The sequence below is a fragment of the Paenibacillus sp. LBL genome, assembly GCF_029893715.1.
Lineage (GTDB): Bacteria > Bacillota > Bacilli > Paenibacillales > Paenibacillaceae > Paenibacillus_AQ > Paenibacillus_AQ glucanolyticus.
This window is the reverse complement of record NZ_JARXYU010000008.1, coordinates 1-115,343: the sequence shown is the minus strand read 5'-3', so window position 1 is coordinate 115,343 and position 115,343 is coordinate 1. Positions and strand designations below refer to the sequence as shown.

The 115,343-nt window shown below is 51.9% G+C and carries 98 protein-coding genes and 1 riboswitch; of the genes, 32 read left to right on the top strand and 66 right to left on the bottom strand.

Annotation, left to right across the window (positions count from 1 at the left end):
* Positions 1-1,108: 1,108 nt before the first annotated feature.
* The 4 genes from M2277_RS18315 to M2277_RS18300 form a co-directional block, all read right to left on the bottom strand.
* Positions 1,109-2,356, bottom strand: a complete 1,248-nt coding sequence (locus M2277_RS18315; protein WP_280755309.1) for an MFS transporter — start codon at positions 2,354-2,356, stop codon at positions 1,109-1,111.
* A 113-nt stretch (positions 2,357-2,469) separates the two neighbouring features.
* Positions 2,470-3,063 (bottom strand): TetR/AcrR family transcriptional regulator, encoded by a 594-nt coding sequence (locus M2277_RS18310; RefSeq protein ID WP_280755308.1) that lies wholly within the window; start codon positions 3,061-3,063, stop codon positions 2,470-2,472.
* Positions 3,064-3,311: 248 nt separating this feature from the next.
* A complete protein-coding gene (locus M2277_RS18305) occupies positions 3,312-3,908 on the bottom strand; it encodes a DUF4352 domain-containing protein (protein WP_280755307.1) in 597 nt (198 codons plus the stop codon).
* 208 nt (positions 3,909-4,116) lie between these two features.
* Positions 4,117-5,478 (bottom strand): FAD-dependent oxidoreductase, encoded by a 1,362-nt coding sequence (locus M2277_RS18300; RefSeq protein WP_280755306.1) that lies wholly within the window; start codon positions 5,476-5,478, stop codon positions 4,117-4,119.
* Positions 5,479-5,937: 459 nt separating this feature from the next.
* On the opposite strand from M2277_RS18300, the gene M2277_RS18295 reads away from it, so the two are divergent.
* Entirely contained in the window at positions 5,938-6,573 is a 636-nt protein-coding gene (locus M2277_RS18295) for an SDR family oxidoreductase (protein WP_036640059.1), read from the top strand.
* A 96-nt stretch (positions 6,574-6,669) separates the two neighbouring features.
* On the opposite strand, the gene M2277_RS18290 is transcribed toward M2277_RS18295, so the two are convergent.
* Positions 6,670-7,149 (bottom strand): glutathione peroxidase, encoded by a 480-nt coding sequence (locus tag M2277_RS18290; protein ID WP_006206993.1) that lies wholly within the window; start codon positions 7,147-7,149, stop codon positions 6,670-6,672.
* Between the two features lie 331 nt (positions 7,150-7,480).
* Here M2277_RS18290 and M2277_RS18285 point away from each other — a divergent pair, with 331 nt between their 5' ends.
* Positions 7,481-8,017, top strand: a complete 537-nt coding sequence (locus tag M2277_RS18285; RefSeq protein WP_006206994.1) for a hypothetical protein — start codon at positions 7,481-7,483, stop codon at positions 8,015-8,017.
* Positions 8,018-8,047: 30 nt separating this feature from the next.
* Here M2277_RS18285 and M2277_RS18280 read toward each other — a convergent pair whose 3' ends face one another.
* The 3 genes from M2277_RS18280 to M2277_RS18270 form a co-directional block, all read right to left on the bottom strand.
* Positions 8,048-9,298 (bottom strand): hypothetical protein, encoded by a 1,251-nt coding sequence (locus M2277_RS18280; protein WP_280755305.1) that lies wholly within the window; start codon positions 9,296-9,298, stop codon positions 8,048-8,050.
* 173 nt (positions 9,299-9,471) lie between these two features.
* Positions 9,472-9,822, bottom strand: a complete 351-nt coding sequence (locus M2277_RS18275) for a DUF3243 domain-containing protein (RefSeq protein ID WP_006206996.1) — start codon at positions 9,820-9,822, stop codon at positions 9,472-9,474.
* A gap of 94 nt (positions 9,823-9,916) precedes the next feature.
* On the bottom strand, positions 9,917-11,470 hold the full coding sequence (locus tag M2277_RS18270; protein WP_280755304.1) for a DEAD/DEAH box helicase: 1,554 nt from the start codon (positions 11,468-11,470) through the stop codon (positions 9,917-9,919).
* A 204-nt stretch (positions 11,471-11,674) separates the two neighbouring features.
* On the opposite strand from M2277_RS18270, the gene M2277_RS18265 reads away from it, so the two are divergent.
* Entirely contained in the window at positions 11,675-12,244 is a 570-nt protein-coding gene (locus M2277_RS18265; RefSeq protein WP_280755303.1) for a hypothetical protein, read from the top strand.
* 1 nt (position 12,245) lies between these two features.
* On the opposite strand, the gene M2277_RS18260 is transcribed toward M2277_RS18265, so the two are convergent.
* From M2277_RS18260 to M2277_RS18210, 11 genes are all read right to left on the bottom strand, one after another.
* Positions 12,246-13,916: an ABC1 kinase family protein gene (locus M2277_RS18260; RefSeq protein WP_006206999.1), complete on the bottom strand. Its 1,671-nt coding sequence runs from the start codon at positions 13,914-13,916 to the stop codon at positions 12,246-12,248.
* Entirely contained in the window at positions 13,917-14,234 is a 318-nt protein-coding gene (locus M2277_RS18255; RefSeq protein ID WP_006207000.1) for a phasin family protein, read from the bottom strand.
* A gap of 260 nt (positions 14,235-14,494) precedes the next feature.
* The gene (locus M2277_RS18250; RefSeq protein WP_148248638.1) at positions 14,495-15,118 is read right to left on the bottom strand and encodes a PepSY domain-containing protein; all 624 of its coding nucleotides are present in this window, start codon (positions 15,116-15,118) and stop codon (positions 14,495-14,497) included.
* Between the two features lie 119 nt (positions 15,119-15,237).
* A complete protein-coding gene (locus M2277_RS18245; protein ID WP_280755302.1) occupies positions 15,238-15,870 on the bottom strand; it encodes a PepSY domain-containing protein in 633 nt (210 codons plus the stop codon).
* 82 nt (positions 15,871-15,952) lie between these two features.
* Positions 15,953-17,305: a sensor histidine kinase gene (locus tag M2277_RS18240; RefSeq protein WP_063478039.1), complete on the bottom strand. Its 1,353-nt coding sequence runs from the start codon at positions 17,303-17,305 to the stop codon at positions 15,953-15,955.
* Positions 17,302-18,000, bottom strand: a complete 699-nt coding sequence (locus M2277_RS18235) for a response regulator transcription factor (protein WP_063478040.1) — start codon at positions 17,998-18,000, stop codon at positions 17,302-17,304. The genes M2277_RS18240 and M2277_RS18235 overlap by 4 nt, the downstream gene beginning before the upstream one ends.
* A gap of 35 nt (positions 18,001-18,035) precedes the next feature.
* On the bottom strand, positions 18,036-18,674 hold the full coding sequence (locus M2277_RS18230) for a ThuA domain-containing protein (protein ID WP_006207003.1): 639 nt from the start codon (positions 18,672-18,674) through the stop codon (positions 18,036-18,038).
* Between the two features lie 107 nt (positions 18,675-18,781).
* Positions 18,782-19,597, bottom strand: coding sequence for a uroporphyrinogen-III synthase (locus M2277_RS18225; protein WP_076150737.1), 816 nt, complete (start codon positions 19,595-19,597; stop codon positions 18,782-18,784).
* Positions 19,598-19,984: 387 nt separating this feature from the next.
* A complete protein-coding gene (locus M2277_RS18220) occupies positions 19,985-21,445 on the bottom strand; it encodes a catalase (RefSeq protein WP_006207005.1) in 1,461 nt (486 codons plus the stop codon).
* Between the two features lie 176 nt (positions 21,446-21,621).
* The gene (locus M2277_RS18215; RefSeq protein WP_006207006.1) at positions 21,622-22,440 is read right to left on the bottom strand and encodes a winged helix-turn-helix domain-containing protein; all 819 of its coding nucleotides are present in this window, start codon (positions 22,438-22,440) and stop codon (positions 21,622-21,624) included.
* Complete coding sequence (locus tag M2277_RS18210) at positions 22,416-22,811, bottom strand: Fur family transcriptional regulator (protein WP_036640081.1); 396 nt, start codon at positions 22,809-22,811, stop codon at positions 22,416-22,418. The genes M2277_RS18215 and M2277_RS18210 overlap by 25 nt, the downstream gene beginning before the upstream one ends.
* A 349-nt stretch (positions 22,812-23,160) precedes the next feature.
* On the opposite strand from M2277_RS18210, the gene M2277_RS18205 reads away from it, so the two are divergent.
* The 4 genes from M2277_RS18205 (at position 23,161) to M2277_RS18190 (ending at position 27,162) form a co-directional block, all read left to right on the top strand.
* Positions 23,161-24,021: a D-alanyl-D-alanine carboxypeptidase family protein gene (locus M2277_RS18205; protein WP_280755301.1), complete on the top strand. Its 861-nt coding sequence runs from the start codon at positions 23,161-23,163 to the stop codon at positions 24,019-24,021.
* Positions 24,022-24,149: 128 nt separating this feature from the next.
* A complete protein-coding gene (locus tag M2277_RS18200; RefSeq protein ID WP_006207010.1) occupies positions 24,150-24,845 on the top strand; it encodes a response regulator transcription factor in 696 nt (231 codons plus the stop codon).
* Complete coding sequence (locus M2277_RS18195; RefSeq protein ID WP_280755300.1) at positions 24,838-25,941, top strand: sensor histidine kinase; 1,104 nt, start codon at positions 24,838-24,840, stop codon at positions 25,939-25,941. Before M2277_RS18200 ends, M2277_RS18195 begins: the two co-directional genes overlap by 8 nt.
* A gap of 108 nt (positions 25,942-26,049) precedes the next feature.
* Positions 26,050-27,162 (top strand): GGDEF domain-containing protein, encoded by a 1,113-nt coding sequence (locus tag M2277_RS18190; protein WP_006207012.1) that lies wholly within the window; start codon positions 26,050-26,052, stop codon positions 27,160-27,162.
* On the opposite strand, the gene M2277_RS18185 is transcribed toward M2277_RS18190, so the two are convergent.
* The 4 genes from M2277_RS18185 to M2277_RS18170 form a co-directional block, all read right to left on the bottom strand.
* Entirely contained in the window at positions 27,159-28,109 is a 951-nt protein-coding gene (locus M2277_RS18185) for an aldo/keto reductase family protein (RefSeq protein ID WP_006207013.1), read from the bottom strand. The two genes, M2277_RS18190 and M2277_RS18185, sit on opposite strands and share 4 nt — an antisense overlap.
* 79 nt (positions 28,110-28,188) lie before the next feature.
* Positions 28,189-29,304, bottom strand: coding sequence for a Ger(x)C family spore germination protein (locus tag M2277_RS18180; protein ID WP_063478048.1), 1,116 nt, complete (start codon positions 29,302-29,304; stop codon positions 28,189-28,191).
* Positions 29,301-30,416, bottom strand: a complete 1,116-nt coding sequence (locus M2277_RS18175; protein ID WP_280755299.1) for a GerAB/ArcD/ProY family transporter — start codon at positions 30,414-30,416, stop codon at positions 29,301-29,303. The genes M2277_RS18180 and M2277_RS18175 overlap by 4 nt, the downstream gene beginning before the upstream one ends.
* Positions 30,409-31,779, bottom strand: a complete 1,371-nt coding sequence (locus tag M2277_RS18170; RefSeq protein ID WP_280755298.1) for a spore germination protein — start codon at positions 31,777-31,779, stop codon at positions 30,409-30,411. The genes M2277_RS18175 and M2277_RS18170 overlap by 8 nt, the downstream gene beginning before the upstream one ends.
* A 235-nt stretch (positions 31,780-32,014) precedes the next feature.
* Here M2277_RS18170 and M2277_RS18165 point away from each other — a divergent pair, with 235 nt between their 5' ends.
* Both M2277_RS18165 and M2277_RS18160 read left to right on the top strand, forming a co-directional pair.
* The gene (locus M2277_RS18165) at positions 32,015-33,568 is read left to right on the top strand and encodes an FAD-dependent oxidoreductase (RefSeq protein ID WP_280755297.1); all 1,554 of its coding nucleotides are present in this window, start codon (positions 32,015-32,017) and stop codon (positions 33,566-33,568) included.
* 183 nt (positions 33,569-33,751) lie between these two features.
* A complete protein-coding gene (locus tag M2277_RS18160) occupies positions 33,752-33,940 on the top strand; it encodes a hypothetical protein (RefSeq protein ID WP_280755296.1) in 189 nt (62 codons plus the stop codon).
* Positions 33,941-34,030: 90 nt separating this feature from the next.
* Here M2277_RS18160 and M2277_RS18155 read toward each other — a convergent pair whose 3' ends face one another.
* From M2277_RS18155 to cidR, 11 genes are all read right to left on the bottom strand, one after another.
* Positions 34,031-34,483: a hypothetical protein gene (locus M2277_RS18155; protein WP_006207019.1), complete on the bottom strand. Its 453-nt coding sequence runs from the start codon at positions 34,481-34,483 to the stop codon at positions 34,031-34,033.
* An 83-nt stretch (positions 34,484-34,566) separates the two neighbouring features.
* Positions 34,567-35,460: a diacylglycerol/lipid kinase family protein gene (locus M2277_RS18150; protein WP_173937129.1), complete on the bottom strand. Its 894-nt coding sequence runs from the start codon at positions 35,458-35,460 to the stop codon at positions 34,567-34,569.
* A 208-nt stretch (positions 35,461-35,668) separates the two neighbouring features.
* On the bottom strand, positions 35,669-37,543 hold the full coding sequence (locus M2277_RS18145) for an ABC transporter ATP-binding protein (protein ID WP_006207021.1): 1,875 nt from the start codon (positions 37,541-37,543) through the stop codon (positions 35,669-35,671).
* Complete coding sequence (locus M2277_RS18140; RefSeq protein WP_063478051.1) at positions 37,540-39,267, bottom strand: ABC transporter ATP-binding protein; 1,728 nt, start codon at positions 39,265-39,267, stop codon at positions 37,540-37,542. Before M2277_RS18140 ends, M2277_RS18145 begins: the two co-directional genes overlap by 4 nt.
* An 11-nt stretch (positions 39,268-39,278) precedes the next feature.
* Positions 39,279-39,839 carry a MarR family winged helix-turn-helix transcriptional regulator gene (locus M2277_RS18135; protein ID WP_063478052.1) on the bottom strand — a complete coding sequence of 187 codons (561 nt, stop codon included), beginning with the start codon at positions 39,837-39,839 and terminating at the stop codon, positions 39,279-39,281.
* Between the two features lie 148 nt (positions 39,840-39,987).
* Positions 39,988-41,103, bottom strand: coding sequence for a ribosome small subunit-dependent GTPase A (gene rsgA / locus M2277_RS18130; protein ID WP_280755295.1), 1,116 nt, complete (start codon positions 41,101-41,103; stop codon positions 39,988-39,990).
* A gap of 395 nt (positions 41,104-41,498) precedes the next feature.
* Positions 41,499-43,787, bottom strand: a complete 2,289-nt coding sequence (locus tag M2277_RS18125) for an ATP-dependent DNA helicase (RefSeq protein ID WP_280755294.1) — start codon at positions 43,785-43,787, stop codon at positions 41,499-41,501.
* 149 nt (positions 43,788-43,936) lie between these two features.
* Positions 43,937-44,731 carry a delta-lactam-biosynthetic de-N-acetylase gene (gene pdaA, locus M2277_RS18120; RefSeq protein WP_006207026.1) on the bottom strand — a complete coding sequence of 265 codons (795 nt, stop codon included), beginning with the start codon at positions 44,729-44,731 and terminating at the stop codon, positions 43,937-43,939.
* A 142-nt stretch (positions 44,732-44,873) separates the two neighbouring features.
* A complete protein-coding gene (locus M2277_RS18115) occupies positions 44,874-45,917 on the bottom strand; it encodes an oxidoreductase (protein ID WP_063478054.1) in 1,044 nt (347 codons plus the stop codon).
* A 189-nt stretch (positions 45,918-46,106) separates the two neighbouring features.
* The gene (locus tag M2277_RS18110) at positions 46,107-47,729 is read right to left on the bottom strand and encodes a catalase (RefSeq protein ID WP_280755293.1); all 1,623 of its coding nucleotides are present in this window, start codon (positions 47,727-47,729) and stop codon (positions 46,107-46,109) included.
* 106 nt (positions 47,730-47,835) lie between these two features.
* Positions 47,836-48,726, bottom strand: coding sequence for a cidABC operon transcriptional activator CidR (gene cidR / locus M2277_RS18105; RefSeq protein WP_280755292.1), 891 nt, complete (start codon positions 48,724-48,726; stop codon positions 47,836-47,838).
* A 126-nt stretch (positions 48,727-48,852) separates the two neighbouring features.
* Here cidR and M2277_RS18100 point away from each other — a divergent pair, with 126 nt between their 5' ends.
* From M2277_RS18100 to M2277_RS18075, 6 genes are all read left to right on the top strand, one after another.
* Complete coding sequence (locus tag M2277_RS18100) at positions 48,853-49,224, top strand: CidA/LrgA family protein (RefSeq protein ID WP_006207031.1); 372 nt, start codon at positions 48,853-48,855, stop codon at positions 49,222-49,224.
* Entirely contained in the window at positions 49,221-49,910 is a 690-nt protein-coding gene (locus M2277_RS18095) for a CidB/LrgB family autolysis modulator (RefSeq protein WP_006207032.1), read from the top strand. The genes M2277_RS18100 and M2277_RS18095 overlap by 4 nt, the downstream gene beginning before the upstream one ends.
* A 269-nt stretch (positions 49,911-50,179) precedes the next feature.
* The gene (locus tag M2277_RS18090) at positions 50,180-52,039 is read left to right on the top strand and encodes an LTA synthase family protein (RefSeq protein WP_006207033.1); all 1,860 of its coding nucleotides are present in this window, start codon (positions 50,180-50,182) and stop codon (positions 52,037-52,039) included.
* Positions 52,040-52,440: 401 nt separating this feature from the next.
* On the top strand, positions 52,441-52,773 hold the full coding sequence (locus M2277_RS18085; RefSeq protein WP_006207035.1) for a hypothetical protein: 333 nt from the start codon (positions 52,441-52,443) through the stop codon (positions 52,771-52,773).
* Between the two features lie 57 nt (positions 52,774-52,830).
* Complete coding sequence (locus M2277_RS18080) at positions 52,831-54,183, top strand: hemolysin family protein (protein WP_040680020.1); 1,353 nt, start codon at positions 52,831-52,833, stop codon at positions 54,181-54,183.
* A gap of 153 nt (positions 54,184-54,336) precedes the next feature.
* Positions 54,337-55,926 (top strand): hypothetical protein, encoded by a 1,590-nt coding sequence (locus M2277_RS18075; RefSeq protein WP_006207037.1) that lies wholly within the window; start codon positions 54,337-54,339, stop codon positions 55,924-55,926.
* Between the two features lie 103 nt (positions 55,927-56,029).
* On the opposite strand, the gene M2277_RS18070 is transcribed toward M2277_RS18075, so the two are convergent.
* Positions 56,030-57,952, bottom strand: coding sequence for an amidase family protein (locus M2277_RS18070; protein WP_280755291.1), 1,923 nt, complete (start codon positions 57,950-57,952; stop codon positions 56,030-56,032).
* Between the two features lie 522 nt (positions 57,953-58,474).
* Here M2277_RS18070 and M2277_RS18065 point away from each other — a divergent pair.
* Positions 58,475-59,029, top strand: a complete 555-nt coding sequence (locus M2277_RS18065; RefSeq protein ID WP_231887956.1) for a hypothetical protein — start codon at positions 58,475-58,477, stop codon at positions 59,027-59,029.
* A 101-nt stretch (positions 59,030-59,130) separates the two neighbouring features.
* Here M2277_RS18065 and M2277_RS18060 read toward each other — a convergent pair whose 3' ends face one another.
* From M2277_RS18060 to M2277_RS18005, 12 genes are all read right to left on the bottom strand, one after another.
* Positions 59,131-60,168, bottom strand: coding sequence for a hypothetical protein (locus tag M2277_RS18060; protein ID WP_063479715.1), 1,038 nt, complete (start codon positions 60,166-60,168; stop codon positions 59,131-59,133).
* Between the two features lie 155 nt (positions 60,169-60,323).
* On the bottom strand, positions 60,324-61,712 hold the full coding sequence (fumC, locus tag M2277_RS18055; RefSeq protein WP_006207041.1) for a class II fumarate hydratase: 1,389 nt from the start codon (positions 61,710-61,712) through the stop codon (positions 60,324-60,326).
* 300 nt (positions 61,713-62,012) lie between these two features.
* Positions 62,013-63,041 carry a DUF2332 domain-containing protein gene (locus M2277_RS18050; RefSeq protein ID WP_280755290.1) on the bottom strand — a complete coding sequence of 343 codons (1,029 nt, stop codon included), beginning with the start codon at positions 63,039-63,041 and terminating at the stop codon, positions 62,013-62,015.
* A 168-nt stretch (positions 63,042-63,209) separates the two neighbouring features.
* Positions 63,210-65,006 carry a thiol reductant ABC exporter subunit CydC gene (gene cydC, locus M2277_RS18045; RefSeq protein ID WP_280755289.1) on the bottom strand — a complete coding sequence of 599 codons (1,797 nt, stop codon included), beginning with the start codon at positions 65,004-65,006 and terminating at the stop codon, positions 63,210-63,212.
* Entirely contained in the window at positions 65,003-66,778 is a 1,776-nt protein-coding gene (gene cydD / locus M2277_RS18040; protein ID WP_280755288.1) for a thiol reductant ABC exporter subunit CydD, read from the bottom strand. The genes cydC and cydD overlap by 4 nt, the downstream gene beginning before the upstream one ends.
* A complete protein-coding gene (gene cydB / locus M2277_RS18035; RefSeq protein WP_006207045.1) occupies positions 66,778-67,794 on the bottom strand; it encodes a cytochrome d ubiquinol oxidase subunit II in 1,017 nt (338 codons plus the stop codon). Before cydB ends, cydD begins: the two co-directional genes overlap by 1 nt.
* Positions 67,781-69,184 carry a cytochrome ubiquinol oxidase subunit I gene (locus tag M2277_RS18030; protein WP_006207046.1) on the bottom strand — a complete coding sequence of 468 codons (1,404 nt, stop codon included), beginning with the start codon at positions 69,182-69,184 and terminating at the stop codon, positions 67,781-67,783. The genes cydB and M2277_RS18030 overlap by 14 nt, the downstream gene beginning before the upstream one ends.
* 288 nt (positions 69,185-69,472) lie before the next feature.
* A complete protein-coding gene (ade, locus tag M2277_RS18025) occupies positions 69,473-71,275 on the bottom strand; it encodes an adenine deaminase (RefSeq protein ID WP_280755287.1) in 1,803 nt (600 codons plus the stop codon).
* Between the two features lie 378 nt (positions 71,276-71,653).
* Positions 71,654-71,755: riboswitch (purine riboswitch) on the bottom strand.
* A 105-nt stretch (positions 71,756-71,860) separates the two neighbouring features.
* A complete protein-coding gene (locus M2277_RS18020; protein WP_148248625.1) occupies positions 71,861-72,439 on the bottom strand; it encodes an NAD(P)H-dependent oxidoreductase in 579 nt (192 codons plus the stop codon).
* Between the two features lie 58 nt (positions 72,440-72,497).
* Positions 72,498-73,088, bottom strand: coding sequence for a TetR/AcrR family transcriptional regulator (locus M2277_RS18015; RefSeq protein ID WP_152827023.1), 591 nt, complete (start codon positions 73,086-73,088; stop codon positions 72,498-72,500).
* Between the two features lie 63 nt (positions 73,089-73,151).
* Positions 73,152-74,927 (bottom strand): sensor histidine kinase, encoded by a 1,776-nt coding sequence (locus M2277_RS18010; RefSeq protein WP_280755286.1) that lies wholly within the window; start codon positions 74,925-74,927, stop codon positions 73,152-73,154.
* Positions 74,924-75,640: a response regulator transcription factor gene (locus M2277_RS18005; protein ID WP_063478071.1), complete on the bottom strand. Its 717-nt coding sequence runs from the start codon at positions 75,638-75,640 to the stop codon at positions 74,924-74,926. Before M2277_RS18005 ends, M2277_RS18010 begins: the two co-directional genes overlap by 4 nt.
* Before the next feature lie 141 nt (positions 75,641-75,781).
* Between M2277_RS18005 and M2277_RS18000 the strand changes: the two genes are divergently transcribed.
* Both M2277_RS18000 and M2277_RS17995 read left to right on the top strand, forming a co-directional pair.
* Complete coding sequence (locus M2277_RS18000; protein ID WP_280755285.1) at positions 75,782-77,011, top strand: DUF418 domain-containing protein; 1,230 nt, start codon at positions 75,782-75,784, stop codon at positions 77,009-77,011.
* A 152-nt stretch (positions 77,012-77,163) separates the two neighbouring features.
* Positions 77,164-77,469: an antibiotic biosynthesis monooxygenase gene (locus tag M2277_RS17995; RefSeq protein ID WP_280755284.1), complete on the top strand. Its 306-nt coding sequence runs from the start codon at positions 77,164-77,166 to the stop codon at positions 77,467-77,469.
* A 159-nt stretch (positions 77,470-77,628) separates the two neighbouring features.
* Here M2277_RS17995 and M2277_RS17990 read toward each other — a convergent pair whose 3' ends face one another.
* Positions 77,629-78,141 (bottom strand): hypothetical protein, encoded by a 513-nt coding sequence (locus M2277_RS17990; RefSeq protein ID WP_036640151.1) that lies wholly within the window; start codon positions 78,139-78,141, stop codon positions 77,629-77,631.
* A 138-nt stretch (positions 78,142-78,279) separates the two neighbouring features.
* On the opposite strand from M2277_RS17990, the gene M2277_RS17985 reads away from it, so the two are divergent.
* Positions 78,280-78,411: a DUF4023 domain-containing protein gene (locus M2277_RS17985; RefSeq protein WP_006207054.1), complete on the top strand. Its 132-nt coding sequence runs from the start codon at positions 78,280-78,282 to the stop codon at positions 78,409-78,411.
* An 89-nt stretch (positions 78,412-78,500) separates the two neighbouring features.
* Here the strand turns inward: M2277_RS17985 and M2277_RS17980 are convergent, their stop codons facing one another.
* The 5 genes from M2277_RS17980 to M2277_RS17960 all read right to left on the bottom strand — a co-directional run bounded on the left by M2277_RS17980 (position 78,501) and on the right by M2277_RS17960 (position 81,948).
* Entirely contained in the window at positions 78,501-78,842 is a 342-nt protein-coding gene (locus M2277_RS17980) for a DUF1801 domain-containing protein (protein ID WP_006207055.1), read from the bottom strand.
* Between the two features lie 66 nt (positions 78,843-78,908).
* Positions 78,909-79,307: a VOC family protein gene (locus tag M2277_RS17975; RefSeq protein WP_006207056.1), complete on the bottom strand. Its 399-nt coding sequence runs from the start codon at positions 79,305-79,307 to the stop codon at positions 78,909-78,911.
* A 121-nt stretch (positions 79,308-79,428) separates the two neighbouring features.
* Positions 79,429-80,691, bottom strand: coding sequence for an RNA polymerase sigma factor (locus M2277_RS17970; protein WP_006207057.1), 1,263 nt, complete (start codon positions 80,689-80,691; stop codon positions 79,429-79,431).
* Positions 80,691-81,122 (bottom strand): YciI family protein, encoded by a 432-nt coding sequence (locus M2277_RS17965; RefSeq protein WP_006207058.1) that lies wholly within the window; start codon positions 81,120-81,122, stop codon positions 80,691-80,693. The genes M2277_RS17970 and M2277_RS17965 overlap by 1 nt, the downstream gene beginning before the upstream one ends.
* A 268-nt stretch (positions 81,123-81,390) precedes the next feature.
* Positions 81,391-81,948, bottom strand: coding sequence for a CGNR zinc finger domain-containing protein (locus M2277_RS17960; RefSeq protein ID WP_006207059.1), 558 nt, complete (start codon positions 81,946-81,948; stop codon positions 81,391-81,393).
* Between the two features lie 189 nt (positions 81,949-82,137).
* Here M2277_RS17960 and M2277_RS17955 point away from each other — a divergent pair, with 189 nt between their 5' ends.
* Both M2277_RS17955 and M2277_RS17950 read left to right on the top strand, forming a co-directional pair.
* Positions 82,138-83,286 carry an epoxide hydrolase family protein gene (locus M2277_RS17955; protein WP_006207060.1) on the top strand — a complete coding sequence of 383 codons (1,149 nt, stop codon included), beginning with the start codon at positions 82,138-82,140 and terminating at the stop codon, positions 83,284-83,286.
* Between the two features lie 102 nt (positions 83,287-83,388).
* Entirely contained in the window at positions 83,389-83,964 is a 576-nt protein-coding gene (locus tag M2277_RS17950) for an AAA family ATPase (protein ID WP_063479716.1), read from the top strand.
* A gap of 683 nt (positions 83,965-84,647) precedes the next feature.
* Here M2277_RS17950 and cysK read toward each other — a convergent pair.
* Entirely contained in the window at positions 84,648-85,562 is a 915-nt protein-coding gene (gene cysK, locus M2277_RS17945; protein ID WP_280755283.1) for a cysteine synthase A, read from the bottom strand.
* 396 nt (positions 85,563-85,958) lie between these two features.
* Between cysK and M2277_RS17940 the strand changes: the two genes are divergently transcribed.
* The 7 genes from M2277_RS17940 (at position 85,959) to M2277_RS17910 (ending at position 94,803) form a co-directional block, all read left to right on the top strand.
* Positions 85,959-86,810 carry a lipoate--protein ligase family protein gene (locus M2277_RS17940; RefSeq protein WP_280755282.1) on the top strand — a complete coding sequence of 284 codons (852 nt, stop codon included), beginning with the start codon at positions 85,959-85,961 and terminating at the stop codon, positions 86,808-86,810.
* A gap of 353 nt (positions 86,811-87,163) precedes the next feature.
* Complete coding sequence (locus M2277_RS17935) at positions 87,164-87,466, top strand: HNH endonuclease (protein ID WP_081742768.1); 303 nt, start codon at positions 87,164-87,166, stop codon at positions 87,464-87,466.
* 156 nt (positions 87,467-87,622) lie between these two features.
* Positions 87,623-89,251, top strand: a complete 1,629-nt coding sequence (locus M2277_RS17930; RefSeq protein ID WP_006207065.1) for a PhoX family protein — start codon at positions 87,623-87,625, stop codon at positions 89,249-89,251.
* Between the two features lie 25 nt (positions 89,252-89,276).
* Complete coding sequence (locus M2277_RS17925; RefSeq protein ID WP_006207066.1) at positions 89,277-89,498, top strand: twin-arginine translocase TatA/TatE family subunit; 222 nt, start codon at positions 89,277-89,279, stop codon at positions 89,496-89,498.
* On the top strand, positions 89,455-90,228 hold the full coding sequence (gene tatC / locus M2277_RS17920; protein ID WP_082834270.1) for a twin-arginine translocase subunit TatC: 774 nt from the start codon (positions 89,455-89,457) through the stop codon (positions 90,226-90,228). The genes M2277_RS17925 and tatC overlap by 44 nt, the downstream gene beginning before the upstream one ends.
* Before the next feature lie 371 nt (positions 90,229-90,599).
* Positions 90,600-92,177 (top strand): amidase, encoded by a 1,578-nt coding sequence (locus M2277_RS17915; protein WP_280755281.1) that lies wholly within the window; start codon positions 90,600-90,602, stop codon positions 92,175-92,177.
* A gap of 325 nt (positions 92,178-92,502) precedes the next feature.
* Positions 92,503-94,803, top strand: coding sequence for a helix-turn-helix domain-containing protein (locus M2277_RS17910; RefSeq protein WP_280755280.1), 2,301 nt, complete (start codon positions 92,503-92,505; stop codon positions 94,801-94,803).
* A 238-nt stretch (positions 94,804-95,041) separates the two neighbouring features.
* On the opposite strand, the gene M2277_RS17905 is transcribed toward M2277_RS17910, so the two are convergent.
* The 8 genes from M2277_RS17905 to M2277_RS17870 form a co-directional block, all read right to left on the bottom strand.
* Positions 95,042-96,088, bottom strand: a complete 1,047-nt coding sequence (locus tag M2277_RS17905; RefSeq protein WP_280755279.1) for a glycoside hydrolase family 18 protein — start codon at positions 96,086-96,088, stop codon at positions 95,042-95,044.
* Between the two features lie 5 nt (positions 96,089-96,093).
* Positions 96,094-98,727: a transglutaminase domain-containing protein gene (locus M2277_RS17900; protein ID WP_280755278.1), complete on the bottom strand. Its 2,634-nt coding sequence runs from the start codon at positions 98,725-98,727 to the stop codon at positions 96,094-96,096.
* Between the two features lie 7 nt (positions 98,728-98,734).
* On the bottom strand, positions 98,735-99,757 hold the full coding sequence (locus M2277_RS17895; RefSeq protein ID WP_280755277.1) for a sugar-binding protein: 1,023 nt from the start codon (positions 99,755-99,757) through the stop codon (positions 98,735-98,737).
* Positions 99,758-99,821: 64 nt separating this feature from the next.
* A complete protein-coding gene (locus M2277_RS17890; protein WP_280755276.1) occupies positions 99,822-101,108 on the bottom strand; it encodes an alpha-L-fucosidase in 1,287 nt (428 codons plus the stop codon).
* Between the two features lie 64 nt (positions 101,109-101,172).
* Positions 101,173-102,561: an alpha-L-fucosidase gene (locus tag M2277_RS17885; protein ID WP_280755275.1), complete on the bottom strand. Its 1,389-nt coding sequence runs from the start codon at positions 102,559-102,561 to the stop codon at positions 101,173-101,175.
* A gap of 131 nt (positions 102,562-102,692) precedes the next feature.
* Positions 102,693-104,300 carry an extracellular solute-binding protein gene (locus M2277_RS17880; protein WP_006207074.1) on the bottom strand — a complete coding sequence of 536 codons (1,608 nt, stop codon included), beginning with the start codon at positions 104,298-104,300 and terminating at the stop codon, positions 102,693-102,695.
* Between the two features lie 40 nt (positions 104,301-104,340).
* Positions 104,341-105,249, bottom strand: a complete 909-nt coding sequence (locus M2277_RS17875; RefSeq protein ID WP_006207075.1) for a carbohydrate ABC transporter permease — start codon at positions 105,247-105,249, stop codon at positions 104,341-104,343.
* Positions 105,250-105,265: 16 nt separating this feature from the next.
* Positions 105,266-106,237 carry an ABC transporter permease gene (locus tag M2277_RS17870; RefSeq protein WP_006207076.1) on the bottom strand — a complete coding sequence of 324 codons (972 nt, stop codon included), beginning with the start codon at positions 106,235-106,237 and terminating at the stop codon, positions 105,266-105,268.
* A 431-nt stretch (positions 106,238-106,668) separates the two neighbouring features.
* Here M2277_RS17870 and M2277_RS17865 point away from each other — a divergent pair, with 431 nt between their 5' ends.
* Entirely contained in the window at positions 106,669-107,706 is a 1,038-nt protein-coding gene (locus M2277_RS17865; RefSeq protein ID WP_006207078.1) for a glycoside hydrolase family 18 protein, read from the top strand.
* 467 nt (positions 107,707-108,173) lie between these two features.
* Here the strand turns inward: M2277_RS17865 and M2277_RS17860 are convergent, their stop codons facing one another.
* Together M2277_RS17860 and M2277_RS17855 are read right to left on the bottom strand one after the other, a co-directional pair.
* Complete coding sequence (locus tag M2277_RS17860; protein WP_036640179.1) at positions 108,174-108,392, bottom strand: DUF378 domain-containing protein; 219 nt, start codon at positions 108,390-108,392, stop codon at positions 108,174-108,176.
* Between the two features lie 165 nt (positions 108,393-108,557).
* Positions 108,558-109,454 (bottom strand): LysR family transcriptional regulator, encoded by an 897-nt coding sequence (locus M2277_RS17855; RefSeq protein WP_063478082.1) that lies wholly within the window; start codon positions 109,452-109,454, stop codon positions 108,558-108,560.
* 159 nt (positions 109,455-109,613) lie between these two features.
* On the opposite strand from M2277_RS17855, the gene M2277_RS17850 reads away from it, so the two are divergent.
* Together M2277_RS17850 and M2277_RS17845 are read left to right on the top strand one after the other, a co-directional pair.
* A complete protein-coding gene (locus M2277_RS17850; RefSeq protein ID WP_152827061.1) occupies positions 109,614-110,657 on the top strand; it encodes a YeiH family protein in 1,044 nt (347 codons plus the stop codon).
* Positions 110,658-111,022: 365 nt separating this feature from the next.
* Positions 111,023-112,492, top strand: coding sequence for an alpha-amylase (locus tag M2277_RS17845; RefSeq protein WP_152827063.1), 1,470 nt, complete (start codon positions 111,023-111,025; stop codon positions 112,490-112,492).
* A gap of 132 nt (positions 112,493-112,624) precedes the next feature.
* Here M2277_RS17845 and M2277_RS17840 read toward each other — a convergent pair whose 3' ends face one another.
* Positions 112,625-113,524 (bottom strand): ABC transporter permease subunit, encoded by a 900-nt coding sequence (locus tag M2277_RS17840; protein ID WP_006207081.1) that lies wholly within the window; start codon positions 113,522-113,524, stop codon positions 112,625-112,627.
* Positions 113,525-113,542: 18 nt separating this feature from the next.
* Entirely contained in the window at positions 113,543-114,451 is a 909-nt protein-coding gene (locus tag M2277_RS17835; RefSeq protein WP_280755274.1) for an ABC transporter permease subunit, read from the bottom strand.
* 272 nt (positions 114,452-114,723) lie between these two features.
* On the opposite strand from M2277_RS17835, the gene M2277_RS17830 reads away from it, so the two are divergent.
* On the top strand, positions 114,724-115,203 hold the full coding sequence (locus M2277_RS17830) for a glutathione peroxidase (protein ID WP_280755273.1): 480 nt from the start codon (positions 114,724-114,726) through the stop codon (positions 115,201-115,203).
* Positions 115,204-115,343 lie beyond the last annotated feature (140 nt).

Sequence of the window (115,343 nt, the reverse complement as noted above, 5' to 3'; positions counted from 1 at the left end):
GGCCTCATAGCGACGCTGGTGTCCGTTACGTTTACTATATAAGCTAATTAGCGCAAATAACGCTTCTGGAGTCCGTTAGAGATGGAGCTGGTGTCCCGAGAGCGTGCCGTATATGTTAAATCAACCTAGCTTCCAGAAAGTGCATCCTAATGTCCGATTGAGCTCACGTCCAGAAGTACACCTACACCAACCCCAATGGACTGGTCTAACGGACTCGAGAAACGCTATTGGGCGGAAAAATTAGCTTTTTGAATTCTAACGGACCTGAGAGGCGTTATTTAGCCCATTTGATGGGGATCGGCCTTCTATCAAGCTGCATAACGCCGCTGGTGTCCGTTACGTTCACTATAGAAGCCAATTAGCACAAATAGCGCTCCTGATGTCCGTTAGAGATGGAGCTGGTGTACATGAGAGTGTAGCGAAATGTTAAATCAACCTAGCTTCCAGAAAGTGTAACCCAATGTTAGATTGAGCTCACATTCAGGAGTACACCAGCCCAGTGGACTGGTCTAACGGACTGGAGAGACGCTATTGGGCGGAAAAATTAGCTTTTTGAATTCTAACGGACCTGAGAGTCGTTATTAAGTCAATTTGATGGGAAATGTCCTTTTATCTGGCCTCATAGCGACGCTGGTGTCCGTTACGTTTACAATAGAAGCCAATTAGCACAAATAACGCTTCTGGAGTCCATTAGAGATGGAGCTGGTGTGCATGAGAGAGTGCCGGAATGTTAAATCAAGCTAATTTGCACAAATAACGCTTCTGATGTCCGTTAGGTGGATCTGGTGTTCATGAGACCATGCCGTAATGTTAGATCAAGCTAATTAGTGCAAATAGCGCTCCTGAGGTCCGTTAGAGATGGAGCTGGTATGCATGAGAGTGTGCCGAAATGTTAAATAAAGCAGAAATCCAGAAAGTATAGTTAGCGCAAATAACGCTTCTGAGGTCCGTTAGAGATGGAGGAATGTGCACCCCCATGTCAGATTGAGCCAACATTCAGTCCGCTTATCGTGCGCTGTACCTAACTTGCAGTTTCTGTACAGAATCAGAGTAATCAGCAGCTCTTCATCCATTCTGCGACTTAGGCCAGCGACTCTCCTCCCAGAGGTTACACCTTGACCGTGGCGTTTACACTTACAGGCGCTTCCGCCTCCTGGACAGGTTCCTTGGAAATCGGAAGCTTCATGCTGATGAAGGACGACAATAGGAAGAGGGCTCCCGCCGTGAAATACACCACAACAATCGAGGTTGCCGACATATACCATCCCGTAAACCCGGAGCCGATCAGCATCATGCCGGTAAAGACCGGCATCATCACGCCACCCAGCCGACCGATGAATTTCTCATCCACCTGCTGCATCATTACCGCCATTAATACGGTTTGAGCCATCGCCATCAGCACCCCGGTCAAAAATCGCATCGTGCCGGTCAGCATCGGCCACTGGGACAGCACCTCTACAAAGGTTGAGAGTCCCAGAAACGAAAGCCCTGCAAACAGCAAGTAGGTGCCTTTTACCTTACCTGCAATAACAGCGGCGATCAGTCCGCCAATCAGCATGCCCAGACCTTCCAGAGCCGTAAACCACTGGACGCTGGACATATCCAGCTGGAGCCGCTCCGTTATGACAAAGATATCCAAAGGCTGTACGAGTCCGCTGCCAAGCGCCAATACCATGTAGACCACGAGCAGCACTTTCAGCAATCGACTGGAAGCGATGTAAGAAAATCCGGCCTTCATATCCTTCAGTAAAGAACGGGCAGATTCTGTGGTATCCGGTGCGTGATCTACACTCGAAGGGAGGAAGGTTAATACGATCGCTGAAGCAGCGAACAGAACCAGCAGGCTTATTAATGAAGCTAGAAGGCCAAAAGTTTGATAAATCGTCGTTCCAACCATGGGACCCAAAATAATAAACAGCGACATCAACGTCTGGGATAAAGCTGTAGCCGCTGGCACGTGTTCATCCGGCAGGCACCGCTTGATGATCTTCATCGACGAAGGCTGCGAAAATTGCGACACAACCGCTGATACCAGCGTAACGGCAAACACCGCCTGCCAGTATCCCGCTAATACCACGAACAGAATAAGCAGGATAGATAAGAAGCTTAACACGTCGCCCCATATCATCGTCCGCTTCGGCCGCCAACGGTCTGCCAGCACGCCACCGATCATGGAGATGACAAAAATCGGTACGTACTCAATGACCGTAAGCAGCGATACGGCGACCGGGTCATGGTTGCTCTTTTCCATAATGAAGAACAACAGCGCCATGTTGCGGATCCAGATCCCTATATTTTGCATAAAATCAGAGACCATAAGCAGTACAAACGCACGGTTTCCAAACAATTGCCTCATGTTTCCATCCCCCCCTAATATAAAACCGACTGTTCGGTTTAAGTATAATTACAGAAACGCCTTTTGTCCGTTCCAAGAACGATAACACGCTTCTGATTATTTTTTGATGTAAACTACGGCCTTCCATTCGTTAACACACCTTTTAAAAAGTACGTAACGCCCTTGCGGTATAAAATCCTTGATTTCTCCTGGGATCGTTCATAGTAAGAAATCGACAACCCATCCAGCAGCGCTCCAAAAATAATAGAGATCTCATCGATATCCCCTTCCGATATCCGTCCCTCGCGCGCACCCTCCAGCATAATCTCTCGGTACAGCGTACGCGGACCCTGCAAAATAGCAAGCATCTCGGCCACAATCGTCTTATTCTCCGGCTGATTGATATAGAACTCCTCCGCAATCTTGGTCAGCGGATTCTGAAAATCATCAACCATATGATCGGCTATTCCATACAGCTTCTCTTCGAAATTGGTGTAATGGGCTATTTTATCGTTCCAGCCTTCCATCCATTCCTGATTCTGCTTTGCCAGCAGCTTGACAAACAAATCTTCCTTACTTTCGAAGTGATAATAAATACTGCCCTTGCTGGCACCTGTATATTTGACCAGTTCATCCATCGATGTAGCCGCATACCCGCGCTGAATGAACAGCTCTTTCGCTTTATCCAGAATCAAATCCCGCTTTCGCTGCGCTTTTTCTGAAGACATAGATGTAAGCACTCCTTGTCTGGAATAACGATCTTAGCCGCAAAGCCAAGACCTTTCCCTTAATAAAAATGAAAGTCAAGGTTCATGGAATCCATCCCCTCACAAGAAACCGACTATGCGGTTTACTCATAATCATACTGAAAACATCTCCCCGTGTAAAGTCAGCAACAGATGCACAGAAAAAAAAGGGTTCTGCCCTGCCCAGCAAAATCCCTTCCATCTCACAATCAATTCTAATGAAGCTTCCATTATTCCACTGTCCAAATAGCCCTTCCTTCTTTCATCGGATCGCCGTAACTTAGCTGCAGCCCCTGAACACCCTGCTTCACTTCGTACGGAATTTCACCTTTTAATTCTCCGCCTGGTGCAACCGTACCATCCAGCATCTTCACATCATCCGTAATAGGGACCGTGTAGTTTAGATCACTCGAATCCGTCAAGGAAAAAGACAGCGCTGATGATATGACAAGCGGCTCCTGTCCATTGTTCTTCACAGTAAGCTCGACAACCTTAAACGTATGGCCAGCCTGAGGCTTTAAGTATTCATCGCCTTCCGAATCGCGTACGCTGTTCAGCGTAATGACCGCGCCGTGATAATCCACCGTGTCGCCCACAGCCGCAGGCTCGCCAATCGGTTTCACATCTGTATTTGCAGTTGATTCCTTATCCTCTTGGATCGGTTCTGTAGACGATTCTTCTGCAGACGGATCCTTCTCATCCGCCCCCTCGTTACCCACAACGGCCGGTGGAGTCTCTGCCGGGGAATCGGCCTGATCATTGGAACAAGCAGCTGTCAGCAGCATGGAAAACAACACAGCCGCGACCATCATAACTTTTTTATTCATTCCATTATCCTACCTCTCTGAAAGACTATATCTAAATGTGCGGACCATTTCCATTTCGCCTTAAAAACCCTGAATCCTTCATAAAAACATAAATCGATCGATTCCCTTTTATGGAAGACGGAAGCGTTTCAGAAGAAGTTTTGCTTGCGCGATTATTCTTAAACAAGAAAAAGACCCCCGAATCAGGGGGTCTTCCAACGTTGTCTCATTAAGAATGTATCGGAGCTTTCGTCTCGATCTCAGGCAATGCCTGCAAGCCAGCCGTGTTCAGGAAGTTCCACGGCTTGTTGTAATGCGGCTGGAAGAAAAAGTCGATGAATGCCAGCTCGTCGATAGTCATGCGATTCTGTATGCATACCGACAGCGTGTTGATGGACTGTGTCATATCCACTCTGGAAATGATCTGCGCACCCAACATCCGGCGGCTATCCTGTTCATATACCACCTTCAGCGTGACCGGTTCGAAGGTTGGCATAAACTCCGGACGGTAGTGATCCGTTATGGATACTGTCTCCACTTTAAGATCTTCGTCTTTGGCAGATCCTTCGGTTAAGCCTGTCGATGCAATGTTGTGCTCGTATATTTTCAATCCCGAGGTCCCCTGGGTGCCCATATAAGGCGTTGTCGGCTGCACGAGGTTGCGGGCAACAAGCGTACCCATCCGTACTGCATTGGTGGCCAGAGGAATATACATCATTTTCCCCGTCGGATTGTAGAGGACCGAGCAGCAGTCGCCCGCCGCATACACATCCCGCTTGCTGGTCTGCATATATTGATCCACAACGATGGCGCCATTTTTCAACATATCCACTTGCCCCTTCAACAGCTCCGTGTTCGGGCGGAAGCCGATACAGAGGATAACCAGGTCCGTGTCGATCTCACCCTTGTCGGTGATGACCTTGTTCACGTTGCCATCCTCCCCCTGAAAAGAGGTTACCGTCTGACCCATCGCCATCTCGATCCCTTTTTCCCGGAAGGATTCTTCCACCTTGCCGCTAAATTCAGGGTCGAGATATTTGTTCAGAATGCGGTCGGCGCTGTCGATGAGGGTGACCTGCTTGCCGTTCTGCTGGAAAGCCTCTACAAGCTCCACGCCGATGTAACCTGCGCCAACCACCGTAATGCGCTTCGCACCTTGTGCCTTTTCGATGATGGTGTTGGAATGGTTATAGTTTTTGCAGAGCAGAATATTATTCAGATCAATGCCCTCAAGCTTAGGCACAATAGGCCACGATCCAGTTGTTACGATCAGCTTATCAAACGTATCTTCAAAGGTTTCCGATGTAACCAGATTACGAACTTTCAAAATTTTGCGATCTGTATCCACCGAAATAATCTCATGTTTCATCTTGGTCTCAACACCCAGCTCGTCGAGCTTCTGAGGTGAAGAGTAGAACAATCCGTCAGGATCTTTTACAACGCCCCCGACATAAAGCGCGATGCCGCACGACAGGAAAGAGATATTATCATTGCGTTCATAAACGGTAATCTGTGCATCGGGGTAAAGATTGGCGGTATTTACAATGGCGGACGTTCCTGCATGGGTACAACCGATAACGGCAACTTTCATGGTTTTTTCCTCCTCCAAATTTGAAGCTTTATATTTGTTTAAGATGAGCTGTTTTGACTGGATTCATGCTTGGTAACCCTTGATGAACTTAAATGCAGCGACTGGAAATATTATTGTGAATATTTTCACTTTATAGTCTCATTATAATGTGATTTATTTCACATATCAATAGGCAATCTCGAATTTCACACATTGTTCATAAATTCACATGGTGTGAGTGATGAAAAATATGGACTGATGCGATGACAATTGCCGATGAGATTGACAACGTGAGCATCGTATAAATGGACCTTAAAAACCTCAGCATACCGGCTTCAAATCAGGGCAAGCTAACAGATGTCGTTCCGATAAGTGAGATTAGAAGCATGAGGCCTCAAACAGGTTTTCTTATTAATAACAGAATATGCCCTTTTTGAAACAACCGACAGCGGGTAATGAGTGTGCAGGAGGTGTTTGGAGATGACTACCGTATTTGTTGCTGGAGCCGGTGGAACAACCGGAAGGCTGATTGCGAAGCTCCTTGTACAGAAAGGATATCAAGTGCGCGGTCTCATTCCGGATGAGGATCATAAGCGAAATATGGAGCAGGAAGGTGCAGAAGGAATTGTCGGCGATTTGGCTCAGACTTATTCAGGGGGCCTGAAGGACGTCGATGCCGTTATTTGTGCAGTGGGGGCCGGGGTCACCGAGGATCCGCAGGAGACCGATCAAATCGGCACCGTCCGGCTGATCGAGCAGTGCGTGCTTGAAGGGATTCCACGCTTTATTATGATCAGCTGTATGGAGACCAAGAATCCGGGGAACCTGCCTGAGCTGAAACCATATCTGCTCGCTAAGCATAAGGCAGAAGTCATTCTTGCCGAGAGTACGCTAACTCACACCATCATTCGGGCAGGAGAATTAACGAATCATGAGCCTGCCGGAACAGTTGAAGCGGATTCCAATCTCCCGAAGGCCGGGCCCGTATCCCGTCATGATGTTGCGCATGCCGCGGTGTTATGTCTTTCACTGCCGGAGACGGAGAATACCACGTTTGATCTGATTCAAGGCCAGCGTCATATAGAGGATGCCCTGAAGGAGTTAGCCTCAAGTTAATATATTCGTTCCAAAAGAAAAAACAGGACTGTTCTCCTGCGGACAAATACGCCCTGTTAGGAAACAGCCCTGTTATATTAGCGATATATTCTGCCTTTAACCCAGCAGTGATTCGATAGCACTCTTCATCGATTCAGGTGTGTCGCGCGGTTCGAACCGCTGAACAACGTTACCCTCACGATCCACCAGGAACTTCGTAAAATTCCAGGCGATCTCCCCGCCTTCATTCGGTCCTGGCTGCTCCGATTTCAAATATTGAAACAACGGATGCGCCCCTTCCCCGTTCACATCAATCTTCTCGAAAACCGGAAATTTCACACCATAGTTTATTTGACAGAACGATGCTGCCTCTTCACTTGTCCCCGGCTCCTGTCCGCCAAACTGATTGCACGGGAAGCCAAGAACCTGCAGCCCTTGCTGGCCGTACTGGTCATACAGCTGCTGAAGCTCGCCATATTGTGGCGTAAGACCACATTGACTTGCCGTATTCGCTATAATCAGAACCTTGCCTGAATACTGATCGAGTGAAACTTCCTGGCCTGATGGGTTTGTTGCTTGATATTCATAAACTGACATCTTTGGATCTCCTCCCCGGCTTTGTTTTGAATGGACATTAGACTCCTGCCGTGACGCTGAAGCCTTGTGGTCTCCCTCCATCATACCGAATAAATGCCGTCAAACCAAATCCCGGTTCTGATATGGCCATAAAGAGCATAAAGTGTATCCTTTTGTATCGAATTGAATGGTACTATGAACTGCAGCCTACATTGCATGCTTTGCCATAATGAACGGACATATACTTGATGACAAACAAGCATGTTTAGACAGCAGGCCAGCAGGGTAATGACCCGAGAGGGTTGGATCTTATGTATCCATCATATACTCATACATAAGCGAGGCAAGAGCAATGAAATTATACCCCGAAATGTTTTTATCTCCATGGCATCTCATCGTCCTACTCATGGTCCTGATTGCATTTATCGGACTGATCATGGGCGGATATGACAAGAAGACGGTGCTGCGAAGCACAGGGCTCTCAGCGCTCATCTTCTACTTTATGCTGACGATCCCGATCGGCCTGATCACCCAGGAATCCCTGTACAAGGAAGAAACGATGATACAAAGCCTGGATCAGCGTTATGAGGACAAACAAGCAAACGGTCAGCTTCATGGGACTCAGGATTACGTCATCGCTTATGTCGGTGCATATAAGAATGAGGATGACGCCGATATCGTGGTCTATGCAGGCAACTATCATGCGACTCAAACATTCAGTGGTCATATCCGGGTTTACCTCTACGACAGCGAGGATGAAGAGGTATTTATCAAGACCTACGAAGGCGTGACACTGGAACCGGGTGAGAAGAAAAAGCTGGATTCCACGTTCACCAGCCACCCCATGGCAACGTATCGATTCCATTATGAAGCGCAGCCCGAGGTATGAGGGCTGCGTTCTTCGTTTATATTATCAAGCTCAAGTTGACAGATGATTTTCTGGCCTGACACCTGCATCATTCGTTTGGGACACAGGCTGGCAGGGCTCTGGGATGGGCGGGAGGTTCTTGATGTCACGGCCTTTGCGCATATGCCTTATACCCAAATAGATAAGAGTAACCACCGGCAGAGACAGCATGGTCATGGCAAGCAGCATGCTCGACATCTGGTAAGAAGGGTCGGTTTCAACTTCGGAGAAGTCCAAAAAAACAAACGTAATGAACGTGACCCCCGGGAAGATGAGAATCTGCAGCCAGCGCATCCATTTCACCAGAACAAAAAACAGAATGGAGAAAAGTCCAAGAAGAAGAATCGGGTACAGCATTTGTTCCGGATCCACGGTACCTTGCTCTGCCGCACGGGTCAACCAGAATGCGATGCCGAACTGAACAGGGAATACCAGCCAGGCAAGCAGCCCCGTTCCGCGAAACGCCGATCTCCGCTTTTGAAGCGCCTCTTCGTATTGGTACAGCTTCATCTCGTATTCCAGCTGATTCAGTTCTTCTTCCGTCAGTTCCCGCTCCTCATCGCTCTCCTGCAAGAGACGGTCCAGATAAGGCCGATATTGCCGCTCTATATTGCCATCGAATGCGGTCTGTTCCAAATCCTCGTCTTCGCGAAGCACATCGGCAACCGATTCATCTGCCAGATCCTGAACGATGATCGAGGTCAGATATATCGGAAGGTCCCGCCGACCTATGACCTCCAGCCAGCGGTTGGCATCCATCGGATCGGTAAAAGGAATGGCCACCGTCCGGTCCCCCTGCTCTCCTGTACCCACGAGATACAGGACTGGCATCAGTTCTGCCATAGGCAGTGTTTCGCTCATTTTGCTCTTCTTATAGGCATAACTAAATGAAAAAATATACCTTCCATAGTATATTTCCTTCACATCGCCGAGCCATAGGCTCCCCTTGAATGAATCTTTTGACTCTGGGTCCCACCTCTCGTACTCCACATGATCCTCATATAACAAGTACTCATCCAGATGTGTGTTGTTCCAGACATGTCCCTTCAAGCTTCTAAACAGCTTAGCTCCCATAAAGATGCCTGCAGGTATGGCAGCTAGACTTATCCAGGACCAAACATGGTTCCAGAGGTACAGCAGAATCAAGGGTCCCATCGTTAGCACCAAGCTAAGGAGCAGCCCCAGCACGTGCATTTCGAAGGTAATCACCCAATAAAAGGGCTGCATTTGGGGTTTTCTCTGCTCATGAATCACCAGAGACATTCAGGTAACTCCCTCCTTATATTCTATTGTTGTTATCGGAGAAAACAATATGTAACGAAAATGAAACAAGGCCCTGCCTCCCATAAATTATGTTTATGGTTTCATGCCGTTGTTCCGAACCAAAAAACCTCCCCCGACAGCGGCCGGGGAAGGTTTTCGTTTCATTCTTCGCCTTACTGAGCCGTACGGTTCTGAGCCAGTTTAACAAGCAGATGAGCCAGCTGATGCTGCTCCGCTTGTGTACCAACCTTCCATAATTCCTGAAGAAGCTTCTCCTCGGAATTACGGGGCTCCTCATTTGCCGCCAGGTAACCTGCTACCTTCTCTGCGGCCTGAGCGAGCTGCTCTTCATTCAAACCGATGCTCTCAGCAAGCTGAATTCGCTTGTTCAAATAGGATTGGAAGGCATCAAAGTCAGCCAGAATCCGCTCCTTATCCCCATCGTCAATTCGGTCCAGCGCATGGTCAACCTTACTCACATCCAGTTCACCATTCTTATTCACAACATGATTATGTTCAGACATGATAACGCCTCCTTGTCTTCGACTAGGTAACGCTCTGTACTTAACCGTGCTCATCCGAATTGAAACAGGTTTCTCCTAAAAATTCCCTCAGTACTTAACGCCCGCCGCGCCGTCCGCCGCCTTGGCCTCTTGCACCGCGGCCTTCGGAATTACGAGTACCGCCTTGACCACCGCGACTGTTCTGACTCCCCCGGCTTTCGGTCCTGGATTGCCCGCGTCCGCTGCTGCTGCCGCGCACTCCGGCCTGTGACGGCCCACGGCCTTCGCCTGCGCGACCCTCGCGGCTGCTGACCCGGCCAGTTCCACGCTCATCCCGGCGTGACGACTCGCCTCTTCCCCGGCTCTGCTCGCCGCGCGCGCTTCCAGAATGGTTACCCCGGCTCCGTCCGGAGCCCGTCCCACGATCCGCACGGCCTCTGCCTTGTCCACGTTCATTATCGGATTCGAGTGAGGAGACACTTCTTGCGTTTCTCGGTCTGCCTGCATCCCTGCCTGAATCGCCAGTGCTTTCCCGAAGGCTGCCAGCACCAGAGTCATAACGCACACGCTTTAAACGCAGGGAAATTCCTTCTTCAATTCGCTGCAGGTCATTAAGGTCCTTGCCAGCCGCGAAGGTGATCGCCATTCCGTTACCCCCGGCCCGTCCGGTCCGTCCGATGCGATGGATGTAACTCTCGACATCATGAGGCATGTCGTAGTTAAATACATGCGTAACGCCTTCCACGTCAAGCCCCCTGGCAGCAACGTCCGTTGCCACCAGCAGCTGCAGCTTGGCATCCCGGAATCGCTTCATCACCGCTTCCCGCTTCGCCTGGGACAGGTCCCCGTGCAGCTCGTCCGACTGGTAGCCATGGGCCAGCAGCGCATCATTCAAGATACTCGCTCTGCGCTTCGTCCGGCAGAAGATAATCGCCAGGAACGGGTTATACTGCTCAATCATCGTACGCAAGGCATCCTGCTTCGAGCGGTCCGTACACTCGACCACTACCTGCTGAATCTGCTCCAGCGGAATCGGGGAGGCTCCTTTAATGACTATATCAACCGGTTGATTCATATAGTTTCCAGCCAGCTGCTTCACCCCGGCAGGCATCGTGGCAGAGAAGAGCATCGTCTGACGCCGATATGGAAGTGCGTGAATCAGCGCCTCCACATCATCCAGGAAGCCCATATGCAGCATCTGATCGGCTTCATCCAGCACCAGCTGTTTGACACCGCCCAGCTCCAGCGTGCCGCGGCGTAAATGATCCAGCAGACGTCCCGGTGTGCCAATGATCAGGTGGCGCCCGCCCTCAAGCTTGCGCAGCTGCTTCTCCACGTCCTGCCCGCCATATACCGCCAGAATCTTAATGCCATCCGGCTCTCCGGCTGTGAGCTTCTTGGCTTCTTCCGTAATTTGCAATGCCAGCTCTCGCGTTGGCGCAATAATGAGCGCCTGCGGATACGCCCGCTTGGGATCGATCTGCTGCAGAATCGGCAGCATGAAAGCCAGCGTCTTCCCGGTGCCGGTGCGTGCCCGGGCGATAACATCTTTTCCATCGATCAGCAGCGGGATGCTCTCTTGTTGCACCGGAGTCGGCACCGTAATTCCCTGCTCCTTCAGTTTCCTTACTCTTTGTTCGTCAATACCCAGTTGTTGAAAGTTCGGCAAACGTTCCACCTCATTTAATTTTTTAGCATCTGTTGCGTTTATCTTCTATACTGGTTTGGCTGGATATCACGCATAACCTGCATTAGTCCCAACAAAATGTCCTTCGGAATCGTTCTAGTTGTAAAGAAACTGACAAACGTCCCTGACTTTGGTAATGTCAACATATAGATATCCAGTTTACACTAAGCGAGGAGGTGCTCCGAAATGAACAACGTACAGCTCATCCTGACAGCACTCATCTTGCTGATCCTGTTCGGCCTTATCAATCTGATGATCAATTACATATCGCGGCGTGACGGGGAGCCCCATGTTCCCTTCCGTAAGAAGCTGTGGCTTATCCCGCTGTTGTCAGCCTTCATTATTATACCGCTTGAGCTCTTCGCTATGTTATATGCGGGATGGTTCCCATTGCCCGACCCAGCGGGATCCGGCGACACCCTTGCCTTCGACAGCAATGGCGTATTGCTGGGCTTCTCGCTCATCGTTCTGATCGGATTCCTGATCTTCGAGAGCCTTATTCACCCATTGGTCATCGCCTTGCTGCGGCTGCTCCTTCGCAAGGACGCCTCCATCTATATCAAGCAAGCCGTTACGATTGCATTCGATACGGTTCTGCTATACATCGTGTCCCTGCTGATACCGGCCATTCCGATCGGAGGCTGGCTGCAATCGCTGTTCATTGCGCTGTTCTTCCACCTGATTGAGTGGATCCTGATCGGGGTCCAAACCTGGGTGCAGCAGCGCAAGCGAGCCAGAGCCGAATCTGCCGGCTAGGCTAGAACCTGCCGGATTTGAATATCGCATACAGCAGCCATGCGACCATGAGCAGGGCTACAATGAATCCGACTTCGATTACCGGGAAGCTCCACAGCATCATCGGCTCCCGGCTGAGTGACGAACCGATAATCAAGCCAACCATAATAATGCTGAAAGCGAGAAGTACAATGCTGAAAGACAGCCGGTTACTGATCTGATCCAGCTTGCGCATCAGCGCTTGCAGCTCCGGAACGCTGATCTCCACCCGCAGCTTCCCTTTGCTGATCAGAGCCGACAGCTGTCTGGCCTGTCCAGGCAGATCAAGCAAACTCTCCGCAAGACCCGCTACCCCATCCAGCACCTTCCTGCCGATTCGGCGGGTATTATACCGCTTCTTCAATAGCTTTCGTCCAAAAGGCTCCGCCATATCGATAATGCTGAGATTCGGATCCAGCATCTCGATGACCCCTTCAAGCGTCAGCAATGATTTGCCCAGCAGTGTCAGATCCGGAGGCAGCATAATCTGATGGCGCTGAGCTACGGCAAACAAATCCGTCAGCGCCTTGCCGATACGCACTTGGGAGAATGGAACATCATAATATTCTCCCCGCAGCCGGTCCATATCGGACCGCAGGGAGTCCATATCACAATCCTCCGGGATCAAACCCATTCTGGAAATTGCCCGGATCATCCCTTCCGAGTTCCGCCGCATCAGCGCAATAATGAGTCCGGACAGATGATCCCTCATACTCTCACTGAGCTGTCCGACCAGCCCGAAATCCAGAAAAACCAGCTTCCCGTCCTCTCGGACGAGCAGATTCCCGGGATGAGGGTCCGCATGAAAGAACCCTTCAAGAAAAATCTGCTGCAGCATGCCGTCTATCAGATGCTCCGCGATAGCCTTCAGATCATGTCCCTTGGCTACAATCTCCTGCCGCCGGCTTAACGTAAGACCCTCCGCATACTCCATCATCAGCACCTTCGATGACGTGTACTCCCAATAAATCCGCGGAATGCGGATAAATTCATGCTCCGTCATCTGCGATGCAACCTTCTCTGCATTTCGGGCCTCATGGCTGTAATCCAGCTCTGCCATCATGGCTCTGGCAAATTCGTCAACAATCCGGTCCACCCGGTACAGCTTGACCCATTCCCAGTGACGCTCGGCAATCGAGATTAAATCCCGTAATATCTCCAAGTCACGGCCGATCATTCGGGCTACGCCCGGCCGCTGAACTTTGATCGCTACCCATTCTCCAGACTTCAGCCTCCCGGCATGAACCTGCCCAATCGAGGCAGCAGCCAGCGGCTTCTCTTCAAACTCACTCAATACGTCGTCAATCGGCATTCCCCATTCTTGCTCAATCAGCTCCCGCGCGCTGGCAGAAGAAAAAGGAGGAACCCGCTCCTGCAGCTTGACCAATTCCTGGATAATATGGTCTGGCAGCAGGTCGGATCTTGTACTCGCCAGTTGGCCAAGCTTCACAAATGCCGGCCCAAGATCCTCAAGCACCCGCCGGATGCGTTCCCCTAAGGTGATGGTCTCCGGCTGCTCCCTGGAACTCCAGCGGACCGGCAGCGACAGGACATGAAACAGTCCCATCTCCTCCACCATATAGCCAAAGCCATGACGCATGAGCGCCATGGCGATTTCCCGGTAACGTCCGGCATGTCGGATTCGGACCGCCATCTATTCCTGCTGCGATCCTTCCAGTTCTACGACCTTCTTCTCCAGAGCGGCAATGCGCTGTTCCAGGCTGGCGACATCACTCTCTTTAGGTACGTCCAGCTCGGACAATACACGCTGCACCTGTTCATAAATATACGTCTTGATCTGCGACTGCTCTTCTTCGCCGCGTTCCACGAGACGGTTCACAAGTGCCTTGGACTCCGCAGGAGCAAGCTCCCCGCGTTTAACCAAATCATCCACGACTTTCTCTACTTTTTCCTTGCTGACTACGGTAAGGCCCAATCCTAACGAGATTGCTTTTTTAAAAAGATCACTCAAGGTATATCCCTCCCGGTCGTTGTCTGGTTCCATTATAACCTGTAATGCTGGCAAAAACATCTATCCTTGGACTTGCCTTCATAAGTATAGAGAAGCTTCCTTATCAATTTCCCCTGATTTCACTCTAAATATGAGGGCATCTTGGTTTCAGATGAACAGAACGACCATTCAGGTGCCATCATGAAAAAAGCGAACAGGCGGGGGAAACCATACCCCCGCCTGTTCGTTTATGCATCTATTCCGTGAGGATGAAAAACGGCTTAGTCGTCATCACGATCGTTATCGTTATCGTCACGATCATCATCATGATCCCGGTCATGGTGGTCGTCATGCTTCTCATTCTCTGCCTTGATCACTTTGCCGCTGACGGCATGAACTTCTACCTCAGACGACCCTTTGGCTGTCTTGACTTCAACGTCATACACCCATTTTCCATCATCTTGGTCCAAATCCACTTCCACAGCAGTCCCGCCCTTAACATGTTGGACTGCAATAGCAGAAGCCTTGCCGGCACCAATCAGATTGGCGGGAATGTTGTCGCGGTCATTATCATCATCGTCCTGGTCTACCCGAACACCGAGGGATTTGCCTGTGTAGGCATCAATCCATACATCCACATCCCGGTTTTTCTGCTGGATCTCCACATCATAGACCAGCTTGCCTTTTTTGCGATCGATATCAATGCTCTCCACTTTACCGCTGGCAGCGGCCAGTGCCAACTGCTCTGCCTTCTCCATACCGATCAGCTGCTGCTTCGCTGCCGCCTGGGTTTTCGCTGCCGGGGCCTTTTCTGATCCTGCCGCCTGCACAGCGTTATAACCGTATACTCCACTTGCCGCGATTGCCACGGACAGCGCACCTGCCCACAATGTTCCTTTTTTCATATCTTACGCCTCCTCTATACTCTCTTGGTTATCTCTACAAACCTAATATAAACGTTCAAAATGAGAGCACTCCGAGAGAAAGATTAGAAAACGATGATAAAATGTGAAATACCCTCTCATTATTCATCGTCATCATCGTCGTCCCATGTAATCGTCATAATTTCGCCTGTAATCGCATGGACTTGAATGGTTGCTTCCCGTCCATCTTCCCGCTCAATCTCCACCAGATAGTAACGGCTGCTCTTGCTCTCGCGATACTCCACGTCTTCAACCGTTCCCGCTACCTTCCCTAAGGAGAGTTTGGTCGCCTGTTCTTTGGTAATCATCGTTTTAGGCGGCTCGGGGTTGTTGATCCCTGTACCGTTTCCGCTTTCGCCGTCTGTTGTTCCCTCCCCACCGTTCTCTCCCGGCTTGGGGGGGTTATCCTGATCCGGTGGCTGCACGGGTTCAACCGGCTCCGGCTTCACTTCCGCTTGGTTCAGTGGTTTGATGGACACGATGTCCCCGTTACGAGCATCCACTGTCAGCTCGTACTTTCCGGTATCCGATTGAAGCTCCATCCGGTACACCTCACCTTCCAGGGATGCTTTTATAATTTCACCGCCCTGGTATTGCTCCAATACCCCACGAACGGCTTCAGCCTGTGACATGGCCTCCGTCGAACGGCTGAACGGACTCCAGACCGCATTCACAATGATCATAACAGCCACCACGAGAACGACACCCAGCAGCAAACTGACTTTTTTACGCATATAATCACCTCGGACACATTCGTCTTTTCCGTCAGTATAGCGCAGTTTGGTTAGAATTCGATGAGAAAAGGGTGCTTTTCTTCTATTGGGAGGCCCTCATGCGAATCGTGGCTGTTGTGCCCACGCCAGGCAGGCTGTCCAGCTCCACAACGGCAGAGATGGCTGCTGCGATATCCTTCGCTAGGGACAAGCCGAGCCCCGCCCCTCCGCCGCGGCGGCCGCGGGCCTCGTCCACCCGGTAGAAGCGGTCAAACACATGCTCCAGCTCGTCTTTGGTTATTCCGATTCCGCGGTCGATAACCCGGATATAGGCTTCGGATGATTGGTTCCCAATCTCGATGATCATATGCTCGTCACTATATTTACGCGCATTATCCAGCAGAATGAATAGGAGCTGCTTCAGCCTGCGGCTGTCTGTCCAGCCGAGAACCTCACCATCGGCTTTAATCTCCACCGTGCGATTGTAGGCATCGCGAAAAGCACGCGCCGAGGACTCCGACAATGCAACAAGATCCACCTGCTCCATCTCGACTTGCCACTGCTCCTGATTGCGGGCAAGCAGCAGCAGCTGCTCCGTCATTTCCTTCATTCGAATGGCCTCAGAGTGAATCGCTTCGACCGACTCCATGAACAATTCGGGCCGATCCATTCCACGACGCTTCAACAAGCTTGCGTAACTCTCAATAATGGTCAGAGGTGTCTTCAGCTCATGGGAAGCGTTGGATACAAATTGCTCCTGCTTGGCGTGATTGCTCTCCAGCAGCGTAATCATGTCGTTAAACGCAGCGCCCATCTCAACCAGCTCGTCCTTCGATTTCTCCTTCAGCTCGATTCGCCGGAAGCGGCCGCTTTGACGAATATCCTTCATCGTATGGATCAAGCCGGTGATCGGCTGCATGATCAATCTCCCCAGCACCCGCGTAGAAACCACGATCGGGACAAGCCCTATGGCGGTTACAGCCACCAGTACGATTCGGAGTGCCTGCAGCGTCTCCATCGTTGCGGCCAAGCTGCGGGAAATTTGGATGTTGTAAACAGCCCCGTCACTCCAAATCACCGGCATGGAAACCATCACGTAACGCATGCCTTCATACGAAATCTGCTTTACCTGCTTATTGGTGTTATACGGCAGCTTGAGCCCTTCCATCTCCTCGCCGGAGGAGGTCACAAACGGAGATTTGACCTTGCTGTCCGCCGGGACGAATTGAATCTTCCCGTCAGCTGGTACATAGCTTCGCAGCAAATCACCGACGGGAATGGCAGCGGCTGAATGTGCCATGCCCCGGGCTATGCTGGACGCCTCAACCTCCGCCTGTTTCAGCTGGCTGTCCAGCGACATTTTGCTGAACACATAATAGATGCATAAATTCATGACAATCAGGATGACAGCCATCAGCACCGACGAATAGAGGTGGATTTTGCTGCTCAGCTTCATGGGGTATCTTTCAGCACATAGCCGACACCGCGAACGGTGTGAATCAGCTCCGGCTTGCCGTCCTGATCGATTTTTTTGCGGACATAGCGTATGTATACATCAACGACGTTGGTATCGCCGTAGTAATCATATCCCCATACGGCGGCAAGAATCTGCTCGCGATTCAGCACCTGCCGTTTGTTCTTCAGCAAGTATACGAGCAGGTCGAATTCGCGCGGCGTCAGATCCATTCTTCGTTCATCGCGAATGACTTCACGCGTGCCTTCATTCAATTTCAGGTCCGCAGCCGTAAGCCACTCCCCGTCTGACTGCTCTGCCGAATGCTGGGCCCCCTGAAGCCGCAATGCCGCACGAATCCGCGCCAGCAGCTCTTCGATCTGAAACGGCTTCGTAATATAATCGTTGGCTCCAAGATCAAGCCCTGACACTTTATCCTCAACAGAGCTCTTGGCAGTCAGCAGCAGCACGGCCGTGTACGTATCATGCGCACGAATCCGGCGAAGCAGCTCGATCCCGCTCATCCCCGGCAGCATGACGTCCAGCAATATCAAATCCACGTCCTGACTGCGGTAAGCCTCCAGCGCATCCAGTCCGTTATCCGCCTTGGTCACTTGATAACCTTCACTCTCCAGCTCGATTTCAAGCAAGCGGGATATTTTCACTTCATCCTCTACAATTAAAATCTTCCCGCTCACGCGCGTCCCTCCCACCGATATCCTCACGAAATCATTTAACCTGGAACACGTGCAGCCCACTTCGCTGCCTGCGTGATCATGAGCCGCAGCTGTGGCTGGAGAAAGGACGGCTCATGGTGACCCGGCATCAGGAATACCACGCGTCCGATGCCATACGTATGACACCAGGCAGCAGGCCACTGCTTCCCTTCGAATTCATAATGCAGCAGCACCGTTTTCTCGGTGAAGGGATCAAATATGAAGCGGTAAGGCTCCTCATCCAGCACAAAAGGCTCCATGCCTTCCGTAATATCGTGTTCGGTCTCCCCGGGGACAAAATACAGCTTCTCCATTGGCGGGTGTCCGTCAAACCGGGCGCCGATCAGCTGGGCCAGCTCATACCGGTTAGCCAGCGTCACCCCGTTATGAATGACAAGCAATCCACCGCCTCCGCTTACATAGGACAGCAAGCCGGCGGTCTGCCGGGGGGAGACGCGCTCGTCCCACAAATCGCTGTAGGCGATGCATAACTCATAAGGGTACAGATTGCTCTCATGAAGCATTTTATGATTTTCCGTGCACTGCACGGTGAACATATCATTCAGCAGATGCGTCATTTGTTTATCGATGCCTTGCAGCGGATGAAACTTCGGGTGGGTATAGCTGCCGAGCAGCAATGCTTTTTTCTTATCCATTGGTCATCCTCCTTTTACTACTCCATATTTCACATGATCCTCCGAAAACATGCATCAGAAGCCGGAATGGAAGCTAATCTTGCCAGCTCCCATTCTATATCATGACATTATTCTTGATTTTGAGCAAAGTAGCGGCCAAGCGTCACCATCATGCTGCCCATCCGCTCCTCCTCCGGAACCACCATGCGTTCAATGCCTTCCTCACGCAGCCCCTGGGCTGTAACCTTCCCTACAGCCGCTGCCAGGACAGGTCCGCGGAATGCCTCCAGCACCGCCTCCAGCTTGCCATGGGCACGGGCATAATCAGCTAAAAAACGAAACTGGGGTGCACTGGTAAAAGCAACGGCATGGACCTTGCCACCGATGATTTCATCGACAAGCTGCGAAATGTCTTCCTCAAGCGGTGGAATATGCTGATACGGCAGAATCTGCTCAACCGCCGCGCCGCGGCCTTCGAGCCACTCCACCAGCTTGGGCGCCGACTCGCCATGAAGCTGCAGAATGACACGCTTGCCTGTGAAATCATGCGGCTCGAGTGACCGGATGAGACCGGCCGTACTGCCGTCATCATCTCTGACAACGGGCGCGAGACCGCGTTTTTTCAGCGCATTTGCGGTTTTGTACCCTCTTGCCGCAATGAAGGTGTGCTGCATCGTTTCATTCAATGTATCCATAAGGCCCATCTGTTCTGCCATATCATAAATGGCCTCCAGGCCGATTCCTGTCGTAAAGATCGCCCACGGCGCAGGCGCCTTGAGCCAAGCCTCGATAGAGCTGCGCAGCACTTCATCATCCAAAAACACAGTTCCCTGCGCCGGACGAAGCAGTGCGGTTCCTCCCATCTTCTCCACCAGCTTGGCCATGTCTGCCGCTTTACGCGGGCCGGCCAAGGCTACGATCCGATCCTTCATATGCTGTGCCATCTTATATGCCTCGCTCTCTTAAATTCTTGCCTGTGCATCCGTTAATTTAGTACAGCTTATAGTATCTAGTATTGACTCCAGTATAAAGGCCCTGACCCTATAGATAAAGCCACTTTGGTCTTATTCTTCCAAATCTCCCTTTACTAAACCTGCGACCATAACGAAAGGAACCCAAGACCCATGTCATAGAATGCAGCCGGTGTATGAAGCCGGCCATCATCCTGTACGTGTTCATTCAGAACGTAAATTGGAATGGATTCAAATAGAGGGGTACCCATTGTAACACGGGTACCCCTCTTGGCTGGTGATCTCGGATCACCGTTTATATAAAGGCCTCCACCCTGCACAGCGGGAACAAGATGGAGGCTCCTATCGGTTGTTCTTGCCTTACTTCTGCTGACTGCCCGGGATAAATCCGCTCAGGTCCACGCCGAGTCCTGCCGCGAGTTTCGCGCCATATTCGGCGTCTGCACGGTAGAAGTTGCATACGGCTCGCAGCTGGATATCGGATTTGACCTGGCTCAGGTCGTCAATCAGATTGCGAAGTAAATGGTCCTTCTGCTGCTGCGTAAACGAACGGTACAATTCACCGGCTTGCGTGAAATCATCCGTTTTCTCGATGCGCTGACGAACAACGCTCCCCGTCAATGGAGCTTCGCTCTCGCGGACCGACGGGTCTTCCACAGGACCCGTTGTATAACTGTTCGGCTCATAATTGACCGGTGACGGATCCTGCTTCACGTTCATGAAGCCGTCGCGCTGATGATTACGCACAGGTGCGTACGGGCAGTTGATCGGAAGCTGCAAATAATTCGGTCCCAGTCGATGACGCTGCGTATCCGGGTAAGAGAACAAGCGGCCTTGCAGCAATTTATCCTCGGATGGCTCAATACCCGGCACCAAAGCGCTTGGAGAGAAAGCGGCCTGCTCTACCTCGGCAAAGTAGTTCTGCGGGTTGCGGTTTAGTGTCATCGTACCTACGGTGATGAATGGGAAGCGATCCTCCGGCCAGGTCTTGGTAGGATCCAGCGCATCAAAGGACAAATCGTCCATCTCATCGGGGGACATCAGCTGCACCTGCAGGCGCCACTTCGGAAAATCACCATTTTCGATATGTTCGCGCAGATCACGGGTGGCATGATTGAAGTCCTTGCCCTGCACCTCACCCGCTTGATCCACATCCAGCGTTCTTACCCCTTGCACGGATTCCCACTTATATTTGATGTACGTTACTTTGCCTTCACCATTGACCCACTTGAAGGAATGCACACCAAAGCCGTCAAGCTCGCGATAATTTGCCGGTGTACCATGATCCGAGAACAGCCAAGTCATCATATGCGTGGATTCCGGTGACAGCGTCATGAAATCCCAGTAGCGGCCGGCCTCTTGAATATTGCTCTCGGGCGAAGGTTTCAGGGAATGCACCATATCCGGGAATTTAATGGCGTCCCGGATAAAGAAGACCGGGAGGTGATTGCCCACAATGTCGTAGTTTCCTTCTTCCGTGTAGAACTTCACGGCAAAACCGCGTGGATCACGAGCGGTCTCCGGTGATCCTGTTCCATGGATAACCGTTGAGAAACGCACAAGGACAGGTGTTTCCTGACCAATTTCCTGCAGGAATGCAGCTCTGGTATAAGCCTTCATATCATTCTCGACCACAAACACGCCGTGCGCCCCTGCACCGCGAGCGTGAACGACACGCTCCGGAATCCGTTCACGGTCGAAATGGGCGATTTTTTCGATCAGATGATAATCCTCAAGCAGCGTCGGTCCGCGGCGGCCAGCCGTTTTCGAATTTTGGTTATCTCCTACAGGAGCCCCTTGGTTGGTTGTTAATCTGTCCATGTATGAACCTCCATCATCTCTATAATTGATTTTAGACTGAATCTAAATTTATGAGATGATTGTATCATCGGAGAATCCAGCAGATCATGATTGTCGCATGAGTGTTATATGATCCTTATATGAAGTTCAGATGAACGCTGGAAAAGACCGTGAAGGCACGCAAAAAAAAGAGGGGATTAATCCGCCAGGCGGTATCCCACTCCTCTAACTGTTGCAATATAGCGCGGGGCTCCCGCATTGTCGCTCAGCTTTTTACGCAAGCTTTTGATATGGACATCCACCACATTGCTGCCGCCCATAAAGTCCGTATCCCAAATCTTGCACATCAGATCCTCACGCGTGCAGACGGCCCCTTCGCTGTCCAGCATCAGCATCAGCAAATGATACTCTGTCTTGGTCAAGTGAATGGGGGTGCTTCCGCGGTGAATGGTCATTTTATCCCGATCAATCGATAAGTCCTTGTACACCAAACCGCGTACAGCTTCCTCTTCTCCAGGCAAACCCGCAGCGGGTGAGAACAATCGAATCGTCCGCTGTACCTGATACATCATCGTATCCTTGGAGCGGGCAGGCCATACCATAAGCTCTTCATCGAGCAGGCTTGAGCCTGCATTGCTCATCAGCTCCTCGCCCACGAGGTACAGAATCGGAATGGAGGATCGTTCGGGAAGCAGAAGCTCCTTCTCCTTGTTGAATGCCGCCATATTCCGGCAGCCCGTCATATCGGCAATGATCAGTCCTGTATTCAGAGCCGATTGCAGGCGCGGTTCCCATTTTCGGAACATCATCACCTCAAAGCAGTTGTCCGTCAGCGTAATGAACATTTCATGAACCCGCCCTGGAGAACGGCTCAATAACGCGGCCCGCAGCGTTGTAGGACAAGCATCGCCAATCGCCATAGCGGCCGTCGGACGAACAAACAGATTGCCGGATTTCCATTCCGGAAACGGATAGACCGTTCCCGGCTCCATCATTTCTTCCGTTTGATTTGGCATTCTGGACACACCCCCCCGAATACGACGTGAGCATGATGGATCACATAGCTGGTTTCGCCAGCCACGGTAGCCGCCCAATCCTCCGGCACCTCCGTCATGACTTCGTCGACTTTTCCGCATACTTCACAAATAATGTGCTGGTGTTCGTCTGTACGGGCATCGTATCGGCTTGCGCTCTCCCCAAGCTTCAACTCTCGGATCAGCTGTTTATCCGTCAGATAACGCAGGGAATTATAAACGGTCCCGTATGCAAGATTATATCCTTTCTCCACCAGTCGGTTCATGATATCCGCAGCTGTCGGATGATCATGCGATTCCCGAAGGACATCGTATACTGCTTGGCGTTGTGTCGTCAGATTTAAAGATCTCAAGGTATTCACCCTTTTAATTTATTTTTAGATCAAGTATAAATCTTATTCATCTCAAGGTCAATATCCGCCGCTGAAAATGCCGCTGGTAATCTTTAAGATTTCTTTAGATTCCGTTAAAAATTCCTTTAGCTTGTATGGATAGACTAGAAACATAGATGTTAATGCAAATAACAGCCAGTTAAAGGAGTCGATATACAGCCATGGAATCCGTTGCCAAGCATCCCTATAAACCTTCATCCACATCCGAACCACCCCGGCAGGAAACAAACAGACGGCAGAGCAACCGGGCAAAACGCCGCAATGGACGCGCCCGTCTCGCCTGCTGCTTCTGTTGTTTGTCGTTATTCTTATGGCGGTGTACATAACAAGGGTAATTATTCCCCCTTCCATTAAAGCCAGCTCAGCCATCCTGATTCATGCCGAGACGGGCCGGGTGCTCTATGCCCAGCATGCCGATCTTCCACTTCCCCCTGCAAGCATGTCCAAAATGATGACCGAGCTGCTGGTGCTTGATGCTGTCCGTTCCGGACAGCATGCTTGGGACGAGGAGGTATCCATCAGTCGTTACGCTGCAGGAGTGCCGGGTTCGGGTATTGGCATGGTCGAAGGGGAGTCTTACACCCTGACACAATTGTTCCAGGCGCTCATTATTCATTCAGCCAATGATGCCGCGGTGGCCATTGCCGAACATCTAAAAGGGTCGGAGACACAGTTTGTGAAGGAAATGAATGCCCGGGCGAAGGAAATCGGTCTTTCCGACCGTACCGTATTTGCCAATGCTTCGGGGCTGCCTGCTGCCGATCTGGCTTCGTTTGCGGAAGCGGCCACCGAAGGAGAGACCATCATGACCGCCAGAGACTCGGCCATGCTGGCCCGCTGGATCATGAATAAACACCCTGATCTGCTTGAAGTCACCAGCCAACGGGATTTTCCGCTGCCGCAGAAGGACCTTACCCTGCATACCACCAATCTTATGCTGCCAGGCGAAGCGCACGGCTATGTGGGCAATGACGGCTTCAAGACCGGTTATACGAGCTCAGCCGGCTATTGTTTTACCGGTACCGCAGCGCGGGGAGGGAATCGGTTGATCTCTGTCGTGATGGGAACCGAGAGCACGGATCAGCGGTTCACGGAAACCCGGAAGCTGATGAATTACGGCTTCGAGCGTCAAGGCATGTTTTCGAATCTCCTATCCCTCCTTTTTAATTAAATGGCCCTTGACTCATATCCAACCTAAAGACGCATCGGAGTGAAATCTAAGCTGTGCGGGCTTATTTTAGGGTACACTGTTTATTAGGAAAGTTTAGACTTTAATGGGTGATTTAATGGAGGATACCGATGAGAAGTGTATTGATTGTAGACGATGATAAAGAAATATCCGGGCTGATCTCCATCTATCTGGAGAATGAAGGATACCGCGTTATTCAGGCCCATGACGGGGAAGAAGCGCTGCTGGCCATGGCAACGAACGAAGGCACGGTGGACCTCGTCATCCTGGATGTCATGATGCCCAGGCTGAACGGAATCGACACCTGCCGCAGGATTCGGGAAACCTCGTCCATCCCTATCCTGATGCTGAGCGCCAAGAGCGAGGATATGGATAAGATCCTGGGGCTGATGACGGGCGCCGATGACTATATGATTAAACCCTTCAATCCGCTGGAACTGACCACACGTGTCAAAACACTGCTGCGGCGTTCCACGCAGTACAATACCGAGCTTCAGCAGGGACACACCGACCGCATCCAGATTGACGGACTCGATATCAACCGGACCACACATGAAGTCACCGCCAATGGCAGATCGGTTTCCCTGACGGCAAGGGAATTTGAGATCCTGTACTTGCTGGCCCGTCAACCAGGAAGAATCTTCAGCGCCGAGGATATATTTCAGCAGGTCTGGAAGGAGAAATACTACGTATCCAACAACACGGTCATGGTTCACATCAGCAACCTGCGGGACAAGCTTGAGAAGGAGCTCGGTTACAAGCTGATCCAAACCGTATGGGGCGTCGGGTACAAAATCCATGCGTAAGCTGCAGTGGAAAATCATCATGCTGTTCTTGGTCAGCGGAGGCCTCACCCTGATCATGTTGTTTATCGCTCAGCAGATCATACGATTGATCGGGCGGGATTATTGGCGGGAACCAATGGTAGCCGCTCTCTTTAGTGTGGATCGTCTCCTGGAGAATTTCTTCGGGTTTCCGATTGTTGCAACGATGGTTGGCATTGTACTGTTTATCTGCATTGTACTGCTCCTTAGTCAAGGGACCATTCGTCAAATTAACCAGCTAATGGAGGGAATGAAACGGTTGGCAAAGGGAGAACTGGACCAGGAAATTCTCATCAGATCGAATGACGAGCTGGGCCAAATGGCCAAGCAAATCAATCAAATGGCCAAGCAGCTCAAACTATCACTGGCAGAAGAACGCATGGCGGTACAGTCCAAGAACGAGCTCATCAGCAACGTCTCCCATGATCTGCGCACCCCGCTCACTTCCATCATCGGGTACTTGCGACTGGTGAAAGAGGATCGTTACAAGGATGAAGTCGAACTCCGTTATTACACCGATATCGCCTACGATAAATCGCTGCGTCTGGGCGGTCTCGTCAGCGATTTGTTTGAATACACCCGCATGGGCTATTCTCCGATCAATCGGGTCGATATTAATTTGGTGGAGCTGCTCGGGCAATTGGCCGTGGATTTTTCATTAACGGGACAGCATGAGAAGGTGCAGGTGGTATTCACGCCCGCTACGGAGAAAATCATGATCTCCTCGGACGGGGATAAACTGATGCGTACCTTCGAGAACCTGCTGTCCAATGCAGTGCGGCATGGGCGGGATGCCGGAAGGGTGGATTTGAAAGTATCCCGGGAACCGAAGGTTGCTATCGTGCAGGTGATCAATTATGGCCCTCCGATCCCTCAGCATGCCATCCCCCACCTGTTCGAGCGATTCTACCGGGCCGACGAATCGCGCACGGATCAAACCGGCGGCTCAGGACTGGGTTTAGCCATCGTGAAAACCATCGTCGACGCCCATCACGGCACGATTCAGGTAACCAGCAGCACGGAACTTACAATGTTCGAAGTCCGACTGCCGCTACAGGCTCCTGAAATTAACAAATAAAACAATTAATATTCGACATACAATTCCATTTTCCGATAAAATAGGGATGAATGTCCTCATCGCCTTGCACTGCTGGTGCAAGCACGTGAAAGGAATGAATCCCTTCTCATGACTAATATCCTGTTCACCAACTTTTGTATATTCGTAACCTTTTTATATTTATCCGGACTGCTGTCCAAAAAATATGTGGCCGGCGTTGTGACTCCCTCCACTACCGTGAAGATCAATGCCGGATTGCTCTTTGGCATCTACGGGATCATTCTGATGTACTATTCTTTTCCGATTGATCCCAGGTTTTTTGCCGATTTGCGGCATTTGGCTATCGTGGTGATTGCCAGCTACTTGGGCTGGCTTCCGTCGTTGATAGCAGGCGTTCTGATTGCACTCGGACGGATGATCCTGTTCGGCATGTCCGCTTCCTCTGCCATTGCGGGTGCCGGCATGCTGCTGATCGGCATGATCTGCGGAACCCTGTCTCGCACGCGTTGGGACCGGTTGACCAAAATGATGATCATGAGTGTATCCAGCATGCTGGTGCTCCTGTTTATTATGTGGATGAATATTCAGAACCACCAAAAAGTGTTTGCCGTCTTTACGCAGCATCTGATTATATCGGTGCTTGCCACCGTTGTCATCTACATGCTGACCGAGTATATCCATACCTCCAATAAATTGTTTCTGCAAATGAAAAAAAACGCGGAGACCGATCATCTGACCAGCCTGCACAATTTGCGCCAGTTTGAGCAGCTGTTGTCCGAGCGCTTTCTCGAAGCCCAGCATTTCAGCGAACGGCTGGGCGTTCTGGTCGTGGACATCGACCATTTCAAAAAAATAAACGACACCTACGGCCACGCGGCCGGAGATGTCGTTTTGCAGCAGCTCAGCAAAGTGCTGAGGGAGCATTCCCGTTCTTTTGACGAAGTGTCCCGCAACGGCGGGGAAGAATTCTCGGTGCTCGTTCCGGAAGCAACCATCGACGAAACGGCTGCGATTGCCGAACGGATCCGGGCCGCAGTAGAACGCCATGTATTCGTCCTTGAAGACGGGACCAGGCTGCGGATCACCGTGTCGATCGGAGCCGCCGTTCATCCGGATACGGTCCGGTCGAAGGATGCCAAGGAGCTGCTCCAGCAAGCGGACCATGAGCTTTACCGCGCCAAGAACAGCGGGCGCAACCGCGTATGCTCCGCCGTAGAAATCAATGACCTGGTCCTCTCTTAGCCTTGATCCGCCTTCAATACCTCTTCGATGACAGACAGCGTATCCGGCGACAGCTTGATGCCGGAAGCCTTCACGTTCTCTTCGACCTGCTCCGGGCGGCTTGCGCCGACAAGCGCACTGGATACGTTGTCCTGACGCAAAATCCAGGCCAGGGCCAATTGGCCGACGGTGATGCCCAGCTCGTCAGCTATGCGCCCGAGCGCCTGCACCTTCTGGAGGCGGTCTTCACTCATTTTGATTCGATCCGCTCCGATCTTGGATGCACGGCTGTTATCCGGCACTTCTTCCCTCGAGGCATACTTGCCCGTCAACAGTCCCTGCGCAAGGGGAGAATAGACCACCTGGCCAATCCCTTTCTTCTCGCCAAGCGGAATGACCTCCTCCTCAATCTTACGCTCAAACATATTATACAGCGGCTGATTCACCACGATGCGGTCCAGCAGATATCGGTCCGCAACAGCCAATGCCGCCTCCATTTGGGCAGCTGTCCACATACTGACTCCTACATAGAGCACCTTGCCTTGCCGAACGAGGTCATCCAGCGCGCGCAGCGTTTCTTCAAGCGGTGTCTCTTCATGGTATCGGTGGCAATAATAAATATCGACATAATCGGTACCGAGCCGTTTCAGACTCGCATCACACTGCTCCTTAATATGTTTGCGGGAAAGCCCCTGATCATTCGGTCCGTCCCCCATCTTGCCGAATACTTTTGTTGCCAGCACATAGGATTCCCTTGGGAATGCCCTCAAGGTTTCACCTACAACAACCTCGGCTGCCCCTTGGGCATACACATTTGCCGTATCAAAAAAGTTGACGCCGAGCCCATACGCCGTCTGAATCGACTTGACTGCATTCTCCCGTTCCACATATCCTCCGTACGTCAGCCAGCTCCCGAGACTGATATCGCTGACCTTCAGCCCGCTTCCGCCCAATCTTCTAAATTCCATATGTGAAACCTCCTTATACAAGATAGATGCTTCCCCATTATTGTAACATCTTCCTGTACGATGGATAGAGTAACCCTGTCTACTGCTTATAACCGGTAGATTTGATTCTTAATTTTACGGAAACATTAAACTTGATATGAGGATAGATCGCCGCCCATTCCTCCATTTCGGTTTTATTATTCCAATGCGTACCCCCGTACCGAAGACCGAAGCCAAGTGGATCCCGGCCTGTTTTTCGGATTTTTTCCAGCACATCGGTTATCGCTTTAGAGAGCTCCTTATTGTATATCCCCTCGATTTTTTTTACTTCTTCCGGTGTCAATAGCTTGATATCCTCCTTCTCCTCCAGCGTGGCTTGAATGCGAACCCGAAAATGGATCGCTTCTTGCCCCTTCGGGCTGGTTACGATCTTATAGCTTGCCCGCGTCCTGTCCGTGTTGACCTCAATCAATTCCCCGTCAACGCGGGTGCCAAAGTTGGTGCTTAGATTCCGAAGATCGAGCAGGTTGAACAGACGGGTCTCATCCTTCGTGAGAATTACCTTAACCTTGGACTTATCCATCAGGGCAACCTTATTGATATTCAGAACATTCTTCTCGCCTACCTCAACGACAGGCATGACAGGATCCTCCCCTACCTCGGTCATTCGGCGGGCAAGATCAAAGGAATAGGTCCTCGTAATAAAAGGGGACTCCGTGCCATCCTCGCTCAGCGCCAGAAAAATAGCGTTACCGGCAATCCGTTCGGTTGGCGGCTCTGCCCTGAGCACCTCCTCCGCCGTCGGGATCGCAACCGCCGGATACATCAGAAGCTGCATGTCCCTCCGGCGGACCGTCCAGTCCTCAATTTTGCTAATATCCCGGCGGGCATAGGCTTCACCGTACATTACGCCTTTGCAATGTCCAAAATCGAGCTCTTTGTCCACTTTGGATTTGACTTGACGAATCGCCTCCGCGATGCTGTCGGATTCCTCGGTAATGAGAAGCGACTTCTCCTCGCCGGTTTTCGGGTCACCCGAAGGGATCGAAATCTTGAAGCTGAAGTTATACAGATCGGGACTTTTCTCCGACACGTCAACACCGATGGATACCACAAAGAGGCGAAGGTCGATATCCCGAAACTCACATCCCGAGAGTGTAAGTGTAAGCATCGAGCAGCACAACACCCAGACCAGCCGACGTTTCAGCATGTTCATGCCCGCTTCCTCCTCCTTCTCCTTCTCCACACGGCGTAGAATAACAGGGCAATTAACAGGAATTCTCCCGCAAACCGAACATCGAGGAAGACAATGGCCATATCATTCAAAGAGTATTGATTGATGGCCATTGAGGATGCAAGGATGATCACGCAAAAAGCAGCAAGCACCCACCATTCCACCTTCCGCTTCTTACGAATGGACTCCGGTTTATCGGACTTCAGCCGAAATCCGCCCAGAATCAATTCCTTGCCCACATGCCAGTGGACAATGGAATTGACGAGGGAAAGGCACATATAGACCACATAGAACACGTAAATCATCCGTTCAATGATGAAGTAGCGGATGCGAAGCGAGTCTACGGTGGAGAAGGCAGGATACACATGCTCCCCTGCTCCCGCTGCTCCAAGCAGTCCGATCGGCGCAAAAATGGATACCGCCAGCGTTAGAATACTTACGATGACGATGGACCAGATATGCTTTACCCTGAACTTGTGGAAGATTCGATTGAAAACCACCATATTGATATATCCGGTATAAATGTAGGTCGCGGCTGCAACCGTCCGGTAATTGGGTATGTCCCACAGATGCGTAATGATCTGCCTGACCGCATCCCAGCTGTAGTAGGGATTACTAAAAACACGCCAAGCCATGTACATAATGATCGGAACGGTCATATAAAGGATCATTTCCAGGGCATACAGGATCGACTCCGAATCCAGCCTTGCACTAAGTGCCACGACAACCAGAAACCCAATCAGCACGATAATGGGCGACACATCCGGGCTGACATACCGGTTGGTAATATCCACAAAACTGACCAGCGTAATGACGCTGGAGAAATACCACCCTAATCCGTACAGAACCAGAAGCATGCCGGATATCCATGCAGGCATCACGGAATTGAAAATTTCCGGCAGTCCTTCGCCAGGAAATTTCTGGATTAGCTTGGTGAAAGTATATAGCAGCAAGGATCCGATAGGGATCGCTATCAGAATGGATATCAAGGCACCGTCAAATCGGTCCTGAATCAGGATCCTGGGCACATAGTTAATCAGGTTGATGGTCGCATTGAGCAGGAAGAGGTAATAAAAATATTTATTTCTAACCACTCTGCTGATCCCCCTTATTGCTCCACTCCACCGCAAACATCTTCAGATAAGGCTTGCCGAACGACCGCAGGCTGGTTAAGTACATAATCGTTGCAACGACACCCAGCACAATGCCTACCAGCCCGAAAAAGGTAGCCAGGAGAATGAATATGTACTTGGTCACGCGGATGCCGGAACTCATCATGTTGATCGGAATAACAAAGTTCGTAACCGCCACTGCAGCCACCAAAATAATCATGATATTGCTGACGAGCCCCGCTTCTGTAGCCGCTGTACCCAGTATGAGTCCACCGACCACGCAGGCGGTCTGGCCTATCGCCTTCGGCAGCCGGACACTTGCCTCCGTCAGAAACTCCATCGCCAGAAGCATAAAGATTACTTCGAAGAAGGAGGGATACGGGACGGTGGCCCGGCTGCCCGCAATGAGCAGTGTAATCTGCATTTTGAGTATTTCGGGATTGTAGGAGGTAAAAGCCACATACAGGCTCGGCATGAGGACCGTCACAAACAATGCGATGTACCGGATTCCCTTGAGGAACCATCCGATAGGGGGCAGCTGGATTTTGTCATCCATGGCTGTAAAGAAATCGTTGAAGATCGCCGGAAGCAGAATTGCGTACCCCGTCGAGTCAACAAGGACGGCTACTTTTCCCTGGGAAATATTCATGACCGTCCGGTCCGGCCGCTCGGTCAACATTAACGTTGGGAACAGTCTTAGCTGAGGGTGCATCGTATGCCGCTCAATCTCGGATGCAGACTGGACAATATCCGATTTGAGTTCAGAAAGACGCTTCCTTAATTCCTCCAAAACCGACTCATCGGCTTTGGTCACATCATAGAGGATGATAATCCGGGTCTGGGATATTTTCCCTACCGTCATAAACTCCGATTTCAGATTGGCCGTTTGGTAACGATGGCGTATTAAATTCAAATTCACTTCAATATTCTCGGTAAAGGAGTCATCCGGGCCTTGAATGACATTCTCCGTGCTGGCAGGCTGAATATCGCCTGCATTGATCAACACGGCATCAAACAGGAGCACCCGATCCTGAATGAACACCACGACGCAGCCCCGAAGCATATTGCGCATGAGCTCCGATTCCTCTGTTGGCTCAATCGTTGAAGGGAAGGATCGAATGAATTCTTCGTAAATCTTCAGAGAGTTCAATTCATAAAACCGGTTAATCAGGTCCTCATTCACCACAACGGGATCGCACATGCTCTTGAAATAAAGCAATAACGCGTGATCCTCCTGATTCTTAAGCTCCCGCTCCTCGATATCCCCGACCTTATGGAGCTGCTTCTGCAGCCATTGTTTAGCGTGTGAGGCATTTAGATGTGTCTTATGTGTCTCGCTGCTCATGATAATTCCCCTCGTTTTTCATAGAATTCCGATGATCATGTCGTTTCTCTAGGTTCTGCACAAATGTTCCAAATTATTACGAGTATTCAGAAATTCATGCAAATTCAGGAGAAGGGTAGATTAAGTCGCCATTCAAAGCTCGGGCTTCGTTTCTAATCATCCCTCTGTGGTAATAATGGAGACAAGGAACCTTAAGTTTGAGGATAATGCCTAAAGAAGCCGAGGAGGAATCGGAATGAACCCATCCAATCCATCATATCAAGAGCTGCCGCGATATCCGGAATCGCTGTGGAGAGCGACAACCGAGCTGCCTACTTTTCCCCGTCTGGCCGAAGATATAGAAGCAGACGTTGCCGTTGTCGGAGCCGGCATTACCGGGATTACAACCGCCTACCTGCTGGCCAAGGCCGGCAAGGATGTCGTATTGATTGAGGCTGGCCGCATACTGAACGGAGCGACGGGATACACAACAGCCAAGGTAACGGCCCAGCATGGGCTGATCTACCATGAATTGACGAGTCATTTTGGCGAGGAGAACGCCCGGCTCTATTACGAAGGAAACCGGGAAGCGATCGAATTCATACGGAATATCGTTGGCGGGGATGAAGAGAAGTTCGGGCTGAAGCTGGAGGACGCCTATATCTACGCCCAGGAGGACGACAAGTATCTCGCGAAGCTGGAGGACGAAATCAAAGCCTATGAGCAGCTCGGGATTCCGGGAGAATGGCAGGACAGTCTTCCCCTGCCCATGCCGATACGGGGAGCTATCAAGATGCCGGGGCAATACCAATTCCACCCGCTGCAGTATCTAAAGCACCTGACCGAACAGTTTCTCATGCTCGGGGGGCGGATCTATGAAAACACCACCATGGATGAAAAGGCTGAAACCGAAGGACCGATTACACTGCTGACCAAGCGGGGCGGCCACCGCATTACTTGCAACCACGCTGTTTCCGCCTCCCATTTTCCGTTCTATGACGGGAAGGGATTGTTCTTCACACGGCTGCACGTGGAACGCTCCTATGCGATTGCCGTTAAACCTGAGACGGCCTATCCAGGCGGGATGTACCTGAGTGTGGATAAGCCAAAGCGCTCCCTGCGTTCAGCTTCCTATAACGGTGAGGATCTGGTCATTGTCGGCGGGGAGAATCATCCCACGGGACGCAGCATCTGCACCCATCAGCATTATGAGAATCTGGAGCTGTTTGCCGGTAATCTGATGGGGGCTTCCGCCATTCCCTACCGCTGGTCGACGCAGGATCTGATTACACTGGACAATCTGCCATACATCGGACCAATTACTTCGAAGCATGACCGGATTTATGTTGCGACAGGCTTCCGCAAGTGGGGCATGACAACAGGAACACTGGCCGCGAATATCATCAGTGATCAAATCTTGGGAAAAACGAACCGCTATGCCGACATGTTCAACCCGTCCCGATTCAAGGCAGACCCGAGCATCAAAACATTTGTTGTGCAAAATGCGACGGTTGCCAAAGATTTTGTGGCTGGCAAAGTGGACCTGTCCCATGCCGACATTACCGAACTGAAGATAGGCGAAGGTGCCGTCGTTCGTCATAACGGCCAACGGGCAGGAGCTTACAAGGATGACCAGGGAAATCTGCATCTCGTGGACACGACCTGCACACACCTCGGCTGCGAGGTGGAATGGAACGAGGGCGAGCGCTCCTGGGATTGTCCATGTCACGGGTCCCGATTCCGTTATGATGGCAAGGTGCTGGAAGGCCCGGCCATAGAGCCATTGAAGCAGTTGGACGCTGAGGACTAAATATCATGAGGCTGTAACGCATAAAAAAACGAGGCGGAAACCAAGGGTCCCGCCTCGTTTTTTTACTCTAAATTGGTTATTCGTTTAATAGCTTGCTTCTAAACCGCCTTAATTCCCTAATCAACACCAAAATAATCCTATTTCTGGTATAATCGTAATAAATTCGTTATAGGAGGAATCGCCATGGTGCTTGACCCTGAATATTTGGATCGCATTAAAGAAGAGGTTTCCGAACGGAAAGCGAAGGAAAAATTAGGCGGCATCCAGCAGCATGGCCTGATCCGTGATTTTTTAATGACCCTCGCTGCAGCAGGCGCTTTCATTGTGGTGGCTGCCATCTTTGGTTTCATTCTGCATCACATTCGATATTAGATCACACCTGCAGTCCAATCAAAAAAGACACCCTCGCGGGTGCCTGTGGACATGTGATTGCGGAAGGCAGTGGATATGGGCTGGCCCAAGCTAAGCGATTTCCGGGGCCAGCTCGTCCCGGTAGGCCTCGAGCGACCGGTCTACGATGACACGAATGAAAGCCGGATCAATATCCTGGATCCACGGCATCGCATTATTCCAGGCATTTTCCTCGATTTGCAGCGCAATCTGCTTCTGATCCCATTCATCGATCGTTCCATCCATCCGGTCACACAGTTCCGTGAGTTTCAGGTCCATCGAATGGCCCAGCTCATGGGCAAACACCACCGCATAATAAGCATTAAACGACTCAAGTGATCCAAACAGCTGAAGACACTGCTGGCGTATGACCTCGGTATACATCGTCACACGATGTGAATGCATCACATATTTCCCGCCGATTAACCGGCCCCCTGGAAAATACGTATCCATCTCCACGGTGACACTGCTGCCCGACCGACGTAGAAGCTCTTGCGTAATTCGGTTCAGTTCGGACTTATTCAATGATGATCATGGCTCCCTTTAAAGATATAAACATCATTATAAAAGAACCATATGAAAATGCAATATCAAATATGCCTGCCGACTCACTCTCCCCCGACCAAAAACCTTAAGCCGCGGGGCCTGACAGACACGTCAGCCGGGGCCTCCATATAGACCTCACCATCCGTATCGGCCTTCATGGGCTTTGCCGTGGTCAGCTTGACCGAAGCGGCCTTCACATACTCTATGCTCTCATTGGCCGGCTTCCACTCCCCTTCGACCTTGCGGCTTAACAGTTCTTTTAACAGCGGAAGTCCGGCTTCACGGATAATCAGCACATCCAGTAAACCATCACACAGCGAATCGAGCGTAAAGGGAAGCGGACGAGTCCCGAGGTAACGGCCATTCGAAATGTAGATCATGACGGCCTCACCTTCGCTGGTATGTCCGTCATATTCCAGACTGTAAGAGAAGGGTTCAGCAGCACGTACGGTTTGCAGCATGCTGATAAAATAACTCAATTTGCCCAGTTTCCCTTTCAAATCCGGATTGATATTCTCCGACGTGTCCGTAATGAGGCCCACTCCGAAAAAATTCGTGAACACCCGGCCTTGAGCCATGCCGATATCCAATTCCCGAACATGTCCCTTCATTAATTCGTCAGCCGCGAGCGCAAGCTCCACCGGCAGATTCATGGAGCGGGCAAAATCATTGCAAGTGCCTACAGGCAAAATCCCTACGAGCGGCGGATGATCCAGCGTTGCAATGCCATTAACACACTCATGGACCGAGCCGTCCCCGCCCATAATGAGAATGAGATCGTATGTCCCGCCTTGATCCCTGCACAATGCCTCCCCCTCGCCAGGCTTAAAGGTCTGATACAACACCAGCTCCTTCACGTTCTTCGCCAATACTGGAATTACCGCCGCCAGCTGCTGCAGCGTTTCCTGCTGGCCTGCGTTCTGGTTGTACACTAGCAATGCCCGACTATACATCATTCCATGACCCCCTCATATCCGTACCGGAATGTCTTGCTTCTATTATTACCCTTTGTCGTGAACCTATTAATCAGTACAGCTTGAATAGGTCCCCGTTCACCTCCGACCCATCATGCTGCAGCTTTAAATCAGCCCTCCATGCTGGAATAAGAAGACCCCTTCTGCAATCGAAGGGGTCTTCAGGGACTTCAATTATGCCTGCATTCTGTTATCCAGCCTCATGCTGATCGCTGAACTGACTGTTGTACAGGTCCGCATAGAAGCCTTCTTGCAACAGCAGCTCCTGATGGGTTCCCTGTTCAATGATGCTGCCCTTGTTCATAACCAGAATAAGGTCCGCATCGCGAATCGTGGATAGACGATGCGCAATGACAAAGCTGGTCCGGTCCTTCATCAGCTCATTCATCGCCTTCTGAATGTACAGCTCGGTCCGGGTATCCACGCTGCTGGTCGCTTCGTCAAGAATCAGAATCGACGGATTCGCCAGAATGGCCCGCGCAATCGTGAGCAGCTGCTTCTGCCCTTGCGATATGTTGGAGGCCTCCTCGTTCAGAACGGTGTCATAGCCGTCCGGCAGCGTCCGGATGAAGTGGTCGGCATGAGCCGCTTCCGCTGCTCTGATGATCTCTTCCTCCGTGGTCCCCTCGCGGCCGTATCCGATATTTTCCCGGATCGTCCCGTTAAAGAGCCAGGTATCCTGGAGCACCATTCCGAACAGGCTGCGAAGCTCACCCCGTCGAAGGGACGTAATATCCGTTCCGTCTATCGTAATTTTGCCCTTGTTAAGCTCATAGAACCGCATCAGCAGATTAATAAGCGTGGTCTTCCCTGCACCGGTTGGACCGACAATAGCCACCGTCTGTCCGTGCTTCACATCGACGTTCATATCCTCGATCAGAAGCTGATCCGCTTTATAACCAAAACTCACATTCTGGAAGGACACATCGCCGAGCGGCTTCTTGAGGGCTGCCGGAGCCGTATGCTCAGACACTTCTTCTTCCTCGTCCAGCACTTCAAATACGCGCTCTGCCGATGCAATCGTGGATTGAATGACATTCGCGATATTGGCAAGCTGCGTGATCGGCTGTGTGAACTGGCGTGAATATTGGATGAACGCCTGGATATCCCCGATCTCGATTGCTCTGCGGGTGACCAGAACGCCACCGACAACACTCACGATCACATACCCGATATTGCCAACAAAACTCATCAGCGGCATGATCGTTCCCGAGATGAACTGGGCTTTCCATCCGGCATCATAGAGCTTGTCGTTGACTTCATCGAATTGCTCCATCGATTGTCGTTCCCGGCCAAACGCCTTCACCACTTTATGACCTGTATACATCTCTTCCACATGTCCGTTCAGTTGGCCCAGATGCTTCTGTTGTGCCACGAAATGCTTCTGAGAGCGCTTGGCAACCATGATGGTGACCACCACGCTGAGCGGCAGGGTCAATATAACCACCAGAGTCAGCAGCGGACTGATTGTAAGCATCATGATGATAACCCCGACCAGTGTTACCACAGAGGTAATCATCTGTGTAAGACTCTGCTGAAGCGTACTGCTGATATTGTCCATATCGTTCGTGACCCGGCTCAGCGTCTCCCCATGCGTACGGGCGTCAAAATATTTAAGCGGCAGGCGTCCGAGCTTGTTATAGACATCCTTGCGCAGATCGTAAACAGTCCGCTGTGCCACGCCAGCCATGACATATTGCTGGATATAAGCAAACAGCGAGCTTAACAGATACAGGCCTGCCAGCCAGAGCATGATATTCCGAATGGCATCAAAATCAATCCCGGCACCCGGTACGCCCTGCATTTTGGCCATGAATCCTTTGAACAGGATCGTGGTTGCATCACCGAGAATTTTCGGGCTCACAATGCTGAATATCGTACTCAAGATGGCTGCGGTCAAGACGATCAGCAGTTTCCCCGTATGGGGCTTAAGGTATCGTGTAAGCCGGCGCAAAGTCCCCTTGAAATCCTTGGCTTTCTCGGCTGCCATCCCGGCACCATGCGGCCCGCCGCCGAAGGGACCGCCCTGGCCCCGAGGATGTCCTCCCCGTTTCTTCTCGCTCATGCGATCTCCTCCTCTGACAGCTGTGAGGTGACAATTTCACGGTACACATCGCTTGATGCCATAAGTTCCCCATGCGTGCCCATTCCGGCAATGCGTCCCTGTTCCAGCACGATGATTCGGTCAGCGTCCATGACGGTGCTGACACGCTGGGCCACAATCAGAACCGTAGCCTCGGTCGTTTCCTCCCTCAGCGCTGCACGAAGATTCGCATCGGTCTTGAAATCCAGCGCAGAGAAACTGTCATCGAACACGTAGATTTCAGGTCTCCGGACCAGCGCCCTGGCAATGGAGAGCCGCTGCTTCTGGCCTCCGGATACATTGCTGCCGCCTTGGGAAATCTCGGCATCATAACCGCCTTCCATTGAAGAGATGAAATCAGCCGCCTGGGCAACTTTCGCGGCATGCTGAATCTCCTCGTCCGTTGCGTCTTCCTTGCCGTAGCGGATATTCTCTGCAATCGTACCGGTGAACAGCAGCGCCTTCTGCGGCACAAATCCGATCCGGTTCCGCAGATCCTCCTGCATCAAGTCCCGAATATCCGTCCCGTTAACGAGAATCCGCCCGGAGGTCACATCATAGAAACGCGGAATCAAGCTGATCAGCGTTGATTTGCCTGAACCTGTTCCTCCAATAATCGCGGTAATCTCACCCGGGCCTGCCTGGAAGGAGATATCGGATATGGCCGGCTCCTCTGCGCCCGGATAATAGAAGGTGACGTCCTGAAATTCAATGGAACCCGTCTGAATGCCGGTATTCCGCGGCTGCTTCGGATCGTGGATCTCCGGTATCATGTTCAATACCTCATTGATCCGGACTGCCGATGCCTGCGCGCGCGGAATCATGACAAACATGACGGACAGCATGATCAGTGAGAACATGATCATCATCGCGTATTGGAGGAAGGCCATGAGGTCACCGACCTTCATGTGGCCGGTATCGATTCGCAGCCCCCCGAACCAAACAATCGCCAGCGTGGCGAAGTTCATGACAAGCATCATGACGGGCATCATGGCACCCATGATTTTGTTAACCTTGATCGAGGTGGCTGTCAGATCCTCATTGGCATCATTAAACCGGACCGTCTCATGGTCCATGCGGTTAAACGAACGGATGACCCGCATTCCGGTCAGATTCTCACGCAGCACGCGGCTGAGTGTATCAATCTTGATCTGTATGGCCTTGAAGAGCGGAATCCCTTTTTTGGCAATGATGAAAATAGCCAACGCGAGAATCGGCAGGACGATCAGAAGCACCGTTGTCAGTCCCGGATCTCTCGATACCGCCATCACGATGCCCCCGATACACATCATCGGCGCGATGGCCATCATGCGAAGAATCATGATCGTGACCTGCTGCACCTGTGTGATATCGTTGGTGGTACGGGTTATCAGGGAAGCTGTTCCGATCTTGTCAAATTCCTGCAGCGTAAAATTCTCGACATGGGAGAATACGCGCCCACGCAGAATCCGGCCAAAACCTGTTGCCGATTTGGATGCCAAATAACTTGCCGCAATGGAGCAGACCATGCCGCCTGCTGTAACCAGGAGCATAAAACCTCCCACACTCCAAATGTAAGGAACGTCCCCCTTCACGATGCCGATATCCACAATGTCAGCCATCAAGGTCGGCAAGTAAAGATCAGACAGACATTGGAAAAATGTGAACAGCAGAACAAAAATGACCGCTGTCCGGTATGGTTTCATGTATTGAAAGAGCTTTAACAAATCCCCCACCCCTACTCGTTGTCTGATGTTGTTTCATTCGAATTGCGCTTATGTTCTTGGAATTGGTAAATCTTCGTCAGCAGCTCCGTCAGCTTGACGCTGTCCTCTTCACCAAGAAAATCAACCAGCTCGTTAAAGTTGTTTTTGACTTTCAGGTAGGTTTGCTGGACAATACGGTTCCCTGCCTCCGTAAGCTGTACGCGAACCGCACGTCGGTCCTGTGCATCCATCACTCGCTCCACCAAGCCTTTACTCTCCAAGCCGTTGATAAATTGCGTGATCGTTGGTGACGTAACGTTCATCATGCTGCTGATCTCCGACACCTTCATACCGGGTCCGTCAGGCTCGATATGATGTCTGAGCCCCATTAGAACTCGAATTTCACCAGGGGTATAGCCGGAAATCATGTGCTGATCCCACTCCTGCTTATGAAACATACGGATGCTGTACAGGAGCCTGCTGGCTACGCTGTCTTCCCGCACGCCCCCCTTCATGCACCTTTCTTCTCGTGACTGTCTTTCCTCGTCAACGGTATCTCCATTATGTGAATCTGGTTGTTTATCCTGTGTCATTGGCCACCTCTTCTCTACAGCACTAAAGCTTGAATTGACATGGTACAGACCATTTCTCCTTAAATAGATAGTTTGCCAATCTATTTGGTTACCTAACTATATACCTGGAGAAGACCGAAGTCAAATCGACTTCGGTCTTCCCGTAACACTATAATTCCTCGTCGTATAGAAGCTGCTGATAAGCCCCTTGGTGCACTCTGCCGCTCTTGCGTAACGACTTGCCAGAGCTCTTGTTCTGCCGCCGGGTGCTTGCCTTTTCTTTACGGGCGATATGAGCGAGCTCGCGCTCTGTTTTCTTGTAATTCGCATAACGCTTTGCATCCAGCGTCCCGTCCTGCAATGCTTCCCGGACCGCGCAGCCTGCTTCGGTCTCATGTCGGCAATCATGGAATCGACACTGCTGCGAGAGCGTGGAGATGTCCGCAAAGGCAGTCTCAAACCCCTCCTCTGAATCCCACAGCTGCAGCTCCCTCATGCCCGGGGTATCCACCATGATAGCACCTCCCGGCAGCACGAACAGCTCCCGGTGTGTCGTGGTATGGCGTCCCCTTGCATCCTCTTCCCGAATCCCTTGAACACGCTGCATCTCCTGACCGGACAGCCAGTTCAATAACGTGGATTTGCCCGCCCCGGAAGTGCCCGTTATTGCCACTGTCTTCCCTTGCACCAAGTAATCTTGAAGCTGCTCCTTCCCTTGGTCCTTTAAGGAGCTCACCACAAACACCGGCACACCGAGAGCGACCTCTTCCACCAGCGAGACATATGTTTCAGGCGATTCACATAGATCCGCCTTGGTGAGCAGGATGACCGGTGCAGCTCCGCTCTCCCAGACAGCAATTAAATAGCGTTCAATTCTGCGGACATTAAAATCCTTATTCAGCGCATTAATGATAAACACGGTATCGATGTTCGCGCCGATAACCTGCTCATCCGGCACGCTGCCTGCTTCCCTGCGCGTGACAGCGGACTTGCGGGGCAGCAGCTTGTGAATGACGGCCCGCGATTCGCCCTGGAGCGGCTCGACCAGCACCCAATCGCCGACAGCCGGGAAATCGCTTTTGCTGCCCGCTTCGTATTCATACTTCCCTGTGACAACAGCCGTCTGCTCACCTTCTTGGGTTATAATGCGGTATTGCTTTGAGAACTGGGCTGTCACGCGCGCCGGCACGAGCTCTTTGTCCTGCTTCGGCATCTGCTCAGCCATCAAGCTCCAGTGTTCATTCCATCCATATGTGTGTAACGGTGTCATTTCTTGTTTAGTCAAATTCGTTATATCCCCTTATCATTATCAATTTGGTTGTTATATCAAAACACAAAAAAACCGCAGATTTGTATCTGCGGCTGATCTGAATATACACCAGAAGAAGGCATCATGTCCCTACGGTTACCCCGTGAAGACAGTACCAAACCCCGAGTATAGACACAAAAAACCCGCAGGATACCAAACACGGTCTCCTGCGGGTTCCAGGTATGGAAGTAAGGGCTCGATCTCTAGCCTCACCTCTTCGTTACCATTAGAATTTCCCGTCCAAAGAGACCAACGTCAAAGCGACCCATCCACTATGCATCATAACCATTTGACATCAGCCTCCTTCTGCTTAATTAATATATCCGTATTATAGAGTTCCAATTTCCAGGTGTCAACATCCCATGAAAAATTTAGATTCGCCTAAAATTTCTCCACTCCTCTGGCAGCAGCATCCCGTATTGGCGATTCAGAAAACGGTCATCGACAAGTGTGAGCGTACCGCTGTCTTGCTCTGATCGAATCAGGCGGCCTCCGGCCTGCAGCACTTTGTTCATCCCCGGGTACACGTAAGCGTAATCGTATCCCCTCTTGCCGGTACGGTCGAAATAATCCTTGATGATGTCATTCTCGAAAGACAACTGCGGCAATCCCACGCCGATCACTACGACACTGGAGAGCCGTTCTCCCTTCAGATCAATACCCTCCGAGAAAATGCCGCCCATTACCGCAAAGCCGATCAGCGGATCGGCTGCATCCGCCTGAAATGCATTCAGGAACGCCTCCCGCTCCCCCTCGCTCATCCCGTGTCCCTGAAGCAGCGTGCGTGCCCCGGGATTCATTCGGGCGAAGTCTTCATGAATATCCTGCATGTAGGGGTAGGACGGCAGAAAAATCAAGGTATTCACCGGCTGCTCCTGAACCAGAGCACTCAGCATCCGCACGATGGCCTCACGGCTCCGCTCCCGATCCTTGAACCGCGTCGACAATGGCAGAACTCGCACATCCAGCTGCTCGGCCGAGAATGGGGACGGAATCGAGAGGCTGTAGTCCTCTTCCTCCGCTCCTAGCATATCGCGATAATAGCCGAGCGGCATAAGGGTGGCCGAGAAAAACACGCTAGACCGATAATTCTTGGCCGCTTGCTGAAGCAAATAAGAGGGATCCAGACAAAACAGCTTGAGAAACACCTCGCTCTGACTCATCTCTGCATAGGTGACAAACCGGTCGTCATACAGCTTGGAGATACGCAGATAGCCCTGTACGGCAAAATAGCACTCCAAAAGCGCATCGGCCTCATCCCCGCTTTTGCCTGTCATCAGTTCGGCTTCCGCCTGGAGGGCAAAGTCCTCCAATAGTTCGACCATCATCTCCGGCTGCTGGGAGCCTACAATCCGCTCTTCCTCTTCACCGGCCTTGCGCAGAATCTTAAAGCGGTTATTGACCCGTTTAGCCGTATTGTACAGCGTGGGATTGCTCTCTTTATAAGCCCTCTGCAGTTCTAAGAACGCAGATTTATTCAGTTCACCCGAGAACATCCCTCTCGCGCGGTCCACCAGATTATGCGCCTCATCAACGAGCAGCACGCTGCGCTTCTTCACTTCCTCCGGCATACGCTTGAAGGATACACGCGGGTCAAACACATAGTTGTAATCACAGATGACGGCATCAGCCGCATAAGCGGCGTCCAGCGAGAACTCAAACGGACAGACCGTATGCTTGCGGGCATAATCCTCAATGACGGGCCTCGTGATCAACGTTTCATTCGAGAGCAGATCCAGTATGGCGTCATTGATCCGGTCATAGTAGCCCTCCGAGAACGCACAGCCCATCTGACTGCAGCCTTCCGCTTCGCTGAAACAGATCTTGTCCTTCGCCGTCAGCGTGACTGCGTGCATACAGAGCCCTTGACGCTCCATGCGCGCCATGGCTTCCTCTGCAGTGGTTCGGGTAATCGTTTTGGCTGTCAGGTAAAAGATCCGCGATAGCAGTCCTTCACCGATCGCTTTAACCGAAGGAAACAGCGTGGATATGGTTTTGCCTATGCCGGTCGGCGCTTTGGCGAACAATCTCCGTCCTTCACCGATGCTTTTATATACGGCACCGGCAAGCTTCCGCTGTCCCTCCCGGTAGGCAGGAAACGGGAATTTAAGCTCGCGGATGCTCCGATCTCTCCGCTCGGCATGCTCTCTTAACAGGTTCGCATAGGGAGCATATGCCCCCACGACCTCAAGCACAAAGGATTCCAGCTGAGGCAAACTCCATTCCTGCACGAACTGCTTCCGCTCTCCGCTCGGCACCTGGAAATAGGTCAATCTGACTGCCATCCTTGGCATCTCATGCAACTTCGCATACATATAGGCATACATTTTGGCTTGCGCCCAGTGAACCGGGTAGGTGTGCTCGGTAATCTCGCCCAAATCTCCGGAGGTCGACTTGATCTCATCAATCATGATCCGTTCTTCCTCCCGAATCAGGCCGTCACAGCGACCCTCCACCACAAACAGCAGATCCTCGTACGGAATCTCGACTTCAAGCTGCACTTCCTTCTGATCGTTCTCGCCATAATCGCGCTGTACTTGCTGATGCGCGCGGGTACCCTCGGTGAGGGAGGTCGCCGTGCGAAAGCCCGAGGTAATGCTGCCGCTGCGAAAGACGTATTCCACCAGCGGCCTTACGGATATTTGGATAGTATGAGGCATGATGGTCTCCTATCGTTCATGTTCTTATGAAGCGTATTATACCAAACATTCGTTCCTGAATGCGAAGCATCCGCGCAGATCGATACAGAAAAAAGCGTGCGGACGGTTATCCTCGCGGATACCATCTGCACGCTATGCGAAACGGTCACTTATGGAGCTTTTTTCTGCATCTGATCCAAACTCTTAAACTCGTAGCCCCGGTTCTTCGCTTCATCAATGATTCGCCCCAGCGCCTCTGTATTGTCCTTGGAGATCGAATGAAGCAGGATGACTGCACCCGGGTGCAGCTGTGCGGTCACCTTGTCGTAAGCATACTGTGCGCCGCGCTGTGACTTCACATCCCAGTCCATATACGCCAGCGACCAGAAGACATTGGTATATCCCAATTGTTTGCTGGTTGCAAGGGACTTCTCGTCGAATATGCCGCGCGGTGTACGCAAATACTTCATGTCCGGCTGGCCGGTTATGCTCATGACCTCCTTCTTCACCCGCTCCAGCTCCTCAGTCAGCTTCTCTGCCGAAATCGTGGTAACATCGGGGTGATTCCAGGAATGGTTGCCGATAATATGGCCTTCCGCCGTCATCCGCTTCAGCAGATCCGCCTGTGTCTTCACGTAATGTCCGGTCACGAAGAAGGTGGCGGGCACCTTCTTCTCTTTGAGCGTATCCAGGATACGGGAGGTATAACCATTCTCATAGCCGTTATCAAACGTGAGATAAAGCTCCTTCTGCTCGGCATCGCCCATGAAGATGGCATCGTATTTTTGCAGAAGCTCCTTAAAGCCTTCCTCATTGATCGAGGGCAGCTGGCCATTGACGCTTTTCTTAAATCCAAAGTGAAACGGACCGCTTCCGGCCGCCAAGACTGCTCCAGAGATGGTCAGCACTATCGCCAAACTCATCAGAAGCACAAGCGCCGACCGAAGGACTCCACGTTTCTTCATATCCGCCTCTCTCCTTCTTTGTAGTGATATGGATCAATCGCCCCTATGAAAGACGTGCCCAGGGTTGCATCACCTAATATCCCACAAATCGGAGCAAACTATGTGTAAACCAACGTTAACCTGACACAAGAGAGATCCTTTGCTACGTAATTTGGATGGTACGTCCCTCCTGATGACTTTGCAGCGCATACTCGATCATCCGGATCACGTTGCGGGCTTCCTCCGCTTGGACGGGTAAAGCCCCCCCTTTAAGAATGGCTTCAGCAAGTCCCTGGTAGAATGCCTGATAACGTCCTGGCAGCGTCTCAATCTCACCTTGGACTGCCAGCCCGCTCAGCTCGGTAGCGAGCTCTCCGTATTGATCCGGTGAGTCTTCCCCCCAGCCTGCATCCCCTGGGCGCATGCCCTGCTTCAACTGGCCTTCTTGAGGGTCCATCCCATATTTCAGGAAACTTCCCTTATCGCCATGCAGCTCGAATTTCGGGCCGGCTTGCCGTACCAGTGAGCCGGAGTGCAGAATGACGCGGAACGTTGCGTAACCCAGCACCAGATGAAAATAATCATGCGCTTTGGAACCTTTGCGCTCTATTCTTAAATCTGCCCATAACGTCTCCGGCAGACCAAACAGGAACAGCGCCTGATCAATCAGGTGCGAGCCCAGATCGTATAATATGCCTGAACCGGGAGCTGCCTGCTCTCTCCACCGCTCGGATTGCACCTCAGGACGGTAGCGGCTGAACTGTGATTGATAAATGGAAAGCTTGCCGAGCGCTCCCGTTTCCAGCAGGTTGCGGACGGTCAGAAAGTCATTGTCCCAGCGGCGGTTATGGTATACCGTAAGCAGGACGCCCTTCTGCTTGGCAAGCTCAATCAGCTCGTCCGCTTCGGCAGCGGTTACGGTGAACGGTTTCTCTACAACCACGTGCTTGCCAGCCTCAAGGGCCAATCGGGAATATTCATAATGTGTTGTATTAGGACTCGTAATGATGACAACGTCAATCTCCGAAACCGACAAGAGTTCATCCACACTGTCGACAACAGCCGTATCCGGCAAATCCTTGTGAACCTTGTCCGGATCCGATGACACAACCGTGTGTACCTTATAATCCGGCACGCTTCTCAGGATCGGTGCATGAAACACCGATCCGGACAGGCCGTATCCGATGATCCCCGCTTGTATTGCCATAACGCAAGCCTCCTCTTCCCATGGTTCTATGTTGATTCTATAAGGATCGCTGTGATTCCTTGCAACATCTTAACATCCCGCAAATATTTTACAACCGGAAAAAAGCCGCCTGCGGCTAACTTTGTTGCAGGCGGCTTCTCTATTCTCTCGTTATCAAAGTGACGCTGTGTACAAGCACAAGCGATACAATTAATAAGGATCAGCCTCATGCCCCATGCGGCTGGCATCCTCTACCGCTTGTTCACGTGAATCTCCATCCGAGCCCTTCTTCGCCTGCTCCAGGCCTTCCCTAACGCGGCGTCCGTAATCCTCATCCGCGTACGTGAAATGCTCCACCATTTTCTCTTGAATGCGAACATCGCATTGACTTAGCGCACCCACCAGATTGTTGATCAGTTCATTGCGCTCCCAGTCCTCGAATGCTCGGTACGTATCGCCTGCCTGTTTAAAGTCCAGCGTGCGGTCAAGCTTCTGGCGCACGAGATTCGCATCGTAGTGAGGCTGATGCGGCTTCGCTGTCTGCGAGGCTTCCACCAAGCCGTCCGTCATGGAAGGCTCATAATCCACATGTGGGCTCTGCCCTGGCGCCTTATCCACAAAATAAGACATTTGTCCGCCGCGCTGATTGGTCGCTACCCGCTTCTTCGGTGCGTTGATTGGCAGCTGCAGATAGTTCGTGCCTACGCGATGCCGCTGGGTATCCGAGTAAGAGAAGGTACGGCCCTGCAGCAGCTTGTCGTCCGAGAAGTCAAGTCCGTCCACAAGCACGCCGGTTCCGAAGGCCGCTTGCTCCACCTCGTTATAGTAGTTCTCCGGATTGCGGTTCAGCACCATTTTACCAACCTTTAAGAACGGGAACTGATCTTCCGGCCACAGCTTGGTCGGATCAAGCGGATCAAATTCCAGCTCCGGATGATCGTCGTCGCTCATAATCTGAACGCACAGTTCCCACTCCGGATATTCTCCGCGCTCAATCGCCTCATACAGATCCTGGGTGGCGTGGCTGTCATTCATGCCCTGAATCTTGTTTGCTTCTTCCTGCGTCAGGTTTTTGATCCCCTGCTTGAGCGGCTCCCAGTGATATTTCACCAGCACACCGACTCCATCTGCATTGACCCATTTGTATGTATTCACACCAGAGCCCTGCATTTGGCGGTAATTCGCCGGGATACCCCAAGGGGACCACAGAAACGTGATCATATGCGTCGCTTCCGGAGAACGGGATACGAAGTCGAACATGCCGACCGGCCCCGGGACGTTGGATACCGGATCAGGCTTGAACGCATGCACCATATCCGGGAATTTGAGCGGATCACGGATGAAAAATATTTTCAGGTTGTTGCCCACCAAATCCCAGTTGCCTTCCTCCGTATAGAACTTGACGGCAAATCCGCGTGGGTCACGTAACGTTTCAGGCGAGCCGGAGCCGTGGACTACGGTCGAGAACCGCACAAATACCGGAGTTCGCTTGCCTTCAACCTGAAACAGCTTCGCCCGCGTATACTTTGAGACGGGCTCATCGCCCACTTTTCCATACGTTTCAAAGTAGCCGTAGGCCCCTGCTCCCCTGGCATGCACAACGCGTTCCGGAATGCGTTCCCGGTCAAAATGCGTAATCTTCTCGAGAAAATGATAATTCTCCAGTGTCATCGGTCCCCGGTTTCCAACCGTTCTCACATTCTGATTGTCTGATATCGGATGCCCCTGACGATTAGTCAGTGTATCCTCCCGCTCCGTCTCACCCCGGTTTTGTGCAAAACCTGTGCGCTCCTGGTTAATCCCATTATTCCCCTCATATTCTTGGCCACTCACGAATGTCATTCCTCCTTGGATAGATAGCTTGTAATTGGTTCTCTTACTATGGATATTATGTCCAAGGAGTGAAAATGTATGAAATGCAGCTCAATTCAAAACAAACTTATCCCCGTTCTCCCAGCAGCCCGCGTGTAAAGCTGATCCATTCCCTGACAGCAAAGGACAGATACCGGTCCTTCCTCCAGATCATGCCGAGCTGCCAAGGAATCACCGGATTATCCAGCGGCAGAATTGTAACGCGTGAGGAATCGATTTCTTTGCAGATCGTTTCCGGCAGCAGGGCTATCCCCAGATTCGCAGCCACCATGCCGCTGATGAGGTCCCACTGCGAGCTTTCGTAGACCACTCTAGGCTCGAAGCCTGCGCTTATGCATTCCCGGATGATCCGGTCATGGAGCGTGAAATCCTCGCGGAACAACACAAACGCTTCCTCCGCAAGCTCATTCAGGTTCACATGATCTCTGCCTGCAAGCCGATGGGACGGATGTACAAGCAGATTCAACTTCTCTTTCACAAAGGAATAATAGTGAAACACGTCTTCGTTAACCGGCAGCACGGCAACCCCGATGTCCGTCTGGCCGCTCTCCACATCGGCCTCCACCTTCTTGGCGCCATCCTCAATAAGCTTAATGGTAATATTTGGGTATTCCTGGTGGAACTGCCCGATCACCTCTGGAAAAAAGCTTGAGCCCACCATAGGCGGAAGACCGATTCGGAGATGTCCGCGCTTCAGGTTCATCAGATCCTCCAGCTCGGCGGATACGCGCTGGAAGGAATCCACCATCTGCTGTGCCTGCTGGTACATGATATGGCCCGCATCCGTCAGCTCGATTCGCTTGCCCTGCCGGTAGAACAAGGTGACGCCCCATTCATCCTCCATGTTGCGAATGGTCTTGCTGATTGTCGGCTGCGTAATATAAAGCTTCTCCGCCGCCTTGGTGAAGCTCTGATTCCTGGCGACCTCAAGAAAATACTCCAGATGCCGTATGTCCATCCGATCCACCCTCCTGATTCTTCTATGTATAGATAAATGGAATAGCTATCATTCGATATATGCATTTTACCTATGAAAATTATCGTTGTAAAATTTCATTAATACTGAAAACATAGGAGGCCGGTCATGATCAACATATTGAAAGGAACTCTGCAAGTGGCCGGTTTCATGCTTCTTTCCATGGGAATGGATAAACTGGCCGAATGGCTGCATCTGGGGATACCCGGAAGCATACTCGGCATTGCCGTGGTGTTTATTCTGCTCGAAACCAAGATCCTGCGTCTGGAGTGGATTGAGCTTGGCGCTAATTGGCTGCTCGCCGAATTGCTGCTGTTCTTTATCCCTGCTGCAGTCGGTATCATGAAATATTTCCCGATGCTGGAAGCCGAAGGGCTCCAGATTCTAGTTGTTGTTCTGTTCAGCACCGTTATCGTGATGGTGAGTTCGGGGCTGACAGCCGGCTTCATCTCCACTCGAAAGGAGCGGAGAACGCCATGAACATCCTGCTGTCTGCATTCGTTGGACTGCTGTTAACGATCGGTATCTATGCGGGCGCCAAAAGGCTGTACCGCCGCTTTCCCAAGGTCTATTTGTCTCCGCTCCTGATTACTCCGGTGCTCCTTGTTGTGATATTGACACAAACGGGCGTATCCTATGAAACATACAATGAAGGTGCGCAGTGGATAAGCAAGCTGCTGGGACCGGCAACGATCGCCTTTGCCGTTCCGCTGTACAAGAACTTTCAAACCCTGAAGAAGCATGCTGCCGAGATTATGCTCAGCGTGCTGACCGGGTCGGTGCTGGCGATGGTATCCTCTGCGTTTCTTGCAAAATGGATGCACCTGAACAGCTCTCTGGCCACCAGCCTTGTGCCGCGCTCCATTACAACGCCCATTGCCATGAACGTATCTGAGGTCATCGGGGGGGTGCCCAACATGACCGCTGTCTTTGTCATCATGACCGGCATTCTGGGCTCCATGATCGGACCGGCCGTCATGCGAATTTTCCGGATTCGGGGCGATATCGCAAGAGGCGTTCTGTTCGGGACCAGCGCCCACGGAACCGGCACATCCAAAGCATTCGAATTCAGCTCCCTCTCCGGCACAATCTCCAGCATTTCGATGATTGTTGCTGCCCTCTTCACCCTCGGGACCGCACCACTAATCATGGCATTTCTGCACTAATATTGGCATGACTCTGACTAAACCGGCGATGACCGGTTTTTTCGTTGTCTTTTTTGTGTTGTTATGCGCATTTCCGGAACTTACTTTAACTCTTTGACAACCTCCGCGGAAGAGGTCATAATAAGTTCTGTTCATAAGTTTTGTTAAATTAATGTCATGTCTAATGTAAACGAACCGTAAGAATAACGTCTGTCGATGGTAAAAAAACGAATAGCCGCTGAAAGCTCCTGAACCTAATATTGGGCGGCATTGAAAGGAAGGCGATACAGGTGCTCTCCACCTCGCGGTTTCGGTTAACGATGACGAAGCCTTTTATATTTTTCTCTGTCATTATGCTGCTCAAAAGCTACTTAGCCTGGATGGTCATTTTTGATGATGTGATGCCTTGGAAACCACTCATTACAGAAATTCCTTTTATCTGGCTTGTGTTCAGCTTGATTGAATGGTTTGCCTCCAAGCGGAAACTTGCTGCCTATATGAGCGTTAACCTGCTGCTGACCGCCATATTCTTTGCAGCTATTATGTATTATAAATACTACGGCGTTATCGTGACGTATCACGCGCTGGAGCAAGTCAACCAGGTAACCGCAGTCAGCAACAGCGTGTTCTCCTTAATGGACCCCTATTATTTGCTGATTTTTACGGATATCATTGTCATGTTCGTACTGCTGTGGCGCAGTGACCGCGTGAAGAAGTGGAAGATTCGGCATGCCAAAAAAGAGAAGCGCAAATTCGTTCCCATCGTGTTTGTGTTCTCCCTGATGCTGTGCCTGTTCCAGATTATGCCTAACCGCGCAAGCATGAACGAAATCGTAAAGGCGCAGGAGATGGGAATTCTCAATTACGAAGCCTACACGATTTTCCAACAGGAAAACACCGAGCTTGCAGATGCCAAGACCATCACGCAGGATAAAATCAATGAACTGAAGGGACTTGGAGCATCGGATCAGGAAGCACTGCTCTCCGGTGTAGCCCAGGGCAAGAACCTGATCATCATCCAGATGGAATCTTACCAGCAGTTCTTGATGAATCTGAAGATTGACGGCAAGGAAATTACGCCCCACATGAACAAGCTGGCTCGTGAAAGCTTGTACTTCCCGAACTTCTTCCAGAATGTCGGGCAGGGTAATACCTCCGATGCCGAGTTTGTTGTAAATACCTCCTTCTACATCCCGCCGCGGGGGGCGGCAACGCAGCATTATGCGGACAGGGTCCTCCCTAGCTTGCCGAAATTGCTGCAAGCGGAAGGCTACGATACGGCCACCTTCCATACCAATGTGGTGGAGTTCTGGAACCGCGGAGAGCTGTATAAAGCGCTCGGTTTTAACCGTTATTATGATAAAGCCTTTTTCGGTGAGGATGATAAGCTGTTCTTCGGCGCCTCGGATGATGCCCTGTATTCCAAGACAGCCGCCGAGCTGAAAAAGATGCACGATACAGGAAAGCCGTTTTATGCTCAGGTCATATCGATGTCTGCACATCATCCTTATACCATTCCTGAAGAGAAGTACCGGATGACGCTCCCAGAGCGGTATGATGGTACGTTTGTCGGCGATTATATCCGCTCCCAGAACTATGCAGATGACGCGCTCGGCAAATTCATTGAGCAGTTGAAGAAGGACGGGATATGGGATAACAGCATGGTTGTTGTCTATGGAGATCACCTTGGACTGCCGATCTACTCACTGGATAACAAAGATAAAGAGCTGATGCGCGAAATTTATGGCCGGGACTATAATTCAGGCGATATGATCAACATTCCGCTCATAATCCATGGCGAAGGCCTTCAACCGGAAGTGAAAGAGCAAGTCGGCGGGCAGATCGACCTCTTGCCAACGGTTTCTAACCTGCTCGGCGTATCGTTGGACCAACAGCTTCATTTTGGTCAGGATTTGCTGAACAACACCGATAACAACTTGCTGCCGGAACGGTATTACCTTCCTTCCGGGACGTTTATCAACAATACCACCCTGTACATCCCGGGAATCGGCTTTGAGGATGGAACCAAGCACCCGCTGCCGAGCTCAGATGAGAAGTCGACGCAGGCTTCCCAGGAGGAGTTCGAACGGGCGCTGCAGCTACTCCACCTGTCCGACAGCTATGTCAGACAGCTGCCACTCCATAAATAATTCGTTTCATGACAGGACAACTCTCCAGGTTCGTAGAGAGTTGTCCTTTTTTTCATAGACAGCTCACCTGCAATCCTTGTTCCCTATGGGGTTACACAACGGAAAGCAACTGGCATTTGACATAGTGGCTTACTTTTTCTTATGATTAATAAGAAAAACTCTATCGACTTACTTTCAGTAGACAGACCGCGTTTAGAGGAATTTTTTCTTGCGATCATCGATTTGTTCAGCTTCGCTGAAAACTATAAATTTTATAATCTTAACAATATACCTTGTTTTGAAAACCGCATTCGTGGTGAAATTACGTACAACAACTCAAATTACGCATTCATAGGATGACATTTTAGCCATATATTTTTTTAGAGCAACTCGATTACGAATTGTAGGAGTGACGATCCGACTTGGACCCCATACGAAGGATAATCAGAATTATATGTTCAACACTTGGCCTTCTGCTGATCGCTTCCGTTACGCCCGTTCCTCTAGTGGACATAACCGATTCCGCTGCGGCTACGCACGGAATGGAAGCTTCCGAAGGCAATCTGCCTGAGTCGACGCCGGTCCCCAAAACGCCGGAGCCTGTTCGGTTGAAGCTGGAAGATAAGCGCCATGTGTCTCTGCTTTCCTTGAATAACGTTACATGCTGTACTGAAACCGATATGTTTCTGATCCTCAAGCACATGCTGCTGGAACCTTTGAAATTCAGGTCGAATTATGTTGACAGCCATGCATAGTAAACCATGGTTATTTAAAAACTAATTCAGATCAGATAAAAAAAGGATGTGTTTTGTTTGGATGACAGTATAGGCATAAATTTATTTTTAGTCGCTGTACTTATTGCAGCTACCGCTTTTTTCGTTATGACGGAATTTGCTATCATAAGACTTCGTCCCAGTCGAGTAGACCAATTGGTTATGGAAGGGCGTAAAGGCGCTCTTGCCGTTAAAAAGGTAACTTCGAATCTGGATGGGTACCTGTCTGCGTGTCAGCTTGGGATTACCATCACGGCACTCGGTCTCGGCTGGCTCGGGGAACCGACCATCGAGAAGATTCTTCATCCGGTGTTTGATAACTTTTCCATCCCGTCAGCTGTAGCTTCGCTAATCTCATTCCTGCTTGCTTTTGTTATTATGACTTATATCCACGTTGTTATCGGTGAACTTGCACCGAAAACGATTGCTATCAATAAAGCTGAAGCTGTGTCGTTCTTATGCGCGACGCCTATTATATGGTTCAACCGCATTATGTACCCGTTCATCTGGCTGCTTAACGGATCCGCCAACAAAATCGTTCGTCTGTTCGGCATGCACCCGGCAAGTGAACATGAGGAAGCTCACTCGGAAGAGGAACTTCGCATGATCCTGAGTGACAGTTATGAGAGCGGGAAGATCAACCAAGCCGAGTATGGTTATGTAAGCCGAATTTTTGCTTTTGATGATATGCTTGCCAAGGAGATCATGGTGCCACGTACCGATATGATCTGCCTGTATGTTGACAAGCCGCTTGCAGCGAACCTGCAGATTATCAAGCGTGAGCAGTACACCCGTTTCCCGGTTGTACGCGGCGACAAGGATCAGATCGTCGGTATAGTTAACACCAAGCAGTTCTTCCTGGAGTTTGATGACAATGCCAGCATCGATCTGTCCAAGCTGATTCATCCGGCCATGACAGTATCCGAAGCGATTCCGATCAAGAAATTACTTCGCAAAATGCAGCAGGAAGGCACGCATATGGCCATCCTGATCGACGAGTATGGCGGTACGTCCGGCATGATCACCATTGAGGATATTCTGGAGGAGATCGTCGGGGAGATCCGCGATGAATTCGACGAGGATGAGGAACGCGAGCTGACCCAGCCTGAGCCGAACCGCATCATCGCTGACGGCAAGGTGTCCATCAATCGGATCAATGATCTGCTGCATACCGATCTGAGCACGGATGACCTGGATACCATCGGCGGCTGGCTGTACGGACACAACTCCGAGCTCGCCAAAGGCGATACATGGAGCTACCGTGATCTGACGTTTACCGTCATCGAGAAGAAAACCCACCGTTATACGAAGCTGCAAATCGTCAAGGAAACGGAAGAAAATACGGCTGAAGAAACATCTGCCGTGGCAGCAACAACGGAACATAACGAGTAAGCGAACCATGAACCATAGCCGCCATGCAGCCCTTACGGGGTGATGCACGGCGGCTTTTTGCATGCTTTGCCGACATTTTAGCACTTTAACAAGTTATAACTCTGCTGTAATATAGAAATTACAATCTGTTATCGTATGGGGGGGCAGCAAGACATGAATCGTCAAATAGCTATTATAGGAAGCAGTGGCGGCAATCTGTACAATTTGGGCGGCAGGGACCCGCTCAAGCTGCTGGATGAGATATTGGTGCAGATGGAGAGCGCCGGTCTGTCATGCGGGGCTCTACAGTTCATCGCAGCCCAGGTCTCCATGGATGCAGCTAAGGACTCAACGCCCGCTGCACTTTACGGCTGGAATTCTAGTCAAGGCGAGCCGGTCATTATCGCTGAAGGCACCCTTCAGCAAGTGAATCAGGCTGCCGAGCGGCTTGACCGGGAAATTGCCGAGCAGATTGAACTCGGCGAGATTGACGGTCTCATTGTAATGAGTGCCGACCCGGAGGGCAGCAACCGACACGCCATTGAGGCTGCCGCCAAGTTCCGTCTGCCGGTGACCGGTACGGGAGGAACGTCCATGGCGATCATTCAGACCAAAGGCGCATACGTCATTGCCGCTTCCGGCACAACCGGCACCACCAACCGCACCCGAGCGGTCACGTTTGCTACTTCCCTCAGCAAGCATTGGCGGCTTCCGTATCGGCCGGTCATCGGGAACGCAGCAGCGAGCATCCACGCGGCAGCCGGAAGCTCATCTCCATGGCGCCGCATCAATATTCGAGGCATTATGATGGCCTCGCTTCCCGGCTTCATTGGTATGGCCCTGATCCTCGCGGTCAGCAAAATTCCGGGCTTATCGGCACTGACCGAGGTGTTTGATCTGATGATCAAGGCGCTGCCGGTCATCGTTGCCGTTATTGCAGCCAAGCAGGTATCCGAGCTGGACGAGGTCTCCATTGTCGCCGGGATCGTGGCCGGTGTCCTGTCCGTTGAAGGCGGCATTATCGGGGGTATCATCGGCGGAATTGGCGCAGGCATCATTGTCCATTACATATTCCGTCAATGTGTGGAGTGGCGTTTCCCGGCTACGACGGTCAACATCGTTGCAGGCGGCGTCTCAGGGCTGATTGCCGGTCTGCTGGTCTACTTTCTCATCGCACCGATTGCGCTGAGTGCTGGCGAGGGCATCCGCATGCTGATCGAAACGCTGGTCTCCTGGAGCCCGGCCATTGCCGGATTGATTGCAGGACTGCTGATCTGGCCTGCAATCATTGGCGGCGTTTATCATGCGGCCATTCTGCCGATCGTACTGCTTGAGATGGAAACCACGAGCAACAGCTTCCTCGGCGCGGTGGATATGGTCGGCTTGGTCATGGTATCCGCAGGAATTACGCTGGCCAACATCATTGCACCCCGCGACAAAGGGGAGGCCGCTGTAGCCGCTCCCGGATTTGCCATCAATATGGGTTTTGGCACCTTTGTTGAAGCTGCCTATCCATTCATGTTCTCGAATAAATTTGTATTTGCGGGCGCCATTGCTTCCGCTGGACTTGGCGGCATGCTTGTCGGCATATTCGGGGTTCGTGGCACCGCATACGTCCCCTCTTTCATTGGTCCGATCACATCGAATAACACCGTCGGCTTCCTGGTCTCCATGGCAGCCAGCATGCTCTGCTCGTTCCTGATTACGTTCTTCGTAAACAAGCTGTCCGGGTACCGTGAAGCTAAGAATACAATGAGTATGTAAAATGTGAGGGCTCCTCTTCCAGGAGCCCATAACAACAAACGGACGGATCAAGGTTTATCATCTTGATCCGTCCGTTTCCCTCATGATATTTGCCCCATCAGCCTTACGGAGTCAGGGCTGGCGATTTGCGATGCAGGGTGCCTTGCTCATAACTGTATGCCAGCTTGATCAATGTGCCTTCATCAAATGCCTTCCCGAGGAACTCCACGCCAACGGGAAGCCCGCCATCCGTAAAGCCCGCTGGAACTGTAATTGCCGGGAAGCCGGAGAACGGGCTGAGCCTGTTGTTCACACCCGAGTTCTGACCCTCGCCGAGTTTGCCAGCCGGTTCGGCCGAGGCTGGATAGACCAGCGCATCCAGATTGTGCTCGGCCATCACCTTCAGCAGCGATTCCTGCGTCAGCTTTGTACGGTCCAGCACAATTTTGCGGTACTCGTTGTCGTCCAGGGTCTCGCGAGCTTGTCTGGCTTCCATGGAGCTCTTATGCGATTCCAGATATTCACCGGAAGCAATAATCTCCTCCAGGGAATGGTAAGGTGCATCCTCACCCAGACTCTCCAGGTAATCATTCAGCTGGAATTTGAACTCCCAACCGCTGAGGCTTGGGAATTTCATGATAGCCTCATAATTCGGAATTTCGATATGAACGGCAGTCGCGCCTAACTTCTCCATATCCTTCACGGCTTGCAAAGTGATATCATTCACTTCGTTCTGCTCGGCCTTCGTGCCTGACAGAAGCTGCGTGACAACCCCAATCCGCGCACCTTGAAGACCTTCCTTGTCCAGATAACTCAAATAACTGTCTGGAACACGACCCACGCTCTGCGTGGTCACCAGATCCTTTGCATCATAACCTGCGGTAGCTTCAAGAACGGCTGCCGCGTCCGCTACGGTCCGGGCCATCGGTCCCCCCACATCCTGTGTTAACGCCAGCGGTATAATCCCGTCACGGCTGGACAGTCCAATGGTAGGCCGGATGCCTACCAGGCTGTTTAAGGAGGAGGGAATCCGAATGGAGCCGCCTGTATCCGTGCCAAGGCCGGCCGCTGCAAAGTTGGCTGCAATCGCCGCCCCGGTTCCGCCGCTGGAGCCACCAGGATAATGCCCCAGATTATAAGGGTTTAGCGTCTGTCCGCCAAGTGAACTGGACGTGGTAATATTAAAAGCGAATTCGTCCAGATTCGCCTTGGCAATGATAATCGCTCCGGCAGCCTTCAATCGGGCGACCTGCTCCGAATCGTTATCCGGGATGGAGTCCTTCAGACACACGCAGCCTGCCGTTGTCGGCATGTCCGCTGTATCATAATTATCCTTCACAATGATCGGGATGCCATGCAGCGGACCGCGCGGGCCTGTCGTTCTGCGTTCCTCATCCAGCTTTCTAGCCGCCTCCACCGCCTTGTCGTTCACGGTCAGGATGGCATGGAGCTGATCATCGTAGCGATGGATTCTTGCCAGATAGAGCTGAACCAGTGTGACGGAAGTCACCTTCCCCTGTTCCATCGCCGTTTGCATCTCTGCAATCGTTGCCTCGGTAATGTCAAAAGGAGTTAAATAGGCTTCGATCCGATCGATCAGCACATGAGCATCGGAAATCGTCACCGGCTGATTGGGCGCAAATACCGTACTGCTATAACCGTTCATAATCCCTGCCTTCAGCAAGGCACCTGCAATCTCGGATTCAGCCTCTGACAAATCTGTATATTCGCTTGTGCTCTCCGGCAATTCAATCCATTCATAGATGGCAGCTGCAGCGTCTTTGCGCTTGATGGTTCCGGTTCCGTCCAGGCCTTTGAATTCAAGTCCATTCCCCTTCGCAACCGCGTTCAGCAGTTTGGAGAATTCCTGAACCGTAATAGGTGACGTTAAGCTGCTCTTCTGGATGCTGCTCACTTGTCCAGCGTTCGTGCTCGTGCTGGAACTAGCTTCCGCAGGTGTACCAGTAAGGATGAACGATCCGGCCAGCAACGAGGCACTAAGCAGTGCCGCACTCCCTTTTAATTTCCATGAGGTCATTTTACGCATTGACGCACGCTCCAATCTATCGATGTTGTTAGGTAGTTAGTGACTATCATAGATCATGTAAATTAACCTAACAATCTTTGAATTCGATAATGTAAGCGCATTATTATATGTATATCGGTAATTATCACTTATTTTCATTCATTTATTAAACAATTTCCTCTTTTTATAGATTCGTATAGTATAATGAAAGAAGGATATATATGTTAATTAAAATAACATTATACTCTAAATAGTATAAACAAACATTTCCTATCATAAATAATATGTTATATTACATAACATAAAATATAAATCTGTGCCTATTGAAATGAATCTAGCAACTAGGGCAAACCACAGCATCCTCTCTCATCTTCTCCTTGGCAGAATAAAACAAGCATACCTTACAAACATACCTTTTTTTCCGATATGACAGCTAACCAATCAGCCAGAAGGAGCGTCTATTATAGTAGGAGCTGGCTGCCCTATACTGGCAGCTTACCGAATGCCTGAATTCATCCCGTATTCAAGGAGGTTATCACTGCCGTGACATTCAGAAAAATATCTCTATTTGCCCTCACAAGCGTCCTGTTAGCAACTTCGCTCATCTGGAGCAGCGAGCAAGCGGACGTTGACGCCGCCGCCGCTCCGAGCTATTCCGTAAACGTAGCAGGCACACTCATGAATGACGTGTATATTCGCCAAGGCAAGGCCTATGTTCCTCTCCAAGGGTTAGCTGAGGCACTCGGGTACGAGATTTCCTATTCTCTGCAAGCGGAACTGGACCACTTCCATCAATATGATCTGAAGGCTCCAAGCGCTCCCCACATATCGGTATGGGGCAACGCAAGCCGGGGGTATACGATCGTGCGTAAGGCAACCCAAGAGATGAGTGTCAATGACATCAACATCTATGAACCGGAGCTGCTGTGCCCGGAAGCATCGGACTCTTGCAGGCTGGATGAGAGCAAATACGAAGGACCTGTTTTCACAAAAAACACCCTGTACGTCCCTGTACGCGACATGGCCAAGGCCTTCAACCTGAAACTGACCATTTCACGAACAAAGAAAGAACACGTAATTGATCTGTCCAGGAACTAACGGTACGATGATGACTCACACAATCAAAAAAAGAAGCCAAGCCGAGTCATAGACTCTGCCAGGCTTCTTATCATAAGAAGAGCTGAACTCCGTCATCTTGATTACATCTCTCTGATCTCGATATCATCCGCAGACGCCATTTTCGAAATATCGAACTCTCTGAAAAAATGGGTACTCGGCAACCCTCTCATATAATCAAAATCCTGCCCTATCTTCTTCGCAGTATCGGGCGTATTCAAATCCGAAGGATAGTAATTGATCTGAAGGTCCGTTTCCCCCTTTACGGTCACGGAAGGCAGCTTTCGTATCAGCTCCAGCACACGCTCCTGCTCCTCTGGAAGATTAGCCGCGGTGAGATCCGCAAATACGATTAAACTTACATTCTGACGAACTGCCCCATCCGCCTCCTGGCCAAGACTGTTATAATTGCGCTCAAGCGTCTCGGAATCCGAGAATACGTAGGCTTGCGCAAAAGCCTGGTTTGGATACAGCTCGTCCAGCAGTGGCTTCAATTGCTCTTCAAGCTGCTTCCCCCAGAGCAAGTTCAGATAAGTATCATTCGATAGGGTAGGCGGGCTGCCATCATCACTGTTTAGGGTAAACTCCAGATCAGGCGCCTGCTCAGAATGGGCTCTAAGATTATACGAACTGACAGCCCAGGTATAACTTACTTCCGTTACCTTGAAGGGCTCGCTGTACTTCTGTTCCAGATAAGACTCAGCCGCTTCCTGAACCACCCGTTTCTCCGCTGCCGTCTTCATGAAAGGGGAAGATCCCCAGGTGTACCCGCCATATATGGACCCGGCGAACAGGGCCAGTCCGATTAACGTCCTCAGGATGATTTTCCAAGGTGAGGAGAGCTGGCGCCGCCGCTTCTCGTCGAACATCGGTTTCTTCGGCGATCGGTAGTTGAAGTAAACGATGGGTATAATGAGTCCTACAATATGAAGGACAATGACCAGCGGGCCAATAATCAAGCCCAAGAAACCTAATGTGATGAAAAAAATATAAAGAGCCGCTCCCTGAAGCGCCATAAGCAGCACCCCGCCGATGATCATGCCCGGTGTCCCGATATAAAACATCCCGAGCCCGGTGCAGATCAGGGAGAGCAATGCTGCAAACCACTGATGTTTCCTCAAGTTATCATCCATCCTTTATCCCCATGATTTATGTATGATTGTAAAATCTGACACCCTAATTATAACCGCCTTCGGCCGATGGATAAACAATAAGCCCACTTCACCGCAGTGAAATGGGCTCGTAGTCAAACAGATGCCTCGCGAAAGCTCGGCGCCTATTCCTTCGGATGAATCATTTCTTCCGGACGGACAATCCGGTCGAAATCCTCCGCGCTTAACAGTCCGCTGGCCAGAGCCGCTTCACGGAGCGTTGTGCCTTCTTTGTGCGCTTGTTTTGCAATGGCTGCTGCATTCTCATATCCGATATGCGGATTCAGCGCCGTCACCAGCATCAGCGACCGTTCCATGTTCCCCCGGATGACATCCAGGTTGGCTTCAATGCCGATCGCACAGTTCTGGTCGAACGAATCCATAGCATCTGCCAGCAGACGTACGGACTGCAGGAAGTTATAGATGATAACCGGCTTGAATACGTTCAGCTCAAAATTACCCTGGCTTGCCGCAAAGCCGATGGTTGCATCATTGCCCATCACTTGGCAGACCACCATCGTGAGTGCTTCACTCTGGGTCGGATTCACTTTGCCCGGCATAATGGAGCTGCCAGGCTCATTGGCAGGAATGGTCAGCTCGCCGATGCCGGAACGAGGACCGCTTGCCAGCCAGCGAACGTCGTTGGCAATCTTCATCAAATCGGCAGCCAGTGCCTTCAGCGCCCCGTGTGCAAATACAATCTCATCATGGCTTGTCAGCGAATGGAACTTGTTGCTGGCAGAGGTGTAGCTTTTTCCGATCTGCATGCTGATTTCGGCTGCCGTCATTTCTCCGAATTTCGGATGGGCATTAATCCCGGTACCAACGGCCGTGCCGCCAATCGCCAGCTCGCGCATCGGTTCTACGGATGAGGACAGCATCAATTCACATTTCTCCAGCATCCGATGCCATCCGCTGATCTCCTGTCCAAGCGTCAGCGGGGTGGCATCCTGAAGATGCGTGCGGCCGATTTTGATCAGGTCTTTGTACTCCTCGCTTTTCTTCTCAAGTGTTTTCTTCAAGCGGCGAAGCGCAGGCAGTACATGCTCTTCTACAGCGACAACGGATGCCATATGCATCGCCGTCGGGAAGGTATCATTGGAGCTTTGGGATTTATTGACGTCATCGTTGGGATGAACACGCAGGGCGCTGCCCTTTTGCTCCAGCAGCTGGTTGGCCCGATTCGCAATGACCTCGTTCACATTCATATTGGACTGCGTGCCGCTGCCTGTCTGCCAAACGACCAACGGGAAATGCGCATCCCACTTGCCGGCCACAATCTCATCGGCTGCGGTCGTAATGGCATCCACTTTGTCCGCGTCCAGCTTGCCCAGCTTGCCATTCACAATCGCCGCGCTTTTCTTCAATATTGCAAACGCCGAAATAATCTCCTTCGGCATCGTTTCGGTTCCAATCCGGAAATTCTCGGAGCTGCGCTGCGTCTGTGCCGCCCACAGCTTGTCCGCAGGCACTCTAACCTCACCTAAGGTATCCTTCTCAATACGGTAATCCATCCCAACTTCCTCCTTTGGCATCTTTAGTTTAGGCTATCCATGGAACGGGAGCTTATTGCCTGTCCTCACTCTTGAAATCGGCAGATCGAACTCCGTCTTGCCCTCATTTCCAAGTTCTCTAAGATAACATGATGGCTCTTGTCAAAAATAACCTGGAAACCAGACTTCATGGGCAAGCTTCCGCCGCTTGTCGTTGAAGCCGCGCTGTCTTCCGCTCCATGAAATAACGTAAACGCTTTATATTCCATCTCTCCTATTATGACACAGACTTGCCCAAGAAAAAATATAGATTCATGCGCTTTATAACAACCACTCGAACCAGCGTGCATGCCCATCCGTCCGCGCGATCGTATACTCGCTTAGCACGCCCCCAAGAATATAATCGGCATGGAGATCGCCATCCCACATATTGTTGTAGACATGTACAATATCACGCGTCTTCCCGATCTCGCTCAGATGCTGCAGCAGGCGGCGTTTGGACGTCTCCGGAATCTGATTGGCCACATGCGTGTGAAATACGCAGATAACGGCCTCCTCCGGGATGACCTTCACAATTTCAGGCAGCAGCTCGGTCCCGTCCCCTTCCCGAAACTGTATCCCCGATTGATGTTTGAGCACCTCCACAGCCTGCTCCAGCATCGTCACCCGATCATGATAGCCCGGCCAGATTAAGGCGCGCAGCCACAAGAAATCCTCCGCGTTCCGTACATCATTCACATGCAGATCAATCCCCATCCGGTAGACCACCGGAGGGCTGGAAGGCAGCAGAAGCGGCAGGCGATCCCCCCTGATCTCTGAAGTCATGCGAACCTTTGAGCCGTTATGACCATAACTCGCTCCATCACCATAGGAATAGCTGTATTGATCCCATAACAGCTGCAATCCGGCACTGCAGCCAAGCTCTACCAAGGCAAGCGGCTTGCGGACTTTGTCGTAGATCGAGCAGAACGCCGGATACAAGTAAGCACAGCGGCGGACTTCATTCGTCTGAACCCGCTTGCTCTCCAGAATCTCGATGAGTACCCCTTCGTGCTTCAGCACAAACGAGCGAAAATGGGGGTAACACGAATTCATCGCTTGCGGCTGCTCTACCAGGCCGGGATAATACGACCTCAGCTCGGCCCCCTCGCCTTGGAGCAGCAAATATTGAACAGCCCCGAACAGCATATTGGGTACCGGCTGACCTGACGGAACAAACGAGGCCACCCGCAGCACCTCTTCATCATCAGCGATATGCCTCGCCAAATACTCATATAAATCGCTGGAGCCCTGACATTCCCGTTCAGCAAAATGACAGAACACGCTGGTTAACCGCTCTAAATCCACCATACGCCACACCCCTAATAGAGAATTAACCCTTTATATCGGCTACAACTATGTTACATCTTTCCAGAAGGAACGGGGATTCCGATCTTTTATCAGACTTATAAGAAAAATAAGATGGGAACAAAAAGAACCGCCCCTGTGAAAAAAGGGGCGGTTCTTCCCATGGACCTTCTATAGTTCCGGAGAATCCAGCCGGTACAATTGTTGATATCGCGGATAGTGCCGCATCAGTTCATCATGCGTGCCACGCATGGCGATTCGGCCGTGTTCCATGAATATGATCTCATCCATCTGCTCCACGCCCACCAGATGATGGGTCACCCAGATCAATGTCCGGTTCTGCAGGCTGGAGAAGATGGTGGACAGGAGCTCCCGCTCGGTTATGGGATCCAGTCCGACCGTAGGTTCGTCCAGAATAACAATGGGCGTGTCCTGCAGCAGGATTCGGGCTAAAGCCACGCGTTGGCGTTCACCGCCAGAGAATCGCTGACCTGCTTCCTGCATGCGGGTGTCGAGTCCACCCGGGAGAGAAGCCACCAGCGGCTCCAGCCGCGCCATGGCAGCAGCATCGCGTATCTCTTCCTCCGTGGCTTCCGGCCGGCCAAGCCGAATGTTGTTCGCAAGTGTCGTATCGAACAAGTGCGGGCTCTGATTCAGTACGGCAATAACGGAAGAGATCTCGTCGCCAAACCGCGCCGCCTCCACACCACCCAGGGTAAGACTTCCCGACGATGGCGCCAGCACCCCCTGAATCAGCTGCAGCAGGGTGGACTTCCCGGCACCTGAACGGCCGATAACGGCCACTTTGGCCCTAGGGGGAATGTCCAGCGATACCTCGGTTAAGGTGTGTCCTGCCTCTCCCGCACCGACAGGCTCCAAGGCAAATGAGCCAGCGGCTGCCCTATCATAGCTGAACATGATGCCATCCGCCTTCACATGAACACCGCCGCGTATAACCGCCTCGGTCTCTTCGTTATTCAGCAGCTGCAGCGGTGCCTGCTTCTCATCGGATTCATCGGCGCTTTCGATGCCCTTAAGCCTCGCCACCGATTGGCCATACTGCGGAATCCGTTCCACGGCTTCGGATACGGGCAGGAATGCGTCCATTAACGGGAACACAACCAGCACAAAAGCCGCAATCAGCGTAACATCCATGGATCCATCCGCGTACTGCCGTCCTGACCAATACACCATCGACACCACCGTTACGGCAACGATGCATTGGCCGATCCAGCCCCGAAGGCGCGACCATCGCTTCAGCGATCTGTCCGTCCGGTCTACCTCGGCTTCATCCGCCTCATAACCCGCCAGGAATTCTGTCTGTCTGCCGCTGACATACCATTCATGGATGCCCAGCACCGCATCGGTCAGCTTCTGGTACAGGTTGTTCCGTGCCTGCTTCATCTCCCGGTTCTTCCGTTTGGTGAGCAGCAGGGATATCAGCGGCAGCACCAGAATCAGCACCGCAACATACAGCGCAAGCAGCAGGGCGAATGCCGGGTCGAACTGACCGACGGCCAGAATGATTCCAGCATACAACACAAGCGCAACGATGGATGGGAAGACCGTTCGGATGTATACATCCTGCAAATACTCGATATCATCAGAGAGCACGCCCAGCAGATCCCCGGTGCGGTATCGGGAGGATAAGCGGAGGGCTTGCGGCTCCAGGATGTGATACAGCCGCAGACGCATTTGGGACAGGATGCGAAGAATGGTGTCATGGCCCACCAGCCGCTCCACGTAATGGACAACCGCGCGTCCGATGCCGAAGGTGCGAACCCCTACCGTCGGCACATACACCATCAGGATGTTTTCCGGACGGAGCGCCGATTTGGAGATCAAATACCCGGACGTGAACATCAGCATCCCCGCAAACAGGATGGTGAGCACACCCAGTACGACAATCAGCAGAAAACGCCAGAAGTTTGCCGTCACATAAGGCCGAAACCACGATTCCTGCTTCATTGTACTCCCTCCATCTGCGATGTAATCAATCCATGGTATACGCCCCGTCTTGCCATAAGCTCGTCATGGGTTCCTGTTTCGGCTATGCGTCCCTGATGCAGAACGATGATGTAATCCATATCCCGCATCCAGTGCAGCCTGTGCGTTGCAAGAAATACCCATTTATCCTGAAAAAGGGACACCATCGTCTCCTTCAGCTCGTATTCGGTCTCAATATCCAGATGTGCCGTCGGCTCATCGAGCAGAAGAACCTGCCGACCGCCGAGCAGCGCTCGGGCAAGGGCAACGCGCTGCGCCTGACCGCCGCTTAAAGTCCGCCCGCCCCCGCCGATCATCTCGGCCAGACCGCCAGGCAGGCTGTTCACCAGATCGGCCAGGCCGGCCGCTTCAACAGCCGCTTCAACCTGAGCCCTTGAAGCGTCCGGCGCATAGAAGCGCACATTGTCCTCCAAGCTGGCGCTGAATAAATACGGCTGCTGCGGCATATAGGTGACCTCACTTCGCCACTCGCCCCGGCTGGAATGCCCCAGCTTCACGCCGCTCAGCTTCATCTCACCGGATGTAGGCGTCATAAACCCGCCTAATAGTTCGATCAGCGTGGATTTACCCGCCCCGCTCTCTCCGACGATGCCGATCCGGCCTTGACCCGATATTCGGAAGCTGACGTCCTCCAAGGAGGCAGGACCCGCCCCAGCATGCTGCAGTCCGATGCCGGACAGCTCCAGTACGCTGCTCTTCTCCCATTGGAACCGCGGCGTGGAGCCAGTACGTGCCGGGATATTATCTTTAATTTTAAATGTTGCACCGGTTTGGACCTCCAAGCGCTCTTTCCGGGCCTCCCGGATGATGGATTGCATCGCTTCCCCTGCCTGCTTGCCGTCCAGCGTTGCATGGAAGTCAGCCCCGACCATGCGCACCGGAAGAAAATACTCCGGTGCCAGGATCAGGATGAGGAGTGCAGGCAGCAGCTCAAGGCTGCCGTTAATGAGACGCAGGCCCAGGTTTACCGCTACGGACGCTACCGACAGCATCGTGAAGAAATCCAGTGCAAAGGAAGACAGAAACGCAACGCGCAAGGTCCGCATGGTCGCAGCCCTATATCCCTCGCTGACCTGCCCTATGCTCCCGCTGTGCTTGCGGCTCTGTCCCAGAAACTTCAGAGTGGTCAAACCCCGCAGCGAATCCACGAAATAATTGGACAGCATCTGGTAGGAATCCAGCTGCTGCTCGGTCTGTTTTCTCGCGGCAAGTCCCACGAGGATGAGAAACACGATCAGGATCGGCATGGTCACCAGCAGAATAATGCCCGAGATCCGGTCCGTCATGAATACGTACAGCCATACCAGCGCAGGGGTAATGCCCGCCCCCATCATGCGAGGTATGGTCAGCTCCGCATATTTGCGGAACTTGCCGATGCCCTCCAGCACAAGCGTAACCACATGGCCTGTTCCTTCCGACCGGACAAAGGACGGCCCGTTCCGAAACAGCTCCTCCAGAAGCTGCTTCCTCAGGCTCGTGCCCGTCTCCTCGGCAAAACGCTGTGCAATTCCTTGCTGCACGGTGAAAATGCCGTGGCGTGCCAGAAAAGCAAGCAGGAACAAGGCAATGGTCTCCCCCTGCTCCTGCAGCGTGGATCCCGCGAACAGGGCGGATATGGCTTCCGCCAGCCATTTGGCTTGCAGGAGGATGGCCATGCTCTGTGCCAGGGTACATACGGCGACAAGGAAGAATACGATCTTGGCGCCCTTGTATCCCAGCAGATCTTTTCCCATCAGTACTCCAGATGCTCCTTCTCATGTACCCGTTTGTGGAAAACGAAGTAACTCCAAATTTGATATCCCAATACGAATGGCAGCAGCGATACAGCCACAATGGTCATGATTTTTAAGGAATACGGTCCGGAGGCCGCATTATAGATAGTCAGATCAAACGCCGAATGGATGGAGCTGACCATCACGCGAGGGAACAAGCCCACGAACACGGATGTAACCAGCAGAGCAATGACGGCCCCGGTCATTCCGAAAGCCCAGCCGTCCCGCTTGACGTTCATGAAATACCCGCCCAGCAGGAATGCAAGCAGAGCCAGCACGAGCAGCACGGTTAACACAGCACCACGCTTCTCGAAGATATCCGTCATGAAATAGGTCATGACCCCGAATGCCACGAACAGTGCCGCCACCGGGAGCAGCAATCTCCGGGCCATGCGGCGCGCACGCTCCTGAAGATCCCCTATGGTGCGCAGCGTCGTAAACATTAACCCATGCAGCAGACAGAGCATCACCATCGTCAGCCCGCCAACAACGGTATAGGCATTCACGACATCGAAGAATCCGGCATACATCTGCATCTCTTCATTAATCGGAAGCCCCTGAATGAGGCAGGCAAAAACAACACCCAGGAGGAACGGAGGAAGCACGCTGCCGATGAAGATTGCACCGTCCCACACCCTTTTCCAGCGAACGTCGCCTACCTTGCCGCGGAATTCAAAGGCCACTCCCCGTCCAATCAAGGCCAACAGAAGAAAGACAAGCGGAATATAGAATCCGCTGAACAGCGTGGCATACCAGTTCGGGAAGGCGGCGAACATCGCGCCGCCCGCTGTCAGCAGCCAGACCTCATTGGCATCCCAGAACGGGCCGATCGAGTTGATCAGCACCCGGCGCTGGGTGTCGCTTTTGGCGAGCAGCTGAGTGGACATCCCGACTCCGAAATCAAAGCCCTCCAAGAAGAAGAACCCGATAAACAACACGGCAACGAGCACAAACCACAGTTCATTAAGAGACAGCATGGTAGCCCTCCTTATTAAACGGATCGCTTGCGTGGCGGTCTTCTTCCTCCGCCGCATACGGCCCTTTCTTAATGACTTTAATAAACAAGTACGCCATAACGGCAGCAAGCACCGCATAGATGGCTGTAAACGTAATGAGCGAGAACAGGATGGAGCCTGCACTTACGTTCGGAGATATACTATTCTCCGTGGTGATCAGTCCGAATACCGTCCAAGGCTGCCGCCCGATCTCCGTCATGATCCACCCCGACGTGTTGGCGATGAACGGCAATGAAATGCCAAACAGCATCAATCTCAGGAACCATCTGCCAGCGTGCTCGACCTTCTTGCGCAGCATCAGCCAAGCTCCGTACAATCCGAGCAGAATCATCACGCTGCCTGCGGCCACCATAATCCGGAAGCTCCAGAAGGTGGTCCGCACCGGAGGTATATAATCGCCGGGACCGTATTGCTGCTCGTACTGGGCTTGCAGCTCCTTCATTCCGATCACTTCGCCGGAGAATTTGCTATAAGACAGAAAGCTGAGCAAATACGGAATTTTAAGCTCCATCTTGTTCTCCTGCTTCTCCGGATCGATGGACGCAATGACCGTCCAAGCCGCAGGATCGTCACTCGTCTCCCACAGGCTCTCGGCAGCAGCCATCTTCATCGGCTGCGTATCCACCAGATACTGCGCCTGCTGGTGACCGAAGACCGCAACCAGAATGGAGGTGGTGAGCCCCACCACGATGGCGATGTGGAATGATTTTTTGAAGAAATCCAGATCCTGCTTCTTCATCAGCTTGTAGGCACTCACGCCTGCTACCAGGAACGCCCCGGTGGCCAGTGCCCCAAAGATCGTGTGCGGGAATTCTACCAGCAACTGCCCATTGGTGATCAATGCCAGGAAATCATTCATCTCCGCTCGTCCATTATTCATCTCGAACCCAACGGGACGCTGCATGAACGAATTGGCCGCCAGAATCCAGAAGGCCGACATCAGGGTGCCGAAGGACACCAGCCAGATGCTGAGCAGATGGACCTTCTTCGATAACCGGTCCCAGCCGAATATCCATAACCCGATAAATGTTGACTCGAGGAAAAAGGCCAACAAGGCCTCGATGGCAAGCGGCGCGCCAAACACATCCCCAACAAATCGCGAATAATCCGACCAGTTCATGCCGAACTGGAACTCCTGCAGAATTCCTGTCACTACCCCGACCGCAAAATTAATCAGGAACAGCTTCCCCCAGAACTTGGCCATTTTCTTGTATACTTCCTGGCCTTTGACAACATACATCGTCTCCATGATGGCAATCAAAAACGCTAATCCGATAGACAACGGTACGAAAATAAAGTGAAAAATGGTTGTCGATGCGAACTGAATTCGCGCCAGCATAACCGGATCCATAAAGATGCCCCTTCCTTTAGCTCACGTGATCACTTTAAATTTGATTCTTTTTGTATTTTCGCAGACTGCGGCAGAAAGGATTGTGATCAATATCACAATATTAGGAAGGATTAGGGGCAAAAAGTTATAAATTTGTGACGAAAATCACTAAGTGCGAATGGAATTATGTGAGGTTTATCCATTGGAGCATGACTTGCCGCATCCCCTCACAGGTCAAGCCCGGTATTTACGCACCAAAAAAAGCAGGTTCGCCATGTAGGCCAACCTGCTTTAATGCATACCACCACCTTATTGAACCGCGCGAATCTCCGTCTCGATGAGCTTGAACTCCGTCACGTCCGCGATGCCGCGATTGGTAATGCGGATTTCCGGAATCACCGGCAGCGCGATCAGGGAGAAGGTCATGAACGGCGCATGGATGAAGCACCCCAGCTCCTTCCAGGCTTCCTCCAGTGCAGCAACTTCTTCCGCTACGATCTCCACTGGACGATCCGCCAGCAAGCCGGCAATGGGCATGGCCACCTTCGCGAGCACCTGACCGTCACGCACCACGATCATCCCGCCGCCGCAAGCTGCCAGCTCATTCGCCGCTAGCGCCATATCCTCGGCGCTCGTGCCCATTACCAGCAGATTATGGCTGTCATGCGCCACCGTGGAAGCGACCGCACCGGATTTCAATCCGAAGCCGCTCGCAAAGCCAAGCGAGATTTGTCCGGTTGCGCCATGGCGCTCGATGCACGCAAGCTGAACCACGTCTTGGTTAAGGTCAGGCTGAATGATGCCCTGCTGCACGGGGAGCACCGCTGTCATTTTGGCTGTGCGGGCACTGTTCTCGATGACCCGCACCACGTTGACTTCCGTGCGTGCGGTATCCCACTTGCTGCGGAGCAGGAAATCCTCCGCTGTCAACGGACGCTGCAGGCGAATCGAATGGAACGCTTTTTCCGGATATTGGTATACAGGGAATGGCTTCACAACTTGGCCGTTCTCCGCAACCACCTCACCATCGGTGATCACAATCGACGGCACCATGCTGTTCAGATCATCAAGCAGCAGAATGTCTGCCGTTTTACCTGGCGAGATGCTCCCGAGTTCGAGATCCATCCCGAAGTACCGAGCCACGTTGATCGTGCCCATCTGGATGGCCGTCACCGGATCCACACCCTCTTCGATCGCACGGCGCACCACATGGTTCATATGGCCAAGCCTCAGCAGCGTCTGCGGATACACGTCATCCGTCACCAAGGAGATATTGTCCGTACGCACCTTGTCTTCCGTCACCACCTTGATGACTTCCTTCACGTCCTGCCAAGCCGATCCTTCACGGATCATCAGGTGCATCCCGAGGCGAACCTTCTCTAGCGCCTGCTCTCTCGTCACCGTTTCATGATCGGAGCTTACCCCGGTTGCCAGATACGCCTGAAGCATCCGGTCGTCCTCTGCGGGAAAATGTCCCGTCACCGTCTTGCCGGCACGCAGCGTGGCTTCGATCTCACCGCTCATCGTCGGATCGCCATATACCACGCCCGGGAAGTTCATGACTTCGCCAAGCCCGGCAACTCCAGGCCAGGTCAGCCCTTCTTCGATATCTTCCACGCCAAGCTGGGCTCCTGCATCCTCCAGATCAAACGTCGCCGGCACGCAGGAAGGGATGGTGGTGAATACCTTAAGCGGCAGCTGCTGTCCTTCCTCGTGCATCCACCGCACACCTTCCATACCGAATACATTGGCGATCTCATGAGGGTCCATATAGATCCCGGTGGTTCCGCTAACGATGGCCGCTTTCGCAAACTCGGTCACGGTCAGCATCGTGCTCTCCACATGCATATGGCCGTCAAGCAGACCCGGCGAGATGTAACGGCCATTCGCCTCGATGACCCGGGTCCCTTCCCCGATCGTATGATTGGCGCTGCCGATATAAGCGATGCGTCCGAATGCCATCGCCACGTCCACCTGCTCCTGAAGCTCGCCTGTAAACACATTGACCAGCGTGCCGTTCTTGATAACCAGGTCGGCCGGTGCCTGTCCTAACGCCACTTTCCCCAGCTCCCGGCTGACCTCGTATCGTTTCTGTCTCTTGCTTGAACTCATGATGAATGCACGCTCCCCTTTTTTTTAGATATCAGAAAGTATAAACTTCAAAGCTTGCGACTTCCTGATATCGCAATAAAAACTTCTTCTAACTGCGGTCTGTCATCTGTGAAAGTACGTCAATAGACGTTTTTCTTATGATGAAACGGTAAAAGTACAAAATCAATTCTACGCGCAAGCACGTAAAACAACCCGGACAGCGTATCTGCCCGGGTTGCCTGAACTAACTATATCCATAGAGGAAGAGAAGCCCGGTGCATCAGCAATGCATTGCTAATAGTCTGCACAACACCCCATCCGTTAAAACCTGCCGGTACCCGGATTCCAAGGTGATCTTACCGCCCGCCTCTCCATTCCATTCGAAGCCGGGCGCTGGACTCTGGCTCTCATCCTTCATGTAGTCAAGTCATTTACGGTAACCTGGTAGAAACGCCTGGGCCCTATTCCCCGGCATATACATTAAGATTTGATTTTGATCCTGTTTACCCTTCAATTCTCTTTTGTTTCATTTGTTGTATGAATTATAATCTTCTTGCCCGAGAAGTCAAGTGTTTGGAAAGAACTGCACATCGGCGGCAACGGCCTCTACGCCAGTTTCCTCCCCATGTTCTGTACGCGCTCAAGCCATTGCTTTTTTGCGCTCTCAGGCATTTTGCGAAGCTGCGTGATGTTCGTGGCACGAACCGAGCTCACGCCGCAGAACTTCAGAATGGAATGCTTCATCATTTGATGCCCGGGCTGACCCAGATAGAAGCGATAGTAAACGTAGGGCGAATCCATCGTGACAATCAATCGGGCGGTTTTCCCTTTGAGCAGTTGCTCCGGCAATGGAGAGTTCCGGCGGTACTTAAACGCAAAGCCCGGCAAAAAGACTCGGTCGATAAACCCCTTCAGCAGTGCCGGCATGCCGCCCCACCAGTTCGGGTACACAAATACCAGATGATCCGCCCATGCGATGAGCTTCTGCGCTTCTTGCAGATCGGGCTCCAGAGCTTGATTCCCCTTATAGCCGCCGGATAGGCTCAGATCAAAATCCATCTCTCCAAGCACCAGCTCACGCACCTCTGCCCCTGATTCGGCTGCCCCCTGCGCATATCCCTTGGCCAAATGACTTCCATAACTGTTCTCAATCGGATTGCCCTGAATAATCAAAATCTTTTTCATACACGTTCCCCCTGTTAATTTGGTTAATAAACACTAACCTTAAGGTAAAAAGAAAAGGTCACACCGGACCCTTCCCTAAACCTGTCAAAGCCAGTAGATGTGCCGTCACCTCAGGCGCCAGCGCCGAGAGCGGTTCCTCAAGCTCCCCTTGCATCGTTGAAACGGCCAGCTGATTGAATGCACCGATGATCAACACCGCGGTTAAGCGTATATTCTGCGGCGGAATATCCCGCTGCAACACCGCTTGATCGAGCAGATCGCATAATGCATCGAGCGGCTGACGCCCCCTGCTCTTGAGCACCTCCGTAAACAGCTCGTGATGCTGGGACAACAGCAGCAAGCCGTATTTATCCTCGTCATAAGACTCCAATACACGGGTGACCAAGGCGGACAATCTCTCTGCGAACAGTCCGGTCTGGGAAGCGTAATCATCCACCAAACGTGTGTAACTGCCGCAGTATTCCTCGAATGCCTCCGCAGCAACGGCATCCTTATTCGTAAAATGCTTATAGATCGCTGCATCCGTCACACCGGCTGCCGCGCCGATCTCCTTCACCGATACCCCGTCAACGCCCTTCTCGGCAAAGAGTTTCATGGCCGCCTGCAATATTTCCTTCTTCTTGCTATCGAAATGCGGTTTCTTTTTCATAATCATATCATAAGTGAACACTAACCAAATTGCAATGGGAATGGAAAAAATCGTGTGATGACGTCAATCATCCTTACCATGTCCCGTGCAATCCGCACCATCTTGCACGGAAACCTCAGGCAATAGAACAGTGATGGTTGTTCCGCAGCCTACTTCCGACCACAGGCCCACCCGGCCTCGATGTGCTTCGACAATCGCTTTGGCAATGCTCATTCCAAGCCCTGAGCCATCCATGCTCTCCTCGGTGTTTGTCCCCCGGTAGTAGCGTTCAAACAGGTTGCGGCGAGTCTCTTCGTCCATCCCTACGCCTTGATCCGCGACCACGATCGCCGCGCCGCCGGGACGTCTCTCTACCCGTACTTCAACATGAACTCCCTCGGGATTGTGCTTCACGGCATTCGTAAGCAGGTTATCCATCAACCGCTTCAGCCATTTGGCATTGCCATCAATGAGCAGCGGCTCTTCGCCTCCGATATAGGAAAAATTCGCATCCAGCGTTACATCATTCACGTATTTAAGCACGCAGCGCCGCACCAGTTCATTCAGATCAAGCCGTGCCAGTTCCTGCGGCCGGATCTCGCTCTTAAGACGAAAGACAAGCGAGAAGTCATCGATCAACTCCAGCATGTAATCGCCCTTTTCCCGAATGACGGTTCCCATCTCACGCAGCTCCTCCTGACTCCAGTCCTGCGGCGCGTTCTCCAGCATATAACCATATCCCTGGATCGAGGACAGCGGCGTACGCAAATCATGCGATATTCCCGACATCCATTCTTCCCGATTCCGGTCCAGCCGCTCGCGCTCCCGTTCGGTCTCGGCAAGCTTCTCGGCCATCCTGTAGAAGGAGTGAATCACTTCCTTATACAGCTTGAAGCGCATGCGCAGCTTCCCGTTCTTGCGAAATACGCGCTTCCGGTCCTTGGGCGTCAGCACTTCCTCATAAGCTCCGCTCCCCATGCGCTCAAACCATCCGGTAAACAGCAGCAATGGCCGACTGTACCGGTATCCATGCCAAATCGCTACCGCCAGCGACAAGATCAGTACACACAGCAAGGTCCACAGCGCCACACGGATCAGCTCATTCATAATAGGCTGCTTCTCCAGCGTCTCATCCTGCGGTGTATGGTACACCCAGGTGCTGCCGGTAGCCGGGTCGCGATAAACCGCAATATGCGTGGAGTAAGTACCGGGCTGCTCCTGCATCGTAATGATCTCCAGCGGATGGTAGCTTGCCTTATACTCGCTTTCCTTTCCAATCGCTTGCACAATCTGGCCATCCCGGTCAATGACATGCAGATATCCGCCCAGACTTGCCAAGTCGCGCTTCAATTCTGCTGCATACGCCGGGTCCACCCTGCCGCCCGCTTGATACCGTGCATACCACTCGCGAAGATGATCCGAGCTCTCGTCAATTCGCCCTGCTAGATACAGCAGCGGGTCCTTATAAGTCAGATCCATCTGCCAATCCATTGTATACTCCCCAAGACGCCGCTTCTCCTTGATCTCAAGCAGGTTGCTTACCGAGTATTCCGAGGGAACATCCGGCGCGGTATTGGTGGCGTGAATCACATTCCCTTTCATATCCACCACCTGCAGCCACATCTCTTTGTCCTGGAGCAGCTGCTTCCAATGGTCATCCAGCAGAACCTTCCCGTTCTCCGTCACCGTCTCCGTTACAATGCTGTTCAAGACGCCGGTCGGGAAGTTGCGCCTCATCTCTTCATCACTGATATGCTTGATCAGGAAGAATAAGAGAACGATGAGAAAGCAGAACATAAATGCTGAGAACGCAATCAGTTGGTATGTAAAATGAAAGGCCAGCCTTCTGCGCAGTCTCATCGCCCTTTCTCCTTAACCAGCTTGTAACCGAGTCCGCGAACCGTCAGCAAATACTGCGGGTTGCTGGGGTCCTCCTCGATTCGTTCCCGAATGCGCCGAATATGTACCATAACGGTGTTGTCTTCACCTATGCCATCGATGCCCCATACGGCTTCGTACAGCTGGGACTTCGAGAACACCACCCCCGGGTGCTTGCAAAAATAAAGCAGCAGCTGAAAGACCTGTGCCGGACAAGGCACAGGCTCTCCCAGCACCGTCAGCTCGCCAGCGGATTCATCGACCCTGAACCGGCCGAAATCCCATGCACGCTGAATAATCGGCTGCCCGGCCGATGGCATCATCCCGAAGCCGCCCCGGCGCAGACGCGCTTTGATCCTTGCGGCAATCTCCAGCGGATTAAACGGCTTGGTGACATAATCGTCCCCGCCCATTGCAAAGCCTGTCAGCACATCCAGATCGGACGCTTTGGCCGTCAGAAACAGAATGTGCGGACTGCCATACGAACGGATTTGCGGACAAAGATCAAACCCCGTGCCGTCGGGCAGCATGACATCCAGCAGCACGATATCCGCTCCGTGGGCGGCGATCTCGCTCAGGGCTTCCTTGCAGCTTGAAGCTGTATATATGCGGTTAAAGCCTTCCTTGCGCAGCACCATCTGCAGCATTTTTACAATGGAAGGTTCATCATCAACAATTAAAATTCGTGTATCCATTTTATCCTCACCCGCTATTTATGCTAGCACAGCAACCTTAACAGGAGTTAAACAAATGCTGGAAGTGTTAAGAAAAAGTTAGGAAGCCGTTTCCGCGTTATTTATGTTCAAGTTTTATACTTGGGGTTAGAGGTGACATACATGAATTCAAACAAACGTTCAACGGCGGTCGATGCCATTCGCGGATTAAGCTTGCTCGGTATTCTGATGGCCAATATGCTTATTTTTCAGTACGGCATGTTCGGCAAAGACGAGCTGCATTACTTCCAGCCTTCCACGCTGGATCAGATCAGCCATGACATGCTGAAAGTATTCGTCGAGGGCAGCTTTATGCCGATCTTTACGTTTCTGTTCGGCTACAGCATGATCAAAATGAGGGAAAGCCTGATCAACAAAGGGCTCAAGTACGGTCGAAGTTTCTTCCGCAGATCGGTTCTGTTAATCGTTCTGGGTCTGCTGCATTCGATATTCATATGGGAAGGCGACATTCTGCTGTTTTACGGTGCGATCGGTCTCTTCCTTGTGCTGTTCGTGAAAAGAAAGGTCAAAACCATTATGATCTGGGGTGTTCTCCTGCTCACACTGGTATCCCTCTTTGGATACGGCTCCGTCGAGCCGGTTGCAGGTGAAACGGAGCGCATGGAGAGTTATGTGAAGCAGTCGATTGAAGTCTACGGCAGCGGCACTTACAGCGAAATTCTGAATTTCAGATCAACGGAGGAGATGCCCATCGATCTGCCCGACTGGTTGATGCTGCTGGTCATCTTGATTGCTCCGCTGATGAGTGCACCGATGTTCCTGTTTGGCATGGTGGCCGCGAAACGCGGACGCTTTCTCCATCCTTCCATGGAAATCAAGCTGTATCTTAGATGGGCTCTGCTCGTTCCGGTCGGGCTTGGATTAAAAACTGCAGCGGTCATGCTCGGCACAACCCATAGCTGGAGCGGCGTGTTCACCATGCTTGGCGGTCCTCTGCTGGCGCTGGGTTATCTGTACCTCTTCGCCTCCCTGTACGCGTTCTCGTCTCAGCAATCCATTGTAATTCGGGCTTTTGAAGCGGTGGGACGCATGTCGCTGACCAATTATCTGTCGCAGAGTGTTGTATGCGTATTGATCTTTTACGGATTCGGGCTGGGATGGTTCGGCAAGCTGGGCGTGCTGCAAGGAACGCTGCTGGCGGTTCTGATCTATAGCGTGCTGGCAGCGGGCAGCCTGCTCTGGCTAAAAAGGTTCCGCAGCGGTCCGGTGGAGAGACTGCTCCGCATGGGCACCTACTGGTCTTGGAGCGGAAGGGCTAAACCCAAGGAAGCAGCTCCGGTTGCAGCCGTACCTGCAGCAGAGTTTCCGGGGGATGGCCCTCCGGCTACTTAAGCGTTCCGTATGCTTCTTTTGCATGCAGAAGCCGGTTCCTCCCAAGCCCGAGATGAAATCAGTCGGTTCCTTCATGTATAATGGACATACATGCAAGGTGCTAGACATTTCTGGAATTTTTCCGGTCATCAACCGAAGGAGGAATCACGCATATGCTGGTTGTTACAAACTCGATTAAGGTCAAACCGGGCTTCGGTAAAGAGATTGCGCAGCGATTCGCTGAAGCGAAGGGTGTGCAGGAGATTGAAGGTTTCGTGCGGATGGAATTATGGCATGAGGCCAAGGAAGGCGCAGAGGCTGAGGAATTGAAGGTCTCCACGGTGTGGGAGGATGAGGAAGCATTCAAACGCTGGACATCCAGCGAGTCATTCCGGCAATCCCATGGTCAGGGCCGCAACGAGAATATTTTGGGCGCATCCTTGAACAAATATGAGCTGCTGATCAGCCATAACAAGTAATGGAACGATGCCCTGGCGCTTTATAGCACCGGGCTCGAAGTACCGCTTCATATCCAAGATTCAGCCAGGGGGCGTTTAGCCGGGCTGAATCTTTTTTTATGATGGGGGGAATGGAGCGACTTGAGAAATAGGATGATCTGTTCATGAAGCGTGGCATTCTCACTTAACGCTCTGCGCGTAATCCATGTAGTTGTATCCGGATGCCTCTGGCGTTTCCATGGTGATCCCCGGCAGCAACTCAGGATTGTGCGCCCGCCCTTGCTCGATCAGATAACGACTCAGCAACTCTTGTTCCGGCCCTGAGAGCGCGTACCACTGACCCTCCACCTCGAATTCATTGGCAAGTCGAAGTTTCTGATTCCCCTGCACCATGTCCATGGCATACAGGAACCCCGGGCCCCGAGCTCCTTCTATTTTATAGGCTTGAAGCGAATTCACCCATTGCATGATCTGATCAAGCTCCTCCTCCTTATCCAGTGTCAAACGCGTGCCGTCCCCAAAAAAAACCTGGATGGCATCAACCTCCGCCGATTTCAGACCGATTAACGATGGAACGGATACCAGGCTGATTTCGTCGTCAGCTGTATCCTGGATTGAGCCTTTGCAGCCCGCGATCACGAGCAAACAGGCGGCTGCCAACAGCAGCGAGATGAATCCGTACTTGAACAACATATGTATTCCTCCTTCTGCAAAGAGAGGCAGACTTAAACTCCTATAACCACATTATAAAATACAATAACAAAGAAATGGTTATATTAAGCACGATCAGGCAAAATGCCATACATTCAGAATCAAAGGAGCTGACATCCCATGGAAAGCACGCATGATTTTGTGAAAAAAATGAACGAGAACGCGGAAAAAGCCCGCCACAACAAAGAGAATCACGGCAAAGGTACGCCTAGCGACAAGCTCCCGGGCAAACAACACAGCACCAAGAAATAAAATGAACTTACCGCGATCCATACGGATCGCGGTTATTTGATCAGGTTGTTCGGGATCTCATGACCACCGTCTCCCCTATTACATATGGATTACAAACCTTCCGACGCCTGCTTCAGTAAAGATGCCAACGCATCATAATCCACCTGCTGCCCAGCCGTGATTTTGATCGTTTTCCGCTCAGGCGGACCTTCGAATAGCGGCTGCGGCCAATCCAGGCCCGTCGCATTAAATATCGTAAAGCTCACGGCCGTCTTGGAGATGCTGATCACCGCCGCATATTTCCCATTTTTCAGAAAATGGGGCTTTTTATATTGAAGCCGTTCCGCAACGCCCGGGATTGTGCTGTGCACGAGTTCCCGAAGCCGCTCGCTGACCTCAACCTTCCAGGAATCATTCACTGCCGCAATGTAGTCCGTCACTTCTTGATTCATCTGATTTAACTCCCTTTCGTATCATAGTGTCCAACCTATTATTCATTCAATTCTCATTGTTGATGATCAGCCCTGAAAAACCATCTGCCAGGTCATGCCGTATCGATCAATGACTTCTCCGTAATAAGCCCCCCATGGCTGCAGCTCAAAAGGATACTTCTCTGTACCCCCTTGGCTGAGATTACGATAGGCGGCGCGGGCGTCCTCCTCATGACTAAACGTTAAAGCCAGCCCCATATTCGAGCCCTTGGGAGTCTCCTGAAAAGCATCCGTCAGAATGAGTCGATTGCCGCCAGCCAGGGTCAACGACATGTGCATGACCTTATCCTGATGGGCTTCCGGCATGCCCGGCATGCTCCCGAAAGTAGTCAGTATGCCGATTTCTCCTCCCAACGCCTGTATGTAAAAATCCGCCTGTCCTCTTGCATCCTCGGAAATAATAAACGGTACCATCTGTGCTTGCATGTTCGTCTTCCTCTCTATTCGTTTAATGGTTTTACATATAGATGACGAACAGGATTCGGCGTAATCGACACATTTTTAAATATTTATCAAAAAAATTTCAGATCTTTTTTTGCGCTCATTTTCAAGGTTCACCAGTCAAGCATTCCGCCGCTCGATCGAGCAGCAGCTCCCGTTCCCTCTGATTGTCCGTCAGCGATGCTGCCCGTTTGAACTCGGCACAGGCTTCTTCGAGCCGTCCCAGCTTAAAGAGCAGGTCTCCCCTTACGCTCGGGAGCAGGTGATATCCCTTCAAGGCAGGCACGGATTGCAGAGCATCCACGATCTCAAGCCCAATCTCCGGACCGAAAGCCATGGAGAGGGCAACGGCACGGTTTAATTCCACAATAGGGGAGGGAGAAACCTGGGCTAACGCTTCATATAGCGCGGAGATGCGAATCCAATTCGTCTCTGCGGCACTGGCCGCTCCGGCATGACATGCGGAGATTGCGGCCTGAAGGGCATAAGGTCCCGTCATGCCTCCCAGTTGCTCGATTCGATCGAGAGCGGCAAAGCCTCGGCGGATCAATAGATAATCCCATAACGCCCGATTCTGGTCCAGGAGCAGAACAGGCTGACCGCCCGTATTGACGCGGGATTTGAATCGGGAAGATTGAAATTCCATTAACGCAACCAACCCGTGCACCTCGGGCTCCAGTGGGGCAATCTCAGCCAGCACCCGCCCGATCCGAAGCGCTTCCTGACACAACAGCGGGCGAATCCACTGACTGCCGGACGATGCTGCATAGCCTTCATTAAACATGAGATAAATGACCTCAAGCACCGATGACAATCTCGGTTTGAGCTCCGTTCCTTGCGGAATTTCAAACGCGACCCTCGTTGCCGACAGCGTCCGCTTGGCACGAACAATGCGCTGCGCTATCGTAGCTTCAGGGACAAGATAAGCATGGGCGATCTCCACTGTCGTTAATCCGCCAAGCAGGCGGAGTGTTAGCGCCACACGGGCTTCGGGGGAAAGAACCGGATGACAGGTCATAAAGATGAGCCGCAGCAGATCGTCATTCACTTCCCCCGGCTCCGGTACCTCCATGTCCGAATCCATCCGGACATCCAGCTCGCGGCCCAATAATGCGTACTTCTGATCGCGCACTTTATTTCGGCGCAGCACATCAAGTGCTTTTCGCTTCGCGGCGGTCATCAGCCATCCGCCAGGATTATCCGGTATTCCTTCCTTTGGCCATCGCTCGAGCGCAGTGATCAACGCATCTTGCGCCAGATCCTCGGCGAGACCGATATCACGAACCATTCGCGTGAGATAGGCGATAATCTTGGAGGATTCGATTCTCCATATCGCCTCGATCGCACGATGTGTATCTGCAGCCGGCATTAGGGATTCTGCCTTTGGATATGTTCGCGCATCTCATATTGTTTGGCCTGGGCTTGTGGATCCTGCGTCAGATCCGTGGGTTCAAACACCTGCCGGAGCTCGATCTGGCCTGCACCGAAGCCGTGAGGGTCCGGCATGCGCTTGGCCCATTCAATCGCTTCTTCCCTCGTCTTCACTTCAATCAAGGTATAACCCGCAATCAATTCCTTGGCTTCCGTAAAAGGCCCGTCGGTAATCTTCGCCTTGCCTCCAGGCTCCGGATAGGAAATCCGGATGGCACCGGAGCTTGGATGCAGTCCGTCCGCAGCAAGCAGCACACCGGCTCTGGCCAGCTCCATGTTGTACCTCATCATGGCATCCAATTGCTCTGCACTTGGCAGCACACCTGCCTCCGAATCCTCGGTTGCCCTTACAATCATCATAAATCTCATGGTATATTCCCTCCTGTTATAGGAACCTTGCATTCCCGTTCTATACTTATACAACGAATGGAGAATTGCCTAATCGACATGCATTTCATAAATCTTCATTCTTCCTAAATAATAAGCAGCAACAAAAATAATTAAGTAACAACCATTTCGTTATGGGATCACATATTCCTGTTTACGTGATTCGATTCCATGAAAAAAAGACCAACCAAGTACATCGCTTGATTGGCCTTTGTAAAGCTATGATTCTTCACGAATTCCTGTAATGCATTCATCCCATGGACTTGGCTCGTTCCCGGTACGTTTTATTCTTCGCGCGATTGCCGCAGGCTTTCATCGAGCACCATTTGCCCGTCCCCGGCCGGGAACGGTCGACGAATACCCACTGGCAATCCGCCGCCGTGCACACCCTCAATCTGCTCCACAGATTGTTTTCACGAAGTCGGAACACCAGAATCAACAACCGTGCCAAACCTCCCTTTCCCTGTTCCTCCACGGACTCCATCACATCGGACATTTCACCGAAACGATAGAAGAAACGGAATTGGCCCGCGATACGATTCAACGTCTGGAAATCGTCGTCCTTAGGATCATGCGGGTTATATGGAATGGCTGCCCTTAAGCTGCTGCGCAGTTCACGAGCCAACGTCAAATCCACTTCGGTTACGCTGTCCAAATCATGAATAAAGCCATACTCCAAGAGCCAGGATCGTAGGTCATTTACGCCTTCAAGAATCTCCACGCCCGGATCGCCCTCATATCTCATCCGTCTATCATGGGTATTAATATAGTCTGCTATGATTTCCAGCTGCTCCAATTCTGCTCCCACAACAAACAAACCTCCTATTGATGTTTTCATGACAAACCAGTAAAATGAATTTATCGGTTAGCTAACCATTAATTTTATTTTAACAGTCATCACGTGTTGTTGAACTCCCTGTTACCTGTTTATATCTATCCACTGCAAGTATGTTGTTATCAGTATAGCAGACTCCAATCTTCCTAAGAGGTGAAGTGAATGAAGATCAGACCCTTTTCTTATCCAATTGAACCCGCTGCGATTGATGACCTGTACCAACGCCTTGATATGACCCGGTGGCCTGACGAAATCCCGGGTGGCCGCTGGAATTACGGAATCCCGCTTGATTTCATGAAGGATATAATCGCTTACTGGAGGCATGAGTTCGATTGGGAAGCCTTCCGTCGCTCCATTCATGCTTATCCGAGTTATGTCGCTGAAATCGATGGGGTAGACATTCACTATATACATATTAAGGGCAGCGGTGACAACCGCGTCCCGCTCCTCATCGCCCACGGATGGCCCAGCTCCTTCTATGAAATGCTGGAGCTGATCCCTTGCCTTACGAATCCTGGGCCAATCGGGGGTCGTGCGGATATTTCCTTCGACCTCATCATTCCTTCCCTGCCGGGTCACGGCTTCTCGGGTATTCCCTTGCGTCCAGGCTTTGAGGACCGACAGGCAGGAGAACTGCTTATGAAATTAATGACGGGGCTCGGTTATGAGCGATTCGGTGCCCATGGATATGATATCGGAGCCAGCATTCTTGGGCTCATGTGTCTTGACCATCCCGACCGGTTCATCGGTTATCACACCACATCCCCCGGCAACCCGAGCCCCTGCGTGGACTCGACTTCCCCGCTTTCGGATGAGGAGAGGGCGTTCCTCCAATATCAGCAGCAATGGTACCGTGAAGAAGGCGGCTACGCCCATATTCTAGGTACAAAACCGCAAACGGCAGCCTACGGCCTGCATGATTCTCCTGTGGCACTGGCCGCTTTCATTCTTGAAAAATGGCATTATTGGACATCCCCCGAAGATAACAACGTATTGCAGCATTTCAGCAAAGAGCTGCTCATCTCCAACGTCTCCATCTATTGGGTGTCCGAGACCATCAATGCCTCGAACCGCTACTATTATGAAGGCACGCATACGAGATGGCCGGGACCGGGAGAAACCTCGCCTGTACCGCATGCGGTCACCTTAAATGCACAGCGAAACGAGCGTCCGCCGAGAGAATACGTGGAGCGAATATTTCCGAATGTGATCCGCTGGAAGGATCTGAATTCGGGCGGGCACTTTATTGCGGCTGAACAACCCGCATCGGTTGCCCAGCAAATCGTGGCGTTCTTCGATGCGCTAAGGTAATTCTCACGAGGTACGGTAACTCCCTCGAATGTTAGAAACAGGAGATTGCTGTCTCGGTGCAGAAAGGATTAGCTACTAATTCTCTTGAATGCGGTGATCTCCATGAACAGTATGATTCCGAATCGAATACATATCATCGGCTCGGTCGGCAGCGGCAAAACGACGCTTGCCAGGGCGCTCTCCGCCCGGCATGGCATCCCCTATTACGAGCTCGACAATGTGGTCTGGGAGCGAGCCAACCCTGACGATATCCGAAGGAGCGAGGCGGACCGGGATGCGCTGCTGCTGGACATCGTGAAGACGGAACGCTGGATCATTGAAGGCGCCCATCTTGAATGGGTCAGCCCCAGCTTCCAGCAGGCGGATCTCATCGTTTTCCTGAATCCTCCCTACTCCACAAGAACCTACCGGATCATCACCAGATTCATCAAACAGCGGCTTGGACTGGAACAGGCGCACTATAAACCCGTCTGGATCATGCTCCTGAACATGTTCAAATGGAGCGCGTCTTTTCAGCGCGAGGGCAGGCACCGGATCCAGCACACGCTTAGGAGCTATCCCGATAAAGTGCTCATTGTGAAAAACCATAAACAGCTCATGCAGCAGCTGGAGCTGTGGCCACCTCCAACCGGAGGAAACAACCCGGTCGCAGAGATCAAGTTAGAAAACGGAACTTAGAAGATGCGGATGAAATGGGCAGCATAGCAGGCATAGCTTAACGGAACCATGCTTACTATCGGAACGCAAAGTACCGATTTCGAATTGTGCGTGACATAGAGAAGCATCAGGGCAGGCGGCCCTTCAAGAACGTGGTCGTTAGTGGCGGTAGCTTTGGCCCTCTCGAGAACATGGTCATTGGTGAGGGCAGAATAGCAGGCATATCGAGAGCATGACCGTTGCTAATAGGCAGTACTTCGGCTCTCGAGAGCGTGGCCGTTGATCATGGGCAGTACGTCGGCTCTCGAGAGCGTGGGAGTTGCTAATGGGCAGACACAGTTGACGCTATTGGAGGAAAAAAGCTCCTTTTAAAATCGCAACGGACCTGAGGTACCTTAATTCGTAATATCACAGGTGTTTGAACAGGGAAAACTCTTTATAACGACTGTGGTGTCCGTTACATTTGGGATTGTGCGTTTTTACGGTAAATAACGTCCGCTGGGTCCATTAGAGATTCAAACCAGGGCAATCATGCACCCCGCCCGCAACAAAGGCTTACCGGCTTCCGTATGCTGGGAGCGTAATTGCTTCCTAGCTTGTGTCACCGCCCAGCCTCCGTTTCACCGATTCAGGAGTTCCGAACTCAGCCGCTAACCGGTTGAGCATCTCCGTACTCTGCAGCTCCTGGGCAGCTTGTTCATCATTCAGAAAATATCCATACTCAAATACCGTTCTCCCGTATCCGGCCCAATGCAGACGACTCGCTTCCCTTCCCCCAGCCGTTCTGCCACGCGAAGGGCTGCGAATACCGAAGCGCCGGAGGACGGTCCGACCAGAATTCCTTCCTTGCGTGCCAAATCCCGAACGGTTTGCAGCGCATCCTCGTCAGCGATCTGTATGATCTCATCATACACACTCGTGTTCAGGATCTTCGGCACGAAGCCCGGACTTGTGCCAACCAGCTTGTGCGGTCCCGGTTGTCCGCCGGAAAGCACAGGCGAGCCCTTCGGCTCGACCACCGCGATATGCAGGCTCGGCAGAGACTTTCGCAGCTCCTCTCCGGTTCCGGTTACCGTACCGCCCGTTCCAGCAGTCGCAACAAAAGCATCCAGCCGCCCTTCCATCTGCTCCAATATTTCCGGTGCTGTAGTCACCCGGTGAATATCCGGGTTAGCGGCATTCTCGAACTGCTGCGGGATGAAACTTCCCGGAATCCGCTCTCTAAGCTCAAGCGCTTTGGCAATTGAGCCCGGCATACGCTCGCTGCTCGGCGTCAGCACGACCTCCGCCCCGTATGCCTTTAATATGTTAATCCGCTCCTTGGACATGTTATCCGGCATAATCAATATGGCCCGGTAGCCCTTAGCTGCCGCAATCATCGCCAGGCCAATGCCCGTGTTACCGCTGGTCGGCTCTATGATCGTGCCGCCCGGCTGGAGCAGGCCCTGCTCCTCCGCGGTATGAATTAGATTGTAGGCTGCGCGGTCCTTCACACTTCCCGAAGGATTGAATCTCTCCAGCTTTACATAAACATCGGCGGCCTCTGCAGACGCCAGCCGCTGAAGTTTTACCATTGGCGTCTGACCGATCATATCAACAATGCTATTATAAATCTCCATGACGTTCTCCTTTATATATGAAGTGAAGGAACTCCCCACCAAATCTCTAACAAAGACAATAAACTTACTCGGATTATATGCAAGTTCCTCCCCTATTGTCAATGAAGCTCAGCATGCCGCCAAACTCTGTCAGGATGACAACGCACCAGGTGTTACGTCCTTTGCTCGCTGCAAAATCTTTGGCTCGGCAAGAGCATGGCTCGCCGCTCCACCATGACTTTATGGTATGCTGTTTTAAGGAAAATTCCCTTCGATCTACATGAAGAAGACAAACCCTATGCTAAGGTACTTCTTCTACAAGAACAAGGTTTCATTCTCCTTAAATCCCCTACCTTCAAATCCATTCATGAATCTATAAACTTATATCTGGACTCATAAAGGAGGCGCAAGAAAAGCGTGAATATCCCGCTGTTACTACCTGAAGATCAACCCATACTGCTGCTCGACCGAACCGATGATTTAACACAGCAGGACGTGCTGTGCCATTTTGCGCTGGACGAGCTCCTATGCAGACTGACCGGAGAGGGCGGACCCGCGATCTGCCATATATGGCGGCATCCGCGCGCTTTTGTCATGGGTGTGCGCGACAGCAGACTGCCCCAAGCTGCACAGGGGGAAGCCCTGCTTCGCTCACTCGGCTATGATACCGCCGTCCGTCATTCAGGCGGGGCTGCGGTTCCCTTGGACTCCGGGGTTGTAAACCTGTCCCTTATTCTTCCGTTTGCATCCAAGGGACCTGCGCCTGATTTTCATCAGGACTTTGAGATCATGGTAGAGCTGATCCGGGAAGCGCTGCACAGCACCGGGCAAAGGGTCGGTACCGGCGAGATTGCCGGAGCATTCTGCCCGGGGACATTCGATTTGAGCATTCGAGGTCTTAAATTTTGCGGCATAGCCCAGCGCAGGCAGCGAAAAGCTTTTATCATTCAAGCTTTTATCATCGCCCAAGGCTCAGGCAGCGAACGCGCCCGCCTCGTTCGTTCTTTCTATGATATTGCAGCGGAAACAGCAGATCCGAAGCAGTACCCTATCGTAGAAACTACCAGCACGGCCAGTCTCGAGGAACTGACAAATATCGGGAGCGGCGCAGCAGCGGTACAGCAGTTTATAACAGCGGTAAGAGAGGTTATCCGCAATGGGCAGTCGGACAAAGATTTAACAGGAGTCGCCTCCAGATTCGTTATGCCAACAACCGAGGAAATCCGGATGATGGCTGACCAGATGCGGCAGCGATATAACAACAAATAGATATAAGGGTGGGAATGCCGCTGCATGTGGCTGGCGGATTCATGCGGTGACATGCACGCAGTCGCTAATGCTTGGGGATGATAGTGCTTGTTGACCCGGCTCACGTAGTTACCGATATTAGTAGCTGCTTGCCGCGTGTGGTCGCTAATCAATTGGCTCCATGTAACCGCCTGCGTTGCGTGCGGTTCATCTCCTCCATCCCACACCGCCCCGCGCGCTGTGAGAGCACCGTTCGGGGCAAGCCACTGAATGGCCCATCAACAGGAGCCGCGGAAAGGTATAATGGCACCCCCATCTGGGGTATGCCATTAGTATCAAGGTTCCCGCAACCATAAAGGTGAGGTGAAGATCCGGTGGACCCATCGGAAGATCGGTGTGAATGCTGCGGCAGGTCAGGTGTAGAAACAACGATTCACCATCTGACACCCAAGGAATATGGCGGCGTTAACCTTCCTACGGCCCTGCTGTGTATCCCATGTCACAGACACATTCATCATCTTTTTACAAACAAACAGCTCATTGATCTGGAGCTAACTACGATATCAGCTCTGCAGCTCAATCCTGCCATGCAATCCTTCATCCGCTGGATCCGCAAGACTCCCCCTGGCACTATCCCCAAATCCCGTAAATCCAGAAATGTACGGGGGCGCCGCTAACAACCTGTTCTGACCGCCCCTTTAAGGTATAACACCCCCTCAGATTACTTTATTTTTACAATTGCACCAATAATGGATGATACTCTCTTAACACTTCCCCTATACACTTGTCCTGATGGCAATTTATATTAGGGGTGGATAAGCTTGAGTAAAACAATGGACCGCAAAACGTTTCTGTCTTATCTGGGTACCGGCGCAACCGCATTGGCAGCCGCATCCGCTGGCTTGGGCGTATTAGAAGGCAAGGCTTCCGCTATGTCCGGAACCGCAAATCATCTGTTCGGATTCAAAACGAATCGGGTCAGCGGCTATTTCGAGCCTATCGAGCCAACCAAAGCAGATCAGCTCGTCCTGCCTAAAAATTTTAAATACGATGTCATTGCAGCTTTCGACGATGTGATTAATCCCGCTGGCGAAAAATTCGGCTCCGGCTGTGACTACAACGCCTTCTTCCCGATTAAGGGCTCCAATGTCCGCGGCCTGCTGGTCAACAATCACGAGTACTCGACCATATTCTCGATCGGACCGGTGAAGGACGGTAAAATGTCCGCGGATCAAATCCATAAAAACCTGTATTACCAAGGCATGTCAGTGATCGAAGTATACCGCGACGAGAAGGGTGTATGGAAAATGGACACCACCTCCACCCATGCCCGCCGCATCAACGGCTTCACTAAATTCGATATTACCGGCCCTGCCAAAGGCATTCCAGCCTTGAAAGGCGCCACAACCGCAACAGGCACATTTGCCAACTGCTCCGGCGGCGTAACGCTCTGGAACACGGTTTTGTCTTGTGAAGAGAATTTTGAGGAAACCGCAGCGGTCTCGAAGCTGCCGGATACCCATTACGGTTGGGTCGTTGAGGTCGATCCGTTCGACAAATCCTTCTTGAAAAAACACACCGCTCTCGGCAGATTCAATCATGAAAATACAGCCATGGGCCTTGCCGCAGACGGCCGGATCGTTGTCTATATGGGCGACGACAAGAAGGATGCCTGTGTCTATAAATTTATCAGCAAGAACAAATATGACAAAAGCAAAGGCCGCGCCAACTCCGCACTTCTGGAAGAGGGAACCCTGTATGTTGCCAACCTGAAGTCGGGCAAATGGCAGCCGGTCACTCTGGAAGCTGTAACAAAAGCCATTGCAGAGGACAAAGAGGCACAAGCCAAATTCAAGTCCCAAGGCGACGTCGTGACTTACTGTCAGGAAGCTGCGCGTTTTGTTGGTGGAACGCCGACAGACCGTCCGGAAGACATCGAAATTTCTCCGTTCGATAACACGGTGTTTATCTGCCATACAAACAACGACAATCACGGCAATATCCACGGCCATATCACGCGCATTTTTGAAGCGGGCAACGATTTGGCGGCCATGGAATTCGACTTTGAAATCTTTGCTGCGGGCGGACGCCAATCCGGCTTCAGCTCACCAGACAACCTGGCCTTCGACTCGAACGGCGATCTGTGGGTCGTGACGGACATCTCCAGCAGCAGCCAGAACAAAGGTGTTCACAAACCCTTTATGAATAACGGACTGTTCGTCATTCCAACAAGCGGACCGGATCAAGGAGCTGCGCTGCAATTTGCTTCTGGTCCGGTAGAGTCGGAGCTTACCGGTCCCTTCTTCACACCCGATGAGCAGACGCTCTTCCTGTCCGTTCAACACCCAGGTGAGAATACGGAGGACCTCAGCAAGCCAAGCAGCACATGGCCTCACCGCTCCGGCGAGAACATGGCGCGCTGTGCCGTCGTGGCGATTAGCGGATTCAAATTAGAATCATAATCCAGCATAGAAAGGGGTTAACATCATGCCGTTTGGAAATATCGGAATCGGTGGCCTGGTTCTCATTTTGATTATTGCACTCATTATATTCGGTCCCTCCAAACTTCCCGAGCTCGGTCGCGCTTTCGGGCGAACTCTAAGTGAATTCAAGGGCGCAACCCGCAACTTGATGAACGGAGACGATGAGAATGAGAAGAAAGACGATGCTACGCAAACTACTGCAGCAGCCAGTAAGCAGCACAGCTGATCCAAACGACCAGAGCGCGGTCGAGCATCTGGAAGAAATGCGGAAGCGCCTGATCCGCACGCTGATTGCGTTTCTCGTAGCGATGACGGCCGCCTTCATCTATGTTGAGAAGATCTACCATTGGCTGGTACGAGGCATGGACGAGCAGCTCGTTCTGCTTGGTCCCTCCGAGGTAATGTGGGTGTATATGATCATTGCCGGTGTGGTTGCCGTTACCGTTACACTTCCGATTGCCGCTTATCAAATATGGCGGTTCGTGCAGCCGGCATTGCCTGATGGGACACACCGCTCTGCCATGCAGCTCATTCCCGTAATCAGCCTGTTATTTATTGCAGGCATATGCTTTGGATACTTTGTGCTCTTTCCCATGGTGCTCCAGTTCATGCAGCGGATGGCCGAGGGACAATTCCAGACCATGTACACGGCGCAAAAGTATTTTACGTTCATGATTCATATGACCGTTCCGTTCGGGTTCCTGTTCGAAATGCCCGCGATCGTCGTATTTCTGACAAAGCTTGGCATCGTGAATCCGCATCGTCTGGCCAAAATACGTAAATCGGCCTACTTCCTGCTCTGTATCGTAGCTGTCACCATCACACCGCCGGATATCATGTCCGACCTGATTGTGATCGTTCCGCTGTTCCTGCTGTACGAGATCAGCGTTTCTATCTCCAAACTCATCTATCGGAAGCAGCAGCTGCTGTCGCAAGCGGAAGGCAGCATATCCTAAAACCGTTCGTTTCCCCCGAAATAGGACGGAACCTTTTATAACCCGTGAACAGACGCCTATGCGAATAGGGTGTCATATTCACGGGTTCTTTTTTATGAACCAAATGTAAGATTATCTTACATAATTTATACTGAATTTGCTCTAAAATGATTGACACCTTCAAGAAATTGCATTAGCTTTACTTAGTAATAAAGGAATCATCTACTTTATTGTCATTATTATGTTAGATACAGGAGGTGAAAACGAGTGGCGAGAGTCTGGATCATTAATATATGTTATGAATTATAACATGTGTGAAATGTTCCATTTTTCCAAGTCACCTACGATCGAACGGGAGATACAAAAAAAACTGCGAATGGGGGAAGCCATTGATGTTAAGAAAACAAACCAAGCTGTTCAAACGCGCGATGTCCATGACACTTCTGCTTGGATTGGTGATGAACAGCATTACCGCGGCGGCGGCCGAGCGGTTTACCTATGAGGAAATTACATTGAAGGAACTAGAGCAGGGTTACGCCGCAGGAGCGTTCAAGACCGAAGAGATCGTGAAGGCATACCTTGACCGCATCAACATCTATGAATCCAATTACAATGCGTTTACCATGATGAATGTCAATGCGCTCCAGGAAGCTCGCGAGATTGACCGCCGCCGGACGGCTGGCGAGAAGCTCGGCCCCCTTGCCGGTGTTCCAATTGTCATTAAGGAAGCCGTTGACGTCGCCGGCTTTCCGTCCACCTTCGGCTGGGCTCCGCTCAGCAAAGAGCTCGGAGGGATCGAGCTGATTCCGGAGAAGGATGCCCCTGTCGTTGCCCGGCTGAAAGCAGCCGGTGCGATTATATTGGGCAAGACCAATATCCCGGCATTCAGCTCCGACGGCACGCGCGCCAGCTCCAGTTGGGCTGGCGACACCTACAATGCCGTAGACCGGAAGCTGGTGCCGGGCGCCAGCAGTTCCGGCACAGCCATGTCCATCTCGGGCAATTTTGCCGTGCTCGGCATTGCGGAGGAAACCGGCGGATCGATCCAGAATCCGGCGGCGGCCCAAGCGCTGGTTGGCATCAAGCCAACCTTCGGATTGGTACCAAATGCCGGAGTTGTTCCTCTCGCCGGAAGTACCAGGGACGTTGTCGGTCCGCATGCCCGAACGGTCCATGATGCAGCCGTGATGCTGGACGTCATTGCCGGCTACACGGCCGAAGATGCCAAGACCGTGGCCTCGATCGGCAACATCCCCCGCAAAGGCTACACATCCAAGCTCAACCCGCTCGCGCTCAAGAACAAGCGCATCGGTCTCTATGGACCGGGATGGCTCGGCGAGGAACTGACAGCGGAAACGCAGCAGCTGTATGACCGTGCCGTGAAGGAGCTGGAGAGCCAGGGGGCCATCGTGGTTACCGATCCATTTGCCGATACGGAATTTGCCGAATTCGCCAAATCGGCCGGCTCCATTGGCATTGAATCGATCGTGTATGACATGGAACAGTATCTAAAGCGTTTAGGGCCAAATGCAGCAATTAAATCAGTTCACGAACTGATCAAGAAGACCGGCGAGACCCCTTCGGCACTCGCTAAATACGAGGAAGCCCTGAAAAATCCAGATGCCATTCCCGATTTATCCAAATTCACAGAGGCCAGAACAAAGTATCTTCATATTTTTAACGGTGTAATGGATCAACATCGCTTGGACGCACTCGTATTTCCTCAAATGTACAAAGAAACGCCGCTTCTTCACAGCGAAGACAAAATCGCGGATACCACCGTTCCCGAGATTAACATTGCGGGGGTTCCTCTGGTTACAGTACCTGCAGGATATTATAAGAGCGGCTCCCCGTTTGCCATCGCTTTTGTCGGCAAAATGTGGAGCGAGGCCGATCTGCTCGGAATGGCCTACGACTATGAACAGGCAACGAAGCACCGCGTTGCACCAACGCTTCTCGCAAAACCTTAATCGCTGTCTATATCAAGCTTATACAGACCAACCGGAGCCATGGACGGCTCCGGTTTTTTTGGCAATCAACAGGATAAACAAGCTGATATGTCTGACAGATGTCCTCGGATTCCACCCTTAGCTGCTTCTGTATGTGCATCCGTACCTGGTCTGAGACTTTTGGCATGATTCCTCTGAAATTTAGCAATGATCCATTGATTTATTAGAGAAGTTCTCCTAGTATTTTTAGTAGGAACATCTAGCGGCTTGGCACTATGGCAATAGCTTCGCTGTCTTTATGAGAGCGCTATCGCTGCTGCTGTTTAAAATACGGGGGGTTGCAGATATGAAATGGAATCACTTCAAGTCCAAGCTTCTGCTTAAATACACGCTGTCCTATATCTCCATTTTCCTTATACCTCTTGTTATATTAACCATCATTATTTATCATAATGCCGTCAATACCCTCCGATCAGAGATCGAACAAACCAATGTCAATCAGCTGACCCAGGCAAAAACCGTCATTGATGACCGCATGAAAGAATTGCAGGACATCGCCTTTCGCATTGCCTATGACGAGCAGTTAACGCGGTATTGGACCCACCATCCCTACTACAGCCGGGAATCGATTGGAGCCCTGGTCAAATACAAAGCCAACAGTTCCATTATCGATGAACTATTCCTGTTCTTCCGCGGAGATGATAGCATCTACTCCTCTCAGGGCTTTGAGAACCTGGATGTATTCACAGGCCGCTACAAATTCAATACCTGGAACGAAGCGGACATGGTCCGCGATCTGAATAACGTGCAATTCCCCACCATGCGCCCGGCGGAGCAGGTCGTGCAAGGCACCAAAATCCAGAATTCCATGCTGGCCTACCTTGTACCGATTGCACCTAACAACACGCCCGCCCACGGAACCGTCATGTACTTGATTCACGAATCCAACCTCACCGGATTGATTGATTCCATTCTCAGCGACTACCATGGGATGACTTATATCTTCGATAATTACGGACAGGTGCTGGCCGCCAATTACAAAGGGGAAACCATTACCGAAGAGGAAGTCAATGCGTTGTTTGCGCTTGAGCCCGGCACGCACAGCCTCTCACTAAATCAAGAACCGCATTCGGTGGTATCCGTCAAATCTGAAGCTGGCTGGACTTATGTAACCGCGATGCCGAGCAACCAGTTTTTCAGCCGGATCGTCCATATTCGCACCTTTATTATTCTGGTGTTCTCCTTCGTGGTGGTGATGGGCACCATTCTGGCCATTATGTTGGCCCGGCGACAATACCATCCGATATCAGACCTGATGGAGTTCATCCGACTGAAGAACAACCCGGAACCATCCACATCCAGCAACGAGCTGGAATGGATCAAGAAAACGCTGCACGATTACAGCCAGCGCGTGGATCTTCAGGAGCCCTACGCTCGCAATCATATACTGCTCATGCTGCTGAAGCATGGTCATACCGGAGAATTCCCCTCAGAGTTTACGGAGAAGCTCGGCATCCGCTTCAGCAGGTCCCATTATTTTGTGGTGACCATGGGCTGGGAAACGCATTCCTTCCCCATCGGGGATAACCCTGAGCGGAGACCTGTCATGCAGCTGATGAACGATGTGGAACTGCCGGAGTTTTCCGCTTATGCCTATGGTGTGGAGCTGCCACAGCCAGATCAACTGGCACTTATTGTCGGGTTTGATGCCGAAACCGGGCATGAAGCCAGTCTGAATGCCCGTATGGAGCCCATCGTCGAAGCACTGCAATCGATGGCGGCAGAGCATACCGGCGCTGCACCCGCAATCGGGATAGGCAACCGCTACAGTTATCCCGAGCAGCTGAATCAGTCCTACATCGAGGCGTCGACCGCTCTGGAGTCGTCCATGCTGCACGGACAGGGCAGCAGCACCTTCTTCAACGCCCTTTCCGGTTCCGGCACACAGGATTCCTCCTTCTGGGTTCCCAAGGATGTACTGCTGAAGCTGGTTCAGAGCTTGAAACAGGGCAGTTACGATGTGGCGGTTCAGATGGTATCCACCGCGCTGAATAACCTGAAAGCGGAAATGCCGTCCGTACCGCTGCTCCGCTGCATCTGCTTCGATATTCTGAATACGATGCTAAAAACGGCCTCGGAGCTTGGCATCCATCATGTGGTTCATCAGCTTCCAAGGGTTACCTCCTACGACTCGCTGGAGGATCTGGAGAAGAAACTGGCAGGCCTGGCCGCAGAAATCTGCGCCCATGTCGAGGCGAAGAGCGAGACGGAAGAAAGCTCGTTGATGGACGAAATCGTTGCTTATATCGATGCCAATTTCACGGATTACGACCTCAGCCTAGGCACGATCTCATCCAAATTCACCATCTCTTCATCGTATTTCAGCCGCTCCTTTAAAGAGAAAATCGGCATGAATTTCACTCAATACATCTGGCAGAAACGGATGGATGAGGTCATCCGGCTGCTGCTGCATACCACCGACCCGTTAAAGGATATCATCACGCGTGTCGGTTACCTGGATACACCAAACTTCATCCGTAAATTCAAGAAAGAGACGGGTTATACGCCCGGACAATACCGCAAGATGCACAGTCCCAACGGCTCGGCCGATTCCTCGGATGATGACGAAGAGGAGTGTATCGGGTGATGGGTAACGGGTTCGGCCGACCGCGATGGAGGGTGCATCTGATAACAGCTTCGAACGACAGCGACGAAGAGCGCATCGGGTAACGGCTTCGAACGACGGCGACGAAGATCCCATCGGGTAAGCGATTCGCCCAATAAATCAAAAACCTCCTCTTAACCGTACAGTTAAGGGGAGGTTTTCGTATATTTTAACGGTCACTTTTCGAGCCAGCCCAACTACGTCGTACGCCAAGCCCCTTCTATTTTGCAGCAGGGATGCCTTGAAGTCCTTGATGCATTGCATCCAGCAGGCGGCGAGTCGGGTCGCAGCCGTATTCCCAGAACATGATCCCAGCCAGGCCTTGCTCCTTCACATAATCGCATTTGCACCGGATCGATTCTTCATCATCATAAGAAATTAGGCTGGACCCGTTAAACAGGTACGGTGCACAGGCTTCCTCGTCCCAATATCGAACGTAGCCGTTCTTGTTGATGTAATTCGCGTCCAGCTCGGCAAAGGCCGGACCGTAGCCGCCTGTGCTGCCAGCCATTTGGTGAAGTCCCTGGTTTCGATCCGGAACCTCGGTCCAGATCCGCGAGTAGAATGCGACACCGATTACCATCTTCTCCTTCGGGACGCCCGCGCGAGCGAACAGGTTCACAGACGCATCTGTACTGATTCGGAACAGATCGCCGGTTGGCGTGTACAGATTCGTATGATGACCGGTCAGAACCTGAAAACCGCCGCGCATATCATAGGTCATCAACTGGACAAAGTCGAGGTAGCGCTGCACCTCGTCCATCTCTGTACCGCCCAGGTAGTATTGGTCTGCACCTGCCGCAATTGTAAGCAGATAATGGCGGCTATCCCCGGATCCCTTGGCATCCAGTGCCTCCCGAATCGCCTTGAGAAGCAAGGTGAAATTCCGTTTATCATCCGGACTCGAGGCGATGTCGGCTTCACCGTAACAAGGATACTCCCAGTCCAGATCGATCCCGTCAAAAGGGTATTCTTCCAGCACCCGGACGGCCGATGCGGCCATGCTGTTCCTGCCTGTCTCGGTGGAGGCGGCTTCGGAGAAACCGCCGGCGCTCCAGCCTCCAACGGACAGCAGCACCGTAAGATGCGGGTGATCCCGCTTGATGTTCCGGACAACCTCGCCGTTCTTCAAATGCTCGGTCGTGATCTCATCATGCTTGACGTGGCCGAAGGCGACGTTCAGGTGGGTTAACTTCAACAGATCCTCATGCGCCATGTCGGGAAGAACAGCATCGACGGCATAACCTGCAGCAATATAGTTCGTCATATTCTTCACTCCGCTCCATTCGAAAATTGAGATATCGCCGCTGCAATCTGCAGAGCTTCCTTCCCGGTACCGATCTTGTACCCGGAAGCCGTATAACGGATTTGATCCCGGCTATCCAGCACGAACAGATGAGGATAGCCAGCTTCGTGAGCCGCGGGCTTCGGAATGAAACCGGACAAGGAGGCATAACTGGAATCCCGCACAAAAACCGTGCGTACCGGCAGCCTCGGATAACCCGCAGGGTCGAAGGAAACGTTCCATTCCGCATCTCCGATCACCAGCACGATCGGCATTCCCAGCTGATCGAACGATTCAGCCAGCTCGCTCAGCTCGCGAATCAGATGTTTGGTCGGCTCCCGCTCCGGTTCAATCCAGGCAGCAATGGAACCCGCCGATTCCAGAAGATCCTCCAGTACGACCTCTGATCCATCCAGACGGGTCAGTACACTGCCTGTTGCCAGTTTGCCCAGCACGGGGATATCGACCACCGTCTCCCGATAAGTCAGCACAACCTCCGTGGTGTCCCCGGCACGCACGGTAAAGTAAAGGAAGCGCACGCTTACGGTTCCATCCTTCAGACGGATGCCTGTAGTCAAGCGATAGGCTCCCGGTTCAACCTCGTATGGCTCATCGTAGACATCGGTGCTGCCATACGGATAAACCAGCGTTTTATACACGCCATCTTCCAGGCGGGCCAACGAGAAGTTCTCGGCATAGGATGCGGCCGGCGCATCCTGTGGAGCCTCGGAATCTCTGAGGAGCTGCAGCATTCCCCAACCGGAGCTCTCCTGATTGCGAGGCGAGCCGAGACTGAACACGGCATCTTCCCAGCCTCCGTCGACCAAGTACTGCGGCTTCTGCTCGCTCGGATGCAATCGGGCCGGAATGCCCAAGCTGCGGCATACAGCCACAAACAGAATATCAAGCGACTGCAGATCCCCCTTCATCAGACTGTAGGTCCCTGCGGGATTTCCTTTGCCCTTCAAGTTGGGAAGATCCTCATAATGCGTATAGCCCTGTTCCAGAAGGCGGGCAAGCTTCGAAGGCTCCTCCCTGAATGCCGCCGCCTCGCCCGCTGAATAGGCATTCTGAAACAAGCTTCGGTAAGGAACCACCATTTCATAGGAAACCCGCGGGCACAGGATGTACTTCGCGAACGTATCCTCTGCCCATTGTCCGCGCTGCGAGAGTGCGCCAATCAGATGATCATCCAGCGTCTGCCGACAGGTATCGATCAAATCCTTCTCGTTCAGCGACTCCAGCAGCCGCAGCGGCCACTCGCCGTATTCACTGGAGCGCCCCTCCAGAAAAGCTGCGACTTCGCGGCTGTTGCCCCGTGCCTTCCGCAGAATATCCCATACCCGCTCCGGAGATAGTTCAGCCTTATGAGCCAGTGCGAAAGCCTCTTCCTCGCTCGGGAATGTACGCTCATATTCGCTCCGGGTCTTAGCCCCTTCCTCAAGACGGCGGTTGTGATCCCGGATCTTCTCCTCCGGTAACGCAATCGCCGCTTCCCCCTCTCCTTCCGGGGGAGGGACCATATCGAAATCCACAATCCCTGCCGGCTGCTCTGATGAGTCCAGCACAAGCTCAACACACTCGCCGTCCTGAGCCTTAAAGAGGGTTTCATTCCACCGGCCGCCGCTGACCGCACGAATCAAGAGATCACCATAACCTGTCTTAAAGGCAGCCTCCCCTTGCTCATCGGTCTTGATTTCGGCAATGGGATAAAATTCCGCCATATTGTACAGCTCAAAGCGAACACTTGCTCCGGCAACAGGTTCTCCCTGCACATCCTTTACCTGTATATGGATCGTACGAGCCGGTGCATAGTTCTCCAGCAAATTAATCTCCGTATATCCCTTCTCGGAGAGCGTGACATCCTCCGGTCCCGGATAATCGGCAAAAATCCTCGTATTGATCAGCATCGCCCTGCGGGCTGGCGGACTGAACCAGCCTTGATTCAGGCGGGCTTCCGGTTCGCATGCCCCGATGTAATACCACTGGCCGTCCGCCCAAGCCTCTACCCAGGCATGGTTGCTGTCGCAGTGGGCCCAGCGCGGCGTGTAGACCTGACGCGCAGGTATGCCAATGCTTCGAAGAGCGGCCACCGCCAGTGTGGACTCCTCGCCGCAGCGCCCGCGCGCATTGCGGATCAAGGTCAGCGGTGATATGGTACGCAGATCGCTGCCGATGTAAGTTGCCTTCTCGTGGCACCAGTAATTGGTTTCGAGAATGGCGTCTGCCATGGATAACTTGGCTGTCCGTTCTGCCAATTCGTTGTAGAGAATACCGCGGTAATCCTCAATATTCTCCGTATTGACCCGGTAGGGAAGCACAAAATGCAGGAACAAGTGATCCGGCACGCGGTCTCCCCAAGGGACGCGCTTGCGGGTGTCCAGCGTTCTGCGCACATGGCTGAGGAACAACTCTCCGTCATAGTCGGCCAAATCGTTCACCGGCATGTAGGCAAACAAATATTTTAAGGCCCAAGTCTCTTCTTCCGTTAATTCCTGCCCAAAAACATGGAACAGCTTATCTTTGCGGCCTTCCGCAAACACGACCTTCTCCCGGAATTTTTGCTCGATCCGCTCGAGCATCTGCGAATCCATTGAGAACACCAAGGTTTGGCTGGTCATCCTCCGTTCACTCCCTCCATAACTTTCCGTCTTCCCGTACACAGATTAAGGCTGTTCCATCCGAGGAAGGCGCACTAATCTGGAACAGGCTGCGAGTCGTTTCAATGACAGGCTCGATGCTCCATGAATCCTCACCCATGAGCAGCTTCACATCCTGTGTAAATTCGCCATGGGCTTCATAGTAATTACGTTCGCGGTAGTAGAGCCTGCGAAGCTCCCACTTGATCCTTTCGTCATCCGGAAGCGTAAACGACCGGGGCCCCTCGCTGTCCGCGAATACGACATATCCCCACAGCTCCGGATAATGCATATTGATAATGCCCATAGGCGACCAGACCCAGTTGTCCTCCGGATAAGGCTTCCCCGTCTCCGGGTTTAGCACCTTGCGGTACTCACCGTCCTGCACCTCAGCCTGCCATTCCACCCGCGAGAAGTTGACGCGCCAGAACTCTCCCGGAGCAGGCGGGCGCCCGCCTTCGGCACACTCCTTAAGACTGGTCCAGGGAATCGCCACTTCCAGACTCCATTTCCGGTTATCGGCGTCAGGACGGTTCAGCTCCCCGTCGATAGACACCGCCGTCTTGAGACCGCTGATATCCCAGCCGTTGACCGGAGGCCCGCCGTCCCGATACGGCTTCACCAGCAGCAGGTCCCACACCGTGTTCAGCGCATTGATCTCGAATTCATAATATTGGTGGGTGTCCCCGTCCGGATCGATGAAAATCTCAAAGTCATTATCGTAGAAAATAACGGAATCGCGCTCCGTCAAGGTAGCCCATATCTGATCTTCGATCAGCTCGGCAGCAAAGTAGAAATAGTTGTCATCCCACAGCATTTTTACCCGTGTCTGCTTCCCAGGCAAAGGACGAAGATCCCCTTCGATATCAACGAAGTCCTCAGTCCAATCGGCCGCAGCCCAGAATGCCTTATCCACGCGGCCGTCCAGCACCAGCGGCTGCCCCGCACGCTGGCATATATAATGCTTGGGAGCATACTCAATCCTCGGCTCCGGCACTCCACTTTGGTTCATGTCGCCCTCTCCGCTTCGTAAGGGAGACCCTTGCACCCCTCGGCGCTTGGCCCTCCCCGTATGATTAGTTATGAGTCACAACGGCTCCTGAGCCGCCGTACATCTCCAGCTCCTCCTCCAATTCCAGCTTCAGCACCGTCACCTGCTCATGCGTGTCTTCCGGGGTCATCCTGATCCAGGTCGTTCCCGGAATGTTGAACCAGGGCACGCCCCCGTGAATCTCATGAGCAAGCTCTTTCCCTGAATGCAGCACGGTAATCTTCCTGATCTTGTTGCAGAGCCCCTTGATGCACACACTCTCTTTCGGATTGTCATACACAAACAGGTACAATGTCTTTCTGTCCTCGGATACGGTGCTGCCTCCCAGATAATAGCGGGACATGATGCCTTCTCCCGTTCCAAACACGGCCTCTTCATGGGTCCGAATCCATGCTCCCAGCCCAAGCAGAATATCCTCCTGCCTCTTATCGATGGTGCCGTCTTCGCGCGGACCGATATCCAGCAGCATATTGCCGCCCATTGAAATGCAGTCACAGAACATCCGAATGATCTGGTGTAACGATTTATATTTATGATCCGTTGGCACATAGCCCCAGGATGTGTTGATCGTGGTGCAGAATTCCCATGGCCCCTCCGGTCTCGTGATCGGTATGCCCTGCTCCGGCGTCTTATAATCGCCATAGCCTTGAAGACGGGAGTTGATGATAATGTCCGGGTTAAAGGATTGCAGGTAATGCTTGAACTCCGGCAGATTCCACTGCTCGGCACTCCGTTCCCAGTCGCCGTCGAACCACAGCAGATCCACCTTTCCGTAATTCGTCAGAATCTCCCGCAGCTGGTTGTTGTTGAACTCCAGAAATTTCTGCCACTTCTCCTGATCCTGAACGCCGTCCACGGGACTTGAATGCGGGTTGACGCCGCTGAGATCCTCCGGCACCCTGCCTCCTTCGAACACACTCGGATAATCCGGATGCGACCAATCGATCAGGGAGAAATACATACCCAGGTGAATCCCCTTCTCCCTGATCGCTTCCGCATACTCCCGCACGATGTCCCGATTGGCCGGAGTCCGCTTCACCACATTGAGGTCACTGTACTGCGTATCCCACAGTGCAACACCGTCATGGTGCTTGGTTGTCAGCACGGCATATCGGGCACCGGATTTCTCAATCAAGTCCGCCCACTTCTCCGCATTGAATCTCGATGCCGTAAAGCCGTTCAGCTGCTTCATGTACTCTTCGTACGAAATCCGTCCGTTATAGAAGGACCACGATTCCGAAACCCCGTCCACGGCATAGATGCCGTAGTGAATGAATATCCCCAGCTTGGCGTCCTGGAACCATTTCTGCATATCTGTTCACACCTCTCCGAAGTCCTTGTATGTGAAAAATCCGTAATGCTGTTGTTCCCGCTCCTTAACGAAACCGCAATACATGCGCGATCGGCGCCAGACCCTGTCGCTCCTGTTCCGGAAGACGGACGGCAATGCCATTCTCCGTGCGGCGGTAATCCAATGCCTCCTGACCCCCTACCAGATCAATGCGGCCAAACGGCGACTGCAACGGAATATGCAGTTCCTCGGGAACCGACTCCTGCTCGCTGCGATACAGGTAGATGGCATAGGTGGTATCGCCATTTTGGGTAAACTGAACGGCACCGGAGGAGTACGGCTCGCAAATACGCGTTCCGTAAATCGCCTCCCCACAGACCTTTAGCCAGGCTCCCATACCCTTCATGCGTGAAATCGCCGTTTCGGACAGTCTTCCATCCGGCTGCGGGCCCACATTGAGCGCCAGATTACCGCCCTTGGCCACAATCTCGACTAGCAGATGGATGAGCTGACGCACCGATTTATAACGATCCTCATAGCGGAAGGAGAAGGAGGTTCCCATCGTGATGCAGCTCTCCCATGGCACATGAAGAGCGCGTTCAGGCAGCGTCTGCTCCGGCGTAATCAGATTCTCGTAAGGTCCGCCAACCGTACGGTCTGCCGAGAGGAGCCAAGGCTGAATTTTGCGCGCCCTGTCCACTGCCTCGCCTAATCGGATATTTTGATCCCGGTAGTCGTTCACCCAGCCTGCATCCAGCCACAGCACATCAATGCGGCCGTAACGGGTCATCAGCTCCATAATCTGCTCGTGCGTAAACTGGACAAACTGCTCCCACAGCCACGGGTATTCCTGCGGGTTATAGCTGGGGCCCCTGGACGTGAAGCTGCCTGCCTCCATCCCCGGCGCCCAGTAGTATGGCGTATGCCAGTCGGCCTTGGAGAAATATGCAGAGATGCCGAGTCCCTTCGCACGGAAGGCGTCGAACAGCTCCTTGGTGATATCGGCGTGTTTATGCGTATGGAACGGACAATCCGGACCCGTGACACGATAGTCGGTCGTATGCGTATCCCACATGCAGAATCCATCATGGTGCTTGGTGGTAAAGTTCAAATATTTGAAGCCGTTATCCGCGGCAAGATCAGCCCACAGCTCAGGCTGAAAGCGAAGCGGATTGAAGGTCTTGTTCAGGTCAAAATACTGCCGCTTGAGCTCCTCCGCATCGATATCCCAGTCGATGCCGTCACGCGACCAATCCGCATCCTTGTCGCTCAGCGCCCAAGATTCAACGAGACCCAGCTGGGAATACGGTCCCCAGTGCATCATCAGCCCAAGCTTCTGGTCCTTGAACCACTCCAGGCGTTCCAGAAGCAGCGGATCCTCCGGCTTCACCCACTTATCCTCACTGCTGAAATTGTGTACGCCCTGCTCTACTACCGCTTGCTCTTCTTCCTCTACCAGCTTATTCTCCGACATGGTGTACCTCCGATATCTGATTTGTGATTATGGCCTTAACAAGATGATGAGGGCTTGCCCGTTAAAAACAACAGCCAACCCCCGGCCTGGAGGGACCGGGATGAGTTGGCTTTTATTTTGGATCTATTTTCTTATTTTCCGGTGTTCCAGCGGTCGTATGCCCCTTGATACAGCTCGACGATACGGTCACTGCCCATCTTCTTGATCTGCGTTATATATTTATCCCAGTTCTCCATCGGTTCCTGACCGGTCACGAATTTCGCTTCCATCTGCTTGACATACGTATCCAGGTCAGACAATAGAGCGGTTGCTTCGCTTTGCTCTTCATTTGTCAAATAAACGTTAGGGAATGGAGCCTTTCCGATTGGCACCAGCTTCTCTTGGTTCTGCTGGTCAATCCACTCATCAAATTCGGTGCGAAGACCCTTCGCGACATCCGGATCGTTAATGCCCGGAGTCAAAATGCCGTAGTTCGGTGTGATTTTGCCGCGGTATTCCTCACGGTCTCCACCACCAGGGACAGGAAGCCACTCTTTCACCCGGTTTTCCTTGTCTTTGAATTTCCACAGCACGCCTTCAGGACCTTGATTGAACAGGGTCGCACCTTCATAGCTGTACAGATAATCGATCCAGCGCATCGTCGCCTCCGGGGACGGGTTGCTGCTGGTAATCGCAAAGGTGCCGCGGGCCGACATACCCGGGTGCTTGCCGTATACAGGAGAGTCTGCGATCTCACTCTTCACAGGTGTCATCAGCGGGTGATCCGTGCTAGGCTCGCCGCCGAGCGTAAAGTACGGATGGTAGTCATTGAAGAGCGCAAGCTTGTTGCTTTCGCCTTTTGCTTTTTTCTGATCGCCGGTTTGCGAGAAGGTCTCATGATCCAGCAGGTCTTCCTTCCACAAGCGGTTCATGAACGTCAGATAGCCTTTGTAGCCTTCTTCCTGGTAAGGATAATGCACTTTTCCGTCTTTATCGGCATAGATTCCTTCGTTGTACATTCCCCAGAAGCCGAAGAAAAACATTCGAAGATCATCGAGTTTTACCGAAGTAAGCGGAATTTCATCTGGTTGACCGTTGCCGTTAGGATCCTCTTCCTTCACACGCTTCAGATACGTATACAATTCCTCCGTAGTCTTAGGCTCTTCCACATTAAGCGCCTTCAGGAACTCGCCGTTATACCACATCGGACCTCTGTACCACACGGCGGCCGTATCGATGAACGGCAGCGCATACATATGTCCGTCAGGCGTCGTAAAGGATTTGCGGACATCCGGATGCTCGTCGAGAATCTTTTTGATATTCGGGGCATATCCTTCGTCAATGTATTTCTCCAGCGGGATCAGAATGCCCTGGCTGCCGTAAGTCACCTGCTCAGCCGGCTTGAGATCCGCAGCGTAGAACATATCTGGCAAATCGCCGCTTGCGAACACCAGATTCTTCTTCGTTTCAAAACTGTCGATTGGCGATAACTGATATTCCAGCTTGATACCCGACAATTTCTCCATCTCTTGAAGGACCGGCATTGTGTTCCAGTCGGCTACGCCCGCATCCTGGGACATAACCTTTAACGTCAGCGGTTTGTCAACGATCGGGAACCCCTCTTTTTTGACCCCTTCGGTACTGGCCGTACCGGAAGTCGAGGAACCTCCCTCTTCTTTGGGTGAACCACAGGCTGCAAGCAATGCTGCTGATAAGGTGAGGCAGAGTACAATCGATGAAGCCTTGCGAAGCTTTTTCATGACAACAACTCCCCTTTTTAGTGTGGATTATGGTTTAAGATCAGCCCTTGACGGAACCAATCATAACACCCTGCACAAAGTAACGCTGAAGGAACGGATAAATCGCAATGACCGGAACGGTCGCAACAATAATGACGGCATATTTGACCAGCGCAGCGATTTCCGCTTTGGTATTCATCGCCGTCGCTGAAGAGGCATCAATGGCTCCGCCGCCCTGCGCTGCCATCTCCTGAAGCACCAGGATCTGGCGCAGGAAGAGCTGCAGCGGGTACTTCGCTGAATCATTCAGATAGATCATGGCGCTAAAGTAACTGTTCCAGTGTCCGACTCCGTAGAAGAGTGCCATGACAGCAATGATAGGCATGGAGAGCGGAAGCACAATTCGGATGAACAGCCGGAAGTTGGTACACCCGTCGATATGGGCCGCTTCCTGCAGCTCCTTCGGAATGGTGGACTGGAAGAACGTGCGGGATACGATAATATTCCAGATAGATGCGGCGCCTGGCAGAATGAGTGCCCACATGCTGTTCACCATGCCAAGATCCTTAACCAGCAGATAGCTCGGGACGAGCCCTCCGCCGAAGAACATCGTTACCAGGAACAACGCCATGAAGAAGCCCCGTCCTACGAAGTCCGAGCGGCTCAGCGCATACGCTGCCGGCAGGGTGACAATGAGGTTGACGATGGTGCCTACCACCGTATAAATAATCGTATTTTTATAACCGATCCAGATGTTGGCGTTCTCAAACACCCGGGCATAACCGTCAAACGTAATCCCTTTTGGAATAAGCCACATTTCGCCGGAGCTGACATACTTGGGATCACTGATTGAGGCGCTGACGATGTATAGCAGCGGGTACAGCACAATGACGAGCGCTATCGTCAGATAGATGTAGTTGCATACCAGGAACAATTTGTCGCTTCTGCTTTCCTTAACCGCGGATGACATGTGTTTTCCCCTCCTTCTACCACAGACTGTTTTCACTGGTGCGGCGTGCAATTTGATTCACCGCGATCAGCAGAATCGCATTCACTACCGAGTTGAACAATCCGACAGCTGTGGAGAAACTGTACTGCGCATCAACCAGACCGGAACGGTAGACGAATGTCGAGATGACATCGGACGAGCCCATGTTCAGCGGATTTTGCAGCAGCAGGATTTTCTCGAAGCCGACGCCGAGAATGCTGCCCATGTTCAGAATTAACAAAATGGTGATCGTAGGAATAATGGCCGGGATGTTAATATGAAGAATCCGTTTGAACCGGCTTGCACCGTCCACCACAGCGGCTTCATGCAGCTGCGGGTCCACCCCCGACAGGGCAGCAAGGTATATAATGGTGCCCCACCCTGTACTCTGCCAGACACCGGACAGCACATACACGGTCTTGAACCATGCAGGATCTGTTAGAAATTGAGGCGCTTGAAATCCAAGGCCCTCCACCAGATTGACAATCATCCCTGACGATGGAGACAAGAAGGTAATAATCATACCGGACATGACCACAACGGAAATAAAATGCGGCGCATACGTTACGGTCTGCACGGTGCGCTTGAAGAAGGAATCCCTTACCTCATTGAAGGCCAAGGCCAGAATAATGGGCAGCGGAAAGCCTATAGCCAGCTCGTACAAGCTGATGCTGAGGGTATTCCACAGCAGATCCCAGAAATAATATGAATTGAAGAAGCGTACGAAATGATCGAATCCAACCCACGGACTGCCCGTAACCCCTAATGTAGGGATAAAGTTCTTAAATGCGATTTGTATGCCGTACATCGGCCCGTAATGGAAAATCACAAAGTACAAAAATGCTGGCGCGATAAACAGATACAACTCCCAGTTTCGAATCATCCTCCTCCATAACGTATTTTTCTTGCGATTCGGAATCGTGTTCACCGATAGGTCTGGCGACAAGGCGGACTTCCCATCTGGCTGCATCGGTTGCTCCCTCCTTTTCTAATGAAAATCCGGCCGTCTTTGCAGGAAAAGCGAATAACACTCCTGTTTACATGTAAGGAATGAGGCCACTGACCACACCTCGATATCGTGCGGCTCTGCTTCGCTTTGGAAAATTGTTAACGCTTACATCCCAAGTGTATGAACCGCGGGCTCATCCGTAAATATGTCGTTTTCAATTGTCACCTTAAGACCCGGAAAGTGCTGTCATCACGGGGTTTTGGGCTTTTGACCCCAACTTGCCATTGTCATTTCGGAGAAGTAAAACATGTAGAATTTGACCCTTTTCCCACCTGAAGTTGTCATTACAGCATCGTGCATGAGCTTGACAGATGCCAGATCTGAACGTAAGTTGGAAAAATAAACCGTAAAGACAAAACCCACATATTCTTCACGAAACGAGGTATTCACGTATGCAGACATCATCCTGGATTCTGGCCGGTTATGCAGGGCGCAAGGTCTTATCCCAGATCACTGCCGAGGATGCCCAGCGGCTCACTCATCTAAACGTTGCTTTCGCTCATATCCAAGAAGACAAGATTACGTATGCTGACACGGATACCGTTCACGAAATCCAGCGCCTGAAATCCATCAATCCCAAGCTCACGATCCTGTTATCCGTTGGCGGCTGGGGCTCAGACGGATTCTCGGAAGCTGCATCCACGGCAGCGGGAAGACAAAGCGTGTGCGAATCAGCGATAGCTCTGCTGCAGGAGTTTCCTTTTGACGGCATCGACCTGGACTGGGAATATCCCTGCTACTCAATAGCCGGAACGACTGCATCGCCTAACGACAAGGGGAACTTTACCGTGCTGCTGAAGGAGCTGCGGGAAGCGCTCGATCACTACGGACAGGGGAGGAATCATCGCTATCTGCTCACCATCGCTGCCGGAGCCGATCAGTATTATATTGAGGGTACCGAAATAAGCGACATCCACCCTTATCTTGACTTCATCCAGCTCATGACCTACGACATGCGCGGCGGGTTCCATACATTAACGGGCCATCATGCCAACCTCTATACCTCTACTGGCGATCTGTTTCGAATTAGTGCGGATGCTTCCGTACGCATGTTCACCCTAGCGGGCGTGCCGCGAGAGAAAATCGTGATCGGTGCCGCATTCTACTCCAGAAGATGGAAGGACGTGCCGGATGTAAACAACGGTTATCTCCAGATCGCTCCATCCTCGGGTGGCTATGGTCCGACTTACACCCAGCTCACGGCCGACTATTTCAATAACCCTCAGTTCAAGCGGTTCTGGGATGATGAAGCCAAAGCCCCTTATTTGTTCGATGGCAGCAGCTTCATTACATACGATGATCCGGAATCGTTAACCCATAAATGCAAATACATTCAGGATCAGGGGCTGGCGGGTATCATGTTCTGGGAATATAGCTGCGATACAACACACAGTCTGCTGGATGCCATGTACAGAGCATTTCATTCCTAAACGAAATCAAGGCTTGCCTGCTTTGCAGCTATCTCGCTCCCTTCCTCATGTATGGTTGGTGCCCATCGTTCTTCCGGTCTGCTTCGTTCATGTTTATATGTGCGAAGCAGACCTTTCTCTGTTTGCGCAAGAAGAAATCCCGATAGAATATGTGTTATATTATCTATCATTCAGCTATCATTCCTTCAAGCATCGTTATGACTTGGTTTTATTCTATGAGTTCCTTCCCTGCTCCGTAAATATGTCGTTTTTAACTTGGAGTATAGGCCATATAGACACTGATAAACACTGGGAAAAACCAGGAATATATGTTGATTTTGCACCTGACATGAGATTGTGCAGCCATGGACAATATCGGAATAAAGGCAGAAAAAAAAGCCGCCCCGTGAAACGGAGCAGCTTTTTTACCAGATGCGAATATCGAATTAAATCCCGACTTATGATATGTACATGTTATGAAACATGACTTATCTAGCTGGATCTCTATCATCATTCGTAACATCACCGAAAAAGCGGATCGAGTATAATGCACACAGACCCACAATCGTATAGATGATACGGGAGCCTGCAGAACTCTGCCCACCGAACAATGCAGCTACCAAATCGTATTGAAACAGGCCTACAAGCAGCCAGTTAATGCCCCCAACGATCAATAACAGCAAAGCAATGGTATTAAATGTTTTCATCGTTTAACCCTCCTTACGCCCGATTTTCATATCAATTCATCATGAATAGCTTATCTATGGATTTTAGTATTTATTTTTGACCATTTATCTCATTTGTAATCATGTCCTAACAAAAAAACATCCCTTGTCAGTGATGTCCATTCTCTTCGATCATTTCACGCATATTCACACTTCCTTCGGAAATCCGCGCCGCTGATGCAGCAGCTCCAGAAATACCTCAACCGCCTTTGTATGATAGGGTGTCTTCTGCGTAATCCACGAGAACTGCCGCGCTACCGGCTTACCGTTGGGTGCCAGCATATGCAGGGTTCCGAGCTGAACCTCTTTGCGCACTACCCATCGCGACAGCAGGGTAACGCCGAGACCTGCCTCTACGGATTCCTTGATCAACTGCGTACTTCCGAACTCCACGATATGTTCAGGGTGAACACCATACCGGGTAAACATCCGCTCCGTGGCCTCCCGCGTGCCTGATCCGGCCTCTCTTACAATCCAGGTCTCATTGGCAAGCTCGGAAAGCGCCAGCTCCTGCAGATGATCATACCGCCCGTCGCGGGGAACCATCACCACCATTTCATCCTCTGCAAAAGCCTCGATATGCAGCTTCTCATCATGATAATCCCCTTCAACGATACCGATATCCGCTTCATGGCGCAGAATCATCTCCGCCACCTCGGTCGTATTCCCGATCGTGATCGTAGGGCGAATTAGCGGATAATGCTCTCTCATATATGCGATCAAATGCGGCAGCATATACTCCCCGAAGGTGTAGCTGGAGCCAATGGAGAGGTTCCCGCCAGCACGGTGCATCAAATCATCCACAAGTGAATTCATGCGCGTGTACAGGCCCAGAATCTCCTTCGCGTGATGGTATACAATTTCTCCGGCTTTATTGAGGCGGACGTATTTATTGGTTCTGTCCAGCAGCTTGGTGCCAACAGACCGCTCCAATGCCTGGACATACTGGCTTACCGCAGGTTGTGTCATGAGCAGTTCTTCGGCTGCACGGGTGAAGTTCCCCTTCTCCACGACCGTTACAAATACCTCTAGTGCTTGATCCATCTTGGACCTCCTTCGCTTCTCCAGCGTCCCTCATCAATATGAGATGATATTACCATAACTGATTACTTATGATGACTATTATAATGATTTATTTTTCTTATCCATCCGAATGGGATACGATGGGTTCAGACCAACCGAACGAATCGGAGGTTAGACCTTATGACTGAACCAGCCTATTCCAAATCACAAGCAACCGTCCATCGCCTGGTTCGTTGGACACATGATACACTGCCTGCCGCCGCAGGCGGCATTGCCTTCACCTTTGTCATTGCCCTCATGGGCTACGCACTAGCAAGCATCCCGGGTCTTGGCTACCTCGGCCAGCTTGCCTGGGCGATTCTGATCGCCGCCTTATACCGGCAACTGCGCGGCTACCCGGAGCGGCTGCGCATCGGCATTCAATTCACAGCCAAGCGGCTGCTGCGTCTGGCCATCATTCTGTATGGCCTGAAGCTGAATATCGGCATCGTGTTCCAGCAAGGCCTGGGCCTGATGCTGAAGGATGTGATCAGCGTTGTTGTAGCCATTGGGCTGACGCTGCTAATTGCCAAATGGCTTAAAGCCGACATGTCCCTGTCCCTTCTGCTCGGCATTGGAACCGGTGTCTGCGGCGCGGCTGCCATTGCCGCCGTGTCCCCCATTGTGAAGGCCAAGGAGAAGGACACGGCGCTTGGAGCGGGCCTTATCGCCTTTCTTGGAACCATTGTTGCCATTGGCTACACCCTCGTTCAGCCGCTGCTTCCTCTGACGGACACCCAGTATGGTGTGTGGTCGGGAGTAAGTCTGCATGAGATTGCCCATGTAGCCCTCGCAGCCGCTCCGGCGGGTGAGGACGCGCTGGCCATTAGCTTGCTTGCCAAGCTGGGACGGGTATTTCTGCTCGTACCGCTCAGTGTCGTGCTCATGCTCTGGATGAAACGTACCGGGCGCATCGAGAGCCACACGAAGATGGAGTTCCCCTGGTTCCTGCTCGGCTTCATTTCAGCGAGTATACTGGGAAGCTGGGAATGGACCGGACAACCGATCATTCCTCTGCCGATTCAGGATACGATTTCTCAGGCAGCTTCCTTCCTTCTTGCCATGGCGATGGTGGGACTTGGCCTGAATGTCCACTTGAAGGATCTGCGCAGCGCATGGCGGCCGCTGCTGGCCATGTCCATCACCACTGCGCTGCTGATCCTGCTTACCTATGCTATGGCTTGAATGAGCGGTATCGGCAGCCATTGTGTACGAACCAAAAACCATCCTCACGCATATTCATGCGCAGGGGATGGTTTTTTTTGCACAGATGAACCAAGCCGAAGAGGTGTGTGGATGCCGAATTGCGGGAACTATTGGAATAAGAGAGCTGCAACCTTATATTTGAAGAAAATGCCTCCGGTGTCATGTCCGTTTCTTGCTCTTCTGTCGATGAAGAACCCCCGTCTTTTTCCTTCCATTTTAGGGTAAAACTAAAGCAATTGGACCCACTCATCGGGCACAAAGGTTTAGCTCCCCTGCTTTCTTGGGTATTTGAGATTTAGCACGCAGTATTTATACAGAGCTATCATTGTAGAGGAGATGGAAGTATGCAACGAAATCATACGATTATGCAATTCTTCGAATGGCATGTTGCAGCCGATGGCTCGCACTGGAAACGACTCAAAAGCGCAGCACCGGAGCTGAGCAAGGCAGGAATCGATGCGGTTTGGATTCCCCCCGTGACCAAAGCATCCTCCGCCGAGGATAACGGGTATGGGGTGTATGACCTGTACGATCTGGGGGAGTTTGACCAGAAGGGAACGGTTCGCACCAAATACGGGACCAAGCAGGAACTAACCGATGCCATTGCAGCCTGCCACAAGCACGGGATTGCCGTCTATGTGGATCTGGTGATGAACCATAAGGCGGGTGCTGATGAAACCGAGCGGTTTCAGGTTATCCAGGTTGATGAGATGGATCGGACGAAGGATATATCCAAGCCGTTCGAGATCGAGGGCTGGACCAAATTCACCTTCCCTGGCCGCGGTGATCAGTATTCCTCGTTCCAATGGAATTTCAATCACTTTAATGGAACCGACTATGATGATAAGAGCAAGCGCTCCGGCATATTCCGAATTGTGGGCGAGAATAAATCCTGGAGCGACAAGGTGGACAATGAATTCGGGAATTACGACTACTTGATGTTTGCCAACATAGATTACGGTCATCCGGACGTACGCAAGGAAATGACCGCCTGGGGCCAGTGGCTCGTGGATACATTGCAATGCAGCGGGTTCCGGCTTGATGCCATCAAACACATCAACCATGATTTCATTAAAGAATTTGCCGCAGCCATGAAGAAAAAACGTGGAGAGGATTTTTACATCGTGGGCGAGTTCTGGAATCCCGAGCTTGAGGACTGCCGGCATTTCCTGGATACGGTGGATTACAAAATCGATCTGTTTGATGTTTCCCTCCACTACAAACTCCAAGCTGCTTCCAAAGCCGGCCGTTCCTTCGATCTGCGAAAGATCTTCGACGATACACTCGTCGCATCGCACCCCATGAATGCCGTTACGTTTGTGGACAACCATGATTCACAGCCGCAGGAATCATTGGAATCGTGGGTGGAGGACTGGTTTAAACAGAGCGCTTATGCGCTGATTCTGCTGCGCAAGGACGGTTATCCTTCCGTCTTCTACGGAGATTATTACGGGATCGGCGGCGAGAAGCCCATTCCCGGGAAGAGAGAGGCCATTGACCCGCTGCTGTATGCCAGGGTGAACCGGGCGTATGGCGAGCAGGATGATTATTTTGACCATCCGAACACGATTGGCTGGGTCCGCCGGGGGATCGAGGAAATCGAGCATTCCGGCTGTGCCGTGGTGATCGCCAACGGGGATGCCGGGGAGAAGAGAATGTTTGTTGGTGAGCATCGCGCCGGAGAGATATGGGTGGATCTGACTCGCACCCGGAAGGACCGGATCACGATCGGTGAGGACGGGTTCGCTCTGTTTCCGGTTAACGGCGGGAGTGTGTCCGTCTGGGCTCACCCGGAGCTTCCCGTAGAAGCTTAAACAGCGGACACATTATACAGAGACTATAAAAACCGGAAGAATGGCTCTCCGCCAGGTATGCCTCCACATGGGAAGCGCCTTGCGATAGCCTTCATTCTTCCGGTTTTTTTGACGTTAACGGCCGGGCTCTAATCAGCCCTTAACCTGAAAACGACGGCGCAAGCCTTCGCCTAACAGGTTGAACGTTATGATCAGCAGCATCATGGCAAATGCCGGATACACAACGAATTGGAACTTTCCTAACCAGATGTCCGCTCGATTCTTGGACAGAATCGTCGCCCAGTTGTACCCGGTCTCCACGAATTCCATGACATAATAGTTGACTTCCTTCCACTCGTGACCAAGGAAGATGTTCACAATCGCAAGCTGACCGAGGAGGAGCATCACCTTCCCCATATCCAAACAGAAGTTGACGATAACTTCGGGGAACATGACCGGGATATAGTAATTCTTCGTCAACGTCCTCGTGCGAAGACCTAACGCGGTTCCGGCTTCCATGTAAGGCTCGCTTGCCATCTTGTGGGCCTGCTGCTGAATCGTGATGGCCACCCGCCCGGCTTCAACGCTGGCCAGAATCAGTATGGCCCAGCCCATCCGCTGCTGGGAGAAGAGAAAGAACGGAAGCGCAAGCAGCAGCGCGGATGCGAAGACCGGCGGCAAATAGGAACACATCTGGTTCCAGAAGGTAATAAACTGGTGGGTGAAGCCCTTTTTCTTACGAGCGATCAGTCCCAGGGGCACCCCGATCGCATATCGGGCAGCCGTAATCGCGAGCACCAGCAGAATCGTATCCTTGGCGGTCACAACCAGTTTGCTCAAGTTATCGACCCCCCTCTTATCCGATCCAAGCCAGTTCTTCGAAGAAGGTTTATAAGGCGGAAGGGTCAGCTTCTGCTTGCCGTCCTTCATGACCCATCTGGAGGGTTCATTCTTCAAATCCTTATCAATGAAGGGCATGTACGGCCCCGCCAGCATAACAAAGACAAAGAAAGCAAGCAGAATGCCGCCAATCCATAAAGGGAAATTCTTCAAGATAACTCACCTCGTTTCTTATCGCGGATCAAAGTACTTGCGTGCCGAATGACTGATCCATTGAACGATCATGAACAGCACCATGAAGGAAAATGCGATATAAATAATGACACCCGGCTCATAGTTGCCGCCGGTGCCGCTGAACGTATTGAAATCCAGCGCCTGAAACAATCTCCAAGCCGCTCCCGGATAGTTGCGGTAATATTCCACCACGAGCAGGTTCGACAAGATGAAGACCAGCAGACCCGGAAGATGGGTCAGGATGGTTGCGATGCCGTTTCGCAGCATATGTTTGTAGACGACCTTCCGGTCACTCAGCCCTTTGGCTTTAGCCAGCAGTATGTATAGTTTGCCTTCCTGTGCGAGTAGCGAAGCCGACGTGATCCGGGCAATAAAAAATATCGGGTAAATTGAAACAAGCAGCGAAGGCAGCACGAAAGCCTCCCAGCCGTCAACCGCAAAATAACGGATAGCCGGAACATGCTTAATGAGCACCCATTGGGCGATCAGCATCAGGAAAAAATCCGGAATGGACTGGAACAACCATGTCGTCCAGTGCCCCAGCACGCTGAATTTGGTCTTGGACAATTTGTAGTCCAGAACTCCCTTCAGAATACCTAACACGAATCCTATCAGTAAAGCGGATACAATAACCAGCAGGCTTTTGCCAACAGCTTCAAAAGCAGCCGCTTCCGAGGACTGGCCGATATACCGCGTTCCCCCGAGCGTCCCGTTCTGAACAGCGCTTGCAAAATAGTCACGGATGTACGTAACATACTGGCCCAGATCAAAGGAATAATTGGTCACCACTAAATAGCCGTCCAGCGACAGATTCAAATCCCTTGGAACCAGCACAATCAGGACGATGAACATAAAAGCGAGCAGACTGGTCACCGTCGTTTTGAGCATTTGTGTTCTTAATCTCATATTGTCCTCCCAAACATAAGTCTCAGCAGTACCCCTCTTGTCTTGCTTCATCTGCTTAACTACTTATTCTACTACTATCACATATTTCCTAAATACGTCCAGATAAAAATACAAATTTTTACTTTATATTTTCCACATCATGTATTGCGCTCCTTGATCTGTCATATTTATAGCATGTATAACCTGATATCACGGTTCTATTAAATTGCAATCCATGGTAAAAGGATATACTCTGTTTCTATATACATCCTATCAGAGGAGGTTCTACGGCGATGTCCATTTATGAATATGAAGTAAAAACGATACGCGGCGAGTCCCAAACACTCGAGCCCTACAAGGGTGAGGTGATACTCATCGTAAACACGGCAACCAAATGCGGCTTTGCCCCTCAATTTGACGGTTTGGAGAAACTGCATCAGACATTCCGCGATCAGGGACTGGCCGTGCTTGGCTTCCCCAGCAGCCAATTCATGAATCAGGAGCTGGAGGAGGATTCCGCGATTGAGGAAGCCTGCAAGCTCAATCATGGCGTAACCTTCCCTTTATTCTCCAAGATTGATGTAAACGGCTCGCAAGCTCATCCCCTCTACAAACACCTGACCAGCGAAGCCCCCGGCGCGCTCGGCATTAAAGCAATCAAATGGAACTTCACCAAGTTTCTGGTGGACCGCAGCGGCAAGGTGGTTAAACGCTTTGCGCCAACGGATACCCCGGAGAAGATGGAAGAAGATATCAAGAAGCTGCTGAAATAAATCTGGAGCTGCATACATTCGAATAAAAAAAGGGCTTGCGCGAGGTCGGGACTGACCCCCGTTTGTGAGACAGGGATCAAAACACCTTGCAAGTTTAAGCAGCCAGTTGGCGGAAATGAACCGGCGACTGGTTGTTTAGT

Bases quoted from the DNA above. Each gene is read 5' to 3' on its own strand.
- M2277_RS17860 (WP_036640179.1), bottom strand. From the start codon at position 108,392: ATGAAAACATTTAATACCATTGCTTTGCTGTTATTGATCGTTGGGGGC.
- M2277_RS17880 (WP_006207074.1), bottom strand. From the start codon at position 104,300: ATGAAAAAGCTTCGCAAGGCTTCATCGATTGTACTCTGCCTCACCTTA.
- M2277_RS17865 (WP_006207078.1), top strand. From the start codon at position 106,669: ATGCAGACATCATCCTGGATTCTGGCCGGTTATGCAGGGCGCAAGGTC.
- M2277_RS18165 (WP_280755297.1), top strand. From the start codon at position 32,015: ATGAACCCATCCAATCCATCATATCAAGAGCTGCCGCGATATCCGGAA.
- M2277_RS18000 (WP_280755285.1), top strand. From the start codon at position 75,782: ATGAATTCAAACAAACGTTCAACGGCGGTCGATGCCATTCGCGGATTA.
- M2277_RS18310 (WP_280755308.1), bottom strand. From the start codon at position 3,063: ATGTCTTCAGAAAAAGCGCAGCGAAAGCGGGATTTGATTCTGGATAAA.
- M2277_RS18195 (WP_280755300.1), top strand. From the start codon at position 24,838: ATGCGTAAGCTGCAGTGGAAAATCATCATGCTGTTCTTGGTCAGCGGA.
- tatC (WP_082834270.1), top strand. From the start codon at position 89,455: ATGCTACGCAAACTACTGCAGCAGCCAGTAAGCAGCACAGCTGATCCA.
- M2277_RS18150 (WP_173937129.1), bottom strand. From the start codon at position 35,460: ATGATGTATAGTCGGGCATTGCTAGTGTACAACCAGAACGCAGGCCAG.
- M2277_RS17830 (WP_280755273.1), top strand. From the start codon at position 114,724: ATGTCCATTTATGAATATGAAGTAAAAACGATACGCGGCGAGTCCCAA.
- M2277_RS17885 (WP_280755275.1), bottom strand. From the start codon at position 102,561: ATGTCGGAGAATAAGCTGGTAGAGGAAGAAGAGCAAGCGGTAGTAGAG.
- M2277_RS18030 (WP_006207046.1), bottom strand. From the start codon at position 69,184: ATGGATCCGGTTATGCTGGCGCGAATTCAGTTCGCATCGACAACCATT.
- M2277_RS18305 (WP_280755307.1), bottom strand. From the start codon at position 3,908: ATGAATAAAAAAGTTATGATGGTCGCGGCTGTGTTGTTTTCCATGCTG.
- M2277_RS17980 (WP_006207055.1), bottom strand. From the start codon at position 78,842: ATGAATCAAGAAGTGACGGACTACATTGCGGCAGTGAATGATTCCTGG.
- M2277_RS17975 (WP_006207056.1), bottom strand. From the start codon at position 79,307: ATGCAAGCACAGATGGTACCGTTTATTATTTCCGAGGATGCAAGAGGA.
- M2277_RS18135 (WP_063478052.1), bottom strand. From the start codon at position 39,839: ATGACACAGGATAAACAACCAGATTCACATAATGGAGATACCGTTGAC.
- M2277_RS18300 (WP_280755306.1), bottom strand. From the start codon at position 5,478: ATGAAAGTTGCCGTTATCGGTTGTACCCATGCAGGAACGTCCGCCATT.
- M2277_RS17850 (WP_152827061.1), top strand. From the start codon at position 109,614: ATGACTGAACCAGCCTATTCCAAATCACAAGCAACCGTCCATCGCCTG.
- M2277_RS18010 (WP_280755286.1), bottom strand. From the start codon at position 74,927: ATGAGACTGCGCAGAAGGCTGGCCTTTCATTTTACATACCAACTGATT.
- M2277_RS17985 (WP_006207054.1), top strand. From the start codon at position 78,280: ATGGAAAGCACGCATGATTTTGTGAAAAAAATGAACGAGAACGCGGAA.
- M2277_RS17965 (WP_006207058.1), bottom strand. From the start codon at position 81,122: ATGAGATTTATGATGATTGTAAGGGCAACCGAGGATTCGGAGGCAGGT.
- M2277_RS17845 (WP_152827063.1), top strand. From the start codon at position 111,023: ATGCAACGAAATCATACGATTATGCAATTCTTCGAATGGCATGTTGCA.
- M2277_RS18145 (WP_006207021.1), bottom strand. From the start codon at position 37,543: ATGAGCGAGAAGAAACGGGGAGGACATCCTCGGGGCCAGGGCGGTCCC.
- M2277_RS18275 (WP_006206996.1), bottom strand. From the start codon at position 9,822: ATGTCTGAACATAATCATGTTGTGAATAAGAATGGTGAACTGGATGTG.
- cydC (WP_280755289.1), bottom strand. From the start codon at position 65,006: ATGAAGCAGGAATCGTGGTTTCGGCCTTATGTGACGGCAAACTTCTGG.
- M2277_RS17900 (WP_280755278.1), bottom strand. From the start codon at position 98,727: ATGACCAGCCAAACCTTGGTGTTCTCAATGGATTCGCAGATGCTCGAG.
- M2277_RS17990 (WP_036640151.1), bottom strand. From the start codon at position 78,141: ATGTTGTTCAAGTACGGATTCATCTCGCTGCTGTTGGCAGCCGCCTGT.
- M2277_RS18185 (WP_006207013.1), bottom strand. From the start codon at position 28,109: ATGGAATTTAGAAGATTGGGCGGAAGCGGGCTGAAGGTCAGCGATATC.
- M2277_RS18070 (WP_280755291.1), bottom strand. From the start codon at position 57,952: ATGCGTAAAATGACCTCATGGAAATTAAAAGGGAGTGCGGCACTGCTT.
- M2277_RS17995 (WP_280755284.1), top strand. From the start codon at position 77,164: ATGCTGGTTGTTACAAACTCGATTAAGGTCAAACCGGGCTTCGGTAAA.
- M2277_RS18285 (WP_006206994.1), top strand. From the start codon at position 7,481: ATGAAATTATACCCCGAAATGTTTTTATCTCCATGGCATCTCATCGTC.
- M2277_RS18215 (WP_006207006.1), bottom strand. From the start codon at position 22,440: ATGCCAAATCAAACGGAAGAAATGATGGAGCCGGGAACGGTCTATCCG.
- M2277_RS18100 (WP_006207031.1), top strand. From the start codon at position 48,853: ATGATCAACATATTGAAAGGAACTCTGCAAGTGGCCGGTTTCATGCTT.
- M2277_RS17970 (WP_006207057.1), bottom strand. From the start codon at position 80,691: ATGCCGGCTGCAGATACACATCGTGCGATCGAGGCGATATGGAGAATC.
- ade (WP_280755287.1), bottom strand. From the start codon at position 71,275: ATGAGTTCAAGCAAGAGACAGAAACGATACGAGGTCAGCCGGGAGCTG.
- M2277_RS18240 (WP_063478039.1), bottom strand. From the start codon at position 17,305: ATGAAGCTGAGCAGCAAAATCCACCTCTATTCGTCGGTGCTGATGGCT.
- M2277_RS18205 (WP_280755301.1), top strand. From the start codon at position 23,161: ATGGCGGTGTACATAACAAGGGTAATTATTCCCCCTTCCATTAAAGCC.
- M2277_RS17875 (WP_006207075.1), bottom strand. From the start codon at position 105,249: ATGTCATCCGCGGTTAAGGAAAGCAGAAGCGACAAATTGTTCCTGGTA.
- M2277_RS18250 (WP_148248638.1), bottom strand. From the start codon at position 15,118: ATGAAAAAAGGAACATTGTGGGCAGGTGCGCTGTCCGTGGCAATCGCG.
- M2277_RS18220 (WP_006207005.1), bottom strand. From the start codon at position 21,445: ATGGACAGATTAACAACCAACCAAGGGGCTCCTGTAGGAGATAACCAA.
- M2277_RS18295 (WP_036640059.1), top strand. From the start codon at position 5,938: ATGACTACCGTATTTGTTGCTGGAGCCGGTGGAACAACCGGAAGGCTG.
- M2277_RS18095 (WP_006207032.1), top strand. From the start codon at position 49,221: ATGAACATCCTGCTGTCTGCATTCGTTGGACTGCTGTTAACGATCGGT.
- cydD (WP_280755288.1), bottom strand. From the start codon at position 66,778: ATGGGAAAAGATCTGCTGGGATACAAGGGCGCCAAGATCGTATTCTTC.
- M2277_RS18230 (WP_006207003.1), bottom strand. From the start codon at position 18,674: ATGGATAAGAAAAAAGCATTGCTGCTCGGCAGCTATACCCACCCGAAG.
- M2277_RS17905 (WP_280755279.1), bottom strand. From the start codon at position 96,088: ATGACGAACTATATTGCTGCAGGTTATGCCGTCGATGCTGTTCTTCCC.
- M2277_RS17910 (WP_280755280.1), top strand. From the start codon at position 92,503: ATGAAATGGAATCACTTCAAGTCCAAGCTTCTGCTTAAATACACGCTG.
- M2277_RS18280 (WP_280755305.1), bottom strand. From the start codon at position 9,298: ATGTCTCTGGTGATTCATGAGCAGAGAAAACCCCAAATGCAGCCCTTT.
- M2277_RS18260 (WP_006206999.1), bottom strand. From the start codon at position 13,916: ATGGCGGTCCGAATCCGACATGCCGGACGTTACCGGGAAATCGCCATG.
- cysK (WP_280755283.1), bottom strand. From the start codon at position 85,562: ATGGAGATTTATAATAGCATTGTTGATATGATCGGTCAGACGCCAATG.
- pdaA (WP_006207026.1), bottom strand. From the start codon at position 44,731: ATGAAGAAACGTGGAGTCCTTCGGTCGGCGCTTGTGCTTCTGATGAGT.
- M2277_RS17950 (WP_063479716.1), top strand. From the start codon at position 83,389: ATGAACAGTATGATTCCGAATCGAATACATATCATCGGCTCGGTCGGC.
- M2277_RS18200 (WP_006207010.1), top strand. From the start codon at position 24,150: ATGAGAAGTGTATTGATTGTAGACGATGATAAAGAAATATCCGGGCTG.
- M2277_RS18075 (WP_006207037.1), top strand. From the start codon at position 54,337: ATGAATCGTCAAATAGCTATTATAGGAAGCAGTGGCGGCAATCTGTAC.
- M2277_RS17930 (WP_006207065.1), top strand. From the start codon at position 87,623: ATGGACCGCAAAACGTTTCTGTCTTATCTGGGTACCGGCGCAACCGCA.
- M2277_RS17915 (WP_280755281.1), top strand. From the start codon at position 90,600: ATGTTAAGAAAACAAACCAAGCTGTTCAAACGCGCGATGTCCATGACA.
- M2277_RS18020 (WP_148248625.1), bottom strand. From the start codon at position 72,439: ATGAAAAAGATTTTGATTATTCAGGGCAATCCGATTGAGAACAGTTAT.
- M2277_RS17955 (WP_006207060.1), top strand. From the start codon at position 82,138: ATGAAGATCAGACCCTTTTCTTATCCAATTGAACCCGCTGCGATTGAT.
- M2277_RS18115 (WP_063478054.1), bottom strand. From the start codon at position 45,917: ATGGCAATACAAGCGGGGATCATCGGATACGGCCTGTCCGGATCGGTG.
- M2277_RS18315 (WP_280755309.1), bottom strand. From the start codon at position 2,356: ATGAGGCAATTGTTTGGAAACCGTGCGTTTGTACTGCTTATGGTCTCT.
- M2277_RS18170 (WP_280755298.1), bottom strand. From the start codon at position 31,779: ATGAGCAGCGAGACACATAAGACACATCTAAATGCCTCACACGCTAAA.
- cydB (WP_006207045.1), bottom strand. From the start codon at position 67,794: ATGCTGTCTCTTAATGAACTGTGGTTTGTGCTCGTTGCCGTGTTGTTT.
- M2277_RS18180 (WP_063478048.1), bottom strand. From the start codon at position 29,304: ATGAACATGCTGAAACGTCGGCTGGTCTGGGTGTTGTGCTGCTCGATG.
- M2277_RS18225 (WP_076150737.1), bottom strand. From the start codon at position 19,597: ATGGCACAGCATATGAAGGATCGGATCGTAGCCTTGGCCGGCCCGCGT.
- fumC (WP_006207041.1), bottom strand. From the start codon at position 61,712: ATGGATTACCGTATTGAGAAGGATACCTTAGGTGAGGTTAGAGTGCCT.
- M2277_RS17925 (WP_006207066.1), top strand. From the start codon at position 89,277: ATGCCGTTTGGAAATATCGGAATCGGTGGCCTGGTTCTCATTTTGATT.
- M2277_RS18290 (WP_006206993.1), bottom strand. From the start codon at position 7,149: ATGTCAGTTTATGAATATCAAGCAACAAACCCATCAGGCCAGGAAGTT.
- M2277_RS17895 (WP_280755277.1), bottom strand. From the start codon at position 99,757: ATGAACCAAAGTGGAGTGCCGGAGCCGAGGATTGAGTATGCTCCCAAG.
- M2277_RS18245 (WP_280755302.1), bottom strand. From the start codon at position 15,870: ATGCGTAAAAAAGTCAGTTTGCTGCTGGGTGTCGTTCTCGTGGTGGCT.
- M2277_RS17870 (WP_006207076.1), bottom strand. From the start codon at position 106,237: ATGCAGCCAGATGGGAAGTCCGCCTTGTCGCCAGACCTATCGGTGAAC.
- M2277_RS17855 (WP_063478082.1), bottom strand. From the start codon at position 109,454: ATGGATCAAGCACTAGAGGTATTTGTAACGGTCGTGGAGAAGGGGAAC.
- M2277_RS18005 (WP_063478071.1), bottom strand. From the start codon at position 75,640: ATGGATACACGAATTTTAATTGTTGATGATGAACCTTCCATTGTAAAA.
- cidR (WP_280755292.1), bottom strand. From the start codon at position 48,726: ATGGACATACGGCATCTGGAGTATTTTCTTGAGGTCGCCAGGAATCAG.
- M2277_RS18125 (WP_280755294.1), bottom strand. From the start codon at position 43,787: ATGCCTCATACTATCCAAATATCCGTAAGGCCGCTGGTGGAATACGTC.
- M2277_RS18015 (WP_152827023.1), bottom strand. From the start codon at position 73,088: ATGAAAAAGAAACCGCATTTCGATAGCAAGAAGAAGGAAATATTGCAG.
- M2277_RS18190 (WP_006207012.1), top strand. From the start codon at position 26,050: ATGACTAATATCCTGTTCACCAACTTTTGTATATTCGTAACCTTTTTA.
- M2277_RS18050 (WP_280755290.1), bottom strand. From the start codon at position 63,041: ATGGTGGATTTAGAGCGGTTAACCAGCGTGTTCTGTCATTTTGCTGAA.
- M2277_RS18265 (WP_280755303.1), top strand. From the start codon at position 11,675: ATGAACAACGTACAGCTCATCCTGACAGCACTCATCTTGCTGATCCTG.
- M2277_RS17890 (WP_280755276.1), bottom strand. From the start codon at position 101,108: ATGCAGAAATGGTTCCAGGACGCCAAGCTGGGGATATTCATTCACTAC.
- M2277_RS17835 (WP_280755274.1), bottom strand. From the start codon at position 114,451: ATGAGATTAAGAACACAAATGCTCAAAACGACGGTGACCAGTCTGCTC.
- M2277_RS18160 (WP_280755296.1), top strand. From the start codon at position 33,752: ATGGTGCTTGACCCTGAATATTTGGATCGCATTAAAGAAGAGGTTTCC.